This window comes from Herpetosiphon gulosus, from assembly GCF_039545135.1.
GTDB lineage: Bacteria > Chloroflexota > Chloroflexia > Chloroflexales > Herpetosiphonaceae > Herpetosiphon > Herpetosiphon gulosus.
Window position 1 is genome coordinate 1 of sequence record NZ_BAABRU010000010.1, and the last position, 115,343, is coordinate 115,343.

Annotated in this window: 98 protein-coding genes, 2 tRNA genes and 1 pseudogene (1 of these 101 running past the window's edge); 61 read left to right on the top strand and 40 right to left on the bottom strand. The window is 50.4% G+C overall.

The annotated features are described in order from the left end of the window. Nucleotides 1–113 precede the first annotated feature (113 nt). Both ABEB26_RS14305 and ABEB26_RS14310 read right to left on the bottom strand, forming a co-directional pair. Nucleotides 114–662 (bottom strand): HNH endonuclease, encoded by a 549-nt coding sequence (locus ABEB26_RS14305; protein WP_345722711.1) that lies wholly within the window; start codon nt 660–662, stop codon nt 114–116. A gap of 374 nt (nt 663–1,036) precedes the next feature. Continuing rightward, nucleotides 1,037–3,292 (bottom strand): RelA/SpoT family protein, encoded by a 2,256-nt coding sequence (locus tag ABEB26_RS14310; protein ID WP_345722712.1) that lies wholly within the window; start codon nt 3,290–3,292, stop codon nt 1,037–1,039. A 452-nt stretch (nt 3,293–3,744) separates the two neighbouring features. On the opposite strand from ABEB26_RS14310, the gene gltB reads away from it, so the two are divergent. The 8 genes from gltB to ABEB26_RS14350 all read left to right on the top strand — a co-directional run bounded on the left by gltB (nt 3,745) and on the right by ABEB26_RS14350 (nt 18,046). Further along, the gene (gene gltB / locus ABEB26_RS14315) at nt 3,745–8,202 is read left to right on the top strand and encodes a glutamate synthase large subunit (protein WP_345722713.1); all 4,458 of its coding nucleotides are present in this window, start codon (nt 3,745–3,747) and stop codon (nt 8,200–8,202) included. Nucleotides 8,203–8,418: 216 nt separating this feature from the next. Then, nucleotides 8,419–10,164, top strand: a complete 1,746-nt coding sequence (locus ABEB26_RS14320) for a sensor histidine kinase (protein WP_345722714.1) — start codon at nt 8,419–8,421, stop codon at nt 10,162–10,164. A gap of 353 nt (nt 10,165–10,517) precedes the next feature. Beyond that, nucleotides 10,518–12,446, top strand: a complete 1,929-nt coding sequence (locus tag ABEB26_RS14325) for a VanW family protein (RefSeq protein ID WP_345722715.1) — start codon at nt 10,518–10,520, stop codon at nt 12,444–12,446. A gap of 9 nt (nt 12,447–12,455) precedes the next feature. Then, nucleotides 12,456–13,670, top strand: a complete 1,215-nt coding sequence (locus tag ABEB26_RS14330) for an AI-2E family transporter (RefSeq protein WP_345722717.1) — start codon at nt 12,456–12,458, stop codon at nt 13,668–13,670. A 126-nt stretch (nt 13,671–13,796) separates the two neighbouring features. Beyond that, a complete protein-coding gene (locus ABEB26_RS14335) occupies nt 13,797–16,454 on the top strand; it encodes an ATP-binding protein (RefSeq protein WP_345722718.1) in 2,658 nt (885 codons plus the stop codon). Nucleotides 16,455–16,465: 11 nt separating this feature from the next. Beyond that, nucleotides 16,466–17,002 (top strand): Uma2 family endonuclease, encoded by a 537-nt coding sequence (locus ABEB26_RS14340; RefSeq protein WP_345722719.1) that lies wholly within the window; start codon nt 16,466–16,468, stop codon nt 17,000–17,002. After that, nucleotides 17,002–17,208 carry a helix-turn-helix domain-containing protein gene (locus ABEB26_RS14345; protein ID WP_345722720.1) on the top strand — a complete coding sequence of 69 codons (207 nt, stop codon included), beginning with the start codon at nt 17,002–17,004 and terminating at the stop codon, nt 17,206–17,208. The genes ABEB26_RS14340 and ABEB26_RS14345 overlap by 1 nt, the downstream gene beginning before the upstream one ends. After that, nucleotides 17,201–18,046, top strand: a complete 846-nt coding sequence (locus tag ABEB26_RS14350; protein ID WP_345722721.1) for a DNA-methyltransferase — start codon at nt 17,201–17,203, stop codon at nt 18,044–18,046. Before ABEB26_RS14345 ends, ABEB26_RS14350 begins: the two co-directional genes overlap by 8 nt. Before the next feature lie 125 nt (nt 18,047–18,171). Here ABEB26_RS14350 and ABEB26_RS26960 read toward each other — a convergent pair whose 3' ends face one another. The 3 genes and pseudogenes from ABEB26_RS26960 to ABEB26_RS14360 form a co-directional block, all read right to left on the bottom strand. After that, nucleotides 18,172–18,552: a CBM20 domain-containing protein gene (locus tag ABEB26_RS26960; RefSeq protein ID WP_486348312.1), complete on the bottom strand. Its 381-nt coding sequence runs from the start codon at nt 18,550–18,552 to the stop codon at nt 18,172–18,174. Between the two features lie 36 nt (nt 18,553–18,588). Then, nucleotides 18,589–20,415, bottom strand: a pseudogene (locus ABEB26_RS14355) (carbohydrate-binding module family 20 domain-containing protein); the annotation flags it as partial. A 176-nt stretch (nt 20,416–20,591) separates the two neighbouring features. Then, nucleotides 20,592–22,382 carry a carbohydrate-binding module family 20 domain-containing protein gene (locus ABEB26_RS14360; protein ID WP_345722723.1) on the bottom strand — a complete coding sequence of 597 codons (1,791 nt, stop codon included), beginning with the start codon at nt 22,380–22,382 and terminating at the stop codon, nt 20,592–20,594. Between the two features lie 760 nt (nt 22,383–23,142). Here ABEB26_RS14360 and atpB point away from each other — a divergent pair. The 11 genes from atpB (at nt 23,143) to pckA (ending at nt 34,086) form a co-directional block, all read left to right on the top strand. Then, nucleotides 23,143–24,399 (top strand): F0F1 ATP synthase subunit A, encoded by a 1,257-nt coding sequence (gene atpB, locus ABEB26_RS14365; protein WP_345722724.1) that lies wholly within the window; start codon nt 23,143–23,145, stop codon nt 24,397–24,399. A gap of 72 nt (nt 24,400–24,471) precedes the next feature. Next, nucleotides 24,472–24,705: an ATP synthase F0 subunit C gene (gene atpE / locus ABEB26_RS14370; RefSeq protein WP_012191591.1), complete on the top strand. Its 234-nt coding sequence runs from the start codon at nt 24,472–24,474 to the stop codon at nt 24,703–24,705. 79 nt (nt 24,706–24,784) lie between these two features. Continuing rightward, nucleotides 24,785–25,279 carry a F0F1 ATP synthase subunit B gene (locus tag ABEB26_RS14375; RefSeq protein ID WP_012191592.1) on the top strand — a complete coding sequence of 165 codons (495 nt, stop codon included), beginning with the start codon at nt 24,785–24,787 and terminating at the stop codon, nt 25,277–25,279. Further along, on the top strand, nt 25,279–25,635 hold the full coding sequence (gene atpH / locus ABEB26_RS14380; protein ID WP_012191593.1) for an ATP synthase F1 subunit delta: 357 nt from the start codon (nt 25,279–25,281) through the stop codon (nt 25,633–25,635). The genes ABEB26_RS14375 and atpH overlap by 1 nt, the downstream gene beginning before the upstream one ends. Before the next feature lie 59 nt (nt 25,636–25,694). Then, complete coding sequence (gene atpA, locus ABEB26_RS14385; protein WP_345722725.1) at nt 25,695–27,248, top strand: F0F1 ATP synthase subunit alpha; 1,554 nt, start codon at nt 25,695–25,697, stop codon at nt 27,246–27,248. A gap of 80 nt (nt 27,249–27,328) precedes the next feature. Next, nucleotides 27,329–28,216, top strand: coding sequence for a F0F1 ATP synthase subunit gamma (locus ABEB26_RS14390; protein WP_012191595.1), 888 nt, complete (start codon nt 27,329–27,331; stop codon nt 28,214–28,216). A 44-nt stretch (nt 28,217–28,260) separates the two neighbouring features. Beyond that, the gene (gene atpD / locus ABEB26_RS14395; RefSeq protein ID WP_345722726.1) at nt 28,261–29,676 is read left to right on the top strand and encodes a F0F1 ATP synthase subunit beta; all 1,416 of its coding nucleotides are present in this window, start codon (nt 28,261–28,263) and stop codon (nt 29,674–29,676) included. Nucleotides 29,677–29,770: 94 nt separating this feature from the next. Next, entirely contained in the window at nt 29,771–30,181 is a 411-nt protein-coding gene (locus tag ABEB26_RS14400; RefSeq protein ID WP_345722727.1) for a F0F1 ATP synthase subunit epsilon, read from the top strand. Nucleotides 30,182–30,278: 97 nt separating this feature from the next. Then, nucleotides 30,279–31,280: a rod shape-determining protein gene (gene mreB, locus ABEB26_RS14405; protein WP_012191598.1), complete on the top strand. Its 1,002-nt coding sequence runs from the start codon at nt 30,279–30,281 to the stop codon at nt 31,278–31,280. A 247-nt stretch (nt 31,281–31,527) separates the two neighbouring features. Further along, on the top strand, nt 31,528–32,400 hold the full coding sequence (locus ABEB26_RS14410) for an HD domain-containing protein (RefSeq protein WP_345722728.1): 873 nt from the start codon (nt 31,528–31,530) through the stop codon (nt 32,398–32,400). Nucleotides 32,401–32,505: 105 nt separating this feature from the next. After that, entirely contained in the window at nt 32,506–34,086 is a 1,581-nt protein-coding gene (gene pckA / locus ABEB26_RS14415) for a phosphoenolpyruvate carboxykinase (ATP) (protein WP_345722729.1), read from the top strand. A 181-nt stretch (nt 34,087–34,267) separates the two neighbouring features. Here pckA and ABEB26_RS14420 read toward each other — a convergent pair whose 3' ends face one another. The 5 genes from ABEB26_RS14420 to ABEB26_RS14440 form a co-directional block, all read right to left on the bottom strand. Next, nucleotides 34,268–37,927 (bottom strand): tetratricopeptide repeat protein, encoded by a 3,660-nt coding sequence (locus ABEB26_RS14420; protein ID WP_345722730.1) that lies wholly within the window; start codon nt 37,925–37,927, stop codon nt 34,268–34,270. Next, on the bottom strand, nt 37,928–38,227 hold the full coding sequence (locus ABEB26_RS14425; protein WP_345722731.1) for a hypothetical protein: 300 nt from the start codon (nt 38,225–38,227) through the stop codon (nt 37,928–37,930). Nucleotides 38,228–38,492: 265 nt separating this feature from the next. Then, nucleotides 38,493–38,972, bottom strand: a complete 480-nt coding sequence (gene folK / locus ABEB26_RS14430) for a 2-amino-4-hydroxy-6-hydroxymethyldihydropteridine diphosphokinase (RefSeq protein WP_345722733.1) — start codon at nt 38,970–38,972, stop codon at nt 38,493–38,495. Next, complete coding sequence (locus ABEB26_RS14435) at nt 38,969–40,096, bottom strand: patatin-like phospholipase family protein (protein WP_345722734.1); 1,128 nt, start codon at nt 40,094–40,096, stop codon at nt 38,969–38,971. Before ABEB26_RS14435 ends, folK begins: the two co-directional genes overlap by 4 nt. Nucleotides 40,097–40,187: 91 nt before the next feature. After that, on the bottom strand, nt 40,188–41,390 hold the full coding sequence (locus tag ABEB26_RS14440) for a hypothetical protein (RefSeq protein WP_345722735.1): 1,203 nt from the start codon (nt 41,388–41,390) through the stop codon (nt 40,188–40,190). A 178-nt stretch (nt 41,391–41,568) separates the two neighbouring features. On the opposite strand from ABEB26_RS14440, the gene ABEB26_RS14445 reads away from it, so the two are divergent. Beyond that, complete coding sequence (locus tag ABEB26_RS14445; RefSeq protein ID WP_345722736.1) at nt 41,569–42,588, top strand: ParA family protein; 1,020 nt, start codon at nt 41,569–41,571, stop codon at nt 42,586–42,588. On the opposite strand, the gene ABEB26_RS14450 is transcribed toward ABEB26_RS14445, so the two are convergent. From ABEB26_RS14450 to ABEB26_RS14465, 4 genes are all read right to left on the bottom strand, one after another. Further along, entirely contained in the window at nt 42,585–42,881 is a 297-nt protein-coding gene (locus tag ABEB26_RS14450) for a hypothetical protein (protein ID WP_345722737.1), read from the bottom strand. The two genes, ABEB26_RS14445 and ABEB26_RS14450, sit on opposite strands and share 4 nt — an antisense overlap. 102 nt (nt 42,882–42,983) lie before the next feature. Continuing rightward, entirely contained in the window at nt 42,984–43,145 is a 162-nt protein-coding gene (locus tag ABEB26_RS14455) for a hypothetical protein (RefSeq protein ID WP_345722738.1), read from the bottom strand. A gap of 136 nt (nt 43,146–43,281) precedes the next feature. Beyond that, a tRNA-Arg gene (locus ABEB26_RS14460) sits at nt 43,282–43,357 on the bottom strand. A gap of 122 nt (nt 43,358–43,479) precedes the next feature. Then, nucleotides 43,480–44,217, bottom strand: coding sequence for a hypothetical protein (locus ABEB26_RS14465; RefSeq protein WP_345722739.1), 738 nt, complete (start codon nt 44,215–44,217; stop codon nt 43,480–43,482). Nucleotides 44,218–44,560: 343 nt separating this feature from the next. Here ABEB26_RS14465 and ABEB26_RS14470 point away from each other — a divergent pair, with 343 nt between their 5' ends. The 5 genes from ABEB26_RS14470 (at nt 44,561) to ABEB26_RS14490 (ending at nt 49,118) form a co-directional block, all read left to right on the top strand. After that, nucleotides 44,561–45,232 (top strand): metal-dependent transcriptional regulator, encoded by a 672-nt coding sequence (locus ABEB26_RS14470; RefSeq protein ID WP_345722740.1) that lies wholly within the window; start codon nt 44,561–44,563, stop codon nt 45,230–45,232. A gap of 72 nt (nt 45,233–45,304) precedes the next feature. Continuing rightward, on the top strand, nt 45,305–46,222 hold the full coding sequence (locus ABEB26_RS14475) for a metal ABC transporter solute-binding protein, Zn/Mn family (RefSeq protein ID WP_345722741.1): 918 nt from the start codon (nt 45,305–45,307) through the stop codon (nt 46,220–46,222). A 113-nt stretch (nt 46,223–46,335) separates the two neighbouring features. After that, entirely contained in the window at nt 46,336–47,082 is a 747-nt protein-coding gene (locus tag ABEB26_RS14480) for a metal ABC transporter ATP-binding protein (protein ID WP_345722742.1), read from the top strand. Next, nucleotides 47,079–47,999 (top strand): metal ABC transporter permease, encoded by a 921-nt coding sequence (locus tag ABEB26_RS14485; protein ID WP_345722743.1) that lies wholly within the window; start codon nt 47,079–47,081, stop codon nt 47,997–47,999. The genes ABEB26_RS14480 and ABEB26_RS14485 overlap by 4 nt, the downstream gene beginning before the upstream one ends. Before the next feature lie 3 nt (nt 48,000–48,002). Beyond that, nucleotides 48,003–49,118, top strand: a complete 1,116-nt coding sequence (locus tag ABEB26_RS14490; protein WP_345722744.1) for a metal ABC transporter permease — start codon at nt 48,003–48,005, stop codon at nt 49,116–49,118. A 350-nt stretch (nt 49,119–49,468) separates the two neighbouring features. On the opposite strand, the gene ABEB26_RS14495 is transcribed toward ABEB26_RS14490, so the two are convergent. The 9 genes from ABEB26_RS14495 to ABEB26_RS14535 all read right to left on the bottom strand — a co-directional run bounded on the left by ABEB26_RS14495 (nt 49,469) and on the right by ABEB26_RS14535 (nt 59,512). After that, nucleotides 49,469–51,088: a peptidoglycan DD-metalloendopeptidase family protein gene (locus ABEB26_RS14495; protein WP_345722745.1), complete on the bottom strand. Its 1,620-nt coding sequence runs from the start codon at nt 51,086–51,088 to the stop codon at nt 49,469–49,471. Nucleotides 51,089–51,607: 519 nt separating this feature from the next. Next, on the bottom strand, nt 51,608–53,251 hold the full coding sequence (locus ABEB26_RS14500; RefSeq protein ID WP_345722746.1) for a phytoene desaturase family protein: 1,644 nt from the start codon (nt 53,249–53,251) through the stop codon (nt 51,608–51,610). A 36-nt stretch (nt 53,252–53,287) separates the two neighbouring features. Next, nucleotides 53,288–53,839 carry a metal-dependent hydrolase gene (locus ABEB26_RS14505; protein ID WP_345722747.1) on the bottom strand — a complete coding sequence of 184 codons (552 nt, stop codon included), beginning with the start codon at nt 53,837–53,839 and terminating at the stop codon, nt 53,288–53,290. A gap of 68 nt (nt 53,840–53,907) precedes the next feature. Beyond that, nucleotides 53,908–54,372, bottom strand: a complete 465-nt coding sequence (locus tag ABEB26_RS14510; RefSeq protein ID WP_345722748.1) for a GNAT family N-acetyltransferase — start codon at nt 54,370–54,372, stop codon at nt 53,908–53,910. A gap of 89 nt (nt 54,373–54,461) precedes the next feature. Continuing rightward, complete coding sequence (locus tag ABEB26_RS14515) at nt 54,462–55,391, bottom strand: DUF1444 domain-containing protein (RefSeq protein ID WP_345722749.1); 930 nt, start codon at nt 55,389–55,391, stop codon at nt 54,462–54,464. 54 nt (nt 55,392–55,445) lie between these two features. Then, nucleotides 55,446–55,673: a hypothetical protein gene (locus tag ABEB26_RS14520; protein ID WP_345722750.1), complete on the bottom strand. Its 228-nt coding sequence runs from the start codon at nt 55,671–55,673 to the stop codon at nt 55,446–55,448. 218 nt (nt 55,674–55,891) lie between these two features. Then, entirely contained in the window at nt 55,892–56,866 is a 975-nt protein-coding gene (gene corA, locus ABEB26_RS14525) for a magnesium/cobalt transporter CorA (protein WP_345722751.1), read from the bottom strand. 69 nt (nt 56,867–56,935) lie between these two features. Beyond that, nucleotides 56,936–58,726 carry a TolB family protein gene (locus ABEB26_RS14530; protein WP_345722752.1) on the bottom strand — a complete coding sequence of 597 codons (1,791 nt, stop codon included), beginning with the start codon at nt 58,724–58,726 and terminating at the stop codon, nt 56,936–56,938. Between the two features lie 42 nt (nt 58,727–58,768). Continuing rightward, entirely contained in the window at nt 58,769–59,512 is a 744-nt protein-coding gene (locus ABEB26_RS14535; protein ID WP_345722753.1) for a LuxR C-terminal-related transcriptional regulator, read from the bottom strand. A 357-nt stretch (nt 59,513–59,869) separates the two neighbouring features. Between ABEB26_RS14535 and ABEB26_RS14540 the strand changes: the two genes are divergently transcribed. The 8 genes from ABEB26_RS14540 (at nt 59,870) to ABEB26_RS14575 (ending at nt 68,643) form a co-directional block, all read left to right on the top strand. Further along, nucleotides 59,870–61,012, top strand: coding sequence for an FtsW/RodA/SpoVE family cell cycle protein (locus tag ABEB26_RS14540; RefSeq protein ID WP_345722754.1), 1,143 nt, complete (start codon nt 59,870–59,872; stop codon nt 61,010–61,012). 356 nt (nt 61,013–61,368) lie between these two features. After that, on the top strand, nt 61,369–63,693 hold the full coding sequence (locus ABEB26_RS14545; protein ID WP_345722755.1) for an outer membrane protein assembly factor BamB family protein: 2,325 nt from the start codon (nt 61,369–61,371) through the stop codon (nt 63,691–63,693). Between the two features lie 11 nt (nt 63,694–63,704). Then, entirely contained in the window at nt 63,705–64,874 is a 1,170-nt protein-coding gene (locus ABEB26_RS14550; protein WP_345722756.1) for a PP2C family protein-serine/threonine phosphatase, read from the top strand. Continuing rightward, a complete protein-coding gene (locus ABEB26_RS14555; RefSeq protein WP_345722757.1) occupies nt 64,871–66,142 on the top strand; it encodes a vWA domain-containing protein in 1,272 nt (423 codons plus the stop codon). Before ABEB26_RS14550 ends, ABEB26_RS14555 begins: the two co-directional genes overlap by 4 nt. 9 nt (nt 66,143–66,151) lie before the next feature. Further along, nucleotides 66,152–66,670 (top strand): FHA domain-containing protein, encoded by a 519-nt coding sequence (locus ABEB26_RS14560; RefSeq protein ID WP_345722758.1) that lies wholly within the window; start codon nt 66,152–66,154, stop codon nt 66,668–66,670. Between the two features lie 28 nt (nt 66,671–66,698). Continuing rightward, nucleotides 66,699–66,950, top strand: coding sequence for a hypothetical protein (locus ABEB26_RS14565; protein ID WP_345722759.1), 252 nt, complete (start codon nt 66,699–66,701; stop codon nt 66,948–66,950). 316 nt (nt 66,951–67,266) lie between these two features. Next, nucleotides 67,267–68,067 carry a helix-turn-helix domain-containing protein gene (locus ABEB26_RS14570; protein ID WP_345722760.1) on the top strand — a complete coding sequence of 267 codons (801 nt, stop codon included), beginning with the start codon at nt 67,267–67,269 and terminating at the stop codon, nt 68,065–68,067. Nucleotides 68,068–68,148: 81 nt separating this feature from the next. Next, nucleotides 68,149–68,643 (top strand): YajQ family cyclic di-GMP-binding protein, encoded by a 495-nt coding sequence (locus tag ABEB26_RS14575; RefSeq protein WP_345722761.1) that lies wholly within the window; start codon nt 68,149–68,151, stop codon nt 68,641–68,643. A gap of 233 nt (nt 68,644–68,876) precedes the next feature. Here ABEB26_RS14575 and ABEB26_RS14580 read toward each other — a convergent pair whose 3' ends face one another. Then, on the bottom strand, nt 68,877–69,917 hold the full coding sequence (locus ABEB26_RS14580; protein ID WP_345722762.1) for an oxidoreductase: 1,041 nt from the start codon (nt 69,915–69,917) through the stop codon (nt 68,877–68,879). 114 nt (nt 69,918–70,031) lie between these two features. Between ABEB26_RS14580 and ABEB26_RS14585 the strand changes: the two genes are divergently transcribed. The 5 genes from ABEB26_RS14585 (at nt 70,032) to ABEB26_RS14605 (ending at nt 74,303) form a co-directional block, all read left to right on the top strand. Further along, nucleotides 70,032–70,108 (top strand) — tRNA-Glu (locus ABEB26_RS14585). 213 nt (nt 70,109–70,321) lie between these two features. Further along, entirely contained in the window at nt 70,322–71,611 is a 1,290-nt protein-coding gene (locus tag ABEB26_RS14590) for an ABC transporter substrate-binding protein (RefSeq protein ID WP_345722763.1), read from the top strand. A gap of 69 nt (nt 71,612–71,680) precedes the next feature. Further along, nucleotides 71,681–72,592 carry a carbohydrate ABC transporter permease gene (locus ABEB26_RS14595; protein WP_345722764.1) on the top strand — a complete coding sequence of 304 codons (912 nt, stop codon included), beginning with the start codon at nt 71,681–71,683 and terminating at the stop codon, nt 72,590–72,592. Nucleotides 72,593–72,614: 22 nt separating this feature from the next. Next, on the top strand, nt 72,615–73,478 hold the full coding sequence (locus ABEB26_RS14600; protein WP_345722765.1) for a carbohydrate ABC transporter permease: 864 nt from the start codon (nt 72,615–72,617) through the stop codon (nt 73,476–73,478). A 78-nt stretch (nt 73,479–73,556) separates the two neighbouring features. After that, nucleotides 73,557–74,303 carry a winged helix-turn-helix domain-containing protein gene (locus ABEB26_RS14605; RefSeq protein ID WP_345722766.1) on the top strand — a complete coding sequence of 249 codons (747 nt, stop codon included), beginning with the start codon at nt 73,557–73,559 and terminating at the stop codon, nt 74,301–74,303. A gap of 485 nt (nt 74,304–74,788) precedes the next feature. Here the strand turns inward: ABEB26_RS14605 and gap are convergent, their stop codons facing one another. Further along, nucleotides 74,789–75,814, bottom strand: a complete 1,026-nt coding sequence (gap, locus tag ABEB26_RS14610) for a type I glyceraldehyde-3-phosphate dehydrogenase (RefSeq protein WP_345722767.1) — start codon at nt 75,812–75,814, stop codon at nt 74,789–74,791. Nucleotides 75,815–76,363: 549 nt separating this feature from the next. On the opposite strand from gap, the gene ABEB26_RS14615 reads away from it, so the two are divergent. The 6 genes from ABEB26_RS14615 to ABEB26_RS14640 all read left to right on the top strand — a co-directional run bounded on the left by ABEB26_RS14615 (nt 76,364) and on the right by ABEB26_RS14640 (nt 82,776). Beyond that, nucleotides 76,364–77,647, top strand: a complete 1,284-nt coding sequence (locus ABEB26_RS14615; protein WP_345722768.1) for a glycosyl hydrolase — start codon at nt 76,364–76,366, stop codon at nt 77,645–77,647. Between the two features lie 128 nt (nt 77,648–77,775). After that, nucleotides 77,776–80,247, top strand: a complete 2,472-nt coding sequence (locus ABEB26_RS14620) for a DNA translocase FtsK (protein WP_345722769.1) — start codon at nt 77,776–77,778, stop codon at nt 80,245–80,247. A gap of 155 nt (nt 80,248–80,402) precedes the next feature. Beyond that, a complete protein-coding gene (locus ABEB26_RS14625) occupies nt 80,403–81,587 on the top strand; it encodes a phosphoglycerate kinase (RefSeq protein ID WP_345722770.1) in 1,185 nt (394 codons plus the stop codon). Between the two features lie 244 nt (nt 81,588–81,831). Continuing rightward, the gene (locus ABEB26_RS14630) at nt 81,832–82,188 is read left to right on the top strand and encodes a hypothetical protein (RefSeq protein ID WP_345722771.1); all 357 of its coding nucleotides are present in this window, start codon (nt 81,832–81,834) and stop codon (nt 82,186–82,188) included. A 4-nt stretch (nt 82,189–82,192) separates the two neighbouring features. Continuing rightward, complete coding sequence (locus ABEB26_RS14635; RefSeq protein WP_345722772.1) at nt 82,193–82,543, top strand: hypothetical protein; 351 nt, start codon at nt 82,193–82,195, stop codon at nt 82,541–82,543. Then, nucleotides 82,540–82,776: a hypothetical protein gene (locus tag ABEB26_RS14640; RefSeq protein WP_345722773.1), complete on the top strand. Its 237-nt coding sequence runs from the start codon at nt 82,540–82,542 to the stop codon at nt 82,774–82,776. Before ABEB26_RS14635 ends, ABEB26_RS14640 begins: the two co-directional genes overlap by 4 nt. A 72-nt stretch (nt 82,777–82,848) precedes the next feature. Here the strand turns inward: ABEB26_RS14640 and ABEB26_RS14645 are convergent, their stop codons facing one another. From ABEB26_RS14645 to ABEB26_RS14655, 3 genes are all read right to left on the bottom strand, one after another. Beyond that, nucleotides 82,849–84,243 (bottom strand): glucose-6-phosphate isomerase, encoded by a 1,395-nt coding sequence (locus tag ABEB26_RS14645; protein WP_345722774.1) that lies wholly within the window; start codon nt 84,241–84,243, stop codon nt 82,849–82,851. A gap of 103 nt (nt 84,244–84,346) precedes the next feature. Further along, entirely contained in the window at nt 84,347–84,655 is a 309-nt protein-coding gene (locus ABEB26_RS14650; RefSeq protein WP_345722775.1) for a hypothetical protein, read from the bottom strand. Between the two features lie 187 nt (nt 84,656–84,842). Further along, nucleotides 84,843–86,531, bottom strand: coding sequence for an ABC1 kinase family protein (locus tag ABEB26_RS14655; protein ID WP_345722776.1), 1,689 nt, complete (start codon nt 86,529–86,531; stop codon nt 84,843–84,845). A 335-nt stretch (nt 86,532–86,866) separates the two neighbouring features. Here ABEB26_RS14655 and ABEB26_RS14660 point away from each other — a divergent pair, with 335 nt between their 5' ends. After that, nucleotides 86,867–87,502, top strand: a complete 636-nt coding sequence (locus ABEB26_RS14660; RefSeq protein ID WP_345722777.1) for a class I SAM-dependent methyltransferase — start codon at nt 86,867–86,869, stop codon at nt 87,500–87,502. Between the two features lie 55 nt (nt 87,503–87,557). Here the strand turns inward: ABEB26_RS14660 and ABEB26_RS14665 are convergent, their stop codons facing one another. Then, nucleotides 87,558–88,712, bottom strand: a complete 1,155-nt coding sequence (locus tag ABEB26_RS14665) for an acyl-CoA dehydrogenase family protein (protein ID WP_345722934.1) — start codon at nt 88,710–88,712, stop codon at nt 87,558–87,560. A 193-nt stretch (nt 88,713–88,905) separates the two neighbouring features. On the opposite strand from ABEB26_RS14665, the gene ABEB26_RS14670 reads away from it, so the two are divergent. From ABEB26_RS14670 to pepF, 8 genes are all read left to right on the top strand, one after another. Then, on the top strand, nt 88,906–89,799 hold the full coding sequence (locus tag ABEB26_RS14670; RefSeq protein WP_345722778.1) for a thioredoxin family protein: 894 nt from the start codon (nt 88,906–88,908) through the stop codon (nt 89,797–89,799). 101 nt (nt 89,800–89,900) lie between these two features. After that, a complete protein-coding gene (locus ABEB26_RS14675) occupies nt 89,901–90,491 on the top strand; it encodes a hypothetical protein (RefSeq protein ID WP_345722779.1) in 591 nt (196 codons plus the stop codon). Between the two features lie 722 nt (nt 90,492–91,213). Next, the gene (locus ABEB26_RS14680) at nt 91,214–91,777 is read left to right on the top strand and encodes a hypothetical protein (RefSeq protein WP_345722780.1); all 564 of its coding nucleotides are present in this window, start codon (nt 91,214–91,216) and stop codon (nt 91,775–91,777) included. Between the two features lie 9 nt (nt 91,778–91,786). After that, on the top strand, nt 91,787–92,368 hold the full coding sequence (locus tag ABEB26_RS14685) for a hypothetical protein (protein WP_345722781.1): 582 nt from the start codon (nt 91,787–91,789) through the stop codon (nt 92,366–92,368). Nucleotides 92,369–92,449: 81 nt separating this feature from the next. Continuing rightward, the gene (locus tag ABEB26_RS14690; RefSeq protein WP_345722782.1) at nt 92,450–93,601 is read left to right on the top strand and encodes a lipocalin-like domain-containing protein; all 1,152 of its coding nucleotides are present in this window, start codon (nt 92,450–92,452) and stop codon (nt 93,599–93,601) included. Between the two features lie 46 nt (nt 93,602–93,647). Next, the gene (ruvC, locus tag ABEB26_RS14695; protein WP_345722783.1) at nt 93,648–94,145 is read left to right on the top strand and encodes a crossover junction endodeoxyribonuclease RuvC; all 498 of its coding nucleotides are present in this window, start codon (nt 93,648–93,650) and stop codon (nt 94,143–94,145) included. Beyond that, nucleotides 94,146–94,904, top strand: a complete 759-nt coding sequence (locus ABEB26_RS14700; RefSeq protein ID WP_345722784.1) for a hypothetical protein — start codon at nt 94,146–94,148, stop codon at nt 94,902–94,904. A gap of 43 nt (nt 94,905–94,947) precedes the next feature. Further along, on the top strand, nt 94,948–96,765 hold the full coding sequence (gene pepF / locus ABEB26_RS14705) for an oligoendopeptidase F (protein ID WP_345722785.1): 1,818 nt from the start codon (nt 94,948–94,950) through the stop codon (nt 96,763–96,765). A 271-nt stretch (nt 96,766–97,036) separates the two neighbouring features. On the opposite strand, the gene ABEB26_RS14710 is transcribed toward pepF, so the two are convergent. The 3 genes from ABEB26_RS14710 to ABEB26_RS14720 are packed head-to-tail and all read right to left on the bottom strand — an operon-like array spanning nt 97,037 to nt 98,543. Beyond that, nucleotides 97,037–97,552, bottom strand: a complete 516-nt coding sequence (locus ABEB26_RS14710; protein WP_345722786.1) for a hypothetical protein — start codon at nt 97,550–97,552, stop codon at nt 97,037–97,039. A gap of 47 nt (nt 97,553–97,599) precedes the next feature. Next, nucleotides 97,600–98,073 carry a GNAT family N-acetyltransferase gene (locus ABEB26_RS14715; protein WP_345722787.1) on the bottom strand — a complete coding sequence of 158 codons (474 nt, stop codon included), beginning with the start codon at nt 98,071–98,073 and terminating at the stop codon, nt 97,600–97,602. Nucleotides 98,074–98,075: 2 nt separating this feature from the next. Beyond that, on the bottom strand, nt 98,076–98,543 hold the full coding sequence (locus ABEB26_RS14720; protein ID WP_345722788.1) for a DUF3291 domain-containing protein: 468 nt from the start codon (nt 98,541–98,543) through the stop codon (nt 98,076–98,078). A 139-nt stretch (nt 98,544–98,682) separates the two neighbouring features. Here ABEB26_RS14720 and ABEB26_RS14725 point away from each other — a divergent pair, with 139 nt between their 5' ends. From ABEB26_RS14725 to ABEB26_RS14735, 3 genes are all read left to right on the top strand, one after another. After that, on the top strand, nt 98,683–100,008 hold the full coding sequence (locus ABEB26_RS14725) for a hypothetical protein (RefSeq protein ID WP_345722789.1): 1,326 nt from the start codon (nt 98,683–98,685) through the stop codon (nt 100,006–100,008). A 23-nt stretch (nt 100,009–100,031) separates the two neighbouring features. Continuing rightward, entirely contained in the window at nt 100,032–100,802 is a 771-nt protein-coding gene (locus ABEB26_RS14730; RefSeq protein WP_345722790.1) for a hypothetical protein, read from the top strand. Nucleotides 100,803–100,863: 61 nt separating this feature from the next. Beyond that, complete coding sequence (locus ABEB26_RS14735; RefSeq protein ID WP_345722791.1) at nt 100,864–101,577, top strand: class I SAM-dependent methyltransferase; 714 nt, start codon at nt 100,864–100,866, stop codon at nt 101,575–101,577. On the opposite strand, the gene ABEB26_RS14740 is transcribed toward ABEB26_RS14735, so the two are convergent. The 5 genes from ABEB26_RS14740 to ABEB26_RS14760 are packed head-to-tail and all read right to left on the bottom strand — an operon-like array spanning nt 101,558 to nt 106,131. Then, entirely contained in the window at nt 101,558–102,361 is an 804-nt protein-coding gene (locus ABEB26_RS14740; RefSeq protein ID WP_345722792.1) for a PP2C family serine/threonine-protein phosphatase, read from the bottom strand. The two genes, ABEB26_RS14735 and ABEB26_RS14740, sit on opposite strands and share 20 nt — an antisense overlap. After that, on the bottom strand, nt 102,358–103,794 hold the full coding sequence (locus tag ABEB26_RS14745) for a 1,4-alpha-glucan branching protein domain-containing protein (protein WP_345722793.1): 1,437 nt from the start codon (nt 103,792–103,794) through the stop codon (nt 102,358–102,360). The genes ABEB26_RS14740 and ABEB26_RS14745 overlap by 4 nt, the downstream gene beginning before the upstream one ends. After that, nucleotides 103,775–104,551 carry a DUF2270 domain-containing protein gene (locus ABEB26_RS14750; RefSeq protein WP_345722794.1) on the bottom strand — a complete coding sequence of 259 codons (777 nt, stop codon included), beginning with the start codon at nt 104,549–104,551 and terminating at the stop codon, nt 103,775–103,777. Before ABEB26_RS14750 ends, ABEB26_RS14745 begins: the two co-directional genes overlap by 20 nt. Before the next feature lie 16 nt (nt 104,552–104,567). Next, nucleotides 104,568–105,494 (bottom strand): glycosyltransferase family 2 protein, encoded by a 927-nt coding sequence (locus ABEB26_RS14755; protein WP_345722795.1) that lies wholly within the window; start codon nt 105,492–105,494, stop codon nt 104,568–104,570. A 1-nt stretch (nt 105,495) separates the two neighbouring features. Next, nucleotides 105,496–106,131, bottom strand: coding sequence for a DUF402 domain-containing protein (locus ABEB26_RS14760; RefSeq protein ID WP_345722797.1), 636 nt, complete (start codon nt 106,129–106,131; stop codon nt 105,496–105,498). Between the two features lie 436 nt (nt 106,132–106,567). Between ABEB26_RS14760 and ABEB26_RS14765 the strand changes: the two genes are divergently transcribed. Beyond that, complete coding sequence (locus ABEB26_RS14765) at nt 106,568–106,762, top strand: hypothetical protein (protein WP_345722798.1); 195 nt, start codon at nt 106,568–106,570, stop codon at nt 106,760–106,762. A gap of 52 nt (nt 106,763–106,814) precedes the next feature. Here the strand turns inward: ABEB26_RS14765 and ABEB26_RS14770 are convergent, their stop codons facing one another. Then, nucleotides 106,815–109,400, bottom strand: coding sequence for a CHRD domain-containing protein (locus ABEB26_RS14770; RefSeq protein ID WP_345722799.1), 2,586 nt, complete (start codon nt 109,398–109,400; stop codon nt 106,815–106,817). Between the two features lie 147 nt (nt 109,401–109,547). Here ABEB26_RS14770 and ung point away from each other — a divergent pair, with 147 nt between their 5' ends. Further along, entirely contained in the window at nt 109,548–110,225 is a 678-nt protein-coding gene (gene ung, locus ABEB26_RS14775; protein ID WP_345722801.1) for a uracil-DNA glycosylase, read from the top strand. Between the two features lie 234 nt (nt 110,226–110,459). On the opposite strand, the gene ABEB26_RS14780 is transcribed toward ung, so the two are convergent. After that, a complete protein-coding gene (locus tag ABEB26_RS14780; protein ID WP_345722802.1) occupies nt 110,460–110,666 on the bottom strand; it encodes a hypothetical protein in 207 nt (68 codons plus the stop codon). Nucleotides 110,667–110,702: 36 nt separating this feature from the next. After that, on the bottom strand, nt 110,703–113,597 hold the full coding sequence (locus tag ABEB26_RS14785; RefSeq protein ID WP_345722803.1) for a PAS domain S-box protein: 2,895 nt from the start codon (nt 113,595–113,597) through the stop codon (nt 110,703–110,705). Nucleotides 113,598–113,732: 135 nt separating this feature from the next. Here ABEB26_RS14785 and dprA point away from each other — a divergent pair, with 135 nt between their 5' ends. The 3 genes in view from dprA to ABEB26_RS14800 are tightly spaced (at most 29 nt apart) and all read left to right on the top strand, a layout consistent with a single transcriptional unit that may run on beyond the window. Beyond that, nucleotides 113,733–114,842 (top strand): DNA-processing protein DprA, encoded by a 1,110-nt coding sequence (gene dprA / locus ABEB26_RS14790; protein ID WP_345722805.1) that lies wholly within the window; start codon nt 113,733–113,735, stop codon nt 114,840–114,842. Between the two features lie 20 nt (nt 114,843–114,862). Beyond that, nucleotides 114,863–115,306, top strand: a complete 444-nt coding sequence (locus ABEB26_RS14795) for a Fur family transcriptional regulator (protein ID WP_345722806.1) — start codon at nt 114,863–114,865, stop codon at nt 115,304–115,306. Between the two features lie 29 nt (nt 115,307–115,335). Then, nucleotides 115,336–115,343 carry the 5' end (the start) of an AI-2E family transporter gene (locus ABEB26_RS14800; protein WP_345722807.1) on the top strand. The gene runs 1,138 nt beyond the window's last position, so 8 of the gene's 1,146 nt are visible here — the first part of the coding sequence; it begins with the start codon at nt 115,336–115,338; its stop codon lies off the right edge, out of view.

The following is a 115,343-nucleotide window of genomic DNA, read 5'->3' on the forward strand; positions in this document are numbered from 1 at the left end:
GGTCGCCACGCGGTTTGAGAAGCTGGCCCTGAACTATCTCGGATTCGTCCATTTGGCCATGATTCAACGCGTGGTTCGGACACTTGCACCATCAATACCGCTATCTTGAATTATCAGACAGAGCCTAAATCTCCATAAACTTTGGCAAAATCAAAATCACAAATAAAACAAGCCGATCCATAGTGATCAATACAGCGCTGGCGGGCTTCGGGATTTCGCTCATAACGAGTTACTAATGATTGATATTCTGCTCCTTCAATAAAAATCTCTGGGCTTACTACTGATTGATAAGGTTGTATGGCTGGTAAGTCAAAAAAATTCGCTTGGGTTGCGGTTGACCAATCTTCTTCGACAGTAGAGGTATTTTCTATAGGTCGTTTTCGTAGATCTAGGATAAGGCGTTCAGGATTTGATTGTATCCAAGGGTCAATAATCGAATTAAATTCTTCAATCCATTCGTTAGAATACACTTCATGTCGCATTGTAGATACAATCATAATTTCATCATTTTGCATAATTTTTAGATTATCTGGTAAATCAGGAGTATTCCAACCTTGTACAATCACAATTGTACCATTATCAGGAATATATCTTTCTTTTTTTATATCCTTTTTCTTTATATATAATGTATAGATGATTATTTCTTTCTTTAGTGTAAACATAATTAACTAGTATTTTCTGATATCCATCATTCCTAAATGCTAGGTCATCTTTGGGATAAACATAAATAGTTGCTTGTTCAGTTTTTTGCAGAACAGACATAATAAACAACTCCTACAATCAGATCTTAGGATATTGCTTAAACTAAAATAGAGCAAAGAACCAAGCATCATCTATGCTCTATGTGTAATGGTTTATAAGGTTGGCAATGATGAATAGCCCTCACCCCCTAGCCCGCACGCGAGGCGAGGGGGAACCGCTCTACGAGTGCTCCCCTCGCCCGCCGCAGTGGGAGAGGGGCTGGGGTGAGGGAATTAATGATGGTTGTTCATGCTATAAACCATTACACCTATGTTCTTTGCTCTACGCTCTTTAACTAGCCAATCAGTGTGCCAGCGACCGTATTTTCGCGGCGAGCCTCGATCACATCCTTGACGCGATTGAGTTTATCCAAAATGCGACTAAGTTGATCGATGCTCTCGATGCGGATGGTGGCAAGCAAGGTGGCGCGGCCATGATGTTTATTATCCAATTGCTGCACTGCTTGAATATTGATATTGCCATCAGCAATCGCATTGGTTACATCACGCCAAAGCCCGACCCGATCCCATGCTTCGATGCGAATTGGTACAGGATAGGATTGTTTTTCAGTTGCCCCACCCCAATCAACATCGATCAAACGTTCGCGGTTGCGCTCATGCAAAACGTTATGGCAATCCATGCGGTGAACCGTGATGCCATGACCACGAGTGGTATAGCCAATCACGGCTTCGGGATAGACCGGATTACAGCAATGGGCGATGCGGGTATAGACATCGGTTTCGCCACGCACGATAATTGTGCCAGGTTTGACCGGCTTGGAAGGCGGGGCAATCGTGGGAATTGCCGCCAATGGCTCTTCCTCAGCACCTTTATCGCTGATGACGCGCTGAATCGCTTGGCGTGGCGAAAGATCACCATTGCCAATCGCGGCCAGAAAATCCTCGCTATTTTTCATGGCATTGGCGCGAATCAACTCTTCCATGGTTGGGCGCACACCCAAGCGTTTGAGTTCTTTGTCAATTAATTCGCGGCCAGCCGAAATATTGACATCGTTTTCTTGGCGACGGAACCAGCGTTTGATATGGGTGCGTGCACCGTTTGATTTAACATATTCCAGCCAGTCGCGCGAGGGGCCGCGCGGCACTTTGCTAGTCACAACATCGACAATTTCGCCATGTTGCAGTTGATAATACAGCGGCACTGGCTTATTGTTGACCCGTGCCCCAATACAGCGATTGCCAACCTCAGAGTGAATCCGATAGGCAAAATCGATTGGGGTTGAGCCTTTGGGTAGATCGATGATTTTGCCCTTGGGAGTGAGCACAAACACCTGATCGCGCAGCACATCTTCCTTGACTGTCTCGAAAAACTCGGTCGGATCAAGGTCGCGCTGGCCGTTGATCGCTGAGCGCAGCCAAGCTAATTTGGTTTCAAACGATTGATCGTGTTTGTTGCCAAAGCCTTCTTTATAGCGCCAGTGGGCGGCAATCCCATATTCAGAAACTTCGTGCATCTCGTAGGTGCGAATTTGCACTTCACATGGCTGCTCACCTGGAATCACCACAGTTGTATGCAGCGAACGATACATGCTCTCCTTGGGCACAGCAATATAATCGTCGAATTCGCTCATAATTGGAATCCAAGTTGAGTGAACCAAACCTAACACACGATAACATTCATCAACACTATTGACCATAACCCGCACTGCCAATTGATCATAAATTTGATCAAGGCTAACGCTCTTGCGCTCCATTTTGCGGGCGATTGAATAGATGTGTTTGGGGCGGCCTGTAACTTCAGCTTTAATATTATCGCGGTCGAGGATCTGCTTGAGGCGGGCAATGACCCGTTGCACAATGCGCTCACGGGTTTCGCGGCGCAAGTTGAGCTGACGACCAATTTCGCTATACTTTTCGGGGTTGATATAGCGAAACGAAAGGTCTTCTAGCTCCCACTTAAATTGCCAAATCCCGAGGCGATGGGCGAGTGGCGCATAGACTTCGAGGGTTTCGCGGGCAATGCGTTGCTGTTTATCAGGGCGCATTGCGCCAAGCGTGCGCATATTGTGCAAGCGGTCGGCCAGCTTGATTAGCACCACGCGCGGATCATCGGCCATCGCAATAAACATCTTGCGATAGGTGATCGCTTGGGCTTCTTCGATGCTTTTGGCTTCCAGCTTGCTTAGTTTGGTCACGCCATCGACGATATGGGCGACTTCGCGGCCAAAATCGGCGCGAATTTGCTCCAAGGTAATCGGCGTATCTTCAACCACATCGTGCAAAAGTGCAGCAGCGACCGATTGGGGGTCGAGCTTCATATCGACCAAAATATGGGCGACTTGCACCGGATGCAGAAAATAAGGCTCCCCCGATTTACGAATTTGGGGAGCATGGGCGACCTTGGCTACATCCCAGGCCCGCTCGATTAATTGAAATTCATCAAGCGGCCAATAGGTACGCATGCGGCTGATCAGCGCTTCACTTTCATGAACTAGCGGCGAACTAGCGGGAGTCGCAGTGATGTATTTCGGGCTCTCGCTATGGGTTGCATCATCATTATAAGAACTAGGCATATGGGGTGCGAGGTCCATAATGACCCTCGTTTCTAGCGTCATTGCGCTGTTGTGTCGCGATCCATTTTCTGCTGATTGTAGCGAACAGATTAACACGCCCCTATACACATGTCAAGCAAATCGTATGCCACAATGACGCAACGTGTTATGCAGATTACCCAAACGCCAATTGACACATTGCACAAATTAACATAGAATAGCTTTAACTCTGATTTAACACACCTCTTGGTCTAACACATACACGTTCGCCAACTTTTGCCCAACTAAACAAACTCAACTCGTCAACCAGACGAACTAGGTTTCCCCTCCTGCAATGATGCAGAATGCACCAATGAAGGCTCTCCCGCAGCGATGACGCTGGTGGTTTACCCAACGTTTCTTTGTGCTACCTGAAAATGCGCCATGGTATAGGGCAGCGTTGCTAACGCCGTCGCGTATTTGCCAACTCCCTGCGCGAAAGGAGACCTCGCATGAACCGCCTGTTGTATGACCCACGCTTTGAACACGATGCATGTGGCATTGGCTTTGTCGCTCGAATTGATGGAAAACCAACCCATGCAACAGTGAGCTTAGCCCTCGCGGCGCTTGGTAGTCTGACCCATCGCGGTGGGATTGCCGCCGACGGTCTGACAGGTGATGGCGCTGGCCTCTTAACTACGATTCCACGCGCATTTATGGCCCGTGAATTAGCTGCTCGCCGGATTTTGGCGAATCCCCAACGCATCGCAGTTGGCATGATCTTTTTGCCAACCAGCAATACCGAACGCGCCCGCGAATTGATCGATGATGCGCTCGTCTGGCGAGGCTTACGACCGCTTGGTTGGCGTGAAGTACCGCTTGATCGTGAGCAACTTGGCCCGATTGCCCGTGATATTTGCCCACAGATTGAGCAAGTTTGGGTTGATCGCCCGGCCACGATGGACGACGATAGCTTTGAACGCGAACTCTACCGTGCCCGCCGCCGCGCCGAACGCACCGCCCTCGCCGAGAACATCGACCTCTACATTCCTTCACTCTCTTGTCGCACGATTGTTTATAAAGGTTTGATGTTGCCAAGTCGGCTCTCACTGTTCTACCCCGATTTAGCTGATAGCGATTATATTGCCAGCGCTGCGGTTTACCACCAACGTTATTCCACCAACACCATGCCAACCTGGAGCCGCGCTCAACCCTTCCGCGTGGTCAGTCACAACGGCGAAATCAACACTTTGGCTGGTAATGTGAATTGGATGCGAGCACGCGAAGCCCATCTCTCCAGCCCGCTGTTGGGTAATGTGCGCGAACTTGCGCCAATTGTTGATGAACGTGGCAGTGATTCAGCCCAATTCGATAATGTATTGGAATTGTTGGTGCGCGCTGGCCGCGATGTGCGCCATTCCTTATTAATGATGATGCCCGAAGCTTGGGAACATATCGCTGATCTCCCGCAAGATGTGCGCGATTTCTACCAGTGGCACGCCAATTTGATGGAAGCTTGGGACGGCCCCGCCGCCATGACCTTCTGTGATGGCAAAATTGTTGGTTCGGCCTTGGATCGCAACGGCTTGCGCCCCGCCCGCTATATCGTCACTGACGATGGTTTAGTGGTTGTAGGCAGCGAAGTTGGGGCAACCCCTGTCGATGAAGATCGAATTATTCGCAAGGGTCGGCTTGGCCCAGGCCAGATGATCGCTGTTGATCTGATTAAAGGCCAATTGCTGGATAACACCGCTGTCAAAGCCATGTTTGCTGCCCGCCAACCCTACGGCCAATGGCTGCAAAACAAGAGCGTCGATTTGGCTGAGTTGGTCGAGGCCTACACCGAAGCCGCCGTCGAACTCAACCCCGATGATTTATTGCGCTTGCAAGCGGCCTTTGGTTATACCGACGAAAACTTGGCGATGGTGCTCAAGCCAATGGGTCGTGAAGGCGCTGAACCAATTGGTTCGATGGGCGACGACACCCCAATGGCAGTCTTCTCGAACTTGGCTCGCCCGGTCTATGGTTACCTCAAACAACGCTTTGCTGAAGTAACCAACCCACCAATTGATCCCTTGCGCGAACAATTGGTGATGTCGTTGTCGATTCGCTTAGGGCCACGCCACAATATTTTGCTCGAACGCCCTGATCAAGCTCACCAAATTGCTTTGGCCAGCCCAATTTTGCGCAATATCGAGCTAGCAGCCTTGCGAGCTTGTACTGATCGCAGTTTTGGCACCGCCACCTTGGATACCACCTTCCCGGTTACCGACGATGCTCAATGGATCGAACATGCACTCGATGATTTGTGTAGTAGCGCCGATCGTGCTTTGGATACTGGGGCAACCATTCTGGTGTTGAGTGACCGCGAAGTTGCGCCTCAACGCATTGCCATCCCAACTGTCTTGGCGCTGGGCGCAGTCCACCATCATCTGATTCGCACTGGTCGCCGCTCAACCTGCTCGTTGATTGTCAAAACTGGTGAAGCCCATGAAGTCCATCATGTGGCGGTTTTGGTTGGCTACGGCGCTGAAGCCGTCAACCCATATGTTGCGATTGCCACGATTCGCGAAATTGCCAAAGAACGCTCACGCACGCCAATCACCGCCGATCAAGCCGAAGATAACTATGTGCATTCATTGGAAAAAGGCTTGCTCAAGGTGATGTCGAAAATGGGCATCTCAACGGTTGATAGCTATTGTGGAGCACAAATCTTCGAAGCGATTGGCTTGAGCGATGCAGTGCTTGCCCGTTGTCTGACTGGCACGCCATCACGCTTTGGTGGAGCCGATTGGCAGCGCTTGGGCCGCGAAAGCTACCAACGCCATGCCCAAGCTTTTGGTTTGGAAAAACCAGCCCTCAGCCACCCAGGCTTATACAAATTCCGCAAAGATGGCGAATATCACGCCTTCCAACCAGCGGTGGTGCACGCTTTGCAAAAAGCCGTGCGAGCAGCAGTCGATAATGGTGCAGATTTCGAAGCGGGCTATACGACCTATCGCGAATATAGCGATTTGCTGAACAAACGCCAACCCTCCGACCCGCGCGATTTGCTGGATTTCGTCGCAACCGAGCCAATTGCAATCGATGAGGTTGAGTCAATCGAAACGATTGTCAAACGCTTTTCGACGGCGGCAATTTCCTATGGTTCGTTGAGCGCCGAAGCTCACGAAACCTTGGCAATCGCCATGAATCGGCTCGGCGGTATGAGCAATAGCGGCGAAGGCGGCGAAGACCCCGAGCGCTTTGGCACCGAAAAAGTCAGCGCGATTAAGCAAATTGCCTCAGGTCGTTTCGGGGTTACGCCTAGCTACCTGATGAACGCTCGCGAACTGCAAATCAAAATGGCCCAAGGCTCCAAGCCCGGTGAAGGCGGCCAAATTCCAGGCAATAAAGTCACCGAAGATATTGCCCGCACACGCCACACCACGCCAGGCGTAACCTTGATTTCGCCACCACCCCACCACGATATTTATTCAATTGAGGATTTAGCTCAGTTGATTTACGACATGCGCACGATCAACCCCACTGCTGCGGTTTCGGTCAAGCTTGTCTCGGAAATGGGGGTTGGCACGATTGCCGCAGGCGTAGTCAAAGGCGGCGCTGATGTGGTGTTGATTAGTGGCAATTCAGGTGGCACCGGCGCTTCACCCTTGTCATCAATCAAAAACGTCGGTATTCCGTGGGAAATTGGCTTGGCTGAAACCCAACAAACCCTGATGATCAACCAACTGCGTGATCGGGTGCGGGTGCGGGCCGATGGTGGCTTGCGCACTGGCCGCGACGTAGTAATGGCGGCATTGCTTGGCGCAGATGAATATTCCTTTGGCACCTCAGCGCTGATTGCCGAAGGCTGTGTGATGGCTCGCGCCTGCCACAACAACACCTGCCCAGTTGGGATTGCCACTCAACGCGCCGATTTACGCGCCAAATTCCCCGGCAAGCCCGAGCATGTGATGGCCTTTATGCAGTTTATCGCCCAAGAAGTGCGCGAATTGCTGGCCCAACTTGGTGCTCGTAGCTTGAACGAAATTATTGGCCGCGTCGAATTGTTACGCCAACGCCAAACCAACAACCCCGACCACGATGCGCTTGATCTTAGCCCATTGTTGGGTTTGGCCAATGCTGGCCCACGGCGCTTCAACGGGATGCCGCAGTTGGTTGGCATCGATCGACTCAATCAATTTTTGGTCGATAGTGCCTTGCCAAGTGCCAAAGCTGGCCAAGAAGTGATTATCAATGCCGAAATCACCAACGAAGATCGCTCAACTGGGATCACCTTGGCAGGCGAATTGGCGCTGCTCAAAAATACTGGTCATGTCACCATGAATTTTGCTGGCAGTGCTGGCCAAAGCTTTGCTGCCTTCGCGACGCGCGGCATGCAACTCAACTTGGTTGGCGATGCTAACGATTATGTTGGTAAAGGCTTGGCTGGTGGTGAAATTGTCGTCAGACCACGGCCAACCGCCCAGTTCCTTGCCCACGAAGCCACAATTATTGGCAACACCGCCTTGTACGGCGCGACCAGTGGTAGTTTGTATGCTGCTGGCCGCGCTGGCGAGCGCTTTGCTGTGCGCAATAGCGGTGCGGTTGCCGTCATTGAAGGCATCGGCGAGCATGGTTGCGAATATATGACAGGTGGCACAGTTGTGGTGCTTGGTAGCACTGGCAACAACTTTGGCGCAGGCATGAGTGGTGGTCAAGCCTTTGTCTACGACCCCAACGAACGCTTCCTTGGCCGCCTCAACGATGATATGGTGATCGCCGAACGGGTTGAATCACCACTGGTTGCCGACCACTTACGCGAGCTGATCGAGCGCCACGCGGCACTAACGGGAAGTGTCCAGGCCAACGATATTCTCGCCAACTGGGAAGATCAACAAGGAGCCTTCTGGCACATTATTTCCAAGGCGGCTCATGCTGCTGCGGCCCAAAATAACCAACCAGAATTGGCTAAAGTCGCCGCTTAACGCTAGTCACTCCACACACAGCAAGTACCAGCGATCAAGGGTGATCGCTGGTACTTGTTTAAAGTATTAAGCTCTAGCGTAGTAGATTAAGCCAAGAAGTAAAAATTTAATAAAGAATACCGTGAAGCGTAAGGATGCTCGTAAGGTTCAAGCTTTAGGCTGCTTGTTAATGGGCAATTCAGATTAAAGCCCATTCAGCAATTTTAGAGAATAGCTATGAGCGACCAACCCGCAGCTTCAGATTCAGCCGCATCAACCAATCTTCAGACAGCCCTCAATGCTGAGGTGGCGTTTGGTCTTCGCCCAACCGTAATAGGATTGGGTTTTTTATATTTGTTATTTAGCATAGCCCATGCTTTAGTGTTACCCGACCCAATTAAGTTACCAATGGTCATCGTAGCGCTCAGTAGTGTCCTTTTCTTTGGATTTTGGTGGTGGCGCTTGCAAACTTGGCGGCCAGCCCCTGAATTGACCCATCCGCTGGCTACACTCTTTATTGTTGTCGGCAGCTTCAATAGTATTTTGCACATTTGGCTCAGCGGCGAGATTCACCAAAGCACCAATATTGCCTTTATTTTAATTGGCACTGGGTGTTTGCTGCTCTCGTGGCATTGGTTTATTGTGGCAAGTGGGGCTATTTTGCTGGCTTGGGTTGGCGCTATCGGCTCGCTGCCAACCTCGCCGCTGACCATGCATTTTATTTTTATGGTGGTCAGTGCAACCATCGCAGCCGCTACAATTCAAGGGATTCGTTTGCGCACAGTCAAGGGCTTGATCAAACTGCGTCTCCAAGAAAGCACCTATAAACAAGAGCTGCAAGAGGCCTTAATTCAAATCAAAATGAGTGAAGAGCGTTTTCGAGCCTTGGCCGAAGCAACGTCCGAAGGCGTTGTGCTGCAAGATGAAGGCGTAGTAATGGATGCCAACGAACGCTTTGGCGAGATGTTTGGCTATCATCGCGATGAAATTCTCGGCCACTCGTTACGCGAATTTGTCGAGCCGCAATCGCTACAACGCGCAATGCAAAAATATAAAGATGGTTCGCCCTACGAAGTTACCGCGCTGCGCAAAGATGGCAGCACCTTTATCGCCTTGGTGTTGGGCACAAATTTGCCCTATAGCAATCGGGTGGTGCGGGTTGCGGCAGTACGCGATATTACTGAGCAACGCCATTTTGAAAATTTGTTGCTCACCGCCAAAGATGATGCTGAAGCCGCCAACCGCGCCAAAAGTACGTTTCTCTCAACCGTTAGCCACGAATTACGCACGCCACTCAACGCGATCGTTGGCTATAGCGAGATGATCTACGAAGATTTGATCGATCGTAGCATGCCTGAGTTGGCTATGGATATGACCCGCATCCGCAGTGCTAGCGACCGCTTGTTGAGCTTGATCGATGGCGTTTTGACGATTACCGATCTCGATGCTGAAGTTGTGCGTTTGGAGTATGAAACGATCGATCTAGCCCTCGCAATTGGCAGCATTAGCGACCAATTGCAAGCCAAAGCCCAAGATAACAAAAATACTGTGCAATTGTTGGGTAGCCAAAACTGGGGTTCGATTATCACCGATGATCATAAATTGCGCATGATTATTTACCATCTGCTCGATAATGCGATTAAATTTACCCACGCTGGCTTGATTAGCATCTCGGTACAACGTTTACAACATGCTGCTGGCGGCTGGCTCGAAATTGCGATTCGCGATACAGGCATTGGCATTGCCCATGAGCAATTTGAACGCATTTTTGAGCCATTTGTCCAAGCCGATTCCTCGGCCACCCGCCAATATGAAGGCACTGGTTTGGGTTTGGCCGTGAGCATGCGCCTAGCCCGCGCTTTGGGCGGCACGATCGAGCTTGATAGCCGCTTAGGCGTTGGCTCAACGTTTACCTTGCACATGCCCGAACATCCCACCAAACCTAATTTGCCTTCACCTCAAATGTCACACGCCAATGTGTAACCATCAAAGGCTAGTGAAAATTTTTTGACAGCAGTAAACCGATCCTTGACAAGACAAACCAAGCGGATGATACTGTCGTCTGTGAGCATAGCATCCTCTATGGTGTCGATTAAGCAACAATAGCCTAGTAGCCGTTTGGATTAAGCCATGTGGTTCAGGTCTGTGCTTTCGGTATGCCCATACCACAATCCATTTATTAACGAGCAACAGCGGTTCAATAGTACCTTTGGTGGCTGCATGGGCTGAAACATGCCCGTATCAGTAATTTATCAGCAGCTAACGAGCAAGGTTTGATTGACGCTAGAATCTGCCACGCCCTATGATAAGAGCATCTAAACATAATGGGGGCAGTTATGATGAGTAGTATGGCCGCAGTTGCGCCGAATCCTCAAGCAGTGGCTTGGGCTAGGGCTGGTTTGTTGGCAATCAAATATGGGCGTTATCGCGATAGTGCCGCCTTATTGACCCGCGCCGTTAAGCTTGACCCAATGTTGGGCGAGGCTTGGCGTTGGTTGGGTGCGTTGCATAGCGGTCAACGTCAAACCTATTGTTTGCGCTGGGCCCAGCGTTCGCTGCCGAGTGCCACAATTCCCCGCTTGCCGAGCGTCGTCGCGGCACCTGTAGCGCCAGTTCGCAGCAAAGCTAAACCGCAACGCCGAGGCAATTGGCGCAAAGTTGCCCGTTGGTCGAGTGCCGCTGCCCTAGCCGCCTTGCTTGGTTTTGGTGGTTTTCAGGCGGCCTACGCCAATCGGGTTTATCCTGGCATTCAGGCTTTTGGTCAATCGCTGAGTGGCTTGACCAGCAATGAAGCCGCCCAAGCGATTTTGCCAACCTTGCAAGCTTGGAACAACCACCATTTTAAAGTTCAATTGGGCGATCAAACCGCGATTGTGCCATTCAATGCCTTGACGAGCTTTGACCCCCAAGTGATTGCTGAGCGAGCCTTGCAAATTGGTCGCGAAGATTCGTGGTCGCAGCGTTTGAGCAACCAAAGTTTGGGCATTGTCGGTACAATCAAGGCCGATGGCTTATTGCTTAACCAAAACTCACTTGATCAGGCCATCCAAACCTTGGCTGAAGCTAGCGATCGGCTTGCCGTCGATGCCCAATTTCAGCGCAATCCCGATGGTGCTTGGGCTGTTAGCAACGATGTGATTGGACTCAAACTTGATCATGCTCAGACCAAGGCTGCTTTCCAAGCAGCGTGGGATCAAATTGATTGGGCCGCTGCACCGCGTGATTATGAGGTTGTGGTAGCGCAGCAAGCGTTGCAACCGCAACAAAAAGCCACTGAACTTAACGCGATGTTGCCAACGCTCAATCAACAAACTGCCGCGCCATTAATTATTACGATCAAAGGCAACGAACATCGCTTTGATCGCACGAGCTTGCTGGATTTAAATAAATTGCCGCAAGCAGGCCAAAGCTTTGGCAATAATAATGTTGCAATCAAAGCGATTGTGCAGGAATTAGCTCAAAACTACGATCAGCCTGCTCAAGCCTCGCGATTGGTACGTAATGGCAATCGTGCGACTGAATGGCAGTTTGGCCAAATTGGCTATACGCTTGATCAAGCACAACTGCAAACTCAAATTGGCCAAGCCCTGAACACAGCCAATAATGCGGCCTTGGATTTCTCGTTGCATGAAACAGCGCCGCCTGCTGGTGAGCTTGAAGCCTTGGGAATTTATCAAGTAATTGGGGTTGGTGCATCGGATTTTAGCTCCTATCCCGATTACAATCGCGATCGCAATGTTGAAGTTGGTGGCAAGGAATTTGATGGTCTATTGATTGCTCCTGGTGAAGTGGTGTCGTTTGGTGGCACGGTCGGCGATATTTCGCTAGAAAAAGGCTACCAAATTGGCGAGATGATTGAAAATGGCGTGGCAGTGCCGAGCATTGGCGGCGGGATTTGCCAAGTTTCAACCACGCTGTTTCGGGCGGCATTTTGGGCAGGCTTGCCAATTGAGGAACGCCACAACCATAGCTGGCGTTTGGCTTGGTATGAAGTTGATGCTCCCGCAGGCATGGATGCGACAATTGCCTTGGGCGGGCCGGATCTTAAATTTCGCAACGATACCACTGGCTATATTTTGATCGATGTTGAAACTGATCTCGTCAAGAAAAACCAAACTTTTACCTTGTATGGCAGCGACACAGGCCGCACGGTAACAATGGAAGCAACCGGCAATAGCTGGAATTTCTTCCAAATTTTTCGTACTATAACCGAGCGCGATGGCACAAGCCGTAGCGATCGTTGGGATAGCTATTATACGCAGTAGGGAGGCTTTGTGGAGCCAAAAGCACCAGAACCAATCATCAAAACAATTCCATCTTGGCGCGATTTAGCCCGTTGGACACTTACCGCTTTTGCGATTTGGCTGGTGGCGTGGTTGCTTTGGCGCACAGGCAATCAACTTTTGCCGTTTGTAGTAGGCTTGATTTTTGCCTATCTGCTCTTGCCTTTGGTTAACAAATTAGAGCGCTGGATTCCGCGATGGGCTGCGATTTTGGTGGTCTATTTAGTTGGTTTGGGGATTGTAACTGGCTCGATTCTCTATATTGTGCCGCCTGCGATCGGTCAAGTCGATGGGTTTGTTAGCTCATTGCCGGGCTTTTATGAAAATACGCTCGAACCCAAAATTAACGAAGGCCTGACGTGGTATCGCCGCGAAGTGCCCGCAGATATTCAAAAAAATATTGATAGTCAAGTGAGCAATGGCATTACTACACTCAAAGCTAATGCAACTAATTATGTACAAACTGGCGTGAATGGAATTTTAAATGGCTTAGGCGTGATTTTCCAAACGATTATCTTCCTAGCTGGCTTTTTAATTATTCCGTTTTGGCTGTTTTATGTGTTGCTTGATGAACGCAAAGGCAAGGCTACCCTGATTCGCATGATTCCCAAAGCAGTGCGAACTGATGTATTAACTGTGCTGGCGATTTTTGATCGGGTGTTTTCGGCTTATATTCGTGGTCAATTGACGCTTGGCTTGATTATCGCAATTATGTCGTACATTGGCTTATGGATTGTTGATTTGGTGATGCCTGGTGAGATTCCTTACAAATTGTTGCTGGCCTTGGTTGCTGGCTTTACTGAACTAATTCCGGTGATTGGGCCGATTATCGGGGCAATTCCAGCGGTGATTGTTGGCTTAACTACCTCGTTACCAATGGGTTTAGTCGTCGCTGGCTTGTACATCGTGATTCAGCAAATTGAGAATAACTTCCTTGTGCCACGGATTATCGGGGCGATTGTGGAAATTCACGAAGCAGTGTTGATGCTGCTGTTGGTGATTGCTGGCACGGTTTCCGGCTTGCTTGGGGTAATTATCTTCGCGCCAATGGCAGCGGTGGCCCGCGATAGCTATCAATATATCAACGGGCGGCTACGCCAACCAATCGATCCACGCTATTTGCGAGCTGGCGAGTTGCCGTGGGAACATAAAGAAGAACCTGAAACGCCGATGCCGCCGATGTTGGCATTTCAAAACGAAGCCTAATTGCTGTTGCCCCTTGGTTTGTGTAAACGCCAAGGGGCAGTTGCTTAAGCTGATCGCCAAAGGTGACTGCATAACACCACTCATCGTAGTATAATAGCGCCATCTTGGACTTGGGGAGACCGATCCATGGGCCGCAACTCGTCTTTTCGCATTTGGCTAACTCGTATTCGTCCTCTGGCTTGGGCCTTAGCTTGCTTTGCGCTCGTGCTCTTCGGCTACACCTTTACCACCACGATTCCGACTGATCGTTTGACGATTATTGCAAGTATTTTGGGGGTAGCGGCGCTGGCCTTGCCATGGTTGTTTAATCCCGAGGGCGATTGGCGCGAGTTGCGCACGTTGGGAATTTTAGCCTTGCCGTTGAGTGTGGCGATTCTCAGCGAGGGCTATAATACGGCGCTCTGGTCGGTGCTCTTAATTCCAGCGATTGCGATTCCGCAAATGTTGCCGCCGCGCTGGGCCTTCAGCGCGATTGCCTTGATGGTGATTGCTTGGGCGGTCAGCAATGTGTTGGTTCCGGCTATCGCGGTCGAAACCGTGGCGATTGAAGTTGGCTTGCGGAGTTTGGGTTTTGTGCTGGTGGCGATTGCGGTGTGGTTGGCGGCTCGACCACGCTTTGATTATCCGGCCATGTTGCCTGAAGCGCCGATTCGCCGGGCTACCCGCGCTGCCGAGCGCTTGCGGGGCTCGCTTAGCCCCGAAGAAACCCTCGAAGAATTAGCCAGCGCTGCCAAAGCGTGTGGCCCATTTATTTTCGCTAGCGCCTCAACCGTCGATTGGCGGGCGCGAGTGCTGCGCATGGCCGTGGCAATTGGCGGCAGTGGTCGCACGCTCGGCGCAACCGAAATGCTCTCGATTCCTTGGGATGAAATTACGGTGCTGTTGCGCGATGATCGGCGGATTGGCGATAATGCCTATCTTGCCGATTCACTGCCCTTCCGCGATATTGCTGGCGAACACTATATGCTGGTGCCAGTCCGCACCGCCACTGGCGAGATTTGTGGTTTGTTGACGGTTGGCGATGATGACCCCAAAGCCCGCAAACGCCTAACCGAAACTGCCCCGCTGCTCGAATTATTAGCTTCGCAAGCCGCCGCCGTGCTTGAAAACGCGGCCCTCCAAAACACCCTTGCCCAACGGATCGAAGCCACAACTGCCGAAATGGGTCGTACCGCCGAAGATGCGATGCGGGCACGCACCCGCGCCGAAAGCATGTATCAGATTGTGCGAGCGCTCAGCGGCACACTCGAACCGCAACCATTGCTTGATCAAGCGCTGTTGTTGATTGCCCAAGCCACTCAAGCCGAGCGCGGCGGGATTATGCTGATCGATCATAAAAATGGGCGATTGGCCTTCAGCACCAATCTTGATCGTAATATCACCCGCACCGAGGCGATTTCCTTGGAGCGTGGTCAAGGCTTGGCGGGCTGGGTCGTCGAACATCGTGCGCCCGTGATTATTCCCAACACTGCCGAAGATAGCCGTTGGATGGTGCGCAGCGATTACGACAAAAAAGGTCGTTCGGCGCTGGCCGTGCCGATGGAGCAAGATGGGCGGGTGGCTGGCGTGATTGTGTTGATCAACAGCCGCATCAATCATTTTACCCAAGAGCATATTCAATTTGTGCAGGTCATTGGCGATCAAGTGATGACGATGCTCAGCAATGTGCAGCTCTATCGCGCCACGACTGAGCAAGCCCGCCGTTTGAGCCAAGCTCTCGAACAGCGTGAAGAAGAAGTTAGCCGTAGTTTGGCAATTGTACGCTCGATTGGCGATGGCGTGGTAGTTGGCGATCGGGTTGGCCGGATTCGTTTGATTAATCCGGCTGCTGAGCAATTGCTGAATATCGAAGCTGCTGAATGGTTGGGCAAACCTTTGATGAGCCTGCCTGGTGCGCCCGAGAGCGAACCTCGTCTGACCGAAAAGCAAACCTACCAACAATTTGAGCTAAGCGGGCGCATGATTCGTGCTTCGAGCACCCCAGTCTTTACTTCGCAAAGTGAATGGTTGGGCAGTGTGGTGGTTTATCACGATATTACCGCAGCTGAATTGGCCGACCGCATGAAAACAGAGTTTGTGGCGACGGCCTCGCACGAATTGCGCACCCCATTAACCTCAATCAGCGGCTATATCGATTTGCTGATGTTGAACACGCTTGGCCCATTGACCGAGCAACAACGCCAATTTTTGAGTGTGGTCAAGAACAACATCGAACGCTTGAATGCAATTCTCAACGATTTGCTTGATGTTTCGCGGATCGAATCGGGTAAGGTGCGGTTGCAACGCAAGCCAATTAATCTTGATGAGGTGATTCAATCGACGGTGATGGCGATTCATCAGCAATGGAGTGGCAAGCAAATTTCGTTGGCGCTCGATGTGCCCGACGATTTGCCGCCAGTGATTGCCGACCCCGAACGCATGCGCCAAATCGTCACCAATTTGATCTCGAATGCCTACAAATATACTCGCGATGGCGGCAGAATCGATGTTGTGGTCAGTAATGGCGGCGATTCGGTGACCTTGGCGGTCAAAGATAGTGGTGTGGGCATCGCTGCTGATGATCAAAAACATATTTTTACCCGCTTCTTCCGCTCGGAAAACCCGCTCAAGGAGCAGGCTGGCGGTACAGGCTTGGGTTTGAACATCACCAAATCGCTAGTTGAGTTGCATGGTGGCAAAATTTGGTTTGATAGCGAAGAAGGTCGTGGCACCACTTTTACCGTGCAATTGCCTGTGGGCGGCGATTCCGACTGGACTCCCGCTTCATGGCTTGAAGGTGTGTAAAGGAGCTTGCAATGCCAACCCAACAGTTGATTGATCTTGAACATTTTTTGCAAGCCGATTTTCAGCATGCTGAATTAGTTCAGGGAGTTGTGCAGCCTGTGAGTCCAGTCCAATTACAACATAGTCTGATTGTTACCAAATTGCTGGTTAGCCTGAGTTTATGGAATCAAACCCAAACCCAACCAGGGCTAATTGGCACAGAATTGGGCTTTATTCTTGGTCCCAATACCTTACGGGCCGCCGATGTCTTTTTTATCAATTCAGATCAGCTTGGACAACAGCAACGGAGCGATGGTTATTGGCAAGGCGCACCCAGTTTGGCGGTCGAAGTTATCTCGCCCAATGAGCGGGCGATTGACGTTGAAGAAAAAATTAATGATTATTTGGCGGCCAATCTGCAATTAATGTGGATTATCTATCCGCGTTTAGGCAGCGTGCATCAGATTGAACCAACCCAACCACGACGAATTTTAGGCCTCAACGATTGTTTGGAGCATGCGCGAATCCTGCCGCAGTTTATTGTGCCGATTCGCGAGTTATTAAGCTAATGCGGCGGCGCAAACCACAACCATTAAACGACCAGCGCCGCGAGGTGTTATTATGGCTGGCCCAATGTGGCTGGACATTAGCTCAACTGGCGGCAGCAAGCGGCTGCGATCTAGCAATTTTGCGGGCTTGGTTGGAAGGCAAGCGTTCATTGAGCGAAACCGAACGCTTAGCGATTGAGGAAGCATTAACATCACACCATGAATAAGCTTTATTTTGGCAATAATCTGGCTGTTTTGGCAACCCTGCCAGCAGCCAGCTACGATTTAATCTACATTGACCCGCCCTTCAACACTGGCAAAGTCCAAAGCCGCACTCAACTGCGCACGGTTCGCTCAGAGCAGGGCGATCGGGTTGGCTTTGGTGGCCATCGTTATAGCAGCATCAAGATTGGCGAGCGTGCCTATGGCGATAGCTTTGATGATTTTCTGGCCTTTATTGAGCCGCGTTTGCTCGAAGCCTACCGCTTGCTAAAGCCTCAAGGCAGCTTCTTTTTTCATATCGATTATCGCGAAGTGCATTATTGCAAGGTGCTGCTCGACCAGATTTTTGGTCGTGATTCGTTTATCAACGAAATTATTTGGGCCTACGATTATGGCGCGCGGTCGCGCAAAAAATGGTCAACCAAGCACGATACCATCTTGTGGTATGCCAAAGATCCCGAAAACTATACCTTTAATTATGATCAGATTGATCGCATTCCCTACATGGCTCCAGGTTTGGTCGGCCCCGAAAAGGCTGCCCGAGGCAAAACGCCGACCGATGTTTGGTGGAACACGATTGTTAGCCCCAATGGCAAGGAAAAAACTGGCTATCCGACTCAAAAACCACTGGCAATTCTCAACCGGATTGTGCGGGTTCACTCCAACCCCAACGATCAACTGCTCGATTTCTTTGCTGGTAGTGGCTCATTTGGCGAAGCTGCCGCACGGAATGGCCGCAATTTCACCTTGATCGACCAAAATCCCCAAGCGATTGAGGTTATGCGCCAACGTTTGGCCTTCGCTGAGCCAGAATTTTACGAAATACCCAAGGATATCATTTAACTACGAAGGACACGAAGAGCACGAATGTTGGGCTAGTTGGAAACCTGAGTTTTGTACAAGACATCAGAGAACCAAATAACCCAACCTTAGTGAAACTTCGTGTCCTTCGTGGAAAAACTCAACAGCTATTGCCAGCTATCGTTGCGGGTCAGTATGCCGCTGCTGGGCGTGGTAAAGCTACGATTCGTCCCACTTTCCCACGTCACATTGCCCGAACCATCCTTCTTGATATATTTGAATTCGATCGCCGTGTTGGCTGGCAGATTGAGCGTGCTACTCCAAACTGGGTAGCTTGCTGATGAGAGCAACACTGCATTGGCGGTGTTCCAACTGCCAAGCCCTGCCACATTGCCCACCATATAGACATTTTGACCCCAAACCGTGGTTGCATTGACATTAAAGTTTATGCCAATTGAGCCACTGGGCGTAGCCGTTGCTGGAATTGGAGTCGCGGTTGCTGGAATTGGCGTAGCCGTTGCCGGAATTGGAGTCGCTGTCGCGGGCACTGGGGTTGCGGTGCTGCTGTTTGATCCAGTGACATTCCATGTTTCGTTACGGGTGGCGCTCCCACTGCCGGGTGTGGTGAAGCTACGGTTGGCGATACTTTCCCATGTTACAGCACCAGCGCTATCCTTTTTAATGTATTTATATTCAATTGCCGTGTTAGCTGGCAAATTGATCGTGCCGCTCCAAATTGGATAGTTGGCTGATGAGAGCAAGATGGCGTTGGCGGTATTCCAACTGCCAAGCGCGGCAATATTGCCCACAACATACACATTTTGACCCAGGTTGGTCGTTGCGTTGACATTGAAATTAACTGGAACACTGCCAGCAATTGGGGTTGCGGTTGGCACAACGCTGGTGGCAGTTGGGTTGATGACGGTGGCAGTTGGCACAACGCCGCCCAACTTTGCCCCGCCGTGCAGCGCAACTGCTTCCATGGCGTTGACCGTGATTGTGGCATTGCCTGCGTTATCAACGGTAACGGTTGGGCCGGAACATGCACCATTGCTGAAATCGCCGTGCATCACATCGCAATAAGTGCCAGCGGGCAAGCCTGTGGCAAACGTGCGAGTCAAGTTGTTACCTTCGCGGTTGATTGCCACAAAGCCCAAACTGCCACGGCTGAACGAAATTTGGTTATTGCCATTCGACCACCAATTGCTGGTACTGAAGGCGCTGCTGGTGTAGTTGCGAAAGCTAACCATATTGGCGATACCACGCCAGCGATGCTCACAAACCCAGTTGTTGCCGCCACAATCGGGCGTGTTGCTGCCATTTGCATACACATTACTGCTTGGTGGGCCTTGGTCGCCATTGCTGAAGTTGTAGCTCGACATAACTTGAGGATAGCCATAGGGCCAAGCCAAGGCAAAGACATTGGCCAAATTGTAGAGACTGCCATCTTTGAAGGTGACCACATTGCCAGCGCCGCCATGGCCACGTTGGTTGTCGTGGTTATCGGTGAAAACCACCGCGCTATCGCTAGGTAAGAAGCCCCAAGCCGTACCAAAGTTGCTCATATTGGCCAGCTTGTCGGTTTTGAACATGCGGCCAATGTTGGTGCTGTATTTGAACTCAATCACATCGCCATTCGGTGTGTATTCTGCCGAAGTAATTGGCTCGCCGCCTTGGTCAATCACTTCTTGATAGATATAAGGATTGCTGGCGCGGCTCATAATATCGGCGATATCAGCCACGGGCATGTGTTTGGCAGCATCGATGCGGAAGCCAGCTACGCCCAAACTGCGCAGATCATTCAGATAGGCCGCTAATTTGCTCCGAACATGGATTGATTCGGTCGCAAGATCGGCTAAATTGACCAACTCACAATTTTGAACTTCCCAACGATCTTGGTAGTTGCTGATATCGTCGGTGCCATTGCGGCCACAGTGGTGGAAATCTTGGTTTTGATAAATGCCAGGGTAGTTGTAGTTGGTATAGCTTGAGCCAGCCACGCCTGTGCCACTACCCACGCCCGTCATATGGTTAATTACGGCATCGACATAAATATCAACACCCACAGCTTTACAGCGCGAAACCATATCGGCAAACTCGGCGCGAGTGCCCGAACGGCTTTGAATCTGATAGCTGACCGGTTGATAGCGTGTCCACCATTGCGAGCCTTGCACATGCTCTTGGGGTGGTGAGACTTGGACTGCCGAGAAACCCTTGGGGCCGAGCCAATTTTCGCATTCTTTGGCGATGTCAGTCCATTTCCATTCGAAGAGATGGACGAAAACCGTGCGTGGGGTGGAAACTTGCGCTTGAGTTGGCTTAGTGGTCGAACCAAAAAACGTTAATGAACCTAGCAAAACGACGAGGACGAGCATTGTCAGTTGCGCCATTGCGCGATTGAGTCGTTGCATTGTATCCCTCCTTTGGGATAAATGTTCACAAATGTGGAGCTTGAAGTTAAAAAACTGCCAACAAGACCTTGAGGTCTGATTGGCAGTCATTGCACAAATTAAATTTTAGCGCCGAGAGCTTGAATTTGAATGAGGTGGCGGGTGATTGAAGCAAGCCTCAACCACCCAGATTTAGCTTATTTCCAAGTATCGTTGCGAGTGACCGTGCCGCTGCCGGGTGTGGTAAAGGTGCGATTCGTCCCACTTTCCCAGGTCACATTGCCCGAACCATCTTTCTTGATGTATTTGTATTCGATCGCGGTGCTGGCTGGCAAGTTGATCGTTTTGCTCCAAACTGGGTAGCTTGCTGATGAGAGCAATACGGCGTTGGCGGTGTTCCAGCTACCAAGCGCCGCGACGTTGCCAATCACATAGACATTTTGGCCCCAAACTGTGGTGGCATTTTCGTTGAAGGTTACCGCGATGCTACCGCTTGGTGGGGTGGTTGGCACTGGGGTTGGGTTGGTGCCATTGATTTTTGCGCCACCGTGAATTGCAACTGAATCCATTGCGGCGACAGTGATTGTGGCTTGACCACTGTTGTTGACGCTGATGGTTGGTCCAGAGCACGAGCCATTGCTGAAATCGCCATGAATTACATCGCAATAAGTTCCAGCGGGCAAACCTGTGGCAAACGTGCGGCTCAGGCTGCTGCCTTCACGGTTGATGGCGACAAAACCTAAGCTGCCACGGCTAAACGAAATTTGGTTATTGCCGTTTGACCACCAGTTGCTGGTGCTGAAGGCCGTGCTGGTGTAGTTGCGGAAGCCAACCATATTGGCGATGCCGCGCCAGCGATGTTCACAAACCCAGGTGCTACCACCACAATTGGCAGTGTTACCACTGTAAACCGTGCCGCTAGGTGGGCCTTGGTCGCCATTGCTGAAGTTGTAGCTCGACATAACTTGAGGATAGCCATAGGGCCAAGCCAAGGCAAAGACGTTGGCAAGTTCGTAGAGTTTGCCATCTTTGAAGGTGACCACATTGCCAGCGCCGCCGTGGCCACGTTGGTTATCGTGGTTATCGGTGAAAACCACCGCGCTATCGCTGGCGATAAAGCCCCAAGCTGTGCCGAAGTTGCTCATATTGGCCAGTTTGTCGGTTTTGAACATGCGGCCAATGTTGGTGCTGTATTTGAATTCAGTCACATCGCCGTTGCCCGTGTATTCGCCTGAGGTAATTGGCTCACCGCCTTGGTCAATCACTTCTTGATAGATATAAGGATTGCTGGCGCGGCTCATGATATTGGCGATATCAGCAGAGGGCATGTGCTTGGCGGCATCGATGCGGAAGCCAGCTACGCCCAAACTGCGCAAATCATTGAGGTAGGCAGCCAATTTGCCTCGCACATAATCTGATTCAGTTTTGAGATCGGCGAGGTTGACCAATTCACAATTCTGAACTTCCCAACGATCTTGGTAGTTGCTGATATCGTCGGTGCCATTGCGGCCACAGTGGTGGAAATCTTGGGTTTGATAGTTGCCAGGGTAGTTGTAGCTGGTGTAGCTTGAGCCAGCCACACCTGTGCCACTACCCACGCCAGTCATATGGTTGATCACGGCATCGACATAAATATCGACCCCGACCGCTTTACAGCGCGAAACCATGTTGGCAAACTCAGCGCGAGTGCCCGAGCGGCTTTGAATCTGATAGCTAACTGGTTGATAGCGCGTCCACCATTGCGAGCCTTGGATGTGCTCTTGGGGTGGTGAGACTTGGACAGCTGCGAAGCCCTTGGGTCCGAGCCAATTTTCGCATTCTTTGGCGATGTCAGTCCATTTCCATTCGAATAAATGGACGAAGGCCGTGCGTGGAGTAGTTTGGGCTTGCGTTGCCCGTGGAGCGGTTCCAAAAAAGCCAACCGAAAAGATGATCACAACCAAGACGAACAGTGTCAGCCGCGCCATTGCGCGAGTGGTCCGTGACATAAACGTCCCTCCTTTGGGGCGTGAACGGTTGATCGATATTTTTAAACTGCCGTGCTAGTCTCAGGCCTAGGATTGTTGAAACGACACAGCGCCTACGGGGAATGAATCAACGATGATTCATCGAGCCACTATCAATTTGTTTATAGATCGAACAAAGTTTTAGCCCTAGAAAAATACCGTCGTACTAAGTTGTGATGTTGTGTAGCATTATAAGTACGATTAGGCAAATGTCCCGATTCGGGCTGGTACTTTTGGTTCGTTCGTTTGTTGGACGAAGTATACACAAGCGATTTAGGCTTGTCAAGCAAAAATCTTTAGGAAATTTTAGCTTTTTAATAATTTGTAACAAATAGCAAGAATGAGGGGTCAGAGATCAGGATTCAGGAGTAAAGGGCTGGGGATCGGTTTTTAACGCAGAGAAGGCGAAGGGGCGAGGGTTCAGGGGTCAGCGATCAGCGGTCAAGATTGCTGATTGGGCGAGCTAATTCAAAACTGACCCCTCGTCCCTGAATCCTAACCCCTCACCCCTTCGTGCTCTTCGTGTCCTTCGTGGATCGATGCGCTAATCCAGCCGATTGAAATTCGACTGTTGATGCTGATTCATGCTTGCAAAACCTCAGCAAGATTGTTGAGAGGTTTTTGTGACAATCGGCACAAAGCGCGGCAAATTCATGGCAAATTGATCAAAAAGTCATGCTTACAGCCATGGCCTTGGGCTGATTTCTGCCCGTTGCAAAGGGATTCAGGCCATTCTTGACTAATGTTAACAAGTTTGACAAGAGCATATGCATCCTTTATACTTGAGAATGTGCAAAAAAGCACAAAATCCCACAGTCGTCTAAAGATTTCGTTGCCCACCGTTGTGCATGACCGACAGAATGCCGCATGGTTGGGCTATAAACGCGGAGGGATCGCCTTGTCCACTAAACGAAACATATGGATTCCTGTCGGTATTGTCCTCGTTGTGGGGATTCTACTGCGCATATTCCTGCCTGTGGGGAAGCCACTGGTGTCGGTTCGCGCTGAAGAAGTTTTCCACATAGGATCATACAACGTCACAAACTCCTTGTTGCTAACATGGGTTGTGATGATTTTGCTTGTTGTGCTCTCGTTGGCGGCTACTGCAAAATTGCGCAGTGGCAATGACGAAGCCTTGAAGCACCCCAAGGGCTTGCAAAATGCCTTGGAATATGGTGTTGAAGTTCTCTACAACACTATGCAAGGGGTTAGCCCGAAATATGTAGCCCGCTTCTTTGTCGTGGTTGCAACCATCTTCTTCTTGGTCTTGCCTTCAAACTGGTTTGGCTTGGTCCCCGGTGTTGGTTCACTTGGGGTTTGTTTTGCTGAATCCGAGTTGGAAGTCATGCACGGCTACACTCCAGTAGCTGGCGCTGGCCCAAGCGAAAAAGTCATCGGTGCTCAAAAAGTTTGGTCGGATTACACCAACAAGTGTGCGGGAACTGCTGATACCTTGGTGCGGGCTGAAGCCTTAGCCCAAGGCATCGTCTTGCCAGCAACCTTGGAAACGCCTGAGCAAATTGCCCAATACAAAGCAGTCTCAGCCGAACTCGACCACGCTGGCACAATCACGCCTTTGTTCCACCCCTTCTTGCGCCCAGGTAGCGCCGACTTGAATATGACCTTGGCTTTGGCCTTGATCTCATTCGTCGTCACCGAATTCTGGGGCTTCCGCAAGCAAGGTTTTGGCTACTTGGGCAAGTTCTTTATCTTCAACCAAGGGCCAATTCAGTTCTTCGTGGGGATTATCGAACTCGTTTCAGAATTCGCTCGCATCATCTCGTTTACCTTCCGGCTTTTCGGCAACATCTTTGCCGGCGAAGTGGTGCTCTTGGTGATGGCGTTCCTGTTCCCAGCATTGCTTTCATTGCCATTCTATGGCTTGGAATTGTTCGTGGGCTTGGTTCAAGCCTTCGTGTTTGCAATGCTGACCATGGCGTTTATCGATATGGCCGCTGAATCGCATGGCGATCATGGCCACGAAGAACACGCCCACTAATCACTTGATCGCCATTTGATCGCATAAAAACGTTCTTTGATACAGATTAAGTTCTTTTGGAGGATAACGCTCATGACGGATACAGGTGCACGTTTGTTGGCTGCGGCTCTCGCTATCGGTTTAGCAGCAATTGGCCCTGGGATCGGCGTAGGTTTGTTGGTTGCTGGTGCATTGCAAGCTATTGCCCGCAACCCAGAAACTGAAGGCTCGATTCGTACCAACATGTTCGTTGGTATCGCCTTGACTGAAGGTTTGGCAATCTTCGGTTTGGTTATCTCGCTGCTAATCGGGTTCGGCGTGCTCTAAGCACCACACAAACGCTACCGCTGACATTCGTTGATGGCGTTTCGCCGCTGCGCAGCGCCATCTCCCAAGGGGGACTTACATGGATAAGCTTGGGGTTGATCTCCCGCTCCTTATCTCGCAAATTGTCAACTTCTGCTTGTTGGCATTCTTGCTCAATACATTTCTTTACAAACCAGTTTTGAATGCCTTGCAAGCCCGCTCAGAGCGGATTCGCGAGAGCTTAGATAACGCCGAAAAAGTCAAGCAACAATTGGCACGGGTTGATGCCGACTACGAAGCGAAGCTCCAAGAAGCTCGCCGCGAAGGTCAAACCATCATCAGCCAAGCCCAAGAACGCGCTCGTGCCCAAGAAGCCGAGTTGTTGGTTGTTGCTCGCAATAACGCTGCCAAGATCGAAGAAGAAGCTCGTGGTAAAGTCGAGCAAGAACGCCAACAAGTGTTGCGCGGCTTGCAAGGCCAATTGGCTTCTTTGGTGACCGAAACCGCCAGCAATGTGCTTGGCCGCGAACTGCAAACCAAAGGTCACGACGAGTTGATCAATAAATCAATTGACCAACTTGGGAGGCTGAACTAATGAGCAGCCGCGAACCCGCAAGCTACGCCCGCGCTGTCTATGATTCATTAGTTGCAGCGCTCACAGCCGAAGGCCAAGAGCAACTCTTGCCCGCCGTGCTGGATGAGTTGGTGCAGTTGGCGCGTTCGGGCGGCCCAACCGCGGCAGAAGTTACAAGCGCCGTTGAACTTAGCGCTGAACAACGAACTAAGATCGAAAAAGATCTCAAGGCTCGTTATGGCGCATTGCTTGATATCGCCTACAAAGTCGATCCAGAAATCCTGGGCGGCTTGTTGGTGCGTGTCGGCGATAAGGTGCTTGATTCAACTCTCCGCCAACGCCTCAACGCAGTCCAACGCAATATGATGGCCGGATAACTGTGAGGAGTGATGAAGCAGCCGCTTCATCCTTCATACTTCGATCATAGAGGCAAACAATGGCTGTAACAGCAGAAGATATTCTTAGTCGTCTTAAAGCCAGCATCCAGCAATCTGTCGGCGGAGACCCAACTGCGGTCAACGTCGGGACGGTTGCGAGTGTTGGTGACGGCGTGGCGCGGATCGAAGGTCTGCGCGATGTTATGGCTTCGGAGTTGCTTGAATTCAAGCAAACGAAGTCAGGCGAAACCGTCATGGGCATCGCGCTGAACTTGGAAAAAGATAACGTCGCTGCCGTTATTTTGGGCGATTATCTCGAAATTGAAGAAGGCGACTTGGTACGCTCAACTGGCAAGATTATTTCAGTGCCAGTTGGTCAAGAGTTGCTTGGCCGTGTCGTTGACCCACTGGGCCGCCCACTCGATGGCAAAGGTCCAATCAGCGCCAGCAAAACCCGCGAAGTCGAACGGATCGCCCCGGGTGTGATCGAGCGTAAATCGGTGAGCCAACCAGTCCAAACTGGGATCTTGGCAATCGATGCGCTGATTCCAATCGGTCGTGGTCAACGTGAGTTGATCATCGGTGACCGCCAAACTGGTAAGACCGCGATCGCGATCGATACGATCATTAACCAACGCGGTCAAGGTATGGTTTGTGTGTATGTCGCAATCGGCCAAAAGCGCTCGAAAGTGGCTCAAACCATCACCACGCTTGAGCAAAATGGCGCAATGGATTACACCATCGTGGTCAATGCTTCAGCTTCAGAATCAGCAGCTTTGCAATATATCGCCCCTTACTCAGGCTGTGCCATCGCTGAGGAAGTGATGGAAGCTGGCGTAACCGTCGATGGCAACGTGGTCAAAGATGCGCTGATCATCTATGACGACTTGTCGAAGCACGCTGTGGCCTATCGCCAAGTGTCGTTGTTGCTGCGCCGCCCTCCAGGCCGCGAAGCCTACCCTGGCGACGTGTTCTACTTGCACTCACGCTTGTTGGAACGTGCTGCCCGTTTGAGCGAAGTCAATGGCGGCGGTTCGATTACGGCCTTGCCAATCATCGAAACCCAAGCCAACGACGTGTCAGCCTACATTCCTACCAACGTGATTTCGATCACCGACGGTCAAATCTTCTTGGAATCGGACTTGTTCTACGCTGGTCAACGCCCAGCCTTGAACGTTGGTATCTCGGTGAGCCGCGTAGGTTCATCGGCCCAAACCAAAGCCATGAAGACCGTTGCTGGTAAGATGAAGCTCGAATTGGCGCAGTTCCGCGAATTGGCAGCTTTTGCCATGTTTGCTTCCGATTTGGATGCAGGCACCAAAGCCCAAATCGAACGTGGTCAACGCCTTTCAGAATTGCTCAAGCAACCCCAATACCAACCAATCGCTTTGGAAGACCAAGTGATTATTCTGTGGGTTGCTGGGAACGGCTTCTTGGATGATGTTCCAGTTGCCCGTATCAACGACTTCAAGCGCGATTTCTGGCAGTTTATCCACAGCAGCTATGCTGAGGTTGGCCGCGCGATCGCCAACGAAAAAGTCTTGAGCGAAGCAACCGTCGCCACCTTGCGCAAGGCCGTGACCGAATTCAAGCAAACGGCGAGTTATAAATAGATAGGGGTTGGGGGCTGGGGGTCAGGGGTCAGTTACCTTGATCCCACCCTCGCCTCAATCTCTTTCTTTACGAGGATTTTATGGCTTCAGCACGAGAAATTCGGCGGCGGATCAAGAGTGTTAAGAACACTGGCAAAATCACCAAAGCGATGGAGCTAGTGTCGGCCTCGAAGATGCGTCGCGCTCAACGAAACGTGCTTGCAACCCGTCCCTATGCCGACCGCCTTTACGATGTAATGGGCGAGTTGACGTTGCGGTCGATGGGTGGCGGCACGAAACACCCGTTGTTGCAGCCGCATCCCACAGTAACTCGTGTTGCGTTGATTTTGATCACGCCCGACCGTGGGCTGTGCGGTGCGCTTAATTCAAACTTGACGCGTGCAGCGGCTCGCTTTATCACAGATCAAAAAAGCCAAGGTCGTAGTGTTTCAGTGATTGCTATCGGCAAAAAAGGTCGCGATTTCATTTTACGAGTTGGTCAAAAACTCGATTCTGAAATCATTGGCTTGGGCGATGCGCCACCATTGGTGGATGTTTTGCCCGCCGCCACGACGGCCATCAATGGCTATAGCCCCGATGCGAGCGGTAACTACGACTACGATGAAGTCTACTTGCTTTGCGCCGAGTTCGTAAACACCTTGGTTCAACGGCCAAAATTGCGCCGTTTCTTGCCAGTTGAAGCCCCAGGCAACGCTGGCGCGACCAAGGTCGATTACTCTTACGAACCAAGCCAAGAAGATGTGCTTGACCAATTATTGCCACGCTTTATTGAAGTGCAGCTTTACCAAGCCATCCTTGAATCAATTGCAAGTGAACATTCGGCTCGGATGATGGCCATGCGCAATGCCAATGACAATGCCAAAGAATTGGTGCGCGACTTGACCTTGACCTATAACAAGGCTCGTCAAGCAGCTATCACCACTGAGATTAGCGAAATCGCCGCTGGTGCAACAGCGCTCAACCAATAATCAGCTAGTTTGTGCTAGCGATTGTTGACCATTTGGAGAATTCCATGGCAACTGGAAAAATTTTACAAATTACTGGCGTGGTTATCGACGCAGAATTTCCTGCCGATGGCCTGCCACAAATTTATAACGCGTTGGAAATTCCCTTGGGCGAAGGCCGCTCATCGCTGATCTGCGAAGTCCAACAGCAGTTGGGCGATAGCGTGGTTCGCGCGGTCGCTATGTCCACCACCGACGGCCTTGTCCGTGGGATGGACGTAATCGACACTGGCGCACCAATCAGCGTGCCAGTTGGCCCTGAAACCTTGGGTCGGGTGTTCGACGTTCAAGGTCGGCCCATCGACGGTGAAGGCCCAGTTGGTACTACCAAAACCATGCCAATTCACCGCCCAGCTCCTACGTTTGAAGAACAATCGAACCGCGCCGAGTTGTTTGAAACCGGCATCAAGGTTATCGACTTGATCGCACCCTTCACCAAGGGTGGTAAAACTGGGGTGTTCGGTGGCGCAGGTGTGGGCAAGACCGTTATTATCCAAGAGTTGATCTCGAATATCGCTAAAGAACAATCCGGTTATTCGGTGTTCGCAGGCGTAGGCGAGCGCTCACGCGAAGGTAACGACTTGATCCACGAAATGAAGGATTCAAAAATTCCTGGCACCGACCAAACCGTGTTTGATAAAACCGTGATGGTGTTCGGTCAGATGAACGAACCACCAGGAGCACGCTTGCGGGTGGCACTTTCAGCCTTGACCATGGCTGAGCACTTCCGCGAAGAAGGCCGCGACGTGCTATTGTTCGTCGATAACATCTTCCGCTTTACCCAAGCAGGCTCGGAAGTGTCGGCACTCTTGGGCCGGATGCCTTCACAGGTGGGTTACCAACCAACCCTTGGGACCGAGATGGGTGAGTTGCAAGAACGCATCACCTCGACCAAGACTGGCTCGATTACCTCGTTGCAAGCCGTGTATGTGCCTGCTGACGACTACACCGACCCAGCTCCAGCCACAACCTTTGCGCACTTGGATGCAACGATTTCGCTGGAACGCTCGATCTCAGAAAAAGGCATCTACCCTGCGGTGGACCCACTGGCTTCAACCAGCCGGATTCTCGACCCCAACATTGTGGGTGAAGAACACTACCGCGTGGCGACCGAAGTCCAACGGATGTTGCAACGCTACAAAGACTTGCAAGATATTATTGCAATCTTGGGTGTCGAAGAATTGTCAGACGACGACAAATTGACAGTTTCCCGCGCCCGCAAGCTCGAACGCTTCTTCTCACAACCATTCGGCGTGGCTGAAGTGTTTACCAATATTCCCGGCAAGTATGTCGCGGTTGGCGATACTGTCAAGAGCTTTGCCCGCGTCTTAGCAGGCGAGTTCGACCACATTCCCGAAAGCTTCTTCTTTATGAAGGGTGGCATCGACGATGTGGTAGCCGCCTACGATGCATCAAAGCAATAATCGATCAATGATTATCTGACCCTGCGCCGGCTGGAACGGGCATTAGTCCCCGCCCCATTCCGGCGCATTGTCTATAATCGCTGTGAGGATGTGTATGCCAATCCAATTGGAAATCGTCACCGCTGAGCGCGTGGTTCTTTCCGAAGAAGTCGATATGGTCAGTGCACCTTCAGTCGAGGGTCGGGTGGGGATTTTGCCTCGCCACGAGCCATTACTGACGGTGTTGCAACCAGGCGAATTGCACTATGTAAAAAATGGTGTTAGCATGCCCTACGCTATCAGTGGTGGCTTCATGGAAGTCTTGCCAAATCGGGTGACGATTTTGGCCGATACCGCTGAACGCGCTGATGAAATCGATGAAACCCGGGCCGAACAAGCTCGCTTGCACGCTGAACAAGCTATGCGTGATCGTCAAAGCACCGAGGATCTTGCTCGGGCCGAGATTGCCTTGCGCCGCGCTACAGTTCGTTTGCAAGTTGCAAAATTGCGCCGCAATCGTCAATAGTAGGAAGCATGAGTATAAAGAACATCAGCGATTGTCTATGGCCTCTAAACCTGTGATAATTGGTTGGTGTTCTTTGTACGTTTGGAATAATTAAGGTATGGCACGAAAAATTGGGATTGACCTAGGCACGGCAAATGTGCTTGTCTACATCAAGGGCAAAGGAATTGTCTTGTCCGAGCCGTCGGTGGTGGCGCTCTCGCGCAAAACCAATAAGATTCGCGCAGTTGGCACTGATGCCCTGGCGATGCTTGGCCGTGAACCCGAAAGCGTTGAGGTGATTCGCCCAATGCTCAACGGGGTGATCGCCGATTATGAAACCACCAAGGCGATGTTGGAGCACTTTATCGATAAAACCCGTGGCTTTGGCAAGCCCGATGTGATGATTTGTATTCCGGCTGGGGTAACTACCGTCGAGATGCGGGCTGTGCGCGATGCCGCTCGTAAAGCTGGTGCACGCCGCGCCTATTTGATTCGTGAGCCACTTGCTGCTGCGATTGGCGCGAATATTCCGGTGGCTCAACCATCTGGCAACTTGATTATTGATATTGGTGGTGGTACAACTGAAGTTGCCGTGATTTCGCTCAACGATATTGTGGTGAGCAATTCGGTACGGGTTGGTGGCAATAAGTTCGATGAAGCCATCGCCGCCTATATCAAACGTAAATATAATATGATGATCGGCGAACGCACGGCTGAAAGTATTAAAATTGAAATTGGTTCAGCCTTGCCGCTCGATCGTCCATTGACCATGCAAGTGCGCGGTCGCGACCAAGTTGCTGGCTTGCCACGCACGATCGAGGTCGATTCCAACGAAATTACCGATGCTATCCAAGAGCCACTTGAGGCGATTATCAGTGCGGTGCGCTCGGTCTTGGTCGAAACGCCCCCCGAATTATCATCGGATATTATTGATAAGGGGATGGTGATGACTGGCGGTGGCTCGATGCTGCGCCGGATCAACGAATTGTTGACTGAGGTTACGGGTGTGCCCTGTTACGTTGCCGACCAGCCCGCCAACTGCGTGGCCATCGGCACAGGCCTTGCCCTAGAAAATCTCGAAATTCTCCGCGAAAGTTTGTCGGGGAGTGATATAAATTAGGGGCTAGGGATGAGGGGTCAGGGGCTAGGGGCTAGGGGTCAGTAACTAACCTTTAGATGCTCAAGCCTAAACCCTAACAACTGAATCCTGAACCCTAACTCCTGACCCCTACCCACGATTATTCAACGTTGAATGATCGACTTGGACGATTGACATTTATGCAAGTTGGCAGTGATTGCTGGCCCATTCATTGAAGTAATGAACTGAGTAGCATTGAGCTACGGTTGTTGCTTCAGCGAGGTTTTCTATGGAAATGCGCGACGATGCGCGGCTCGCCGATGAAGTCGAGAAGTTTAGCCACACAGCGGATACGCTTTCGCTTGATACGAAAGAACGTATGCGCGATGTTGTTGCTCCTAAAATTAAGGCTGCGGTTGCCCAACGTGAGGCAATGGTGGCCGAATTAACTAGCCAACCTGTCCAGGCTCCAGCCAGCGAATTAGCCAAGGCTGATCCCCGCCGTGTGACAATTACCCAAGTGCGCAATCATCCCCATACCTATGCCTACCTTGATGCCGCCAATAATCAGCTTAAGTTGATTGGCTATACCGAGCATGGTCGTCGCCATGCCGCGTTAGTCGGCCATATTGGGGCAAATGTGTTGCGCCGCCTAAAATTCTCGGCTCGCGAAATTGAGCTAGCGGAAATTGCGGGCTTGTTGCACGACATTGGCAATAGCATTAATCGCAATGATCACGGCCAAACAGGGGCGCTGCTGGCCAAAGATATTTTGAGCAGCCTCGATATGCCAATCGACGAGATCATCACGATTATGGGGGCGATTGGCAACCACGAGGAAGAACGCGGCCATGCGGTTTCAACCGTGGCGGCGGCACTGATTTTGGCCGATAAATCTGATGTGCATCGTTCGCGGGTGCAAAACAGTGATCCCACCACATTTGATATTCATGATCGGGTTAATTACGCTGCGACCAAATCATTTTTACGGGTTGATACTGAGCAACGCCGTGTTACACTGCAATTAACGATCGACACCGAGATGGCCTCGGTGATGGATTATTTTGAAATTTTTCTTTCACGAATGGTAATGTGCCGCCGTGCTGCTGAGTTTCTTGGCAGCCGCTTTGGCCTCTCGATTAACGATGTATCGGTGTTGTAGCTGCTACGCTAGCTGGCTCACCAAGCGCAAGTTGAACGCGCTTGTGCTGGTTGTAGCCGCTACGGCAGCTTATTTTTATTTCTCTTTATCTAAAGGAGCCATCTCATGACCGAACGAGCCGTATTAAGTGAAGGCGACACTGTAGGCGCTAATTTACATGTCAAGCAAGCCTATCGCAACTTAACGGTGCCGCAATTGGTGGAAGCTGCTCTCAAACGGGGCGAAGCCGTTTTATCGGCTACTGGGGCTGTCGTTGCCACCACGGGCGCACGCACGGGTCGTTCTGCAGATGATAAGTTTGTGGTGGAAACACCGGCGGCTGCGTCAATGCACTGGACGAAATTCCATAAAGCCATGAAGCCCGAAACCTATGCCACGATCAAGGCCAAGGCGTTGGCCCACATGGCTGAACGTGAGATGTTTGTTTTAGATGCCAGCGCTGGGGCTGATCCAGCTTATGCGCTACCAATTCGCGTGGTGACCGAGTATGCTTGGCATAACTTGTTCGCTAAGCAATTGTTCCGCGATGCGATCAGCAGCGATCAACAACCACAATGGACGGTGCTCAACTTGCCAAGTTTGAAGCTTGATCCAGCGGTCGATGGCTCGCGCTCAGAAGTTGCCGCCATGATCAATCTCGATGAAAAATTGATTTTAATTGTTGGCACTGAATACGCTGGCGAGATCAAGAAATCGATCTTTACGGTGTTGAACATGGTGTTGCCAAGCCAAGGCGTGATGCCAATGCACTGCTCAGCCAATATTGGCAGCAAAGGCGATGTAGCTTTGTTCTTCGGCCTCTCGGGCACGGGCAAAACCACGCTTTCAGCCGACCCCGAGCGAATTTTGATTGGCGATGATGAGCATGGTTGGAGCGCCAACGGTGTGTTCAACTTTGAAGGCGGCTGCTATGCTAAGTGTATCCGCCTGCGCCGCGAATCGGAGCCAGAAATTTTCGATGCGATTCGCTATGGGGCGGTGCTCGAAAACGTGGTGCTCAGCGATAGCCGCGATCCCAATTATGATGATGCGTCGTTGACCGAAAATACCCGCGCAGCCTATCCCTTGGAATACATTCCCAACGTCAGCGAAACGGGTATGGGCGGCCAACCAGAAACGATCATCTTCTTGACCGCTGATGCTTTTGGGGTTTTGCCGCCAATCGCCAAGCTCAGCCCTGAACAAGCGATGTATCACTTCTTGTCGGGCTATACCGCCAAGTTGGCAGGCACCGAAACGGGCGTTGGCTCAGAGCCACAAGCAACATTTAGCACCTGCTTTGGCGCACCGTTTATGCCATTGCATCCAACCGTTTACGCCGATTTGCTCGGCCAAAAAATGCGCGAACACAAAGTTCGAGTATTTTTGGTCAACACTGGCTGGACTGGTGGTTCGTTCGGGGTTGGCAAGCGCATGAGCTTACGCGATACCCGCACGATGGTGCATGCCGCCTTGGCTGGCAAGCTCGATGATGTGGAAATGTGGCACGATGCTCGTTTCAACCTCGATGTGCCTGTGGCGATCGAAGGCGTTGATAACAGCGTCTTGCAACCTCGTCAAACTTGGGCTGATGCCAGCGAATACGATCGCGTTGCCGATGACTTGGCTGCTCGCTTCCGCAAGAACTTCGAGCAATATGCCGAACGCGCTGGCGAAACCGTGGTAAACGCTGGCCCACAAGCGTAGGGTAGACCCTCACCCCCTAGCCCCCTCTCCCGCCCAGCGAGGCGAGGGGGAACCATTCCACCATGACGAAGGAAACACCCCTCGCCCGCCGCAGTGGGAGAGGGGCTGGGGGTGAGGGCATGCAGTTTCTTGCGAACCACTAAACCTAACATTCGTGCTCTTCGCGTTCTTCGCGGTTAAACTACCCCTTATCCTTTTGACTCTTATCTTTGGGTTTTGCCACTGGCTTTTCGGCCTTTTGACTTTTGCCTTCTGAATTGGCTTCCAGCTCCTCAAGCACCCGTAAGATCAACAATGAATCTTGGAGATCAAGCTCAGCACATAATGAATGCCAATCGCGTTCGCCTGCCCAGATCCGCTGAATGATTGCTGGTATTTTGCTCCAATCGCCTTGCTGCATCTTGGGAAATTCTTGCTCAACCGCAGATCGGGCCTGTTGATTGCCTTGGCTTGCCGCGACAATGGCTGCGATCAACTTTCCATGTTGTTGATCGATATGCCAGCGATTGGCGGCGTGGGCTGCAAAGGAAATGCGTGCTTGCTGGAGATAGTCTGCTGCTTGCGCTGCTTGGCCTGCTAAATCGGCTAATTTGGCAAGTAAAATAAATATTTTCCATACCTCAGCGATGGCAGAATCGATCGTTTGCATAAGTGATAAGGCTTGTTCAGCATAGCCTTGGGCTTCGGCCAAGCGGCTAGACGGCCAAGTACCGATTTGAATTTGGTCGGCAATCAGATCAGCGAGATTATTGAGCATTGCGGCTTTCTCAAATGCTGGCAGATCGGGGGTTTGTAATGCCCGTTGAAGCCAACCCTCGGCCTCGCTTGGCTTGCCTGCTGATGCGGTCACAATTGCCAAGTGATTGCAGGTTCGCGCTGTCCCAAGGCTATCGCGCAAATTTTCTTTGATCGCAAGGCTCTGGCGGTAGTATTGTTCGGCGTTTGGCCAATCTTGTTGCTCTTGGGCAACTCTGCCCAGTTGATGGTAGATAATTGCTTCGGCACTTGGCTCGTTTAACCGCTGATAGATTACCAAGGCTGCATCATATTTTTGTGTAGCTTCAGCATACGGACGTTGTTTCAATGCTAATGTCCCAAGGAACTCTAAAATTACCGCTTGATTGCGTTCATTACCAATTTGTTTTGCAATCGCGAGGGCTTGATCATAGCAACGCTGAGCCTCGACAAATTGGCCTTGATCGCGGTGGTAATTGGCAATCTCATTCAATAACGCTGATTTCTGCCCAAGATACATCTTGTCATCTGATTGTTGGCTGAGCAAGTGCTCAATCATGCTCAAGGCTTGCTGATGGAACCCTTGCGCTTGAGCCGGTTGGCCTAAGGCTTGGATACAACGCCCAATGCGGGTAAGCGTTAGACAATGCTGATACGAACCAACGCCACGCGGCTGATCGGCTGGCTGTTGCTCGATCCGCGCTAAAAGTCGCCCAAAATGCTGGAGTGCTGCATCGTAACGACCTTGGGCAAATTCCGCCTCGCCAAGCTCTGATTCATGCAGATATTCGGCTTCCGAAAGTTGCTGATTCACTACCACATACTGGGCAAGCTGTTGATTAAGCAGATTGCGCTCACGTTGCATGCCAAAGAAATCGTAGAAGTAATTCAGCGTATTAGCCATATCCACCGCCGCAGGAATCTCCTTGAGGCTTAACAACCCTTGGATTGCCCGTTGCAGGTTGGGCAGTTCATAGCGCACCAAGCTGCGAACTGCTTGTGGGTTTTGGCGATCTTGCTGATAACAATATCTTGATAACTGGTAATAACGCACGGCGAAGCGTTGCTCCAATTCCGTATTGGCAGGGTGCTGCTGGCGTAAATAGGGCGTGAGGGTTGGGTGAAAACGCAAAAATGGTATCGCAATACCTTGAATTGCTACAGGCATAATTAATGCCGCATGCTCTAAAGCAGCGCAGAGTTGAGGCCATTGTTCAGCTGGAATTTCCGTAATTGCCAAAAGATCGTCTTCACTTGCGCCGCCTTCAAATGGCGTGAGCCGCGTTAGCCACTCGCGTTGGTCAGGGCTGAGCCGTTGCAGCGAGTAGCTGAGCGAGGCTTCGAGCGAGCTATGGCGTTGGTTGGGGCTGGTTTCATCGGTGAATTGGGCTAAGGCGCTGCTATAGTCGCTCAGCAGTTGCTCGATGCGCAAATTGGGGTCGCGTAAGGCGCGTAGGGTCAAGCCCATGGCTAGTGGGTGATGATCGAGCCGTGCCAACAGGCTGCTTAATTGCAATTTTGGCGCACGCCGTCGATCAATCGCCAGATCGTTGAGCAAGGCCGTGGCAAAGCTATAGGCTGCGGGTGCATCCAAGCCGCGCATGGCAATCACACTAGTATATTGGCCTTGCTGCAAGCGACTATCGCGCAAATCATAATCACGGCAGGTCAAAATGATGCCTGCACCTGCTTGCCGCAAGCCCAGTACACAATCCCACAAGGCTTGACGTTCTTGGGCTTCCAATACATTCAGCTCAACATTGCCCGCATTGGGCAAAATGCTCTCCAAATTATCAGCAATAATTAGCAATGGCTTTTTGCGTAGGTGTGGCTTGAAGCGCTTTAAGGCTGCTTGCAGATCGTGCGAATCGGTTTCGGGTAATTCATAATGGCGGGCAATCGCGCTGAGTAGGGCAATTTGGCTGCCGCCATGTTCAAACGACAGCAACAATGCGCCTTGATAGAGCTTGGTTTGGGTTAGCCATGCGGCGGCTTCGCTGGCTAAGCGGGTTTTGCCAATGCCGCCAAAGCCATACAACAAGGCAATTTTGCCCTTGAGCAAAGCCCGTTCAAGCTGCAACAGCTCCTTGGCGCGACCAACAAACGGGCGTTGATGCGGGTTTTCGACAAAGCCCGAAAGTTTGGTCGGCTTGGGTCGCGCTGGCTTGCCCGTTGGCGTGAGGTTGATCGCTGCTTGCTGATAAAAATGTGGCAACCACCAATCGGCCAAGCTAATTGGATCAAGTTCTTGTTCGGCGTTGCGGGCGAGGTGCAGGCGCACAGGCTGGCTTTGCAAGGCTTGGCGTGCTCGCTCCAAGGCCACGGGCACAGGCTGGCCCTCAGCGATCAGGCCATATAATTCGCCAAAAAAGAGCGCCGTGGTCGGCACAATCACGCTGGCACTCATCGCCACCACCGCAGGCACGCCCGCCGTCAACAACTGGGTTGCCACACTGCTCAAAGCCTGTTGGCGTTGATACTCGGCATCGTCGCTGGCGCTGGTATCCATAACGCTTGTTTGGCAGGCATCCAACAAGACCAAACGCACGCCAGCGCCGTTCAACAACTCAGCAAAGCGGCTGGCCTTGACATTATCAACTTGATAATCGGCTTTTTCGAACGATAAGACCCCTTGTGGCACGTTGGCCGATTTATAGAGCGTGCTGGTTGACTGGATTTTGGGAAAGCCGCCATGGCCATCGAAATGCAACATATGCACAGGTTTTGTGGCATCTTGCAAGCGCCGCGCCAATTGATCGTAGGTTGGTGGGCGCAAAAACTCCAGCTCGATCATGCCAGGCTTGAGTTTTTCAGTTTGTTCTAAGTGTTGTAATTGGTTAAAAATGGTTTGGGCTGAGCTGCGCGGATCGAGAAAATTTTGATCATCAGGCCGCGCCACAACTACCACCACCCGCAAAGGCATGGCAAATTGCTGAGCGGCAATTTTTGCGCGAACGCTGGAAACGGTGCGATAGATCGCGACAGGATTGATTCGCCGTTGGTTCAAAAAGCCAAAATCATCGTGGAGCAACTCCCATGGCACGCTCAACACGGCGGGAATCACGCTTAAAATTTGTAAGGTTGGTACGCCAGCATCAACCTGCATCTATTCGGCATAAATTTCGGCGGCATCGGCGCTTGATTTGAAAATTGCTTTAAACAGCGCCTTGCCAACCGTGGCTAACTCGGCCTCAACTCGGGCGGCGCGTTCGCGAAACTCCAAAAACGGCCAATCTAAATAGCGCTCAAAATACCATTGAAAGTCGGCGCGTTGCTCTTTGGTTGGCAGTGCAGGCAATGGGCCGCTGGAAGTCAGTTGATTGAAGCGCAACATCCATTGGGCTAAATCGGGCGAATCAGCGGCAGCAGCAGTACATTCGAGGGTGAGGATGTTTGGTTGGCTCATGGGGCGGCTCCTCGGCTAGCAACACACCATTATCCTATCATGGCCTAACTGCGAATGGTAGCCTACGAGCAGCACACGTTTTAATCCACGAAGTTCGTAACCACGAAGGACACGAAGAGCACGAAGAGTTGATCCACGAAGGACACGAAGAGCACGAATGTTGGGTTTAGTGGTTGCCTGAGATGTCTACAATTATCAGTGAACCACTAAATCAGCCTTAGTGTAACTTCGTGCTCTTCGTGGATCAACATAAAAATTTTCGTGGTTACAGGGATAGTTGATCGGCTGGGTAGGCAATTGCCAAGATGCTGCCTTGGGTTGCTTGGGCAAGCTGTTCGGGGTTGACGCGGCTAGGCGCGATTTCGGCCAAAGGTCGCAACACAAAATCACGCTCAAACATACGTGGGTGGGGAATAAGCAAATCAGCGCTGTTCAATTCAAGTTCGCCATACAACAAAATATCGAGATCAAGCGGGCGGGGGCCGTAGCGCAAGCCTGGGCGGCGGCCACAAGCGTGCTCGATCTGTTTGAGTAAGGCCAGCAGCGCATGTGGTGCTAATGAGGTCGTGCCAGCAACTACCGCATTCAAAAACGGCGGCTGATCTTCAACATAGGCTGCTACGGTTTCATAGACGCTGGAATAGTTGGTTAGTTGGACGGCAGGGGCTAAGCCAGCCAAGCCCGCTTGTAAGTTGGCTAGACGATCGCCTTGATTGCTGCCGATGGCTAAATAAACGATGGTCACGCTTGCTCCTGGCGTTGATCTAAGGTTCGTAAGGCATCACGATAGCCCATTTCAAACAAAGCTTGATGATTTTTGCCCTCGTAATCGACGATCCATTCTAAGGGCATGAGTTTTTGCGGCGCAATCACTAATGGCTCGGCCACGCGATAAGGCATCGTGCCAGGCCAGCGCAGCGATTGATCGCCAGTTTTTTCGGCGGCGGCGGTCAGGCGTTGGGCCGCCTCAGCAATTTGGTTATACACCTTGAGCAGTTTAAATGATGCGCGATATGAGGCCAACAATGCCCAATCCAGCGTTAGCCACAACGATTGTGCTAAATCGCTGGGCATGGCCTCAAGATGTTGGTCGCCATCGTTGGGGTCGGCATCCCACGGGGTCATCATTACCACAATAATTTCAACATCGCCGCCAGCGTGTTCGATGACTGGGCCAAGCGGTGTATTGGCCAAAACCGCCCCATCCCAGTACATATCTTCGCCAACTTGAGTCCATGGGTAGACCGCTGGAATACTCGACGAAGCCATAATATGCTCGATGTTGAGTTGATCTTGGGCTTGACCATCAAGTTTATGGTTGCAAAATACCCGCAATGTGCCGCGCCGCACATCGGTGGCGGTCAGCAGCAGGGTTGGTGCAGCGGGGCTATTGATCCGCTCAAAATTCATCCAAGCGCTGAGGGTGTGTCGCCATGGTGTGGTATCAAGCAAACTTTTAAACGGAGTGGCGCTAAAAATGCTGCGAAATTTATGCCAAATGCTCGGGCTATGCAAATTGCGATCAGCCTCAGGCGTTTCAGCCTCAATCTGATCATCGCCGCCATGCTCGTCAGAGGTCAAAATCGAGCGCAGCAAAAAGCGCATCAGTGGTCGGCTAATCGTCGGCAGATCGCTTGAAAGCTGCTGAACGTCCTCGGAGTGCATGTGCAACCAGCGTTGGCGCAGTTGGTCTATAGTCATGCCCGAGGCCAAAGCCGCCCCGTTGACCGCGCCAATCGATGTGCCAGCAATAATATCTGGCCCTTGACCATCGCGCATCCAGCCGCGTTCGACCAAAGCTTGCATCACCCCAACGTGATAAGCTCCACGGCCACCGCCGCCCGAAAGCACCAAAGCTTTTTTTGCCATAACAACCTCGCAGCTTGAAAACCAACAGTAAATAACAGCATTGCTCAATGTTCGACAATGCTGATCGATCTGTCAGTTGCGGCCAAGCGATTTAGAAGATATCGTCCTCGTCTTCGTCGTCGCTAATGCCTAAATCGAGCAGCACCAAATTATTCAGCGCTGGCGATTGACTAAAGGCTTCTTGGCTGCTGCGGGTTAGCTGATTGCCCCACAAATCAAGCTCTTGCAATTGGCCCAAGTTAGTTGTATTGGCCAAACTGGTTGCGCCAACATCGCCAATCGCGTTATCGGCGAGATACAACACCGCCAAATTGCCAAGGCTGGTGCTGGTGGTCAAAGCTTGCACGCCAGCGTCGCCAATCGCATTATCATTGAGTAATAAGGCCTTGAGATTAGTGACATGGCTCGATTGAGCCAAGGCACTCAACCCAGCGTCGCCAATTGCATTCGAGCGCAAATCGAGGCGTTCGGTGTTGGCAAGCACTGGCGAGTTGGCAAGGGCACTAATGCCAGCCGCATCGATATTGGTTGAGGCCAAATTGAGTGTCACAATGCTACGCAGATAGGGCGATTCGGCTAAGGCCTTGGCTCCAGCAAAACCCACATCATTATCGCTGAGATCAAGATGGGTTACATTGCCCAATTGTTCATCTTCAGCGAGCGCCTTCACGCCTGCTGGCCCAATGTTGTTGTTGCTCAAATTGAGTGAGGTTAGTTGGGTCAGATGTTGGGCAGCGGCCAAGGCACTAATTCCAGCATCGCCCAAATCGTTATGATCAATATCGAGCAACTGGAGATTGACCAAGGCTTGACCTTCAACCAACGCCGCGCCGCCAGCCGCGCCCAGCTGATTGCGATACAGCCGTAGTTTGGTTAATTGGGTCAGGCTGGTCGAATTGCTGAGTGCTTGAGCGCCAGCAGCGCCGATTGCATTTTGATACAGCTCTAATTCGTTGAGGTTGCTCAGGTAGGGCGATTGGGCTAAGGCAATCAAGCCAGCATCGCCAATTTGGTTACGTTGCAAACGTAAGGTGCGCAATTGGCTTAAGTGGGGCGATTGCGCCAAGACAATTACAGCGTCATCAGTTAATTGATTTTCGCTGAGGTCAAGCACGCGCACGGTGGCCATGTGCGGTGAGCGAGCCAAGCTATGTGCGACAGCATCACCCCAATTGCGACCATTGAGGGTTAGTTGGGTTACGCCAACCAAACGCCGTTCACGCAAGGCGGCCTTGAGTTCTTCGACGGTGGACACATCATCCAAGGAGACCACGTAATTTTTAAGCTTTGCCATCGTAACGACCTCTGTGTCGGGTTATTTCATTGTTGGTTCATTGTAGCACACTGCCCTTGGCGATTGATTCCCCCTAGTGGCTAGCCAACAGGTGAATCTTAATAATTGGGCCGAGCCTGCTTGACGTTGCCTACACTCTACCGTACACTGCTTGCAGTATACTCAGGAGTTATATCCTATGCCTCGCGTAATTGCCGTCACCAACTTCAAGGGCGGTATTGGCAAGACGACTACCACCGTGAATGTAGCCGCCGGCTTTGCCCTCAAAGGTGCTTCAGTGCTTGTGATCGATGTCGATCCACAGAGCAATGTTCGTATGTGTTTTGGGCATGCCGAACCCCGCCGCTCCCTGTACGATGTTTTGATCGATAACAAGAAAATTCCTGATTGTGTCGTGCAAGTACGCCCCAACATCGACTTACTTGCCTCAAGCGATGCGTTATTGCAAGCACAATCGGATATTGGCAAACGCCCAGATTGGGGTCGGGTGCTCGAAATCGCCCTACGTCCAGTCGTGCGCAACTATGATTTTGTCTTTATTGATTGTAGTGCTTCGTTGACTGTGCTTAACCTGAATGCCTTGATGGCTGCTTCAGATATTATTGTGCCAACCGCTTTGGAACACTTGGCTTTACAAGGGTTGCGCCAACTTGGCCGGAATATCACCCGCATCAAAGGCACAATGGGCGCATTACGTATGATTATCCCCACCATGTTCGATGCGCGGAATCGCCAATCGCACCGTTTACTGGCCTCGTTGCGCGAGGAATATGGCACGCTCGTGACCGACCCAGTTCGGGTCAATGTGCGGTTGTCTGAGGCGACGGTTGAAGGTAAAACGATCTACGAATATGATCCACGCTCAAATGGGGCGATTGATTATGCAGCCTTGGTCGAAAAATTAGGCGATGTGTTTAATTTTCAAGCCAAACCTATGGCAGAGCCTGTGCCTGTGGTCAATCCAGTTCCCGTGGCTCGGCCATTTACCGCCTTTGAAACCCCGCCACCACCACCCGAACCGTCATTGGTTGGCAATTTACAAGCTGAAGAAAAGCCCATGTTTCGTGGCCCAGTCCGCGAGGAATGCCCGCATTGTGGGCGGTTATTAGAGCAAGTGATGCTAGCAGGCTATCGGGTGTATTTTTGCGATCATTGCAAATATAAACGCCAAGAATTAGCCTCGGGAGTTCGCCGCTAGGAATATTTGCGCACGCGCTGCAACCCAAAAACGATTGCAACCAGCCAAATGCCTGCAAAGCCAAGCCGCAAACGGACTAGGTTGTTTGGGCTGACTGTTAACCACGAACCAAGCAGTTGATCAAGCACCCGCGCAATAAATTCAGCTCCAGCCAAATTAAGCCCAAATAACCCAGCATACAGCACAAACGTGATCATGCGCCGTCGCCGACCGTTGCTGATTTGCCAAGCTAAAATGCCGCAGCCAAGCAGCACCAAGCCACTAACCAGCCAACTCCAAAATTCAATTGTCATAATGCTACCTTAAATGAACACCGACTTTATGGGGAAGTATAGCATGAGGAATTTAAGCGGGTAAATAATCACACCATTGTGCTTCTGGCGCAAACGACTGGCTTATTGACCACAAAAACTGCAAACAGCTGGGGTTTGTGGCTCGAAGGCTGCCGATAATGGAGCTGGGTTGATCACGCTGGTAGCCAAAATCAACAAAGCCAACGCGGCGATAATTGCCAAAGCTAATGAGCGATTGAATGGTTGGGTTTGGATGTTCAACATAGCTGCCTCCGAATTAACGTTGCGTTAGAACTGAGGCTAGTATCGCACCCACTTGTGACAAACAGCGTCACATCGTTTTAGGCCTTTGCAAAGCCATAAAAAACACCTACTTACTGGGTTAGTAAGTAGGTGCGATTGGCGCGACCGGAGGGACTCGAACCCCCGACACTTGGTTCCGAAGACCAATGCTCTATCCACTGAGCTACGGTCGCAACGTCTATAGAATACTCGAAATTGGGCTTTGTTGCAAATCTTAAAACCAACAGCGGATGGGAATTCCATCCGCTGTTGGCTGTTCTCAGTGCTGTGTGGAGGAAACCGATGGCGAACTGGCTTATTTGGTCAAGGCTTCGCGAGCGCGTTCGAGTTCAGTGTTCAAGCGTTCTTCGCCTTTGGTGCGCAAGTTGGCAATAATATCATCAACTGATTTGCCATTGGCTTGAGCAACTTGCTCTAAGGTTTTGCCTGCTTGAACTTCGGCTTGAACTTGTTCAACGGTTAGGCCTGTTACATCAGCGGTTGCTTGAACCAATAGGTGTTGGCCGCGACCACCACGACCTGGGCCTTTTTCACTCACAATGCCTTTTTGGTTCATTAAGGTTGGGGCTTCAGTTTTGGCGGTTGCCAAGCGTTCGGCCTTTTGGTCTTCGGTAATTTTGCCATTGGTGACAGCTTCGCTCAAGTTGGTTTCCATTTGAACCAAGGCTGCATCAATCACTGCTTGCTCGCTACTGCCGTTGGCGGTAGCAATTTCGGTCAATGAAGCGCCTTCAACCAATTTGCTGCGCACATCAGCTGTGGTCAATTTGGTCAAGGCTGCGGTTTGCTCAACCAATTGATGATGGATGCCCATGCCGCCGCGTTGACCCATACCACCGCCGCGTCCGCCACGTTTGCCAAACCCAAAGCCTTGGCCTGGATTGGCTGTGGTGCTATCGGGAGTGGTTGGTTGAACCTCGGTGCTATCAGGGGTGGTTGGTGTTTGGGCATTGGTGCTGGCTAAGCGCCCACCAACAAACACCAAGGCAAAAGCGATTGCCACAATTGCCAGCCATTTTCCAAGAGTTTTCATAAAGCCTCCGTTTTGTAGCGTTGCATTCGTCGCTTGTTCGATATGGCTCTAGCATAAACCACCGCTGTGAAGAGCGTATGAAGAAAAGGATGAAGGATGAATTATGAGGGATGAAAGCGAAAATCAATGTCAGGGTGGTTTGGCAATCAGCTGAAGGAAAGGATGAATTATGAGGGAGGAAACTATTCGTGGAATTTGTGCAATTCGTGGCTCAAAACCTAGACGTTGCGTCCCTTCGTATCGCTTCGTGTCCTTCGTGGATCACATTACTCTAACTACTTGACATTTAACCCCAATTAACTTTATACTTAGGTAGTACCTAAAAGAAAGGATTAATAGGTTTATGCGAATTACGGCAGGCGTACAAGATTATGTGAAAGCAATTTATACCCTTCAACAAGAGGAAGCGCCTGTCTCCAACGGTCGGCTGGCTAGTTACTTTGGGTTTAGTGCGCCCACGATCACCGAGATGGTCAAAAAGCTCGAAAGTTTAGAACTGGTTGATTATCAGGCGCGTTATGGGGTGCGGCTCACCGAGATCGGCGAGAAAATCGCGCTCGAGATGATTCGCCACCATCGTTTGCTGGAACTTTATTTAGTGCAAGCCCTTGGCATGTCGTGGGATGAAGTTCACGATGAGGCCGAAGTTTTGGAACATGTGCTCTCTGAAGCGCTGGAAGAACGAATTGCCGAATACTTGGGGCATCCCCAATTTGATCCCCATGGCTCGCCAATTCCGGCCCGCGATGGCAGTATTCCGCAGCGTGATTCATGCTCATTGGCTTTGTTGGAGCTGAATCAGATTGCGCGGATCGTCGAAGTTGAGGATCGTGATGCTGCCCGCTTGCGCTACTTGGCGGATCTTGGTTTAACGCCCAACAACGTTATTAAAATTATTGCCCGAGCGCCGTTTGATGGCCCCTTGACCTTGTGGGTTGGTGCTGATCAAACCCAACAGGTGCTTGATTCACGCTTAGCAACTCGGATTCAAGTGCAAATTGAGCGTTCAATTTAGGCGCTCTTTTTTTACTTGAGTCTTTTAGGTATGCCTAAATAGTTTATTATAAAACCAAAATGAGGTAGTTCGATGCAACGAAAAAATTTCTTGGTGCTGCTGGTATTGCTGCTGGTAAGTTGTGGTCCTAGCAGTTTTGCCCAACCAACCAGCGCCAATCCACCGCTACGAGTGGCCGCAACCGTTGGGATGATTGCCGATGTCGTCAAGCATGTTGGTGGTGAGCATGTCGAAGTGCTTGGCCTGATGGGGCCAGGCGTTGACCCACACCTCTACAAACCCAGCGTTGGCGATGTGCGGATTCTCGATGATGCTGATTTGATTTTTTATGGCGGTTTGGAACTCGAAGGTCGCATGACCGATATGCTCGAAAAGCTCAATCGCCAAAAACCAACGATTGCCGTCACCAGCCAAATCGATCAAAGCCGCTTGCATGCAACTGGTGGCGATTCATTCGACCCGCATATTTGGTTCGATGTGATCTTATGGCGCGATACGATTGCCGTCATTGTTGAAACTTTGGCTAGTTATGATCCAGCCCATGCAGCGGATTATCAGCGCAACGCTGCGGCCTATGCCCAAGAGCTAACTGCACTGGATCAAGAGGTTAAAGACTTGATTGCGACCGTCCCAACCGCTAGTCGGGTATTGATTACTGCTCACGATGCGTTTGGTTACTTTGGCTCAGCCTATGGCTTTGAGGTGCGCGGTTTGCAAGGGTTGAGTACTGCTAGCGAAGCTGGGGCTGGCGATGTTCAAAGCCTGGCCGAATTTATTCAAACCCGCCAAATCAAAGCGATTTTTGTTGAATCCAGCGTGCCGCAAACCACGATTAATGCTGTGCAAAAGGCCGTTCAATCACGCGGCTGGGATGTAGCGATCGGTGGCGAGTTGTTCTCCGATGCCATGGGCGATGCTGGCACTGAAGAAGGAACCTATATCGGTATGGTGCGCCATAACGTCACCACGATTGTTAATGCGTTGAAGTAGTGACAAGGGGTCAGTAGTTAGGGGTCAGAGGCTAGTCCATAAAAAGAAATAGTTGAAATAAAATCTGACCCCTGACCCCTCATCCCAGCCCCCTCATAAAGGAGCCAAACCATATGAACGCTAGTGCAAAACCGCTTGCAATTCACGATCTAACTGTGGCCTACCAAGATAAGCCGGTGTTGTGGGATATTGATTTGAGTGTGCCAACAGGCGTGTTGGCGGCGATTGTTGGGCCAAACGGCGCTGGCAAATCGACCTTGATCAAAGCGACGCTTGGCTTGATGCCCGTGGCGGCTGGTACGGTTGAAATGTTTGGACAGCCCTACGCCAAAGCTCGGCGCATGGTTGGCTATGTGCCGCAACGCTCCAGCGTCGATTGGGATTTTCCGACCAATGCCTTGGATGTGGTATTGATGGGAACTTACGGCCAACTCGGCTGGATTAAGCGGCCAAGCAAAGCCGACCGCGAATGGGCCTTGCATTGTTTAGATCAACTGGCCATGGCCGATTTTGCCCAGCGCCAAATTAGCCAGCTCAGCGGCGGCCAGCAACAACGGGTCTTTTTGGCTCGTGCTTTGGCCCAACGTGCCCAACTTTATCTGATGGATGAGCCATTTGTGGGCGTGGATGCAGTGACCGAACGAGCGATTATCAGTCTATTGCAACAACTGCGCTCGGACGGCAAAACCGTAATTTGCGTGCACCACGACCTTGATTCAGCTCCTGAATATTTTGATTGGGTGGCTTTGTTGAATGTGCGCATGATCGCTGCTGGCCCAATGAAAACAATTTGGACCCCCGAGAATATTAGCCAAACCTATGGTGGCCGAACCCAAAGCCTGATTCGAGGTGCTGCATGAGTATCTTAGATTTATTTCGCGATTATACCCTGCGCAATGTGGCCTTGGGAGCCATGGTTTTAGGCATTGTCAGCGGCATTTTGGGCTGTTTTGCGGTGTTGCGTCGCCAAGGCTTGCTCGGTGATGCGCTCTCACACGCTGCTTTGCCTGGCATCGCCATTGCCTATTTATTAACTGGCTCCAAAGCACCGATTGTGCTTTTGCTAGGGGCAGGCATTGCTGGTTGGGTTGGCACGCTGGTGATCAATCGCATTGTGCGCGATACCCGCATTAGCGAAGATAGCGCCTTGGGGATTGTGCTGAGCGTCTTTTTTGGGGTTGGAATTTTGCTGCTGACCTATATTGCCAAGCGTAACGATGCCAACCAAGCTGGGCTTGACCGCTTTTTGTTTGGTCAAGCGGCAACCTTGGTTGCCACCGATGTGCTAACCATGAGCATTTTGGGCGGTTTGGCATTGGGTTGTTTGGTGTTGCTGTATAAAGAATTTAAGCTGTTGGCGTTTGATCCAGCCTTTGCCGCTAGTCTTGGTTTTCCGCCTAATCGGCTGGGTATTTTGCTCACTAGCCTGATTGTGGTGGCGATTGTGATTGGCTTGCAAACAGTTGGGGTCGTGTTGATGGCAGCGATGTTGGTTGGGCCAGCGGTTGCAGCGCGTCAATGGACGCATCGATTAAGCGTGATGTTGGTGCTTTCAGGTGTGTTTGGCGCAAGCGCAGGCATCGCCGGAACTATGCTCAGCCTTGGGCAAGAGCACGTGCCAACTGGGCCAATGATCATCCTGAGCTTAACCGCAATTGTGACTATTTCACTCTTGTTCGCGCCAGCCCGAGGCTTGGTTTGGGCGAAAATCCGTCAAAACCATTCGCTGAACAACGAGCCACGTAGCCGCGAAATTCAGCCAGCCAAAGGAGAGTAAGCCATGAGTAGCACGTTTGCAATTATTCTGACTGGAATTTTGGTGGCGGCTGCCTGTGCCTCACTTGGCTGTTTCCTGATTTTGCGGCGCATGGCGATGTTGGCCGATGCAATTAGCCATGCGATTTTGCCAGGCTTAGTAGCGGGCTATTTCATTGCTCAAGGCCCAAGTTTATTGGCAGGCTTTTTTGGGGCAGCCTTGGCAGGCTTGATTACCGTGGGCTTGGTTGAGCTACTCAAAAATACCCAACGTGTCGGCGGCGAATCAGCAATTGGAATTGTGTTTCCAGCCATGTTTGCCTTAGGAACCTTCCTCGTCTCGAAATATTATGCCGATGTGCACCTTGATGCCGATGCAGTGCTCTATGGCAACATCGAGTTTGTCGGCTTTGACCATTGGTATCTTGGCGAAACCGATTTGGGTCCACAATCGCTGTGGATCATGGGCGGTTTATGTTTGATCAATCTAATTTTTATCAGTGTTTTTTACAAAGAACTTAAATTGGCAACCTTTGATGCTGGCTTAGCGGCGACGCTTGGCTTCTCGCCAATTTTAATTCACTACGGCCTGATGGCGGTGGTTTCAATTACCACGGTTGGCGCATTTACGGCGGTTGGGGCGATTTTGGTGGTGGCCTTGATGATTGTGCCTGCGGCCACAGCCTATTTGCTGACCGACCGCCTGCCATGGATGATTGGCTTGGCGATTGCGGCTGGGGCGATTGCCGCAGTTGCAGGCTTTGGCTTAGCGTTTATGCTGAATGGCTCGGTTGCAGGCGCAATTGCCACAATTACCGGAGTTGAATTTGGCTTGGCCTTGTTGTTCAGCCCCAAACAGGGATTGGTTGCCCGAGCACGACGCTTGGCTCGCCAACGGATTCAATTTGCTGCCGATACGCTCCTGGTGCACTTGTTGCAACACGAAGGCAGTCCCGAGGCCGCCCATGAAAGTACGATTGGCCATTTGCAAAGCGAATTGAAATGGAATAATAAGTTTGCGCAACGAGTGCTTGATCTGGCCCAGCGGCGGAGTTTGGTGCGCTGCCAAGGCCAACAACTTGAACTGACGACCAGTGGGCGTGAACGGAGTCAGCAAGTCTTGCAATTAGGTCGTGTCTAGCACCGCCCTTCCGCTAGCCACGGTTCCCACCTAGCAGAGCCTACTCAATGGCGAGTAGGCTTTTGTTTATTGATCGCTATTGCCGATGGCGGGCTGGAGATTGCTTATAACAGAAGGATAGAGAATGAGGGGCTAGGGTTTAAGAATCAGCAATCTGTAGGTGTAATGGATTATGAGGTTAAACCAGTTCCACCGTTGCCTCATCCCAAGGGAGCACTCCGAGCGTGGTTCCCCTCACCTCGCGTGCGGGAGAGGGGGCTAGGGGGTGAGGGAACGCAATTCATTAACCCAATTGACAAAAAAGAGCGCCAATGCGATTGGCACTGGCGCTCGCTCAACAGTTGACTGAATTATGGTAAATATTTGAGCGGATTGACCGCCGTGCCATCGACCTTGATGGTGAAGTGCAAGTGAACCCCAGTTGAGTAGCCACCGCCAGCCCGATCATAGGTGCTGCCCATATAGCCGATCAACTGGCCTGCCTCAACCTCTTGGCCTTCGGAAACCACTGGATTCGACATCATATGGCCGTATTCGGTGACCATGCCGGAGCCATGGCTGATTTTGACACAATAACCATAGCCGCTACACCAACCAGCCTCGATGACCGTGCCACGGCGGGCAGCTGAAATTGGCGTGCCCTTGCGATTGGCAATGTCGATGCCGTTATGGAAGCGTCCAACGCTAAAGTTGCGATAGCCAAAACCTGAGGTTAAATCGCCATAGGTTGGCCAAACCCAAACTGGTGGTGGTGGCGGCGGCGGCGGAAAGTTATCGGTCTCTTCCAAGGCCGACCAAACTTCCTCAGGAATGCTCACAACTTCGCGGGCAACCCAGGCCACTTCACCATCGCTTTGGCGAATTTTGACCCAAACTTCATGCTTGGCGATTAATTGTAAGCGTTCGCCAGCATTAACCTTGACGATTTTCTCATAGGCCGTGCCTGGGCCTTCGCGCAAATTGGTGCGATCAGCTAGCACAATTGCTGCAGCTTGTGATTTTTGATTGATTGAATCGATTGCGCCGCGTACTGAAACATTTTGAACTCCCGCCAACGATGCTCCAGGCACGAAAATTTCGCGTCCAGCAATCAAGGCTTGGCCCTGATCTAAGCCATTGGGTGGGAAGGTCATAATCACATCAGCGCCAACACTGTAGCGTTCGGCGATATCGGTGATTGTTTCGCCTTCGCTGACGGTGTGCGGAACCCCCGAAACCCGTGGAATTCGCAGGGTTTCGCCGATCGCGACCGGGCCAGTCAAATTATTGGCTGCAATCAACGATTCTGGGGTAATTGTATATTTGGCAGCAATATCCGCGATCGTTTCTTCGTTGGCAACCAAGTGGGTTGCAACAAAGGCTGGGCCACGTTCAGGTGCTGGTTTGATTAAGGCTGGGCCAACATCGACCACAACTTCATGCTCACCGCCGCCAACACTTTGCGGCTGAGTAGCTGAAATTGGGATTACAACCCGTTGGAAATTGCCTGCTTCAACTTCATCGACCAATTGGGCGGCTGCTAAAGCCTCGGGTATTGCTTGATTGGCGGTAGTATCAGAAACTGGATTAAGTGGAAAACCGCGACCCCACGCCACCACACAGGCAGCCAACAGGATCACGCTATGTGCAACCAAACGGCGTTGAAGCTGCAAGCGCTGACGCACCGATTGAGCGGCGGCCTTGAATGAGCGCCGTGGTTGTTTTGGCTCAGAAATTGCTTGTGGGGCACGAGTAGGTGTGCCAGCGATTTGCGCCAGCGAAGATCGCGCAATTGAGGCCGCGCGTTGTTCTTGCTTGCGCCGTCGTTGGGCAGAGCGGCCACCACGATTGAGTGACTCAATCCGGCCAGTATCAGATTTTTGGCGAAATGCGGTAGTGGTGTGGTTAGGAGCTGGTAGCAAAATAACTTCGGCGTTGTTTTGCGTTTGTGCCCGTTGAACACGTCGCCGCGGAGTTCGCTTCTCTGTCATGGAACGAAGACTCCTCGAATGGTGCTTGGTTGCTGATAGCAATCACGGCTATCGGCATGCATTATGGCATGAATGTGCGTTGCCAAGCCCACGCAGTTATGGCAAGCATAGCCTATGCTTAATACTTTGTCAATTTTTACCCTGCTTGCTGGCCGAGAATGCTCTATTTGATAGGCTCATTCGAGTATAATGAGGTCTGCTTTAACAAATGATCTACCTACATCCAAGGAGAGAATATGTATCAAGCGCCGCCGCCAGCGCTAAGCCATTGGAGTAAAGGTCGAGCGATTGCAGCAGGTCTGATCATATATGCGATTGGGGCGGTCTTATTCCGCGTCGTACTCAGCTTATTTCTAGCGAATACTCTGCTTGTAGCCCTAAGTTGCTTTGTCATATTTTCGCTCGTGAATCTTGCGATACTCAGGGTTGTTCGAGCCTATAAGCGTTCGCAAAAACATTAATTTGTATTTGGAGCAAGAAACCGCCAAGTTTTGTAGCTTGGCGGTTTGTTTTCGTAATTTATTTTTTCTTGGCCCAAGCCACCACACCCAAGGCGGCTGCCGCCCCGAGTGTCCAGCCAACCCATTGGCGTGATGGCTGGCGATCTTTGAGCACGGTTTGGGCGGTGTTGTAGCCTGAGGCCGCAAATACGCCGCCACCAGGATGAGTGCTGGCTCCAGTCAAATACAAGCCTTTGATCCCAGTCACGCGATATTCGGAAAGCTCAGGCAGTGGGCGAAAGGCAAACATCTGATCAAATGACATTTCGACATGCATCACGTTGCCACGTAGCATACCAAAGGTGCGCTCCAGAGTTAACGGCGTTTGCACATAGCGGTTGCTAATTTTGCCGCGCATATTGGGGGCATAACGATAAACGACTTCGAGTAATTTGTCGGCCTCGCGCTCGGCAATGCTATCCCAATCTTCGCCGTTGCTTAATTCATAGGGGTGATATTGGCCCCACAAAAACAACGTATGCTTGCCCTTGGGCGCAACATCGGGGTCGATCGCGCTAAATGTCATGGCAATTACCGCTGGATCAGTTGCTGGTACGCCGCGATCATAATCGCTAACCGCGCGATTCAGGTAATCGATCGAAGGGCAAAGCAATTGCAAGCCATGATGCGAAGGATGTGGGCGGCCACCAGAAGGCGCAGCCAGATAATCGGGCAATTCATCAGCAGCACAGCGCACCGCCATGCCAAAGCCATTGCCAACCCGAATGCGGCCAACTCGTTCGGCTAGGCCATTTGGTAGTTGCTCAGGCTCGACCAGTTTTAATAAGGTGGTTTGCACATGGGCATTTGAAATAACCGTTGGTGCGGTGTAGGTCTCGCCCGAGGTTAATTGCACACCTTGCACTACACCGTTTTGAACTACAATTCGTTCAACTGGGGCATCGAGTAGCAGCGTGCCGCCGTCACTTTTGAAGCGAGCAGCCATGGCTTGGGTCAACATGCCCGAACCACCGCGTGGATGTTTCGCGCCACTTTCATGCAGCATCGCGTGCCAGCCCGCAAAATCGCCAGTACCAATTTCGTGTGGTGGTGGCCCAGATTGCGCTGCTAGCCAGCCCATCGCCGCCCGCATGGCCTCGCTCTCAAAAGTTTCGTTGATTAAATGACCATACGAGGTAAACAAGCGCCGCAAAATATCCAGCGGATGCGTGCCTTTTTCGCCTTTGAATTGGCCAGTTAGCATTTGACGGCCTAAGTTGGCAGGTGATGGTGCTTTAAGAAATACATCGAAAACCCCTTCGTTGAGCGGCCCCCACAACGCCACAAATTGGCGATAAGCATGGGCATCTTTGGGCGAAATTTTCTCAATCGAAGCACACGTCTTGTCTAAATCACGCCAAAATTCAATCGCGCCCGATCCATCAGGCAATGGATACCAAGCAAATGGGTCCATATCAATATATTCAAGCCCAAATTTATGCAGTTCGAGGTCGCGCACCACTGGGGTCAGGTGAATCATAATGTGGGCTGAGGAGCCAACATCCATTTTATAGCCACCAAACATGGTTTCGGTGCAAACCGCGCCGCCGACGATCGCTCGTCGTTCGATCACTAAGGTTTTGATTCCGGCCTTTTGCAAATAGCAGGCACAGGTCAAGCCATTATGCCCACCGCCAACCACAATCGCATCAAATTGCGCCATTTTGAGCATCACCCCACACTATTGATATTGTTTATGCTACGCATGGATTTGGGCTTTGGACGTATCATAGCGCTGCCGCAGCCAAGCCAACATCAGGCCAATGCCCAGCCATGGCAGCCAAATCCAGGTTAATTCAGAAAGCAAGACATTCCAGCCCCGCGCAGAAAAAAGTCGTGCTGCGCTGATTGGAGCTACGGCAATTGGCCGCCAATCAAAAAAGACTCGCTGGCTGCTGAAGGGCCACCATAAGGCCACCCCACTCCCGCCATTGGTGAGCATGTCGTACAGTGGGTGGCTCAGCACCGCCAAAAACAGGGTTAAACCAGCCACCCAGCGTTTGCATCCCAAACGTGGCGCGAAAAATGCGCCCACACTGGCAATAATTGTGGCAAAACCAATCGAATGAGTAAAACCACGATGGCTCAATAATGTGCCACGTGGTATGTCTAGCCAAAAGCTAATTCCATCAAAATCAGGGCTAATTGCCGCAATTGAAGCCCAAATTAATAATGGGCGGCTGATTCGGTCGCGACCAAGCGCCAAACCAACCACCAAAGCAGGGGCAACATGGCTAAATATTGTTGGCATGGGCGATTCTCCACATGAATCTTATTGGCAGTATAGCAATAATCCCACCAATAACTATTCGATCAAGCTTATTCAAGCCGTTTTTCGTAATAGATAATTTCCAGTGTGCCAATCAGGCCTCGGCCAATTTCCTGATAGCCATGTTTGACATAAAGTTTTTGGGCGGGTAGTTGCGGCACTGAGGTATCTAAATGAAGCCGCTTCAAGCCCAATTCACGCCCACGTTGCTCAAGCGCCAACAACATCTGTTCGCCTAAACCGTGCCGCCAATAATCGGGATGCACTCGCATGCGCTTGACCTCGGCCTCGCCCACCCCAGTCGGCAACAAACCACCAATTACTACCACCTGCCTAGCCAATTCACCAACCAAAAATTCGCCACCAGTTGCCAAATAATGCTGCTCAACTGCTAGAACATCAGCATCGCGTGCTCCATTGCCAAGATGTGCTCCCATCATGTGCAAGCCAAGGTTGTGCAATTCCCAGACAATCGCGGCATCGTGTGGCTGATAACGACGGATGGATAGTTCCATTGGGTGCTCCTAAAATGAATTGAATAACAAAAAACCTGCTGTTGGCTTCTCTGGCAACAGCAGGTGATCGAATTTCAAATCAATTTGCTTTACTCTTGAAAGGTAGTTAAAAAGGTGCTCGGTGGCGATAAACGCACTGCTTGTTGTTCTTGCGAGTGGGGCAAATGGGTAAATGCACCGTTATCGTACCAAAAAACCTGATTGGAGATCGAGCCAGGCCCATTGCGATACATGCCCTCAACTACAGGCAGCATGCTCGTCCAAGCTTCCAAGGCAATTGGCTCGTTAATTGGATAGCACAGCACCACATGGCGATTGGGCACAGCTACCAACGAGCCAAAGCGCCCGATACATTGTGGATATTGCTCAAGCAACAAGCTTTGCGAGCCAATCAAGAAATCGTCGCCAGTGATAGCTAGAACGTTAATTCCATCATCCAATTCATGTTCGGTGAGGCGCAACTCACGCCCGCGCAAGTTTTCCAAGGCGACTGCAAACAATTCCTCGTTGGTTTTACCCCAAGCCATCGCTTCGTCGCTACTTACGCTGCGAATCGTGGTGGGCAAATCAAACACCAGCACCGAGCAGACATCCTGCAAATCTTCACGATAAATCAGCTTTTCGCGTAATTCAGGCTCCAAGGCCCACAAACGAATTGCCAACAAATCGCGGATACTTTCAAAATCTTGTATTTCATCTTGCAATAGCACTTCGTTTTCAAAACCCTTGTGCATTGCCTCAAAGTGATCGGTAATAACTGCCAGCCATTGCGATTGGGGATGGGCATAGCATTTTTGCGCCAGTGAGCTTAGCCCAATGCGGGTATCTTTTGTCCACCCTGCATGGTCAGCTAACACCACAAAGCCTTGATTTTCAGGCCGCACTGGCAAACCAAGGTTTTTCAAATAACGCTCCACGATTTGGCGAAAATCTTGCCATTGCTGTGGATTGAAAAAATTGACCCATGCTGGTGGTGTTGGTAAATCGCGCTTACCAAACGTCTTTTCCCAGTTGCTCATGGTTCCCCCCTATAAACGCTGACGCTGCTACCAAAGCCTAAGCACACCAAGCACTTAGTTTGGCAGCAGGATGACCAAAGTATAGCCGAGCGTTGCGATTCGCATCAGGGCAAATAAACCGATTGTTGCTCGGTCTGAAGCCTGATTATGCAAGAATAACCGCCGTGCAGAAAGAATCGTTCCCTCAAGCCTGTCGTTTGGGGCATTGGTTGGCTTTACGCCGATTGGTGCGGGCATTGCACCCAAGCAGTGGCCTAGAATGAAGCGAGTACGCGGTTGCATTGGTATGTTCCTGCTAGCAAAATCGTGAGCCAACGCCGATCTTCAACCATTAATACGACAATACCTTCCACCTAGATACTATCGCATGCCTCTGTGTCATACAATGTCATCAGTGTGAAGAAATGATGAGGCTTTATTAATTGTTGATCGCTTACTATGCGCATGCAAGGGTTGACGCTTAAAAACTCAATCAGCTAGCTACGTGGCTAGATCGTAGCTCAGAGCCAGCGTCGCCGCCGAAAAAACCAGAGCATCCCAATAATGATTGCGAGCATAATCGCCCAAACCATCAGATAGCCGTAGCGCCAGTGTAGTTCGGGCATGAGATCAAAATTCATGCCATACAGCGAGGTAACGAGGGTTAGTGGCAGAAAAATCGTGCTGACGATCGTTAGTGCCTTCATAATTTCATTCATTTTGTTTGAGGAAACCGAGAGGTAGGTATCCAAGGTGCTGCCAACCACATCGCGCACTCCTTCGCTGAGGTCGGTTATTCGCACCAAATGGTCGTAAATATCACGGAAGTAAATTTCACAATTGCGCGAAATCAGGTCGAACTCGCCGCGTGAGAGCCGCTGCATCACTTCGCGTTGCGGCGATACCACCCGACGTAAGGCTAAAATGCTGTGCTTTAGCTCCAAAATGCGGCGCAAGGCGCTGGGTTTGGGGTCTTGAATGATGCTATCTTCGAGAAAATCCACCTCTTCATCAATCCGATCAAGGTAAGGCAGAAATTCATCAACAATTGCATCGAGCACTGCATGGGCCAAAAAATCAGCTCCGCGCTCCAAAATTCGGCCATCGCGCACCGCCCGATCCCAAATTGTATCGAGCGCAGCCAAGCGTACATGTGAGGTAGTTACGACAAAATTGCGGCCTAAAAAGCAATTCAGTTCATCGGTGCTCAAGCGCGAAACATCCTCGCCCACCGCAATCGCATGCACAACGATGAACAGATGATCGCCGAAATCATCAACTTTGGGTGGTTGGTAGCCGGTGCTCAGCGTATCTTCGATTGCTAACGGGTGAAAATGAAATATCTCGCGCAAAAAGGTATCATATTCGGTTTGCTGACAAGCATATAAATTGACCCACAGCATGCCCTCGCCGCTGGCATGCAGTTCGCGAATTTCTTCAACGGTCTTGATTTTGCGTAATGGTTGGTCGGGCAAGCTATATAGTGCTTGAAACATAGACCCCCGCTTTGCTCACAAAAAGGGCAAGTCCTGCGACTTGCCCCAAACTAGCGACTCAATCTAGGCTTATTTGACGCTAGTAATTCCATCATCGGCGGCAATCAGGCGGGTACGAGCTGTATTCGAAAGATCATACAACCACAATTCGCTGGGGCCGCTAATCACAGGCTCTGGACCGCGTTCATTGTCGGGCGATTGTAAAGCCCGAACATACAACAGCGCATCATCAACCACGGCCACCGCACCTAAATCGCCAAGGGTTGCACCTTTGACGATTTGGCTGTCGTTGTTGCCTTGGCGACTGTGCAAGCTATAATTCAACACTTGGCCGCTGCGACACGCTACATTTAAATAGTAGAGTGTGTTATCGCTGCTCCACGAGAGCGGGCGTACCCACCATTGGCCGGTAATCGCATCGAGTTGCTTGCCAGTTTGGTCGAGCACCAAGAGATCAGCGCCACCATCAGTGCGAAGTGCTTCGACGGCAATCCGTGTGCCATCAGCCGAAACTTGCGCTTGACCAACGCTGCGATAATTGCCCAAACTGGCTTGGCCGAGCAAGCCATCAGTGCCACTCAACGGATTACTGATTAACAAGCCCCCTTGACCGCCATCGGTATGGCCAACCGTCAGCACCGATCCATCGGGCAAGGCATGTGGCATACGGCGGCTCCACTCGTCAAGCGGCGAAACCGCACTCGGATCACCGCCATTGGCCGTCACCTGCCAGAGCCGATAGCTATCAGGGGCTGCATCGCTCCAGGGTGCAGTAAACCAAATGACCCCGCCATCAAGCGACCAAGCAGGCTCGGCACAACCACCAACATCGGCGACCAAGGTTTCGTTGTCGCCATCGATGGTGCTTGTCCAGAGTGCGCCTTGGGTTGGCAAGCCGTCGGGGTTGGCTCGGCAGAAGGCAATTTGGGTGCGATCAGGGCTGATTGCCACAGCACTTTCAATTGCCAAAGTTGTGGTAATTGGCACGACCCGCGAGCTTTCGTAGCGATACAAATCGCCTTTGCTGGTAAAGACAACTGGTTGCTTAGGTGCGGTGGGCGAGCCATTGCTCTTGGCAAGCGGATCATCGCCCAGCGTGGCGGTGGCGCTATCAGCAATAACCACATTTAAGCGTCCGCCATCAAGCTGCACCGTAAATGGTAAGGCTTGATCAAGCCCAATTTCAATTAATACCCCAGCTGAATCGCTGCTCGATTGCGAAACGACTGAGCGCACATGTTGCAACGTATCAAGCTTTAGCACTTTGGTGAGCGTGACCGACGATGAACGCCAGAGATCATCGTGTCGCCATAACGGCAGATCGATTTGAATCACGCTGGCAATCGCGCTATCGCCTGCGAGCAATTGAGCCGCAGCCGGAGGCACACACCGTACAACCCCATTGACGGGACCACTGCTAGAGGTTAATTCTAAGAATAAGCGATCGCCATTGGGTGTGCGATCAAGCCCAGCGTTATTTAAGCGGGCACTAAAGCGCTCGTCGGTTACCGCCCCAAATGGCTGAGTACAAAAACTACTGCTTTGATTGGCAGTCGGGGTACTTGCAGGAGTGGCCCGAGGTGTAATGACTGGTGAAGGGCCAGCGGTTGGAGAAGCGCCTTTGGTAGGCGAAGGGCCAACTGTGCGGGTTGGGGTAGCCGAAGGCTCGGTTGTTGGCGACGCAGGTGCAGGCGTTAATGTCACCGTTGCCGTAGGAGTAGCCGTGCCTGTCGGAGTTAAGGCGAGGATAGTTAGCTCATTTTGTAACGGGCGAGCAGTGGGCTGTGGGGCTTGTTGACATGCTGCGAGCGCCACAACAACCAAGGCTAAACTCACACGTTGCCGTAACAACAACTTCAAACGACACTCCTTGGACAATCCAAAACGGCACGAACGCCGCAATTACATCCCAGAAAACGTATTATCGTTTTGCACAATTTTAATCCAGCCGCGCTGTAATGCAAATACCACAGCTTGGGTGCGATCGTTGACCGCCAATTTGCGCAAAATTGATGAAATATGATTTTTAACGGTTTGATTGCTAATCTCGAGGCGGGCGGCAATTTCTTTATTAGTTTGCCCCGCCGCTACTAATTCTAAGACTTCAATTTCACGCGGTGACATTGGCGAGTAGACATGCTCGGTATGGGTATCCATGGTCAATTGGCGAAACGAATCCATCACAGCAGCAGCGACCGCTGGGGTATTCAGTACCAAATCATTGATTGGATAATTGCCTGAGCGCACCATATCGACCGAATTGATCAGATCATCCCAATCAATTGTGCGCGAAAGATAGGCGGCAACGCCTGCTCGCAGTGATTTTACAATACCTTCTTGATCATTGATATCGCTGAGCAAAATCACGCCGATATTGGGGTGATTTAATTTGACCGTGCGGGCGACTTCAATTCCATTGACCCCAGGTAAATCAACATCCATCACAATAATATCGGGGTTGCTATAATCGACCAAACGAATTGCTTGCTGGCCGTTGCTGGCCTCGCCAATAATTTTATAGCGTGGTACTTGGCCGAAGTGATAACGTAAGCCTTCACGATAAATGGTATGGGCATGAACCAAGACAATATTGGTTTTGGCGACCGAATCGCCACGTCGGCGCGGGCCTTCCGCAGATGCTTGCATACGATCCACTCTTTCTGGAATCCTAGGCATACCCTCGGTAAGCGATGATATGCGCAATTATACACGACGACGAGCATCAGCATTGATTGAGGTTAAACGTTAGTGGGATAGCAGATGATGCTATCTGCTGATAATACACTGAATTATAGCGAATCGGCTAGCCTTATTCCCAACAATTTGATGACAATTAATAATTGCTCATCCGACTTTAAGCCCTACCTTAGGCGATACCCATGGCTAGCTGGTGAATCGTAACTGATATAATGCTACTACGCTGGCTCAGTTCAACCACAATTGGGCATGGGGGATCTCAAGTATCTGGCCAATATGGTATTATTTTGAGTCAGGAGGGTTATTATGTCCACTAGCATTCGCGCTCGTTCCTGGCGCGAGTTCAATCCAATTATGGTTGTAGCTGTGTTGCTGTTGCTAGCAATTAGCTTACCAATGGTCTATACCACCACAGTTGGAGCCGCCGGAACCTTGGTGTTTGGACTGGGTTCTTCGTTTGCTAAACATGTTGTCTGGATTATCTTGGGCATTAGTTTGATGTTTAGTTTGGCCCTGTTAGATTATCAATTGCTGCGCTCGTTGGCAATTATTTTATATATCGCTGCGCTTGGGCTTTTGGGCATGGTGGTGGCCCTAGGCCAAGTTAAATATGGTGCTCAAAGCTGGATCGGCTCAAGCCAACTTTCGTTTCAGCCAACCGAGCCAGCCAAACTTATGGTAATCATCGCGCTTGCCGCATTTTGGAGCAAACACGGCGATGAGCCTAGCCCATGGAAATCGGTCTTTATTTCGTTGGTGATTTTGGCTGTACCACTGGGTTTAGTCATGCTTCAGCCCGACTTTGGCTCAGGCATGGTAATGATCGGCATTTGGCTGGTGATGTCGTTGGTCGCCAATACCCGTTGGGTGCAATATGGCCTATTGACCTTGCTTGGTGCGCCAGTGGTAGTGCTCGCATGGCTCAATTTTAGCGTGTATCAGCGCGAACGCTTGACCGTCTTTTTAACTCCCGAGCGTTGCGAAACCGATTTAGAATTTCGCATGCGGGCCTGTTGGCAAATTATTCAGTCACGTTTGGCAATTGGCAACGGTGGCCTTGGCGGTATGGGCTTGTTACGCGGAGTGCAAAGCCAATTAAACTATTTGCCAGTGCAAGAGAGCGACTTTATTTTCGCGGTAACGGCGGAAGAGCTGGGTTTTATTGGTGCGGCAGTCGTGATAGTGCTGCAATTAATCGTCATCTGGCAAATTTGGCGAGTGGTTGAGCGAGCACGCGACCCCTTTGGGCGTTTGATAGCGGCTGGGATTGCTGGCCTGCTGTTGGTGCATTGTCTCGAAAATATTGGCATGAATTTGATTATGATGCCTATGACCGGGATTCCTTTGCCATTTGTGAGTTATGGGGGCTCGTTTACCCTAACGGTTTTGATGGGCATTGGCGTGGTGCTGAGCGTCTCGATTCGTAGCAAACGTTGGTCATTTAATTAAGGTACTAGATCAACTGGGGACTATTTGACGATCGGTTACGCTGAATAAACCACCCGCAGACCCAGCACGTTAATTAAAATTGCCTAACCAACTACCTTGCCCGCCTTCGGGCGATTTCGTATAATACATCGTAACATTTTCTTTCTTGATAAGCTTGATCAACATTGTTCCTACAAAGGTGCTTGGATTGATTCAACCAAAACCTTTGAAGAAGCTCCTGCGAGATGCAGTAGTTGTAGGTGGGTTGGGATGTTGGTAGCAATTATTATTATGCTCTTGTTTATTTGCTGTCCTACAACATCACCCCTACTTCGGCAAGCCGCGCATTGATCGTTCCTTAAAGCCAAGGGGGCTGTATGGCGTTAATCAAACGAGGTGGGACATCGCGTTTAACCCCAATCGATGGGCCAGATGCTGGCTCGTCAAGCGGGCAGGCCGATGATGCAACACGTACTTTCTCTCCACAACCAACCAGCGATGACTCGACTCGCGGCTTAGATGCAACCCGCACGATTGCTCCAGCCGATGCCGATTCGACTCGTGGCTTAGTCGCTGCGGGCAATGATTCAACTCGAAGCATCGCTCCGCCGGTCAATCCTGATGCCACTCGTGGGATCAACCAAAACCCCGATGCCACCCGTGGAATCAATCAAAATCCTGATGCCACTCGCAGCGTTAGCAATCGAGTTGGCTCAATTTTACGCAATCAAGGGGTTTCGCGGGTTGGCACTGAGGATATTCGTAATCGTGCGCCTAACCCCGATGCAACCCGCTTGCAACAACCAGCCGCCAAAGCAGCCGATCAACCCAGCGCCCAATCTAGTTCACCAGCGCTTAAAGTTGGCACGGTGCTTGAAGGGCGTTACGTGGTTGAAGGCGTTTTGGGCATCGGCGGGATGAGCGTGGTCTATAAGGGTCGCGACACCCGCTTTAAAGATGTGACCCGTTTTTGTGCGATCAAAGAGATGTTCCAAAGCTCGCTCGACTCGCAAACGCGTTTCTTGAGCTTGAAGAACTTCGAACGCGAAGCCGGTTTATTGGCCACCCTCAATCATCCAGCCATTCCCAAAGTCTACGACTTCTTCGAGGAAGCAGGCCGCGCCTATCTGGTGATGGAATTAATCGAAGGCCACGACCTTGAAACCGTGCTCGAAAAAGCCAACGGCCCCTTGGAAGAGCAACAAGTTGGGCGTTGGGCGATTCAAATCTGCGATGTGCTGAATTATCTGCATGGCCACGAACCTGAGCCAATTATCTTCCGCGACTTAAAACCATCGAACATGATTGTGACTCCAACTGATCGGATTGTGCTGATCGACTTCGGGATTGCGCGGGTCTTTACCCGCACCGATAAAAAAGGCACGATGATTGGCACGGAAGGCTACTCACCGCCAGAACAATATCGCGGGATTGCCGAAGCGCGTGGCGATGTTTACGCGTTGGGCGCAACCCTGCACCATTTGCTAACCAACGTTGACCCACGCTTGGAAACCCCGTTTACCTTCGGCGATCGCCCGATTCGCCAATTGAACCCAACCGTTTCGCCAGAAGTTGAAGCGATTGTGATGAAATCGCTGGAATACGATATGGCTAATCGCTGGGGTTCGGCGGCTGAATTCCAATCGGTGTTATTGAGTGTGCCAGGCTTTGCACCTGCTGGGGTTGCAGTGGCCGCCCCAGCAACTCCCGCCTTTGGGGCGGCGATTCGCCGTGGCGGTAAAAATGCCGAGGTGCTTTGGAAGTTTCGCTGCGAAGATGAAGTGCGTTCATCGCCATTTGTGCGCAACGGCACACTCTATATTGGTTGCTACGATACCAACCTGTATGCAATTGATACCAAGCGCGGCGAATTTCGCTGGAAAAAGCCAACCGAGGGTGGTATCTCATCAACTCCCACGGTTTGGGATGATATGGTGATTGTTGGCTCGGATGATGGCAATGTCTATGCCTTCGATACCCGCGCTGGCACTCAACGCTGGGTCTTTCGCACCGAAAAACCAGTGCGCTCCTCGCCGCGGGTGCAAGATCGTTTGGTCTATTTTGGCTCCGACGATTACCACTTGTACGCGGTTGATGCCACCAATGGCCGCCAAATTTGGCGCTATCGTGGCTGGCAATGGATTCGCTCATCGCCCTGTTTGACCAGTAATATGGTGATTTTTGGCTCTGGCGATGGCAGCATTGTGGCGCTTGATCTGTTCAAGGGCGGTATTCGTTGGAAGCAAAAACTCCAAGGTGGGATTGTTTCGAGCGCTGCAGCCAATGATAAGATGGTGCTCGTCGGCTCTATGGATAATAATCTGCATGCGCTTGACCTTGAAGGCGGTTGGCCGATCTGGAAATTCCGCACCAGTCACTACGTCAATTCATCGCCAATCATCATCGGCAATCGGGCCTTTGTGGGCGGGATTGACGGCAATATTTATGCGGTCGATCTTAAAAATGGCAAACAAGTTTGGCAATATAATACTGGAGCACAAATCGTTTCATCGCCAGTTGCCGATTCAGGCCGAATCTACATTGGGGCGGCTGATGGCACGGTCTATTGTCTCGATGCTGGCTCGGGCACACCCGTTTGGACCCACACCTGCGAAGGCCCAATCGTTTCTACTCCAGCGGTTGTCGAAGGGGTTGTCTATATTGGGTCGATGGATCACCAGGTCTATGCCTTACGTGCTTAGGAGAGTCCGCCATGGGATTTTTTCGTAAATTATTCGGGCGTACTTCAACTGAGCCAAGCACGCTTGATCCAGTTCCTGTTGCAACCGATCAATCACCTGTTGCTGTCGCAAGCCCAGCTGCTAGCGAGGCACCAACCGAAACGCCAACCGATGTTGTAGCAGTTGCCTCAACTGAGTTACCAATCGAGCCATTAATCAGCGCAGAGCCACTTGCCGAATTGCCAGCAGCCCAAACTGCTGGTGCGGTGGCAACCGAACGTTCGCAAAAAACCACTGCGCCACTCGATCCCGAGCAACTGCCCGAGCGTGATCCTGATGGTACGAATTATCTCGGAACCCGCGATATTAGTGCTGCGCCGATCGTTGCTAAAGCGGTCTCAACCCGTGGGCTAGCCAGTTGGGCCGCCCGCGATATTGGCCGAATTCGCCGTAACAATCAAGATAGTGTTTATACTGGATTGATGAGTTTGCCCGATGGTGAACACGATATCAGCGTCGGCCTGTTTGTGGTTGCCGACGGCATGGGCGGCCATGAAGGCGGCGAAATCGCCTCACGCCGAGCGATCGAAACCGTGATGATCGCGGTGTTGGAGCAAATGGCCTTACCAGCTATGGCCGATGAAGATCCTGGTAACCCACTGCCATTGCTGCTGATGAGTGCGGTGCAAGATGCCAACACCCGCATCTGGAACGAAGCTCAATCGCGGGGCACAGATATGGGCACGACCTGCACTGCCGCCTTGTTGGTTGGCGATGGCTTGTATATTGCCCATGTTGGCGATAGCCGTCTGTATGCCATGAGCGATGGCAAACTCCGCCTGATCACCGCTGATCATTCTACTGTGGGGCGCTTGATTGCGATGGGCCAATTGACCGAAGAAGAAACTCGCAATCATCCGCTGCGCAACCAACTCTATCGCACCGTTGGCCAACATCCGGAAATCCAAGTCGATTCAATCTACCAAAGCCTTGAGGGTATCAGCCATTTGTTATTGTGTAGCGATGGCTTATGGAGTATGGTTGACGACGATGAGATGGCGGCAATCATCAACGAAACGCCATGGCCGCAAGATGCCTGCCAGCGTTTGATTGCCCGCGCCAACTTAGCCGGCGGCGAAGATAACATTAGCGCGGTGGTTGTTTCATTGCCACCCTTGCAAGGCCAAGGAGCGCTCCGATGAGTACCCAAGCAATGGTTCAACTGCGCATTACTCCTGGGCGACCAGCAGTTGCCCAAAGTAACGATCCGCAAATTGTTTATTTGTTGGTCGAAGCCTCGCCTGCTGGCATTCCCGATGCCGATTTGGCGATTCCAGTCAACCTTGGTTTTATTGTTGATCGTAGCTCTTCGATGCGCGGCGAACGGCTTTACCAAGTTAAAGAGGCTTGTAATAACGTCGTCAATCAGCTTAATCGCCAAGATTATTTCTCGGTGGTGTCGTTCAACGATCGAGCTGAAGTGGTTGTGCCCTGCCAACGCCCCAACGATAAAGACCAAATCAAACGCGCGATTGGCATGATCGAGGCCAAAGGTGGCACTGAAATGGCCACAGGCATGATGATGGGCTTGCAGGAAATTTCACGCCCCATGATGAGTCGTGGCATCAGCCGCATGGTTTTATTAACCGATGGCCGTACCTATGGTGATGAAAGCCGCTGTGTCGAAATCGCGCGGCGTGCTCAATCCAAAGGCATCGGCATTACAGCCCTTGGCATTGGCGACGAGTGGAATGAAGATTTACTCGAAACAATCGCCTCAGCCGAAAACAGCCGTACCGAATATATCACCAATGCTCAGCAAATTGTCAACGTTTTCTCCGAGGAGATCAAACGTTTGCAAAATGTGATGGCGCATAAAGTTGAAATACGCTTCCATCTGCACCCGCAGGCTGAAATTCGCTCGCTGTTTCGGGTGCGCCCATTTATTGCCGCACTCACCCCACAGTTGCACAACGAAACTCTTTGGCGCATGCCACTGGGCGAGTGGGTTGGCCGCGAAGATCAAATCTTTTTATTGGAGCTGGTCGTGCCGCCACTGCCAGCAGGCAACCAAACGATCTGCCGGATCGAGATGTTTTACGAAGTGCCCAGTATCAGTAGTCAGGCCTTGCAAACCAAGGTTGATGTGCAACTGCCGGTGCGGCCTGCCGACCAAATTCGGCCTGATGTTGATGGTGTGGTCAAACATTGGCTCGAACGTACCGTGGCCTATCGTTTGCAAGCCTCAGCCTGGCAACATGTTGAGCAAGGCAACATCGAAGAAGCTACCAAAAAGTTACGCATGGCTGGCACGCGCTTGCTCGAATCGGGCCAAACTGATCTCGCCCAAACCGTTCAAGAAGAGGCCACCCGCCTGTTGCGTAGCGGCACAACCAGCGACGAAGGTCGCAAACGGATTAAATACGGCACCCGTGGCTTGGTCGCTCGCGAACGGGGCGGAGAGCAATAGGAAGTTGTTATGATTAAGTGTCCAGCGTGTGAAACCGAAAATTTACCAGGCACCTTCTTTTGCGTTGATTGTGGCTCGTCATTTTTGCCCTCGCGCATCCGTGAAACCACTGCCTCACTCGGCGCAGCAACCATGGCGGGTGGCTCTGGTAATTTAGTCATTCCGCCACCAGCGCCTCCGCGTGATACGGCGATCCCAGTGTTGCGGGTGGTGATTCTCAATAGTGGGCGCAAACTTGGCTTCAACACCAACCAACCAATTGTGATCGGTCGCCAAGATAGCAAGGGCAGTTTTTACCCTGATATTGATCTTTCGACCGATGGCGGTTTAGAGGCTGGCGTTTCACGTCGCCATGCAATTATTCGGATTCAAAGCGCCAATGTTTGCACGCTCGAAGATTTAGGTAGCTCAAATGGCACCTTTATCAACCGTGAAAAGCTGGCTGCCAATAGCCCTAAAGCCCTGCGTCATGGTGATGAAGTGCGTTTGGGCAATATTCTGTTACGAATTGAATTGACTAGCCAATAAGTGTTGTAGCTGATTGAAGGAGTTTTTAATGGGTACACGGGTAGTAATTTTGCACTTGAGTGGTGAAGATCCGATTATTGCTGAGATGGAAGAAGATCCCCAGCCAACGGATGCCTTTATTCGGGTCAGCAATATGCGCCGTCGTGATGGCAAAGATGTGCCCTACATTGCGGGTGGGGTGCAATCAGTGATTTACCCATGGCATCGGGTAACGTTTATCGAAATGATGGTCAGCGAAGAAGAACGTGGCAACGTCATCGACTTCTTCCGCGACGCATAAATTTCGTCCAAATCAGACAATGACAATCCCTTGGCACTGACTTCGATCATCGTAGAAGCCAGTGCCAAGGGATTCTTAACGATTGTTAATCCTAGTTTCTCATTTTTCACAGAGCGCAAAAGTGGCTGTGGTATAATGCGCTGTGGCTGAGGCAAGCATGGCTTGTTTCTTACGGACATTCGTCCGATTGGGCCCAGTTATAGTGAACATGAGATTGCTTGGTGGCAGCGTTGCCACAACTGCACCTTCATCCACTCCGTTCCCCATGGACGAATACCAGCATGCAGACAACCATCATCATGGCACAAGGCAAAGCATGACAAACGCTGGACAAAACAGATTAGGCCTTCGATTTCGCGAAGCCCGTGAAGCCCGTGGCATTTCACTGGCTCAAGCTTCAAGTGAAACCCGAATTATCCAACGCTATTTGGCGGCCCTCGAAAATGGTGAATATCATCATCTGCCGGGCGATGTTTATGCCCGTGGTTTTATTCGCAATTATGCTCAATATTTGAATCTGCCCGCAGATGAGTTGATCGATCTGTATCGGATTGAGCGTGGTGCTTCAACCCCGATTCGGATTGTGCCAGCAGCAGTGCCACCCCGTCGGAACACGATTTTTCTGCCCAGTCTTTGGACGGTCATTTTGGTGGTGCTGGCATTGGTCGTAATTGGCTATCTGACGCTGAATGCGCTTGGGTTTACGACACTCAATAGTAATGAAGGCACTGGCGGCGCAACCGCAACTTCAATGATTGCAACTCCAACCTTATTGCCAACCCCAACCGCTCAACCAACCAATCCCGATGGTTCTGTCCCATCGCCAATCAATCCATTGGCAACCCCAACGGTTACTGTAACTCCAACGCAGGATGTGCCAGTCCAGGTTGTCTTGCGAATTGATGGCGGTTCGTCGTGGTTGCAGGTGTTGGTTGATGGCCAAAATACGATTGAAGGGATTCAAAATAACGGCTGGACGCAGACGTTCTCGGCGCAGCAAACGATTCAGGTTAAGGCTGGTAACGCTGCCGTGGTCGAGGTGATTCACAATGGCAAGCCGCCAGTCCGGATGGGTGCACCCAACCAAGTTGTTACCACCATCTATACGCCTAACTAAGCTTGCTGAATGTTGTTGGTAATTCTTGGGGTATAGTTAAGCCTGCATTCGCAAATCTAGCAAGCATATGGGGAGGCTTTTGTGGCTGAATTTAGTTTTGATGTGGTTTCAGATTTTGATCGTCAAGAGTTGATTAATGCGGTTGATCAAACCAAACGTGATGTTGGCACACGCTATGATTTGAAAGATACAAATAGCGAAATTACGCTTGGTGAGAAAGATATTACAATTGTGACCAGCAGCGAATTGGCATTAAATGCAGTTCGCGATTTGCTCGAAACCAAGGCTTTACGGCGGAATCTCTCAATCAAAATGTTCGATTTTGGCGAGCCAGAGGAAATTGGCGGCATGAAGATTCGCCAAGTTATTACCTTGCGCAAAGGCATCGCTGACGATATTGCCAAGAAAATTCAAAAATTGATTAAGGCCGAGGTTCCCAAGGCTCAAGCTCGTATCCAAGGCGATTCGTTGCGGGTTTCATCGAAGAGCAAAGACGAATTACAAGCAGTGATGGCTTTGCTGCGCGAACGCGGCGACGATTTCCCATTACCATTGCAATTCAACAATTATCGCTAAAAAATCGAATGCCCTCACAAGGGTAGGTTTTGTAAGCATGGATTGGGATCACCACCCTTCCGTCCTGCCTTGAGGCGGGAGACGCAGGGGGCTTTAATCCCCCTGCACCCCCTCAAGGGCAATCAGGGTCTGGCAGAAATCTACTGATGAACCAGAGATTTGGTGGTTCGTAGCGGAAATCTACGCTTTTAAGCATTCCCTTGCCTGCTGGGCGGGTGAAGGCGTGGGGTTGCTTACATGGTAATTGTGCGTTGTTCAGCAACGCTTTGCTCAGCCAACTCAATTAGCCGAATCACCGCTTGGGCTTGGCTCGCCTGAACGATTAGCTCAGCCTCGCCTTGAATGGCTTGAGCCACATTCTGATAATAGGCCGGATACTTGCCTGCGATAGTTTCGACTGTGCCACGCAAGGCTAAACCATTCAGCTCAGCATTGAGTATACCCCAATCTGTCGCTGGTTCTTGACCCCAATCTGGGCTATTTGGCGCTTGGCCTGCTTTCAAAGCTGCTTCTTGGGGATCAATGCCATATTTGATCCATGAGCCATTTGTGCCATGGAGACTGAAGCGTGGCCCCAATTCGCGCACCAACATGCCTGCTTTGAGCGTGACGTGCAGCTCAGCATAACCCAAGCGCAGATCAAAATAATCGACAGTTTGCGCACCCTCGCGTTGCTTGGCAAGCTGGGCCGTGATCGATTGGGGCATTCCAAACAACATCAAGACTTGATCGATTAAATGTGCGCCGAGATCATACAGAATGCCACTGCCTTGGCTAGCTTGCTCACGCCAAGCCCCTTGTTTTAGTTGTGGTCGATAGCGATCATAATGGCATTCGTAGCTGACCAAACGCCCCAACCAGCCTGCCTGAATCACTGCTTGAGCGGTTAAAAAATCGCCATCCCAACGCCGATTGTGAAAGACGCTCAGCACGCGTTGCCGCTGTTGTGCCAAGCTCATTAATTGATCAGCCTGTTGACTATTGAGGGTAAATGGCTTATCAACCACCACATGTTTGCCTGCGCTCAAGGCTTGGGCCGCTAAGTCGGCGTGGGTTTGATTGGGTGTGGCGATCACCACCAACTCAATCGCGGGATCAGCCAACGCCTCAGCTAGATCGCTCACGATTTGGACATGGGGATAGCTGGTGCGGGCGCTTTGGCTGCTACGTTGAACGATCGTATGTAAATTCAAGCGTGGTTCGGCCATAATGAGCGGGGCATGAAACACTTGGCTGGCCATGCCAAAACCCACTAAAGCCAGATTAATCGGCATAAATAACTCCTAATGTGCTAATGACTAGCTTAATCATAGCCATTTTTACGCCTTGGGAGCAATATTTGACAAAATACGCCGTTACGAGTAGAATACTCAAGCCCTAAACCAAACGGCGCATTCGTCTAGCGGCCTAGGACGTCACCCTTTCAAGGTGAAGATCACGGGTTCGAATCCCGTATGCGTCACCATTTGCACTCACTGTCCACGCAGTGGGTGCTTTGTTTTAACTCCTATAACACTCCATTTAACCAAAACTTGACAATTCTTAATCGAATATGGTACTGTCTGTATTACTAAATCCAATGAAATAATAAAGTTTATTCAATCCCCACTACATTACCGCCCGCGTTATCGTCGATTAAAACGTCAACAATCCGCAGCGTCCTAGACAGGAGTGTGTTATGGTTCGCAAATGGCGTTGGAAACTCGCTTTGGTTAGCCTATTAACGACCGTTTTAGCTGCGTGTGGTGGCGGCAGCGCAACCCAAGCTCCTACCACTAATCCCAATCGAGTCACGCTAACGATTGAAAGCTGGCGCAGCGACGACCAAAAGGTCTGGACTGAGCAGATTATCCCGCTGTTTGAAAAGAGCCATCCTGATATTCATGTGGAGTTTCGGCCTACCGCACCCACCGAATATAACGCTGCCCTGAATAGCAAACTTGAGGCTGGCACTGCTGGCGATCTGATCACCTGTCGGCCTTTTGATGTTTCATTAGGTTTGTATACAGCTGGTCATTTGACGGCACTCGACGATTTGCAAGGTATTGCCCATTTTAGCGACGTGGCCAAAAGTGCTTGGCAAACCGATGATGGCAAAACACTCTTCTGCTTGCCGATGGCCTCGGTTATCCATGGCTTTATCTACAACAAAGCAATTTTTAACGAGCTCGGTTTGAGCGAACCTAAAACCGTCGATGAGTTTTTTGCGGTGCTCGATAAAATCAAGCAAGATGGTCGCTATACGCCCTTGGTGATGGGTACTGCTGAGCAATGGGAATCAGCAACCATGGGCTTCCAAAACATCGGGCCGAATTATTGGTTTGGTGAAAATGGCCGTAAAGCGTTGATCGATGGCAGCGCTAAATTATCCGATGCTGCTTATGTTTCAACTCTGAAAGATTTAGCCCGCTGGGGCGATTATTTGCCTGATGGTTTTGAAGCGGTCAAATATGCCGATGCTCAGATGTTGTTTGCCTCGGGCAAGGGGGCCATCTACCCCGCTGGCTCGTGGGATATTAGCTACTTCAACCAAAATGCCAAATTCGAACTTGGCGCATTCAAAGCTCCAGTTGCCAAAGCCAATGATCAATGCTTTATCAGCGATCATACCGATATTGGAATTGGGATTAACGCCAAGACTGCCCACATGGCCCAAGCCCGTACCTTCCTTGAGTGGATGACTGGGCCAGAATTTGCTGGTGAATTTAGCAATGCCCTGCCTGGCTTCTTCAGCCTCTCAGATTATCCGGTAAGCTTGAAAAATCCCTTGGCCCAAACCTTTGTTGATTGGCGTAAACAATGTCAATCGACCATCCGTAACTCCTACCAAATTCTCTCACGCGGCGAGCCAAACCTCGAAAACGAACTCTGGCGCATGAGTGTTGGCGTGATTGATGGCACATTTACACCTGAAGCTGCAGCCCAAGATCTGCAAAAAGGCTTAGATAATTGGTACAAAAAGCCCTAATCTGCCCAAAGTAAGGCTACCTCGCTGAATTTTTTGGCGAGGTAGCACGCTTGTTGAAAGAGTTTGCCTATGCTGCGCCCCAACAAATCGCGCCCACGCTGGCATATTGCGGTATTTCTAGCACCAGCCCTGTTGCTGTATAGTATTGTGCTGGTTTTTCCCTTGCTCGATACCTTGCGTTTGAGCTTGTTTAGCTCCAATGGCGAGAGTTTTGTTGGCTTGAGCAATTATCAACGCCTATTTACTGATAGCCAGTGGTGGCCCTATTTTTGGCGAGCGCTCAAAAATACTGTGCTCTTTTTTATTTTACACATGTTGTTGCAAAACCCCTTGGGCTTGTTGTTGGCAGCATTGTTAGATAGCAAAAATCTACGCGGACGCAGCATCTACCGCACCCTCTTGTTTTCGCCAACCATGCTTTCGTTTGTGATTGTGGGCTTTGTGTGGCAACTAATTTTAAGCCCAACTTGGGGTATTGCTCCGGCTATTAGTGAATTTTTGGGTGTGCGCTATCGGCCATGGCTCGGCTTAGAAAGCACCTCCTTGCCAACGGTTGCCTTAATTTCAATTTGGCAATTTGTCGGTATTCCCATGCTCTTTTTTATGACGGCGCTCTTGGCCGTACCCCAAGATATTTTGGAAGCAGCACGAGTTGATGGTGCGAGTGCTTGGCAATTGTTCTGGCGGGTCAAATTTCCGCTGATCCTGCCAACCGTTGGGATTGTGAGCATTTTGACCTTTATTGGCAATTTCAATGCTTTCGATTTGGTCTATACCGCCAAGGGAGCGCTGGCCGGGCCAAATTTCTCGACCGATTTACTTGGAACCTTCTTCTATCGCACCTTCTATGGCTTTCAACTGCAACTCGGCGATTATGCCATGGGTACAACGATTGCCGTCGTGATTTTCTTAATCATTTTATTTGGTAGCCTGTTATATTTGCTTGGCTGGCAACGTAAGGTTGTAACCTATGAGCTCTAATTCGCTTGTGAGTGAACCGCCCATGGCTCAACCCAAAACCTCACCAAATGCGCTACGCCCGAGTCGCTGGCTCACACCGTTGTTGGTGCATGCGGTGTTGGGCAGTTATACTTTAGTGGCAATTGCTCCGGTTATTTTGGTGGTGCTGAATTCATTTAAAGGCTCGCAAGCAATTTTTCAACAGCCCTATGCCCTGCCAATTGGTGCAAACTTTGATCCGATTGGCTATACCACCGTGTTTGAGCAAACGGCCATTTTTCGCTATCTCGGCAATAGTTTGATGGTAACGCTTGGCTCGATTTTGCTGATTTTGCTGTTTGGCGCAATGACGGCCTTTGGCCTGACCGAATATCGTTTTCGTGGACGCGGCTTTTTGACCTTGTATGCCCTGATTGGCTTGATGATTCCGATTCGTTTGGCAACTGTCAGTATTCTCAAATTGATGGTCGCGCTAAATTTGCAAGATACGATTTGGTCGTTGATTATGGTGTATAGTGCTCAAGGCTTGCCGATGGCAATTTTTGTGCTTTCGCAATATATGCGCCAAGTGCCAAGCGACCTCAAGGATGCAGCACGGCTTGATGGAGCCAACGAATATCAAGTATTTTGGCTGGTTGTGCCCTTGATGCGCCCAGCCCTCGCGACCTTGGCAATTTTTGTGATGCTGCCAATTTGGAATGATCTGTGGTTTCCCTTGGTCTTGGCTCCTGGCGAAGCTTCGCGCACGCTCACGCTGGGCGCACAACAATTCCTTGGTCAATTTCAAACCGATTGGAGCGCCTTGCTCGCGATGTTGACCTTAGCAATTGCTCCAGTTTTAGTGCTCTACCTCATTTTCTCACGCCAACTCATTCGTGGCCTCACCGCCGGTACCGTCAAAGGGTAACACCCAATGGCTCTAGCCGAAAGCGCACTTTCTTGGTAGCATAGATAGAGATTGGTTAACTGTGCAAGGAGTGCTCGTATGCGGCTGCTTAACCGAACCAACGAACGCCATGAAGATAACAACCCCCATCAACGTAAAATTCTGGTTGCTGATGATGATCCAGCGATTTTGCGCTTGGTTGAGGTGGCGTTAAGTGGCCAGCGCTATCAACTTGTCACGGTTTCCAATGGCCTCGAAGCGCTCAAAATGTATCGCGATGGCGAATATCAGCTCTTGCTGATTGACGTAATGATGCCGTATGTTGATGGCTTCACGGTGACTGAGCGCATTCGTTCGCGCTCCGATGTGCCAATTATTATCATTACTGCTCGTGATGGTACTGATGATGTAGTCCATGGCTTTGAGTTGGGCGCTGACGATTACATTACCAAGCCTTTTCGCACTGCCGAGTTGCAAGCTCGGGTTGAAGCAATTATCCGTCGGGTTGAAGGCTATCAGCATCGCAAGGCATCACCAATTGTGCGGATCGGCGATTTAGAGATTGACGAGCCACGCCATAAAGTGCTGCTGGCGGGTGAGGACGTTAATCTTACGCCGATGGAATTTGAGTTGCTCTATTTTCTAGCTGCCAACTCCGGCCAAGTTTTTGATCGTGAAGTCTTGTTTCGTGAAGTTTGGGGCTACGAATATGTTGGCCAAACCAATTTGGTCGATGTCTGTGTGCGCCGCTTGCGCGAAAAAATCGAAGAGCAACCATCCAAGCCGCGACGCATTCTGACGGTGCGCGGGGTTGGCTATAAATTAGCCGATGGTGGTTCGCTGTAGTGTAAAGAACATAGAACATAGAGCAAAGAACAGAAAAAATAAGGATCGGGCTGGTAGTAGCTCGATCTTCGTTTTTTAACACAGAGGTGCAGAGAAAAGAATGGCTATGGGTTATTGGATTATTGTTTGATATTTACCAATAGCCAATAGCTGTAATGATTTATTGGCTTAGGAATGGATCGTGTTCCCTCACCCCCTAGCCCCTCTCCCGCCCGCGAGGCGAGGGGGAATCGCGCTGGCAGTGCGCCCCTCGCCCGCCGCAGTGGGAGAGGGGCTGGGGGTGAGGGCATGGACTAGGTGTTAATGTGATGAACCATTACCAATAGCCAATAGCCTTCAGCCAGATTTATCTTGGTGTGCTTCGTGTCCTTCGTGGATCAAAGACTTCCAGTACCCGACCCCGATCCCCAACCACCAGCTATAAAAAAACCGCGCTGGTAGTTCGAAAACCACCAGCGCGATCAACAGTTAGTTATGCGTAAAACTTAGAGCTTTTCAGCGATATAAGCGGTGAGGTCGGCGATGCGGGTAGCATAGCCCCATTCGTTGTCGTACCAAGCAACAACTTTGACCATCTTGTCGCCCATTGCCATGGTCAAGCTCAAGTCAACCACGCTTGAGTATGAAGTACCGATGAAGTCTGATGAGACCAGCTCTTCATTGGTTACGCCCAACACGCCTTCCATTGCGCCTTCTGAGGCTTCAATAAAGGCATTATTGATCGATTCAACGGTTGCGCCTTCGGCCAATTCAACCACAAAATCAACCATCGAAACGGTTGGGGTTGGGACGCGCACGGCGAAACCATCGAATTTGCCCTTCAACTCAGGGATAACCAAAGCAACAGCTTTAGCAGCACCCGTGGTTGTTGGAACCATGTTCAAAGCAGCGGCGCGAGCGCGGCGCAAATCTTTGTGGGGGCCGTCTTGCAGATTTTGGTCCATCGTGTATGAGTGAATGGTGGTCATCAAGCCACGCACAATGCCGAACTTATCGTTCAACACTTTGGCTACTGGAGCCAAACAGTTGGTGGTACATGATGCATTTGAGACAATCGTATGTTTTTCAGCGTCGTAGTTTTCTTCGTTCACGCCCATACACACGGTGATGTCTTCGTTCTTGGCGGGAGCACTGATGATAACTTTCTTTGCGCCTGCATCTAAGTGCATTTTGGCTTTGGTTGCATCAGTAAAAATCCCAGTCGATTCAATCACGATATCGACGTTTAGCTCACCCCATGGTAATTTTGACGGATCGCGCTCGGCCAAGGCCTTGATGACCATTGGCTCGTCTTCATCGGCGAAGGTAACGCTGATTGTATCTTCAGTGGCGGTAACATCGCCATCGAATGAACCATAGGTTGAATCGTACTTGAGCAGGTGGGCCAACGTTTGGTTATCGGTCAGGTCGTTGATTGCAACAATTTCCAACTCATCGCGATAGTGATCCAAGATGGTTTTGAAGCTTTGGCGACCGATGCGACCGAAGCCGTTGATTGCTACTCGTGCCACAAGTGACTCCTTATTATTTCGCACCAAATTAAGAATGCTTTCACGGCTCTGGGCCGTTCTGCACCACTATAGCACATTCGTTGGTTACTGTCATTCTGCTTTGGTGAAGGTTTATAAGCTTAATCGGTCAAGAATCGTGCACCTATCAAAGGCCGAGGCATGTGGCTAAATGTTGAATGATCATGCCATTTGGGGAATTCAGGGCTAGAATACAAAGAACATAGAGCATAGAGCCTAGATGTAAAGGTTCATTCGGTTGACAATGATGATCCCTCACCCCCTGACCCCCTCTCCCGCCCAGCAGGCGAGGGGGAAACGTCCCCTCGCTCGCCGCAGTGGGAGAGGGGTTGGGGGTGAGGGCATGCTGGCCGTTGTTAACCCCATGAACCTTTACACATAGAACATAGTCATCATTCAAATCTGTGTGAATCTGTAACTAGAAAAAGCCTTCGCGTCCTTTGCACTCTTCGCGGTTTCAACCCTTGGTGCTCTTTGTGTCCTTCGCGGATCAAAACAAAACCTAATCTCTTTGACATGGAGCCTACAAATATGCGACGTTTTTTGATCTTGATCATAAGCCTTAGCTGGTTACTCGGAATATTACCACCCGCCCACGCCGAGCCACCAAGCGACCAACCAAGCGATTGGTGGGGCATTGTCGTGCGCGACCCAGCCTACGAGTGGAATACTAACCCAGCCTATCCGAATGCTGCCAATCAAGCCTTTATCGATCGCATGTTCGATGAAATTGTGGCCATGGGTGGGCGTTGGGTGCGCTTCGAGTTCCACAGCGCATGGGATGGCTCGAGTTATGGCAGTTTTAATCTAGCGCAGGCTGATTATTTTGTCAGTGCCGCCCATAGCCGTGGCTTGAAGGTGCTGGCTTTGCTAGGCACTGATATTTTGCGTGGCCCTCAAGCAGGCGTGCAGCATTTTGATGGTGGCACGGTTTCAGGCAGCATTCCCACTAGCAACCCCGACCGCGAGCTTTCACCCTGCCCACCAGCCCCGATTGGCTGCGGCGTGAATGCCTATCAAAAAGCATGGCTCGAGCGTGCGATCAGCATCGCCGATTATTATCGTGGCCGCATCGATGCCTATGAAATTTTCAACGAGCCAAATTTTTATTTTGGGTTAATTGGCGATACTAACGGCCAGCAAGATGAGATGAATCCCTATTATCTGGCCCAAACGATCACCAAACTGTATCGAATTTTGCGCGATGCCAGCCGCAACGATCAAACGCCGCTGATTGTTGGCGGTTTGCACCCATTAACTTCCAACGAATCAGGTCGCACTGATCGCGGTTATTTGCAATCACTCTACCAATCAGCGCCGTTCAGCAATTGGGCCAATAGCCACAACGGCCAATATCCAATTGATGGCGTGGCCTATCATCCCTATCCCGCCGAGATGCGCCGTTTGATCAGCGATAACGACTTTTTGCCTTTAGTCGCACCACGCTTGGATAGCGTCATTGCTACGATGCGCAGTTTTGACCAAACCAGCCAGCTTTGGCTGACCGAAATTGGCACGCGTGGCGACTCCAATAATCCTAGTGAGCTGCAACGTCAAGCCGATTTTATGCGTCAATTTGTGGCAACGATCTATGGCCGACCCGAAATTGCCAACTGGTTTTGGTTCAAGTACGAGGATTTTCCGCCTGCGAACGAGGCTTGGGGCGTGGTGCATATCAATTACGATAGCAACGGAGCCTACGATATTAACGGCACAGTCAGTTTGTATAAACCGAGTTTTTATACCTACCGCGATTTAGTTGATCATTTTCGTCAGCGGGTTTGGATTCCACAGGTGCTAAATGACGTTAATTAGCTGATTCTGACGGCCTAAAAAGCGTTTGCAGGCCCGTAGTTACACTCTGCTCAATTCGACCGTGTGTGCTATAATCGAAGCAATCAAACACCAACGAATTGAGTACATCACTTGGGGATAGAGTAGCAATGTCAACGCGAAAATCTGCGCCAAAGCGCCAAAGTGGCAAAAAGCCAACCGCTGCAACCGCCCGCAAACGGGGCGCAGCCAAACAATCAATCGCCCCGCAAATCCAAATTCCCCAAAATCTTCAGCGTGAGATTTTTGCGGTTATTTTGGTATTTTTGGGCTTATTGACGTTGCTATTCAGCACATTTAGCGGCGATCAAGGGGTGATTGGCACGCAGTGGAATACTGCTGTGGCGCGGGCTTTTGGCACTGGCAAGGTGCTGGTTCCGGTGGCGCTGGGCATTCTGGGTGGCCTGATGATCTTCCAAGAGCGATTTAGCGATAGCCGTTTGAGCGGCGCGAATATTCTTGGCACGCTGATGGTGCTGCTTTCGCTGTTGATGCTGCTGGAATATCCAGGCTATGAAATTCATCGCGAACACCCTGAGTTTCACGTTGGCGCTGGCGGTGGGGTGGTCGGCCAAACCTTGCTGACGATTTTGATCAGCGGGATTGGCAAGGGTGGGGCATTGCTCTTTTCAGTCACGATTGGGCTGATTGGGATTATGCTGACCTTTAATCTGACGCTACGCCAAATTATGGCCTCATTGTTCTATTACACTGGCGGTTTGCGTATTTTAGGTCGCCGCTTGTTGGGTGCTCCCGTTCGGCGTGAGCCAATGTTTGATGATTATCCTGAGGAGCATTTCAGGCCACTTGAATTACCCGCGCCGCAAGCCATGCCCAAGGTCAGCAACAAACGCCGTCAAGCGATTCTTGAAGATACAACCAACCAAGAAGTGGTGCTTACGCCAATTGCCGAGCGCCCGGCCCAAGCCAGTTTGTTCAATCGCGATCTGCCTGAGCCAAATCGGCCAGCCCGTCGCAAAGAAGTTGCGCCGCCACCAGTTACGCCAAATGCAGCTGGTAGTATGGCCCCAACCAAACGGCTCAAGCCCGCCGATGATCAAACCAAGTCTAATCAGCCAAAAGCCAATGCTGAAGATCCCAACTTTATCGAGCCAGATGAAGCGCTGACCCATCGCGCTTGGCCGTTGCCGACCCTCAACGCGCTCGATGAGTTTGTTGAAGGCCAAATTGGCGATGAAGAAAAACGCGAAAAAGCGCGGATTATCGAGGAAACCTTGGCCTCGTTTCGGGTTGAGGCGCGAGTGGTTGAGGCCAACACCGGGCCAGCAGTCACTCAATTTGCGCTCCAACCAGCGATTGGGGTCAAAATTAATAAAATCACCAGCCTCCAAAACGATTTGGCTTTGGCGCTTGCTGCGCCATCGTTGCGGATTGAAGCGCCAGTGCCAGGCCGCTCGGTGGTTGGCATCGAGATCCCCAATTCGGCGATTGCCACCGTGGCTATGCGCGATGTGCTTGGTAGTGAAGAGTTTGATGCTAAACGCGGCAAGCTCAAAATTCCGCTAGGCAAAGATGTTTCAGGTACGGTCGTGATTGCCGACCTGGCCAAAATGCCGCACTTGCTGGTGGCTGGCAGCACTGGCTCAGGTAAAAGTATTTGTATCAATTCAATCATTATTTCGTTGTTGATGAAACACACGCCCAACGAGCTGAAATTCATCATGGTTGACCCCAAAATGGTCGAATTGATCGTTTACAACAATATTCCGCATTTGCTCACGCCAGTGGTAACCGAACTTGAACGGGTGGTTAGCTCACTCAAGTGGGCCGTGCGCGAGATGGAACGCCGCTACAAGGTCTTTGCTAAGGGCGGTTTTCGCAATCTCGAAAGCTATATGCAAGCCGCCCGCAAACGCCCTGACCTTGAGCCAATGCCCTATATCGTGGTGATCATCGACGAGTTGGCCGATTTGATGATGCTTGCGCCGGATGAAGTTGAAACCTTGATTTGTCGTTTGGCTCAAATGGCTCGCGCCACCGGAATTCACTTAATTTTGGCGACCCAACGGCCATCGGTCGATGTCGTAACAGGCTTGATCAAGGCCAACTTCCCAACGCGGATCGCCTTCGCCGTGACTTCGCAAATCGACTCACGGGTTATTTTGGATACGCCTGGAGCCGAGCAATTGCTTGGCCGTGGCGATATGCTCTATCTGGCGGTCGATGCAGCTAAATCAATTCGGGTGCAAGGAACCTTTGTTTCCGATGGCGAAGTTGAAAAAGTTGTGCAATTCTGGCGCATGCAAATTCCACCAGAATTAGCCAAGCCCGATCCTGCCAACCCCCAAGCCAAGCCTGCGCCGAGCAGTCAAACCAGCATGGGTGATGTGTTTTTGCAAGCCGACGAGCAAGATGAACTACTGCCCAAGGCGATTGAATTGGTGCGCCAACATCAACGAGCCTCAGCCTCAATGCTCCAACGCCGCTTGCGGATTGGCTATAGCAAAGCTGCCCAATTGATCGAACTGCTCGAACAACGCGGAATTGTTGGGCCAGCCGAGGGCAGTCGTTCGCGCGAGGTGCTCAATCCAGAACAGGGAGCGAAGGCTGGCGATGAATAACGATGATATTTCTGCACCTGTAGCGTAGAGCCTGCTACCCAGCAGATCGCCGAAATCGTTTATTATGGGGAGCATAGGCTATGCGGTTCTTGGTTCGTAGCACTGATAGCGCCCAGATAGCCTATCGCCTATAGCCTTGTACAAGGAGAGCGCTTGTGAACAAGCAGACCATTCGTGATGTAGCATGGAGCGGAAAACGAGCTTTGGTTCGGGTGGATTTCAATGTGCCGCTTGATGAAGCCCGTAAAGTCACTGATGACACCCGGATTCGGGCAGCGTTGCCTACGATCAACTATTTGCTCGAACAAGGTGCAAGTGTGATTTTGATGTCGCACTTGGGCCGCCCGAAGAAAAAAGTGGCCGAAGAATTCCGGCTCAAGCCAGTTGCCGATCATCTCCAATCACTGCTGGATGCCCCAGTCAACTATATTCAGACCACGACTGGCGCTGAGGCCGAAGCCGCTGCTCAAGCTTTGCAAGCAGGCCAAGTGCTGTTGTTGGAAAATACCCGCTTTGATCCCCGTGAAGAATCGAACGACCCTGCCATGGCCGAAGAATTGGCCAAACTTGGCGATATTTATGTGAATGATGCTTTTGGTGCGGCTCATCGTGCCCATGCCTCAACCGAAGGCCTCGCCAAATTCCTGCCAGCCGTGGCTGGTTTCTTGATGGAAGCCGAATTGGCGGCACTTGGCAAAGCCTTGGATGATCCTCAACGGCCTTTCGTTACGATCATTGGTGGCGCAAAAATCAGCGACAAAATCGGCGTAATCGAAAACTTGCTGGGCAAAGTCGATTCATTGCTGATCGGCGGCGGGATGGCTAATACCTTCTTGTTGGCCCAAAACAAGGCTGTTGGTGCTTCATTGGTCGAAGCCGATAGCGTGGCCGAAGCCGCTCGTTTGATCGACGAAGCCCAAGGTCGCGGCGTGAAGTTGTTGTTGCCCAGCGATGTCGTGGTAGCCGATGCCTTCAGCGCCGAAGCTAACACCCAAGTGCTGAGCGTCGATGATGTGCCCGATGGCTGGCGGATTCTCGATATTGGGCCTGAAACTCGCCAAACCTACTCGCAAGTGGTTAGCGAAGCTAAAACCGTGATTTGGAACGGCCCAATGGGCGTGTTTGAGCTAGAGCCATTTGCCGCTGGCACTCGCGCCGTTGCTCAGGCCTTGGCCGATAGCAGCGCCATCACAATCATTGGTGGTGGCGATTCAGTTGCTGCGATTGAGCAAATGGGCTTAGCCGAAAAGATGAGCCACATCTCAACTGGCGGTGGTGCTAGCCTCGAATTGCTCGAAGGCAAAGTGCTGCCAGGAATTGCCGCGCTCAACGATAAATAATTAGTTCGTTTACTCAAGCATTTAAGCCCCCACAGAATTAAGTTTTCTGTGGGGCTTTTTGTGCCCTGTTGGTTTTGTTAAATACCAAGTCAGTAAATATCTATTTAATAGAAAAAATTAAAACTCTAAATATTTGTTATGATAAATATACCTAAAATAACCTCAAAAATCATCTTGACTAATAGGAGAAATGCATGATAGCATGATTTGACTGTTGTTCAATAAGTACCAGATAGGAGCCGCTATGTTAAGTATCTTCAAGCGCTGTGTTCAACTCTTTGTATCTATCTGCTTGGTGGTTACGTTAGGCGGTTGTGGTGGTCCATCGGAAGGTGTTGTAAAAGAATCACTTGCGGCTTTTTTTCAGTCTCCAGGTGCTGAAGATTTTATGGAGTTAGAAGATTTTACTTCAGAAGAGTGTGAACTGACCCAAAATGAAAAAAGTTCGAAAGGTTTAGAGGAACGTTGGGTAGTACGTTTTACGTTAGTGGCAGAATTTAATGGGAAAAGACAAGTTGATGACTCAATTAAAGGAGCAATTATGGAACGAACAAAAGAAGGTGATTGGTATATAAATCCTTTTAAGATATTTGGTTGTTAATATCATGAATAATAATGAAGTCAAGTTTGAAAATACTACTGTTGGTAGAGATGTAAATATAAAACAAGAGTATAACAAAAGTACTTGGATTACAAGATTAATTAATGACTATTTGAGTATTGGTATATTGTTTTGGATTACTTGTGCAATAATAGGAGTAGGAATTGGATTTTATATAATATCTCCGGCTGTGGATAAATATATTATTGCCTATCAGTTCCATAGTCCTGGAATGATTCGAACAAGTATGCTTTCAAGCGCAGGTATATTAGGCTCTATAGCAGGATTTATAGTGACAGCACTATTACTAAGGATCATTAAATATTATACAAACTATGATAGGAGTCAATCATGAACAAGCAAACCATCAGCGACTCTGAGATTGGTGGATCGGTAACTACAAAATCTACTGGTTCTAATAGTGAACAAACTATTATTAGAACAAAAATTAAAAAAGATCTCAATCAAGAAATTAATGAGCCACAAAATATGCGAATAGGCAATATGTCTGCAAAAGGTAATATTGCTATCATATGTTTAGCAATCGTTATCATTATATTTGTTGCCTACCAAATAATTGGCTTATAATTAATGATCCTGCCGCAATCATTAAACAAAGACCTGCCATGCAATTAACATGGCAGGTCTGATCGATCAATTTTAGATGATAAATTCGCTGCGGCTGCGACCACGAGCTTGTTCAATTTCGTGGCGGCGAGCATCGTAGCCTTCGCGGCCCATCAAGGCGTAGGTGGCGATTTTGCCAGCCTCAACCCCTGGTTGATCAAAGGCGTTGATGTTGTACAACTCGCCAGCAAAAGCGGTTTGCATTTCGAGCATGTAGTAGAACTGACCAAGCGTATAGGCATTGACTGCTGGGAAATAGTGAGCCATGCTCGGGCGGCCAGCTTCGGCAATTGCCAACTGGGTTGCTTCGCCTTCGGCCTTGAGCAATTGGCTAAAGCTCTTGCCATCGAGATACGAAAGTTCGTTGATATCGGGGTAGGCATTACTCAACGGTGCTTCCAGTTGGAACTGCTCGACAAACAAGAAGTGCATTAATTTATCGAATGGCCCTTCGGCATACAATTGCACTTGCGAGTGTTGGTCGGTTGCGCCCAACGATTTGATTGGTGTAGGCCCAACATTGACCACATTTCCAGCCCGATCAACTCGCTTGCCCAAACTTTCAGCCCACAATTGGCGGAACCAATCGGCTACATCGCGCAAACGCTGAGCATAGGGCATCATCACAACCATATTCTTGCCCTTTTTATCAAGCAAAAATTGGATTAATGCACACATTGCGGCGGGGTTTTTGCGTGGGTCACGCTCTTGGCTGCGTTTGTCGGCGTAGGCTGCGCCAGCCAACATTTCATTAATATCAATCCCCGTAACTGCTGCTGGGAACAACCCAACAGCACACAGCTCCGAGAAACGCCCGCCAACGCTGGCTGGCAATGGCAAGGTTGGATAGCCTTCACGATCGGCGATTTGGCGCAAAGCTCCCTTTTTGGGATCAGTCGTCAACACCAAGTGATCAATCAATTTATCCTTGCCGAGGCGTTTGGCCAAGGCTTCGCGGAAGTAGATGAAAGATGCCATGGTTTCGGCAGTTGTACCCGATTTGGTAATCACGTTGAACACCGTGCGCTCAAGATCAAGTACATCGAGCAAGCCAGCATTTAACTCGGGGTCAACATTATCAGGCACAAACAAAGTGGGACCACGGCGCAATTCACGTGGCAAATTATTATAAAATGGGTGCTGGAGAGCCGTTTGGGTTGCAATTGGGCCAAGCGCTGAGCCACCAATGCCCAAAACTACCAAAGTATCGGCGCGAGCACGCACAGCTTGGGCTTGAGCAATAATTTCGCTGGTATCTTGGTAGGGCAAATCCATCCAGCCGAGATCGGCGCGTTGAGCATAAACAGCCTCAATCGCGGCGGCGGCATGGGGCAATGCTGCCTCAATTTCAGCCTCAGTTAATCCATGTTCACCAATCACATCGGCCATCACATTGTTGTAATCAAAGCGAATAGCTTGAGTACTCATGACACTCCTTATTGTTTGCGAAATTGGGTCTTTGTCGTAGGCTGCGGCGGTGCAGTTGCAAGGCTTCGTTGCCCAGCGGCCAACTTTGCCCATCGTACCACACTCAACGGGTGCTGGTGGTAGTATTCTCTTCACCAGCTACAAGCGTGCCACCATTAATCTCACAATTGAGCAATTGGCGTTTAGCGCTAAACACCGCCTCAAATTCGATTCGACTGTAGCAGCGATCATCAACCAAGGTTTTGCGCACGAACAAATTCTCATCGTCGTCGCGCTGTGAAAGATCGTTGCGGCTATCGATCCGCACCCGGATTACGCTGCCACAACGTTTGCAACGCACCTGAAAATAAATTCCCGCATCGCTGGCAGGTTGGCTGCTGCCGCCACCAAAAAGCTTACGAAAAAAACTCATGAGTACTCCCTGAGAGAAGGCAAAAGTCAAAAATCAAAAGTCAAAAGCCCATAACCTCATCGTAACAATCTGTGCTAATCTGTGGCTACAACAAAGATCATTCGTGCAATTCGTGGCTACAACAGCCTTCGTATTCTTCGCATTCTTCGCGATTTCAATCCTTCGTGCTCTTCGTGCCCTTCGTGGATCAAATATCTTTAAAGCGTGGCAACAAGGCCCAAACCAACAAACCACCAGCCAGCCACCACATCCAAGGGTTGTCAATCTGCATAGTTTGCAAAATACTCGCGCTGATCATCAGGGCACTGGCGGCAATGCCTGCGGTGAGCCGGCTAAATGCTCGTTCGATCCGTTTGGTGGTACGCTCTAGTTTCACAATTTCGGTGCGCACTTGCAAATCGCCTTGGGCAGCTTTGGCATAAAATTGTTTGGCATGGCGCGGAATTTGGCTGAGATCAGTGATTAATTCGCGGCCTTCGTTAATCACCCGCTCACGCAGATCGCGGCCACTGGTTTGCTCACGAATAAAACGCAAGGCAAAAGGCTTGGTCACGCTGAAAATATCAAAATCTGGCGCTAAACCAGCCGCTACGCCACCAATAATTCCTACCGTGCGCCCCAAAAATAGCAATGATTGGGGCAACTGAAACGGCAAATCATACAGCAATTCGCTCAATCCGCCGACAAAACCTTCAACATCAATTTGCTGGAGTTCGCGAATCGTGCGGCCATAGGTGTAGGAAAACCAAATTTCTAAGGCTTGGCGCAATTGCTGATCGTTGGCGTTGGGCATGACCACGCCAATCGAGCGTGCGCCGTCGATCATGCGCTGTGGTTCGCGCATCACCACGCCAGCCGCAATCGTCGCGAGGCCATCCATCACACTTTGGGGAATCGAATCGACCATGCCAAAATCGAGGAAGGTGATTACAAAGGGCTGTTTGCCATTTGCCAAACGTTCGCCAACAGGTCGTACAAATAAATTGCCTGGGTGCGGGTCGGCATGAAAAAAACCATCGGTAAAGCATTGTTGCAAATAGGCCAAATACAGCTTTTCGGCCAAATCCAGCCGATCAATTCCGGCGGCATCGAGCGCAGCATATTCGGAAATTTTAATGCCCTCGATCCGCTCCATCACCAAAATGCGCTCAGTTGAATAATCACGCTGAATTTTCGGGACATAAATGTGATCGTTGCCAGCAAAATTACGCTGAAAGCGCTCGGCGTGATCGGCTTCGCTCAGGTAATCGAGTTCGCGCAAAGTGATCCGCGAAAATTCTTCGATCAGTGCAGGTAAATCGGTGCGGCGGCGAATCGGGCCATAATATTGCATCCAACTAGCAACCCAACGCAGCGCAGCAATATCAATTTCGACGAATTGCTCAATTTGTGGGCGTTGAATTTTGATGGCAATTGGTTGATCGCCGTGGAGCGTGGCAAAATGCACTTGGCCAAACGACGCAGCAGCGATTGGCTCGCGCTCGAACGTGCTAAAAATCTGGTTGAGTGGTTGGCTTAATTCATGTTCGATCGTGGCTTGGATCAAGCGAAATGGTACGGGCGAAACTTCATCTTGCAAGCCGATCAAATCTTCAACCACGGCTGGCGGCAGAACATCAACCCGCGTTGAAGCAAATTGCCCAAGCTTGATCATTACGCCGCCGAGATCGATCGCCAAATCGCGAAAACGCCGCGAAAACCGCCGATAGCGCTCGATCCGCGTGCGATCCGCGTACCAGCGAAACCAAAACTGTCGTCCAAGCAACAGATCCCAGACGATAATATGGGCGACTAAGCGCACAAAAAACCACGCGACGCGGAAGAAACGGCGGCGGCGTGGAACATTCGGCAACGACACCAACTCAGTTTTACTCATACTCGGTATTATAGCAGGCCAGCGCGGCCAGCGTTAGGGATTAGAGTTCAGGAGTCAGGGGCTAGGGTTCAGGAGTCAGGGCGTTTAACGCAGAGGCGCAGAGATGATGTAGGGGTCAGGGGCTAACGATCAGGAGTGAGGATTGCTGATTGGGCGAGCTAATGCAAACCTGACCCCTCGTCCCTGACTCCTGACCCCTCACCCCTTCGCGCTCTTCGTGCTCTTCGTGGATCAATGATGCAGTTTGATGCTACACTGAGTGCTGGCAATTAATCTGCTCAATCAGCGTCAAAACCATAGAGAACTGTAAATTATCAATTGAAAGGGTTGTTCCAATGCCCGATGGAAATGCTTACGATCAGGCCTATTATGCCATGTCGCGGCCTGAGGCTGGGCGCAAAAGTCTGGTTGATACCTTACGCGATCGCTATATTCGTCGCCATGTGTTGCGCTTTCGCCAAACTGGGCGATTGTTGGATATTGGCTGTGGTTTAGGTTTATTTTTGCAATCGATGACCCCGCCGTTTGAGCCATTTGGCACTGATATTTCAGCCTATGCCGTGGCTCAAGCCCAGCAACGCCTGCCCCAAGCCAAATTATTCGTTGGCAGCATTTTGGATGGAATCCCATTTAGCGTTAATTTCGATGTGATTACCGCGATCAATGTGGTTGAACACTTGGAGCAGCCTGCCTTGGCAGTCGCCGCGATTCGCGAACGCTTACAATTGGGTGGTTTGTTTGTGGCGCACTTGCCCACCATCGGCAATCGTTTGCAAGCGCGGATTTATCGTGGCTCGTATGATGCCGACCCAACCCATATTTATCGGCCAAGTGGCCGTGAATTTCGCGGGATGGCTGAGGCAGCAGGTTTTAAAACTGTGTTTGAAACCTACTCGCCATTTGCCCCAGCCGTGGTATGGCGTAATTTGCCTTGGCATCCAGCCTATTTGGCAATCTTTCAAGCTCGCTAAATCAAAATAATGCACATCCATCGCGTTTGTTGTTGATGGATGTGCATTATTTCAACTAACCACGTTTGCGCAACAAGCCAGCATATTTGGCAATAATTCCTAGCATAATTTCATCAGCGCCGCCGCCGATTGAAAGCAAACGCGCATCGCGAAAATAACGCGCCATCGGATATTCTTCAACATAGCCCATGCCGCCGTGGAATTGTAAACATGTATCGGCAACTTCGCGAGCCAAACGTCCAGCCTTGAGTTTAGCCATCGAAACTTCTTTGGTGATGTCATGACCAGCCAAAAGCAAACGGGTGCAGTGATAATTGAGTTGACGTAACGCCTCAATCTCGGTCAATAATTCAGCTAAACGAAAATGAATATATTGATTGTCGATTAAAGGTTTGCCAAACGTTTGACGCTCACGGCAATAGTGGCTGGTCATTTCAACGATCCGTTCCATTGCTGAAACTGCTGAAACTGAACCAATTAAGCGCTCTTTTTGAAATTGCTGCATTTGCAACACAAAGCCTTGGCCTTCTTCGCCGATGCGGTTGGTAACTGGTACACGCACATTGTCGAACGCCAACAACGCCGTATCGCTGGAATGATTGCCCAATTTCTCTAGTTTTTTGGAAACATGAAAGCCTGGCGTGTTGGTTGGGACGATCAGCAGCGACATGGATTTATAGCCAGGTTCATCACTGGTACGGGCCAGCAAGGTAATAAAATCGGCCTGTGTGCCATTGGTGATCCACATTTTATGGCCGTTGATCACATACTCGTCGCCATCGCGCACCGCCCGCGTGCGAATCGCCGCCACATCAGAGCCAGCATCAGGCTCGGAAATTGCCACCGCCGCGATCATTTCGCCGCGAATTGCTGGAGCTAAAAATCGTTGACATAACTCTGCGCTGCCAAATTCGGCCAAGGCAGGTGTAGCCATATCGGTATGCACCGCAATCGCCATGGGCACGCCGCCACAGTGCGCGTAGCCTAATTCTTCAGCCAACACCACGTTATACCAATAATCTAAGCCTGCGCCGCCATAGGCTTCAGGGTACGAAACGCCCAAGGCACCTATTTCGCCTAATTTTTTGAATAAAGTATGGCCTGGAAAAGCCCGCTCATGCTCCCATTGCTCGACAAAGGGGTTAATTTCGCGCTCGACAAAACGACGAATGGTTTGGCGAAACATCTCATGCTCAGCGTTGAAATACAGTGACATTACAGCCTCCTTGCTTTGGGCATCGCAATCGTAGCTCGATTGTAGCATAGGGCTTGTTGGGCTTTAGCTGGATGGCTCGGTTGCTCAACTGATAGCCGCAAATCAAATTTGTGCTAGAGTGAATAGCGTCAGGGTTTCGGCGCTGGCAACTATTTAAACAGATACCTAATCTATGAGGAGCAATTGTATGCAGCGCTGGTGGCGGGTTCTCTATGGTGTGATTATTGTTGGTTTGGTGGGCTGTGGTGTAGCTACACCAACCGCAACTCCGGTGGCCAAAAGTCGCGTTCAGGCAGTTTTGGCGGCTTCCAATTTGGTCGTTGGCCCAAATCGTTTGCCAATTGGCTTGATCGTCGATGGCTCACCGATTAACGACCCCAATGTGCAAGTCAAATTGCGCTTGTATTATCTTGATGGAACCGATGCTGAGAAAACCCAAGTTGCCGGTGAAGGCAGTGCCGATTACTTTGGCCAAGGCTTGCCCGCTGGCATCTATGTGACCTACCCTGATTTTAAAAAAGCTGGCGATTGGGGGGTTGAGGTTGAGGCGACGTTGCCAGGCAAAGAGCCAACCGTCAGCACCTTGCGGCTCTCGGTTTTGGCCCAAGATCCTACACCTGCAATTGGTAGCAAAGCGATTGCAGTCGATACGCCAACCGTCAAAACTGCGCCTGATCTGAGCCAAATCAGCTCTGATCCAAAGCCAAATCCGGCCTTGTATCAATTGAGCATTGCCGATGCGATTAAGAGCGGCAAGCCCACCGCAATTTTATTTGGCACGCCAGGCTTTTGTAAAACCGCTACCTGTGGCCCCAGCGTCACAGTTTTGGGTAATTTACAGCAAACCTATGGCGAAAAGATGAATTTTATCCATGTGGAAGTTTATAAGTTCCCATTTAGCGAATCAGTTCAAGCCAACCCACCGTTGTTAGTGCCAGCTATGGCCGAATGGCGCTTGCCGAGCGAGCCATGGTTGTTCTTGCTCGGCAAAGATGGCACGATTGTCAATAAATATGAGGGTGGAATTACCACTGAAGAGCTTGGCCCGATGATTGATACCATCTTAGCCCAAGGGATTTAGCCCGAATACGTGCAGCAGTAGTGCAACCGCGTTGCTGCTGCAACCTTGTTTATACCCCAACGTAAATAATCACGATTCTGATGAGTAATGAGAGAACACCCATGCAATCTTCGCTGATTAAACAACGTTTACGTGTGCCCTATTATCGCTGGCAGATTGTTGCTGTCTTTCTGTATTTTATCCTGGCAGTTATGAATTTATTTATGCCAACGCGGTCGAGCATTCGTCTCATTGCAGACTGGAATATGTTTTTATATCCGATCCTGCTGGTTCAATTTGGGATGAATGTTATTTCTTATCTCGATCTGAGTGCTCGCGGCTTGGTGATGCGGCGCGGTTGGCAACGCTTTGAAGTTAATTGGGCGCAAATTGAATCGTTTGGGATTGGCACAATTGGCCGACGACGCTATCTGCCGTATATTATTTTGCACCAGCCGATTAAAGGCTTACCACGCGTGAAATTAAAGGAACTAACGCCAGAACAACAACAGCGTACATTAACCTTGGAAGGCTGGGATAACCCCGAAATTATTGCTAAGGCCTTACATGCTAGTCTTGCATCTACGACCGATCAATGGCAGGTGACTCCCGATTTTTCCAAAAGCCTGAAATTTTTTTATTCGTATCAAAAAATGATTGCTTGGGCAACGCTGGTTGTTATATTAATTTTTGTTTATTTATCCTTTTTATAGAAAGTAAATTATGAATCCTAGAAAATTTAGACCTAAGAATTTCAGATCTTATGTATCAGTTTCTTTGTTTATGTCATTTATGTCGCTCTATTGGATATATCAAGGCCTGTCTGATAATTGGATTTCGGTAATGCTTAACTCAGTGGTTGCTTTATATTGTGTTTTTGAGGCAAATACGTATTTGATTGTTGATTCAGAAGGATTATCTATTCATCGAATATTTAGAGATCGGATACATCTAGCCTGGAGCGATATAGCTGAAAAACAACATTTGAATATAGGCAAATATACCCTAGATTATCTTTTATTGAACGTACCAAATCCGTCAATCAAAAGTCTCAATTCGAATCAAATCCCGAAGGAGCTACGATCAAGCATTTTTAGGCTCGATCTATGGGAGCGATCGAGCGAATTGATCGAATTGATCCAACCACAACTCGCAACCGAACCTAGATCAAATCAAGTTTTTGTGCCGTTCAATCATATAGATCAAACAAGAATAACCAGAATTTCAATCTTAGTTATCCTTGTCGCATTTGCTGTAGCAGCTTTTACAATCTGGAGACTTTTTGCTGGATAGATTGTTAGCGGTAGTAATTGTAACTTTTAAAGAACTTCCTGTGTAGTATCTAAGTATTCAGTTGCTAAGTATAATATTCCATAGCAACGGCTAAGCCTATACTATATTTCACTTATTATTAGATTGACAAGGAATTAAATAAATGCAACCAATTATCTTCAGAGCACGTAATTACAAGCGGCAATTATTCATAATGTTATTTTCCGGATGTATAATGATTGCCATTCCAATTATATTTAAAGTAATCTTTGATATGAAAAGATTTCCAGTATTTTTTGTCATTATGGGGATACTATATTTCTATGGGGCAATCAGTGACTACCGCAGAGAGTTAATTATTGACGATCAAGGGATTACAGTCAAAAGATTGTTCAATCCCAGCAGAACTGCCGAATGGAAGGATATTTCTGCTATCCAATATTTTATGTTTTTCAATCGACCAATTGAATATATCCTTTTTGATCGTGATGTGCAGTTATTAGATGCGCTCTATCCTTCGATTGTGCCAAAACCATATCATCGACGTGTATTGCTCTTAAATGAATGGGATAATTATGAGCAAATCAAGCTGCTAGCTGAGCAAAAAATGCCATCGTTGGCAAATAAAGATTTGATTGTACCATTTACGTTTAGTTTATCAAGCTTCATCAAACAAGTGCTGGTGTATGGAGTAATTCTTATTCCAATTATTATTATTTGGGGCTGAGATCTGACAATGCAACAATATTTATTAACCGTTCGACCACGTTATTGGTGGGCAACCTTGGTTTCTTTAGTGCTGGCAAGTGGCGTGATTATCAATGCAATGATTCAAGCACTAACAACCCCAAATGTTGAGTTCAGCCCTGCTCTATTGGTGTTTGTTGGATGGATTGCATGGGCTGCGCGTGGCTTGAATCAGTTTATCCGTGTAACTGAGCAGAGTTTGATTATCAAACATTCGGGCAAGCCATTGACGATTGATTGGGCCCATGTTGCTGGAGTTGGAACATTGCAAGGGCTTATGGGCATTGCCATGCCCTATCTGATTTTAAATCAACCCTATGCCAATTTGCCAGAGCCAAATCTACGCAGATTCGCCAGTGCCAATCTACATGATGAGATTGTGATTATCAATCCGCTCCACTGGAATAACACTGCCAAACTTTGGCCGTTGATTCTGCACCATGTACCTGCCACCAATCAATATCAAGTGCCGTTTGATTTTAGTGCTACACCAAAGCTTGAACGCCGAATCATCGGAATATTTGTTGGTATGCTCTTCGTGACAATGCTGCTGTTGTATTGGCTGTTTTAGAGCGATTTTCGTGATACGATTGCTATATGACGCATCCAGCATTGGACTGGATGCGTTGCTGTTTTCAAGGAGTAGTATCGTATGCGAATACGTTTGATATTAAGTTTATTGGTGATTGTTGGCTTGCTCGGCGGCGCTGCTTGGTGGGTATTGCAACCAAACCAAACCCAAATTCAAGCCTCGATCAGCGCGGTCGGCATGCTTAATCAAGCTAGTCAAGGCAATTATACTCGTGCAACCGCGCCACGCCCATTTGAATTCCCCACCGATCATGGCTCGCACCCAGGCTATCGGACGGAATGGTGGTATTACACTGGCAATTTGGCGAGTGCTGATGGCCAGCGTTTTGGCTTTCAATTGACCTTTTTTCGCTCGGCGGTAACCGACCAAGTAATTAGCCGTACCGCCAGTTTGGCCACCAGCGATATTTATATGGCCCACTTCGCCTTGACCGATGTCGCCAATCAACGCTTTTATGCCTTTGAACGCTTTATGCGCGGTAATCCGCAATTGGCCAATGCCACTGGCGATCCCTTCAAGGTTTTTGTCGAGGATTGGCAAGCGGTTGGTAGCGGCTCCGAAGGCATGATCATGCAACTCAAGGCTCAACAAGCCCCAGTTACGCTTGATTTAACCCTTGAATCGAGCAAAAAACCAACCTTGCAAGGCGATCGCGGTTTGAGCCAAAAAGGTACTGAGCTGGGCAATGCCTCGTATTATTATTCGCTAACCAACATGACCACCACTGGCACATTGCAGATTGATGGTCGCGAAATTGCGGTCACTGGCAAGGCTTGGATGGATCACGAATGGGGCACAAGTGCCCTCGAAGATCAAGCAGTGGGCTGGGATTGGTTCTCGATCCAGCTTGATGATCAACGGGAAATAACCTACTTCAATATTCGCAATGCTGATGGCTCGATTAGCCCCTATTCAACGGGCACATTAACCTTAGTCGATGGTACAACCCGTAAGATTGACCGTGATAGCCTCAAGCTAGAGGTATTACGCCAATGGCAAAGCGATCAAGGGGTGCAATATCCAGCCCAATGGCGCTTGAGCTTACCCAGCGAGCAGCTTGAATTGACGATTACGCCCCAAGTTGCCAACCAAGAACTGCCATTAACCGTGCGCTACTGGGAAGGTACGGTCTCAATCAGTGGTAACGCGACAGGTTTTGGCTATGTTGAATTGACGGGCTATGGCGATACTGGGCGTGGGCGTGCCGAATAAGCGAAAGCCGTTATAATGCAATCAGCATAATCATTGAGGATCAGCAATGCGGATTATCGGGATCGATCCAGGCACGGCAATTATGGGTTGGGGAATTATTGATGGCGATGGCAGCGATTTGACCATGGTTGCCTATGGCGCGTTTACCACGCCCGCCAAACAGCCGCTGCCCGATCGCTTGGTGAGCATTTACAATGATTTAGCCCATGTTTTGGCGCACTATCGGCCTAACGTTGCCGCAGTTGAAGAATTGTTTTTTGCCAAAAATGTGACAACTGCGATGGCCGTGAGCCATGCGCGTGGGGTGGCCCTGTTGGCCTTGCGCCAAGCCAAATTGCCAATTTTTGAATATAAACCGTTGTCTGTGAAACAGGCCGTGGTCGGATACGGCAACGCCGACAAACAGCAAATGCAACATCTGGTGCAAATGACCCTCGATTTGGATCATATTCCCAAGCCCGATGATGCCGCTGATGCCCTTGCCGTTGCGATGTGCCACGCCTACGCAGCACCGTATCTTAACCGCATTCAGGAGGATTCCTAGATGGTTCGTCGGCCAGATCTTGAAGAAGTCAGGGTTAATACCTTTTTAATTGCAGATACCGCCATGATTCCGATTTTACGCGGTGAGGGCACGGTCAATGGGCATTCATTTACCCTAACCTCAGCCCGTGGTCAAGGCTTAATTGCCCGTTTGCGCACCCGCAACTACCGCGTGGTTACGCTCAAAGATAAGATCAATCGTCTAACAGAATTGCCAACCGTCGAAGCTCCGGGCAATTTGTTACAAATCGAAACTGGTGCACGCGATCAATGGTTCCACTTTGATAGCGATACCTTGACATGGCAAGCAGTTGAGGCTCAAACCAATGGCTCGCGCTTATTTGTAGCCTTTGAAGAACATCGGGTGGCGCGACGGCGGCGTTCGCGTACTAGCGGCGATTATTTTCGAATTGAGCGCTTGCCTAATGGCACGCCCCAATTAACCCCGCTCAAGGAGGATACGGCGCTATTGTTGGGCTATGCTCACGCCACTTACGAAGCCGATATTGAAATTGATAATACGGCGAATGCTGATGGTAGCTATACGTTGCCAGTTGAATTTAGCTTGCCACCTGCCTACCGCACAATGCTTGAGTTGTTGGCCGAAAGCCACGACAAACAAACAATGCACTTTTCGGCGGCTGGCTGGCCGCTCGCTGTGCGCCTTTTACATCGCCTGAATCTCCGCCCTGCGAACGGTGACATTGAGGATGATTTTGGCGATGATCACGATGATTTTGATGATGATGACGATGAATAATCGTTGCCAATTGCAATAGCCTGTGTGTTGAAGGAGTTTTGGAATGACAACCGCTGCAACAGTGCCAACCCGTCAGGAAGTAGCCCTCGCCGATACCTGGGATGCAACCAAAGTTTTTGCTTCTGATGCTGAATGGGAACAAGCACTTGATGCCTATGCCCAATCGATTGCCGACATTGAGCAATACCAAGGCCGTTTGGCTGAAGGCGCAGCAACGCTTTTAGCGGCGCTGAATTATTCCGATCAGCTCAACGAGCGGGTTGGCAAGCTCTATATTTATGCCAGCCTGTTTTATAGCGTCGATACCACCGACCAAGTAGCCAAAGCCAAAATGGATCGGGTGTTGGGGGTTTATTCGCGCACCATGGCTAGTTCGGCGTTTATCGAACCAGAAATTATTGCGATTGGCTTTGCAACGCTCAAGCAATGGCAAGCAGAAAACGCCGATTTGGCCCGCTATGGTCAATATTTTCATGATGTTGAGCGGCGGCAAGCTCATGTGCGTTCAGCCGAAGTTGAGCAAGTCTTGGGCTTGGTTAGCGATGCCTTCGATTCAGCCAACTCGACGCATCGCATTTTGACCGATGCTGATTTGGCATATCCCGCAGCCCATGGCGCTAATGGGCTTGAATTAGAGCTAACTCAAGGCACAATTGGTCTGTTGGTCACCGACCCTGATCGTGAAGTTCGACGCACAGCCTTTGAAAACTACAGTGATGCCCATTTGGCCAACAAAAATACTATGGCTAATTGTTTGGCAACTTGTGTTAAGCAGCATGTTTTCAATGCTCGCGTGCGCAACTATAGTTCAGCCTTGGCCGCCGCACTTGGCGAAAACAACATCCCAACCGATGTGTTTCATCAATTGGTGGCCACGGTGCGCAAAAACTACCCGACCTGGCATCGCTACTGGCGCTTACGCCGCCAAGCCTTGGGCTATGATCAATTGTATGTCTACGATATCAAAGCGCCATTAACCACCAAAAAGCTTGAAATTCCTTACACCGAAGCCGTCGATTGGATTGTTGCGGGCATGCAGCCGTTGGGCGAAGGCTACACCAGCGTGGCCAAACGTGGCCTGTTGGAAGATCGTTGGGTCGATATTTACCCCAACAAAGGCAAGAGTGCTGGGGCGTTTTCGAGTGGCTGGAAAGGTACGCCGCCCTATATCTTGATGAATTACAACAACGATATTTTTGGTATGAGCACCTTGGCCCACGAGCTTGGCCACTCGATGCACTCATATCTAACATGGCAAAACCAACCAACGATTTACAGCAACTATGGCTTGTTTGTGGCCGAAGTGGCTTCAAACTTTAATCAAGCTTTGGTGCGCAACCACCTGTTTAATACCAACCAAGACCCCGATTTCCAAATTGCCTTGATCGAAGAAGCCATGAGCAACTTCCATCGCTATTTCTTCATCATGCCAATTTTGGCCCAATTTGAGCTGGAAATCCACGAACGCGGCCAACGGGGCGAACCATTAACCGCTGCGACCCTCAACGGCATCATGTTTGATCTGTTCCGTGAAGGCTATGGCGAGGAAGTTGTGCCCGATGCCGAGCGTATGGGAATTACTTGGGCAACCTTCTCAGGCCATATGTATGCCAACTTCTATGTTTATCAATATGCCACAGGGATTGCCGCAGCTCACGCGTTGGCTGAAGGCGTGTTGGCGGGCAAGCCCGATGCTCAAGCCAACTATTTGGCCTTCTTGAGTGCTGGTAGCTCGTTAGCACCATTGGATGCGCTGAAATTGGCTGGGGTCGATATGACTTCCGCTGAGCCAGTTGAAGCAGCCTTCCGCGTGCTGGCTAGCTATGTTGATCGCCTAGAACAATTACTTGGCAATCAATAATGCCCTCACCCCAACCCCTCTCCCACAGCGGGAGAGGGGCTTTTTGATCTGATTTTCCCCTCGCCTCGCTTGGCGGGGGGTAGCTTCCAAGGATAGGTTTTAACCCTCATCCCAACCCCTCTCCCACAGCGGGAGAGGGGCTTTTTGATCTGATTTCCCCCTCGCCTCGCGTGCGGGAGAGGGGGGCAGGGGGTGAGGGCATGCAAGTCGGCTGCGAATTCCACTCAACCATTATTAACAACCTACCCTTGTGAGGATAGGGGTAAGGGAATTAGCTCAACGAACGTTTGAGATTGCTGTAGAAGCCATAACCAGCCCCCAACAAACCAAAGCCCATGGTCAAGAGATGATTTTTGTCCATCAACCAATCCTTGGTTGGCAGCACCTCTAAAACAAAGGAAATAGCCGTTCCCACTGGAATATTCATGTCGCGCTGCATAAACATCACAGTGCTAATAATCGTGCCAAGTTCCAACGAGAGCAAGGTAAATAGAATTGCTGGAACAACCAATGAAAAGAGCACAGCTTTGGCAACCGGCTTGCGCAGCGGCGAAATCATGGCATAGGAAATCCCCATGCCAATCAAAATTGCCACATACACAAAAATTCGTTCGGTGAAGTAGGCCAATAAGCCCCAAACAATCGCGCCTAAAACGACTGCTCCCAAACCAATCAAGAGTGCTTTAGCTTTGCTGCCGCCAGCTTGCTGATTGGTCGGTGCGCCTGGGTAATTTGAATGTGGTGGCAATTGAAAACTGCCTTGGGGTGGCATTTGTGGTTGAGACATTGCGTTATCCTCCTAAAATAAGAACATTCCTCTAACCCGAACGATGATTAATCAAGCCGTAGCACATATTCGGCCACGTCACTGTCCCGACCATGCGCAAAACCCGTATCTTGGCCGATAATTTGAAAGCCAGCTTTGGTTAGCACTCGCAGTGATCCATGATTATCTTGCACAACCCGCGCAAACAAGGGCCGCGTGGGAATTTCGTTGAGCAATAATTGGACTGCTTGGCTTGCCAGCCCTCGCCCCCAATAGGCGCGATCCAGCCAATAGGTCAATTCTGGCTCGCCAAATTGTTTAAATTGGGCAATATGGCCAATCAGGTTCTGATCCCAGATAATTGAGCGTTTGATGATCCGATCATCAGCCATAATGTTGTGCCAATGAGCTTGGAAGGCAGCATAATCGCTGGGATCTGCGGAGGTAAAGGCAGCCATGTGAATTGCCACTGGATCTTGTTGCTGCTCGAAAAAGCTGGCAAGATCAGCCTCTTCAATTGGGCGTAAATACAATTCTGGCATTATTAAGCCTTAACCACTTGCACACTATCTGGCGCAGCAAAGGGCTTACGAAAACTAAACGCATAGCTACTCTCGCCGTTGTTGCGCAAATATTCCAAGCGCTCTAAGGCCTCGGCTACGGTTGGCTCATGGCCAGCGGGAACCCACCATAGTACCATAAACGCTGTTTCCATTCGCTCAAACCATTCTTTGCGCCGTCGCATAATTGCCACATGCTCCGATTTGTAGACATACTGCATCAGCGCGTCAAGATTTTGCCAAACCGACATATTGACAATTGTTAGCGGGTCGAGCGGGCGATAATCGGTGGCATTACCCGAATCGTCTTTTAAGCGCCAAACAAAGCCCTCAGAGGCCTCGGCTAAGCCATTAATTCGATCCAAATTATTGGTAAAATCGGCCATGAGTGGCGTATCTAATGGGGCTTTGATCGTGCCAATATTGAGTTGGGCAAGCTGATAGTCGGCCATACACCCTCCTTGATTGCCGCAATGCGCTGCAAGTAAACACGAGCATTGTGACATACAGCGTCACAATCTCTATGCGGCTTACGACGGAGTTGTGTGATACTATGCAAGGCTGAATTGCTCAAATCATAGGAGTTGAAGTATGCAGCGGCGCTATTGGCTGATTGGTGGTTTGTTGCTGGGGCTTGGCTCACTCTGGATCGGCATGTTGGCTTATTTCTCGCCGCTGAGCACAATTGTGCAAGATGAAGTTGGTCATATTGTGATTGCGCAACGAGCGTGGCAACGACCAGCCTTCGTTTTAGATACCTGGGGGCGTTTTGGCAATACGCTTTTTTATATGCCAGCAGCGCTTGGCGGGTTGTATGTGGCCCGTGCTTTTGCCGTGCTCATGACTGCATTCACAGCGAGCCTTTATCTTTTGATTGCCCGTCAGTTGGAATTTCGCTACTGGTATCTTGTGCCGCTGTTTTTCTATCTTCAGCCTTGGGTCAGCCAATTTGCCTATGCTACAACGGTATTACCATTTGCGGTTTGTTTGGGCTTAACGGCCTATTGCAGTCTCAATCAACGTTGGCTTTGGGCGGCCTTGGCGATTGGCTGCTTGCCATTAATGCGCCATGAAGGTTTATTATTGCTTGGTTTTTGGGGGTTGTATCGACTATCGCAGCGTGATTGGCGCTCAGCATTGATCAGTGGTTTGCCCTTGCTGATCTATTATGCTTTATGCTGGTTAGTCTTGGGCAATCGCCCATGGATGATCTTTTTCGAGCCAAAACCAACTGATTTCTATGGTTCGGGCACTTGGTGGCATTTTGGCCCCGATTTATTGGCGGGAATTGGCTGGCCATTGGTGCTTTTAGGCCTAGCTGGAGCTGTTTGGAGTTGGCGCAAGCGTCAGCTTTGGTTCATCGTTTGGCCAAGTGTGATGTATGGGCTAAGCCATGTGGTGATCTATCGTTTTGGCTTGTTTGCTTCGGGCGGCTATAGTTATTTTTTATTGCCAATTGCCTTTGTGATTGGGCTTTGGGCGACCCAAGCGCTTGAAGTGCTGCATCTGTTGCTAGTCCGTTGGTTGGCTCCAGCCCAACTTTTTTGGCCCTTGGTGGGCTTGTTTGTGGTCGTAGCCTTGCGCTGGCCAGCCCAACTTCGGCCAATTCCAGTTGATCTTGAGGCGCAGGCTAGCCTTGAAGCCCAAACTTGGATTGCCCAAAACCAGCCGCAGGCTCAGCCAATTTATGCCACCCATGTTTGGTTTTATTATTTTCAAAAATTGCCGTTGCCTGCGCCCAATAAACTTTGGTGGAGCGTGCCCAAGCCTGAAACAATGCGCCCTGGCACTTTAGTGGTTTGGGATCAACATTATTCTGAGCGAATGGGCTGGCCTGCCCAGCAATTTGCTGACCAAACTGAATGGCAACAACTGCATACAATTGCTGATCGCGTTATCATCTATCAACGACGTTAAGCGATGTTTGATGGAGGCGCTTTATGCCTACCCCAACCCAACTTTTAGCTCGGCTCGATGCGATCGGTCAAGCGCTTGCTGCTAGCAGCCATGGTTTAGCTCTGATTGGGCTTGGCTCGGTCGGTTTAGAGCGCGAACGGCTTGATCAATGGTCGGATTTGGATTTTTTTGCGATTGTCGAGCCAGGCACGAAGCCGCTGTTTATGCACGATCTGAGCTGGCTAGCCGCAATTCAGCCAATTAGCTATGCCTTCCAAAATACCGTTGATGGCTATAAATTGCTGTATAGCGATCAGATTTTCTGTGAATTTGCGATTTTCGAGCCAGCTGAATTGCCTAATATTCCCTTTGCTCCAGGCCAAATTATCTGGAAAGCGCCGCATGTTGAGGCCGCGATTGCGCTGCCCCAACTGGCAATGCCAGCAACGAATCAACATCAGCCCGAATGGTTGTTGGGCGAGGCCTTGACCTGTTTGTATGTTGGTTTATGCCGCTATCAGCGTGGCGAGTGGCTTTCAGCCCAGCGTTTTATCCAACATTTTGCGGTTGATCGGGTCTTGGAATTGCTGAATTATTTGCCTGCATTCAACTTGCCTGCTGGCGATGCTTTTGCCAACGAACGCCGAATTGAGCAGCGCTTGCCAGCGCTCAAACCATTATTAGCCCAGTGGGTGCAAGGCTATCAGGCTAGCCCAGCTTCGGCCTTGGCAATCGTCGCGTTCTTAGCCCAACACACCCAAGTTGATCCAACAATGCATATGTTGATCGAACGTTTGGCCAACGAGGCCTTGTAACGTTGGTGTAACAACCGAGCACTATTGTGGAAACCAAGCAGTTATTTGGGAGGTTTCCACGATGATTTCAGCACCAAGCCATGGCGTAGCCGATCAATGTGACACTATCGATCGACAAGCACTATTTGAACAAATGGCTCCTTCATATGCTCAAATCAGCTCGCTCAGCAGCTTGGGCATTATCAGTGCTTGGCGCAAACGTTGTGTTGCCACGGCACAGATTCAGCCAGGGATGGTTGTTGCTGATTTGTTGTGTGGTGGCGGCGAGGCTTGGCCTTGGCTAGAGCAATCAATGCAAGGGCGTGGCTCGTTGATTGCGCTCGATCTAGTAGCGCAACCCTTGAAATATCCGATTTTGCTTGAGCGAATTGAAGTGCACAATTGTGATATGTTTAGCAACCAACTAGCTAGCCAGAGCCTTGACCGGGTGGTATGTTGCTTTGGATTAAAGACATTTTGTTATAGCGAGTTGGTACGTTTTGCTGGCGAAATTCGGCGTTTGTTGCGGCCAAATGGCCGGTTTAGCTTGGTTGAGGTTGGCACAAGTAGTTCATGGTTGAGCAGCTTGGGCCAAATCTATTTGCAAACGATTGTGCCTTTGTTAGCTCGTAGTTTGGGTGCACCAAGCTACCCCTACCGCCAGCTTGCGCCGTTAGCGCAGCGGTTTGGCGATGGCAAGCATGTGCTGCAAGCCTTCAAACAAGCTGGTTTGCAGGTTGAGCATCAGCCAATTTGGGGTGGTTTGGCCCATGTGTTTAGCGGAAATCGCGATTAGCGCCAGCCCATGTGCTATCAAATTGCCACAAAATGGCGGTGGCACTATCGCGACCACCCTCGGCTTGTACCCGTTCGAGCAAGGCGCGGGCAGTTCGTGGCAGGCTATGATGTTCCCAACAGACAGTGTTATACAAGGTGGTTGGGTTTTCAAAAGGGCGTGTGCCACATTCCAACAAGCCATCAGTCGTTAACATAATCGTGGTTAGGCCAGGTTGCAATAAACGAATGCCTGTGGAGTACGAAGGCAACACGCCATCCCAAGTATTGACATTGCCAATCCATTCGTAAAAGCGCCGTTGGTTGAGCTGCATCTCGCCCAGTCGTGCAATGCTGGGGTGAAAAATATAGCCAATACAATCGCCAACTGCCCAATACCAAACATACTCATCTTTGCGAGCCACGAATAAACACGAAGCCTCGCCTTGAATTGCGGCACACCGCGCACGAAAGCGATTACTGCGAAATAGATCAAGTAAGGCCCGATCCAAGCTAAAAAAGGCTTGATTCAAGGGTTGGTTCAAACATTCGCGTAGTTGGGTTTCGGCCCCAATCAAGGTTTCTAAAATCAACAGGGCGCTTTGGGCTGAATGATGAGCATCGATCACCACTGCCAACTCCCATCCGCCAGCAGGATCGATGAAAATTGCCGCAGCATCTTCATTTTTCCGAGCGCCTTGGGCAACCACCCCACCAAAACTGACGAAGACCATTGCCCCAAGGTCTTGAACGAACAAGGTATCAAGATGTGGCTGGTCGTGGCCAAGCCAAGTGTAGGTTGTCATCGTTCAAAATTCCCAAACAAACGATAATTCAGGGTTGGAAAAGGGTTGTCGCGCTCTTGCAAGGCGGCAAATTCGCGGGCGGCAACTGGCAACAATGTTTCATGGGGCAACAATTGCATCAGCCAATCGAATTTTTGTAGGTGTTCGCTACGCCGAGCATTGGCGTAATCAGCGCCAGGCGTACCAACCCAACGATCCCAATCACCTGATTGCGCCAGCAAAAACTCACGAGCAGCTTGGTTGAGCACCTGTTCACGGTCGCCATAGGCTTGGGGATACTGCGCCACCGCCGCTTGTAATTGGCGATGGGCAGCGCTCAAACGGCCATCGATAATTCCGGCAAAATGCTGTGGTGGCACAACCACACTAGGTTTATGACGTTTGAGCAGTGTGCTGGGTGTAACCAAGCGAAAATGGCTGGGTAATTCTTCGAGCAAGGTGCGCAACCACAAACCACCCTCAAACCAGCCGCTACCAAATAATTCCATATCGGCCACAATTACCAAGGGCTGACCATTGCTAGCGGTTTCGCTGAGCACAGCGGTGAAGTGCCGCGCATGCATCCGCGCCCGCGCATAAGCATAAAATGGATCATAGGCGCTGCCATCGCGGCTCAGCATCCCATCATCCATGGGAATTTCCATCGGCGCACGATACAGCGGATCGCCAGGATAGCCCAAGCCAACCGAGCGAATATGGGTCAACAAGCGCTGATCAGGCGTAATCACAGCGGTTTGACGGGCCTCGGAAAGCCAAGAAAGCGCTTGGCCGCGCAACTCAGGGTTGGCCGTGCCAACCAAAGCCCGCATATCCAAAGGCTTGAGAATTTGCTCCCACTCCGGCGAAACTGGATCTTCGGCGCTCCAAAGTACGCTGGGAGTTTGGCCAAGCAAATGCATCAGCGCGATCGTGCCAATCTCGACTTGGGTGCGCAAGGTTGGACGATCATATAAGTGCGGCACGGGGTAGGTCGCGGTATGGCCCAGCACTTCAAGCGCTTCAGCCTCGACCAACTCGCGGGTCATGGCGACAATATTGCGGCTCCACTGCTTTTCAAAGACGTGCAAGGTGCGTTGATGCAGTTGCAAATAAAATTGAGCTAGATAGGCTGCATGCTCATCGCCCTTGGTTGCTTCAAGCCGTCGTTCGGCCTGAGCAATCGCCTCATCGAGATGATGCAGCATATGCTTTTGCACAACCGGATCATTCAATTGATGCAACAAAATTGGGCTGATGGCTAAGCCCATTTTGACCGCTTTATTTTGCTCGATCAAGTCGGCGAGGCCACGCAAGAGCGGAATATAACAATCGGCCATCAGGCCATGCAACTCTTCTTCGCCATGGCTGGATGGCCCAGGTTGGCGCACAAACGGCGCATGGGCATGCATAATGATGCAGAGATCGGTTGGTTGGTCAGTCGTGGGCTTTTCCATATGATTTGCGTCGCCCTCCCCGTCGTTTGGCTTTCCCCACTGGCATGGCTTCTGGCAGTGCTAACTTCCGTAATACCCGTTCATGGCTCACCATTTCGGTGCGAGCACCCCAACGGGGAATCGTAATTAATGCCACGATGATCAAGAGCGCATAAAAAGCTAAGACCGATAAAATTACAAATTTACCGTTGAATGGCCCTAAACTCGCATCGTAGATAAAGGTTTCGAGCGAGGGCCGATTGGTAATTTGCGGATGAATCATCAGCTTGAGCAGCCAAATAAAGAGCAAAAACAGAAAAATCGCCATGTAGTTGTGGCGTAACCGTCGCCCCAAGGCTTCTAAAGTTGTGATCTTAAAATGCGGCGTGTTCATATCGGTCAGCAGCAATTTATGCCAATATTGATCAACTGCGAGGGTGTTTTGACCAAGCAATGGGACATAATAATCAGTTTCGAGGATGCGAACCCAAGTTGCCCATAAATCGTAATAGCGATAGCGCCGGGCTTCGATGAACCAAAAGCCCATACAAAAGACGATTGTTAGCAGCACAACTGCATGATGATGATTGGCATCGCCCAGCACAAAACTCGAAACAGTACCCGTAATCGCTACGGCCCAGTTGGTTGGCGTGTCGATCCGTGAACGCCATGTCACTGCGCGATCCATCAAACCACGGTAGAGATGAACCATCGCTGCTGGGGGGGCTGCCTGTTGGGCCGAACGTGAAGGTCGCATATAGGCATTATACGAGGCCATGGGTAAATGTCAAAGCCTAGCCAAAATGGCGCAACACCTGCCAATAAATTTGCATGCGCTGCCAACGTAGCTCGCGTTTATGCCCAAGCAGCCACTTAACACTCTCAACTGCGAGTTCATACAGATAACTGCTCGCTAAGAAAAAGTGTAAACAGGTGGCAAACACTGGCCCTTCATACAGGGCAGCATAGCGCAATTTGGATTGTTGGAAGGCCCAATGTTTCCGTGCTGGGGCTTGTTCGCTGGATTTGCCTTCGTGGTGCACGATCACTGCTTGCGGCAGATACCAAATTGGCCCAAAACGCCCCAAGCGGGCTTGCCAATCAACTTCCTCCGAATACATCCAGAAGCGTCGATCCATCAATCCAGCTTGCTCGATTGCCGATTTACGCACTAATAAGGCTGCACCCATGAGCCATTCGACTTGTTGTGGCTGATCGGCGGACTGATCGGCACAGCGATAGGCCAGCGCCCAAGGATTGTTGGGCCACCAGCGTTCAAGCAGGGTACTTTCAAAAAAATAACTAGCTTTGGTGGGTAGTCGTCGCCGTGACGATTGAATTGAGCCATCGGGGTAGCGCAGTTGCGGGCCAATTACGCTGGCATCGGGCTGCTGTTGCGCCCAATCCAACAATTGAGGAATTGCATCGGTTTGCATAACAGTATCAGGGTTGAGCACCAAAATCCATTGGCCTTGGGCTGCATCGACCCCACGATTAACCCCGCCAGCATAGCCTAAATTGGCTCCAGTTTCGATAATCTGAACCTTGGGGAATTCTTGGCGCACTACCGCCACCGAATCGTCGTGCGAAGCATTATCGACCACAATCACTTCGTAGCTATAGGTGCTATTTGCTAGCGATTGGCTGATCGAGGCCAAACATTGGCGCAACAAACCTGCCACATTCCATGAAATAATCACGACACTACAATCGAGCGCCATGTTAATCCTCCGGCCAATAGCTCGCCCGCGATTGCCAAAAACCATCGTAGTTACGAGCTTTGGGTAAAAATGTGCGATCAAATGGTGCGCCAGCGGCGGCTTCGAGCCAACTCAGCCATGTACCATTGCGCAGCAAATTGCGCACTGTATCCAGTTCAGTTTCGATCATCACTCGTTGAGTTTGGCTGAGCAAACCAACTTCTTCGGCCTCGATCACTTCATCTTCATCTTCAACGACGTGGGTTGTGCCATTGGCAGCCACAAAACAATCGAGGTAGAGATCGGTTTGATAAAAGCTGCCGCTAATATCCATGGCTTTGCTGGCAAAATCGATGCGTTGCACAATCAAATTGCCCCGCTCATCATACATGCTGGTAATGTTGAGTGGCCGCGAACGCCACCACCACGAACGCCCAAAGGCGCGGGAAGCCCGTTGATCAAACAAACGGGTGCGCGGCGCATCGCTGCCCCAACCAAGTGTATCGGTAATTCGTTGCGGTGTACCAAGCGACCAATCATAGACTAACAACTCAGCATCGTTGCGGACAACCCGCCCGAATCCATACGAATGGAACACATGATGGCGACCATCAACAAAACGGCGGCGATAAAACGTATGTGGGAGCTTATCCATCATGGTCTTCCCTAAATGCAGGTGGCTTTCTATCCCTACAGTATAGCAGATGGCCGTAGTTCGGCGAAATCTGTTGTTCGGCATAGGGATTATGGATTAATTTCGCATCCCAACGATAATTTCAGATATTTGGTTTGGGTTGAGCTAAAGCCCAATTGATTGCAACCGGTGGCATTGGATAGATCCTAGTATTCTTCGTGTTTTTGGTGCTTCCGAAACGAGCGTAGTTTTGGCAAATTGCACAATCTTGTATACTTTCCACAACAATTGGGCCATGAGCTTATGGCAATCTGACCATAGTTAATTGTTTTAAACCACCCTATAATCGAATTCATAGACCAGAAGTGGTCTGGTGTGTCCGTGACTGGCGTGCGGCGGTGGGAGTCCCGGCCCTCCGCCCTGCCGAAATCAGCGTGACCACCCCGAGGTAACCTAATTCATGCAACAGCCACCCGAACCCGCGAAGCTCTTCGATTTACCGCCTCACGATGTTGGTTGGGAAGGAATATTCTTTTTCAGTGCAGGCTATTTACTGGCAGCCTTGGTGTTGTTTATGCTTTTGGGCGTGACCCTGACTAGCACCTTGTTGGTTGGCGGCCTGCTGGGCTTCTTGGGAATTAATTTCTGGCATTAATCTGAATTAAATTCAAAGCCGCTGGATCAAGCTGATCCAGCGGCTTTTTGGTTTATTTCATGGTCAATGGAAGATAGATCGTAAAGGTTGGTGGAACAGCGGTGACCGTATTGGTTGGGGTGTTGGTCACTGTTGCTGTTGCGGTGTTGGTTGGGGTGTTAGTTACTGTTCCAGTTGCTGTGGGCGTTGGAGTGGCACATAGCGCGGTTGCGCCATCAAGCTGGGCGCGCAGCTCGCCACCCGGGAAATTGCTGCTATGAATATTAATGTAGGTTTGGCCTGCTAAAATATTGGCTTCTTGATTTTCGGCGTAGCTGACTGAGCCAACCTTGCTTGTGCCAAGCGGCAGATTGAATAGCACACCTGCATTGGAGCCACGCGGTGCAAAGCCATGAATATGTGCAGCAGTTTCGGCGCTGCTCAAATCGTGGTAGCTGAGATTGTAGTTGATGGTATTGGCAACCGTATTAATTTCAATCATACCCATAATCATTCCATTGCTGATATTCGGTGGCACTTCTTGCGAACCGCTGCCACTGACCGTCATCGTAATACAGCTTGGTGGCGGCGTGATGATCGGGGTTAGGCTGGGTGTGGCCGTGCCAGTTGCCGTCGCAGTTGAGGTAGCACTCGGCGTAACAGTTTCGGTCGGGGTTGCAGTTGGTGGTGGACAATTGATCGTCGCGCCATCAATTTGGCCGCGAATTTCGCCACCAGGGAAACTATCGGTATGAATATTGACGTAGGTTTGGCCGGCCAAAATGTTGGCTTCTTGGTTCTCAGCGTAATTGAAGGTGCCAACTTTGGGTGAGCCAGTGCTCAAGCCAACTAAAACTCCAGCATTGCCGCCACGCGGCGCAAAACCGTGAATATGTGCAGCGGTTTCAGTGCCGCTCAAACCTTGGTAGCTCAGGTTATAGCTCAAAATGTTGTTGACGGTATCGACATCGACCGTGCCGCCGCCAGTTGCCTTGCTGCCGCTTGGTGGCACTTCTTGCGAGCCTTCCAAACTGACCATAAAGCGCAAACAGCTTGGCACTGCGGTTGCAGTTGGAATATCAGTTGGGGTAGCGGTTGCAGTTTCGGTGGCAGTCGGGGTTTCGGTTGGCGCAGGACAATTAATCGTCGCCCCATCAATTTGGCCACGAATTTCGCCACCAGGGAAACTATCGGTATGAATATTGACGTAGGTTTGGCCGGCCAAAATGCTGGCTTCTTGGTTCTCAGCGTAATTGAAGGTGCCAACTTTAGGCGAGCCAGTGCTCAAGCCAACTAAAACTCCTGCGTTTCCGCCACGTGGCGCAAAACCATGAATATGTGCAGCGGTTTCAGTGCCACTCAAACCTTGGTAGCTCAAGTTGTAGCTCAAAATATTGTTGACGGTATCGACATCGACCGTGCCACCACCAGTTGCCTTGCTGCTGCTGGGCGGCACTTCTTGCGAGCCTTCCAAGCTAACCATAAAGCGCAAGCAGCTTGGTGCTGCGGTTGGCGATGGGGTTTCGCTCGCCGTTACTGTCGCGGTTTCGGTAGGAGTTGGCGTGGCTTGGACTGCTCCAGGCACAACGATAATTCCACGAAACGCCGTGTTGACTCCAACTGGAACAATTGGAGTTAGAGCAGCAGCATTAATTGGTTGGTTATAAGCTGCGGTATCGGTCAATTTGCTAAGGCTATTAGTGCCACGAGTCAGGTACAAATCAACGCCGTTGGCTCCATTATCTTGGGCTGCGAGGTGAAATGCAGTGCTTGGTATGCTCCAAACACCTTGCAATGTCCAAGTTGTGCCATCGAACGAGAATTTGCGCAAGTTCGTGCCATCGTCGGCGACGTATAAGGTATCTACCCCAACTACACTTGGCTCACGATCTAAGAAAACGAAGCCATAGGGCGAAGTTGCACTAGCAATCGGCATAATCGTTTGGCCAGCAGTGGTTGGCAAGCCAGTGCCAATTTGAAAAATCCCACGTGATGTGGCTGATGATGATGAGAAGTAGAGATTACCACCATAGGTATGCACAACGCGGGTGTTGGTTGGGGTGATCAAGGTAGTGGTTGTGCCGATGCCATTCAGAAACCGCACTCCGCCTGGACTACCTGTCCCGGTTGCCCAAATATTGTCGCCATTACCTGTCGCGCCCCGAATATTGTTAGCACTATAGGAATCAGTAATCACATTGGTTGTATCAATCAGGCCGCTCAGGCTAACTTTAGCAACTACCCGATTGAAGACACTGCTTGATGATGCAGCAATTGCTCCAATCCCAACATCAGCATCATAACCTGCCAGCAGCAGATGTTGTCCATCGCCTGAAAGGCTGAGTGCGCCTTCCGAGGTTGCCGTACCCGACATAGTGACACGGCGGTTATTACCATTCAATGCGGTTGGCATGGGAACAGTTTGCACAAAATCGCCGTTGGTAGTGTACTCATCGAGAAATACTGCTGTGGAAACACTTGAAAGCGAACTGCTGCCGTTACCAACCCGTACTACCACCAAATTGCCGGGGCTAAAGCCACCACCGCCTTGAGTGGTGCGCGGGGCCGCTTGGGCTAAATTGAGGCCAACGACAAGGCTAAATAGCGAGAGCAATGTTACGAACGAGAACATGCGAGGTGTTCGAAACCGATTCAGCACACTGATACTCCTTACTCAAAGCCAACTTCAACTACTCCAAGCTTGTGACAACCATTGACACAGGCTTGAGTGATTCTTAAGCTGTATGATATGGGCAACTTGTGCAGATGCAAGAGCCAACTTTGTGTGAATATGAGGACAACCGCGATGGCATTAACGATTCCGGCTTTGTGGCAACCAGTGCTCGCCGACGAAACTAGCAAGCCATATTGGAACGATCTTGAGGCATTTGTCGCTGCTGAACGGGCTGAACAGCAGGTGTTTCCGCCAGAAGATCAAGTTTTTTCGGCCTTAGAATTAACATCGCCTGAGCAAACCAAGGTGCTGTTGTTGGGGCAAGATCCTTACCATGGCCCGGGTCAAGCCCATGGCCTATGTTTTTCGGTGCTGCCTGGAATCAAAGCGCCACCATCGCTCAAAAATATGTTCAAGGAACTCAAAACCGATCTTGGTTGTGTTGTGCCGAATAATGGCTATCTACTGCCATGGGCCAAACAAGGCATGTTGATGATCAATGCGGTGATGACGGTGCGGGCGCATACCGCCAACTCGCATAAAAATCGTGGCTGGGAGAAATTCACCGATGCGGTGATTCGCCAAGTCAATGCCAAACCTGAGCATGTGGTGTTTGTGTTGTGGGGAGCCTATGCCCAAAAGAAGGCTAGCTTAATCGATACGAGTCGCCATACGATTATTCAATCGGCGCATCCTTCGCCACTTTCGGCTGATAATGGCTTCTTTGGCAGCCGCCCGTTCTCCAAAATCAATGCAGCACTTGAGGCTCATGGCCAAAGCCCAATCGATTGGCAAATTTCAAATTTATAGGTATTTCTGCACCCCAACCCCTTTCAAGGGTAGGTTTTTAACAATGATTGGGTGGGATTTGTAGTCGATGTTCATGCCCTCACCCCTAGTCCCCTCACTCGCTTGGCGAGGGGAACCAGCCTATCATAACCATTGGATCTCCCCTCTCCCGCCGCAGTGGGAGAGGGGTCGGGGGTGAGGGAACGCAAGCAATCATCCAATGGAAGGAGTGGGGGTGAGGGATTTTAAGCTTGGCTAACGATTGAGGCGGTTGTGTAAAAAGAGCAAAATAATCATAAACAACATCAACGCCGTCAAACCAACAAACATCGGGAAGGCGAGGGCAAAATTACCACTGTATAAGCCCGTCACTGCTACCACAAAAAAAATCACCATCACAATGCCCGTAATGTACATGAACCGCCGTGGCCATGGTGATGGTTTGGGAGAACGCCGAGACATAACTGCCCCTTTCAAAAAATTGCCAACGCGGCATGGCTAGAGCCGTAATGCCGTGAGCTTATCGCGGATCTCCTCAATCATAAATGGTTTTGCCAGAAATTGGGTTGTACCAGTAGTACCAAATTGTTGGCTCACTTGTTGTTCATTATAGCCGCTCATAATGACCACGCGAATCTCGGGCTGAATCTGTTTGAGCACTGCTAGGGTGCTTTGGCCATCAAGGTCGGGCATGGTCAGGTCGAGAAAAACGCCCGCTATCTCTTGATGATGGTCGCGGAAGAGGCTAATGCCTCGATTGCCACCCTCGGCGAGTAAGGTTTCGTAGCCCAAACGGCGTAAAATCCGATCAATCACAATCCGCACATCAGGCTCGTCGTCGATCACCAGAATTTTGCCTGGGCCTGAATCGACTAAGGCTGGTTGTTCACTGGCTAGCTCGGTTTGTACTGCTGTCATAATTGGCAGATAAATTCCTATCGTCGTGCCCTGTTGAGGGCGACTCTTGACCGCGATGCCACCCCGATGGCCGCGCACAATCCCTAAAGTAACCGCTAAACCCAACCCGCGTCCAGTAAATTTGGTGGTGAAAAATGGATCGAACATGCGCGAGATCGTCGTATGATCCATGCCTAAGCCTTGGTCGCTAATTTCGATCGCGATATACTGGGCGGGCAAAAATGTGCCAGTGGTGTAGGTGTGGCCCTCGGGCGCTCCTTGCAAATCGCACAAACTGGTTGTAACCGTAAGCATCCCGCTGCTCGACGCTTCAAGCGCATTGATTAGCACATTGCTGATCGCTTGACGCAGATGTTGTTGATCGCCCTCAATTAGCGGCAAGTTATCCTCTAAGTTGCTCTGAATATGGCGTTGCTGGGTCAGGCTTGAGGGCAGCAAGCGAATTGAAGTTTGAACTAATTCGTTGATCATCAGACTGCGGCGTACATCAAGATTTTGGCCAGTGTAGGCAACCATTTGTTTGGTAATTTGGGCAGCGCGTTTGGCCGATTGCTCAATTTCGGCTAAAAGCGGACGCAGGTTGGCTTGCTCAGGTAGCTCGAGCATGGCCAAATGAGTATTGCCAAGAATTGACATAAAAACATTATTGAAATCGTGGGCAATCCCGCCAGCAAACACCCCAAGGCTTTCTAATTTTTGGGTTTCCGAGAAGTGTTGTTCAATTTCTAGGCGTTTTTGCTCGGCCTGCTTGCGTTCGCTAATATCACGAATAATCACTTGGACTGAATTTCGATGCTCAAATAAAATTGCTGAGGTTGAACATTCGCCATAAATTGGTGTGCCATCGCGGCGCAAAAAGGTCGTTTCAATAAAACTGGTGGGAATGGTGCTGGCATGGCGAATCAGCACATAAAAATCATCAGGATCTTGTGGGCGCAAGCCGCTCAGCACCGACTGGCTGAGCAATTCGCTACTGGTGGTTTGAGTTAACGTCAGCCCAGCCTGATTAGCATAGACAATTCGATCATCCTGCACCACAAACAGCGGCAAAGGCAGCATCTCAACAATATGGCGATATTCCTCGGAAATATCGATTAGTGTGCCAACCATGCGCAAGGCTTGGCCATTGGCATCGCGCAGCACATGGCCGCGATCCTGGACAAAGCGATAATGCTGATGTTGATCGAGAAAGCGATATTCAGCTGAAAAAATATCGCTATGCCCAGCAAAAATATCGGTAGTTCGTTGGATGAACAGCTCACGATCATCGGGGTGCAGATGTTCTTCCCACCAAGTTGGGCTGCTGGCAACCTCTGCGCTGGTATAGCCAAACACCGTCGTAAAACTCCGATTTACCACTGTAGTCTGTTGAATCATATCCCAATCGTAGATGCCACCATTCAGCACCGTTTGGGCCAATTCAAAGCGCTCGTTGAGCGAACGCAACTGCTGTTCGACCCGCCGACGTTCGGCCAGTTCAGTTTGGGCTGCGGTGTAGAGCATATGCTTCTCCAGTGCAAGCGAGGCAAAGCGGGCAAATTGTTGCACCATTTCAAGCATCGTAATGCTAATTTGAATCTGACTTGGCTCGTAGATAATCGCTAGTGCCCCAGCGACCGTTTGTTCACGCAATAATGGTAAAACCAACAGGCCATTACCAAAACCATCTTGCGGTGTAAATAAACGCTCACTCCAGGCGGTGTAATCATCAATAATTAATGGCTGGCCGCTGAGGCCGACCTTGCCAACCGCACCTTGGCCTAATTCGATGCGCTGAATCACGTTGATCGCCCCACGGCTCACGACAGATTCCATGGCTTGGCCATCGGCGCTGCGAATATACATCACACCATATTCGCTGCCGACCAAATCGGTTGCTTTCCACAAAATAATTTCGAGCAAATCGGGCAGGGCTGCCTGCTCGATCAGGGCCAACGTCACATCGTGAAGCGAGCCAAGGTAGGCATTTTGGCGCTGCATTTGGCGAATCGTCTGTTTATGGGCAGTTACGTCGTGAATTAAACAAAATAACGCTGGTTGCTGTTGATATTCAAAGGGAGTGATATAAACTTCAACATCACAGACCATTCCTGAACGTAAGCGATGGCGAAACTCATAGCGATTGCTGCCACCAAGCTCACCGTTGCGAATGGCGACCCGATGTTCTTTACTGGTCAATACATTTAAATCCCGAACATTGAGATTACTAAACTCGGTTTGGCTATAGCCATAAAAACGGCAAGCAGCAGCATTGGCCGCTAAAACCCGCCAAGTATCTGGCTCAACAATTAACTCAATCGCTTGAGTTTGTTGAAAAAATTGCAGATTACGCTGTTCGCTGGTGAGCAAGGCCTGCTTGGTAGCAGCGAGCTCAGCCTCTAAACGAGCGATAGTTTGGGTTAATTCAGCGAGCGTTGGTTGCTCCATAGTTGGTTGGAAGGACGTAGCGCTAAAACTATTCATAAACTCGGCCATGGTGGAAAAAAGCCATAATAGGTTCATTATACCGTGAAGCAGGTAGCTTTTGCTACCGCCCGCAATTCCTATTTGCTTTTGCTACCAACTCGACTGATGTATAATTAAAGCGTTACACATGTGTGGGAGTCTGCAATGGATGAACGTCATGCCTACATTGCCTTTAATCTCACTCCTGGTATAGGACCACAGCGGCTACAAGCTTTGATTAAGCATTGTGGCTCGGCTGTGGCAGCTTGGTCGGCCACGCTCGACGATTGGCGGGCGGCTGGTTTGGATCGTCGGAGCATTCAAGCCTTACAGCATGCGCAGCAGCATTTAGACCTTGAGGCCGAGCTACGCACGATTGCTGAACAAAACATCACGGTTGTGCTGCAAACCGACCCGGACTTTCCGGCCATGCTGCACACGATCGATCCTGTACCACCGTTGCTGTACATGCGTGGTTCGCTGATTGAAACTGATCGTTGGGCGGTGGCGATTGTCGGCACGCGTAACCCTACCCCCTACGGTCGTGAGGTTACCTATAAGTTTGCTGGCGAGCTAGCCCGCGCAGGATTGACGGTGGTTTCAGGGTTGGCTTTGGGGATTGATGCAATCGCCCATCGCACCGCATTAGATAACAACGGGCGCACCTTGGCGGTGCTTGGCAGTGGACTCCAACAGATTTACCCGTCGCAGCATCGCCAATTAGCTGCTGATGTAAGCCAACAGGGAGCCTTGCTTTCGGAGTATGCCCCGACGACCGAGCCATTGAGTGGCAATTTTCCTGCACGTAATCGCTTGATTAGCGGGCTAAGTTTGGCAACCATTGTGGTTGAAGCGGGCGAACGTAGTGGTGCATTAATTACTGCTCGCTTTGCGCTCGAACAAGGTCGTGATGTGTTTGCAGTGCCTGGCTCGATTCTCAGTCATAGCAGCGATGGGCCAAATCAATTAATCGTCGATGGTGCAACCCCCTTGCGTTCAATCGAGCAATTGCTGGAGCAGCTGAATCTGCATCAAGCTCAAGCCCAACAAACAGTGAGCAAGATTGTGCCCGAAACGCCAGCCGAGGCCTTGCTCTTGCCCCATTTGAGTGGTCAGCCCACCCATATCGACGAATTAGGGCGCTCGTGTGGGCTAGCGGCCCATGATCTGGCGGCAACCTTGGGCTTGATGGAACTCAAAGGCATGGTTCGCCATGTTGGTGGAATGCATTATGTGCTTGCTCGCGAAACGCCTGCACCCTATGATCTCTCATAACCTAGTAAGGAAATTTTTGTATGGCTTGGGAAAATGATGTTTTACGCTCGCTGAACGAGCAAGGTTGTCGTATGACTGGCCCACGGCGCTTGATTGTTCGCACGATTGCCAGCCGTCGCGAACCATTTACTGCCGAACAACTTGTGGTCGAATTGCCCGATGTTGGTCGGGCCACGATTTATCGCACCTTGGATATGCTGGCAGCAAGCCATTGGTTGGCTCGCATTCACCACGATGAAGGTGATCATGCTTATTTGCCAGCCCACCCCCATCAACATCAATTAGTTTGTACCCGTTGTGGCACTGCGGTTGCTTTTAATACCTGCGATCTCGATGGTATTTTGAACCAGCTTGGGAAATCGACAGGCTTTGTGATTCAAGGCCATGCCCTCGAAGCCTTTGGCCTGTGTGGTCAATGTCAACATAATCGCCCTGAACTGCGGCTAAACTCACGGCTAGGCTAAGGGTTTAGGGTCGATGGAAGGTAGCGCATATGCCCAA

Excerpts from the sequence above, each read along its gene's own strand:
- gltB (WP_345722713.1), top strand. The coding sequence starts at position 3,745 with ATGAACCGCCTGTTGTATGACCCACGCTTTGAACACGATGCATGTGGC.
- ABEB26_RS14375 (WP_012191592.1), top strand. The coding sequence starts at position 24,785 with ATGGATAAGCTTGGGGTTGATCTCCCGCTCCTTATCTCGCAAATTGTC.
- ABEB26_RS14305 (WP_345722711.1), bottom strand. The coding sequence starts at position 662 with ATGTTTACACTAAAGAAAGAAATAATCATCTATACATTATATATAAAG.
- mreB (WP_012191598.1), top strand. The coding sequence starts at position 30,279 with ATGGCACGAAAAATTGGGATTGACCTAGGCACGGCAAATGTGCTTGTC.
- atpA (WP_345722725.1), top strand. The coding sequence starts at position 25,695 with ATGGCTGTAACAGCAGAAGATATTCTTAGTCGTCTTAAAGCCAGCATC.
- ABEB26_RS14490 (WP_345722744.1), top strand. The coding sequence starts at position 48,003 with ATGAGTAGCACGTTTGCAATTATTCTGACTGGAATTTTGGTGGCGGCT.
- ABEB26_RS14445 (WP_345722736.1), top strand. The coding sequence starts at position 41,569 with ATGCCTCGCGTAATTGCCGTCACCAACTTCAAGGGCGGTATTGGCAAG.
- ABEB26_RS14720 (WP_345722788.1), bottom strand. The coding sequence starts at position 98,543 with ATGGCCGACTATCAGCTTGCCCAACTCAATATTGGCACGATCAAAGCC.
- ABEB26_RS14765 (WP_345722798.1), top strand. The coding sequence starts at position 106,568 with ATGCAACAGCCACCCGAACCCGCGAAGCTCTTCGATTTACCGCCTCAC.
- ABEB26_RS14605 (WP_345722766.1), top strand. The coding sequence starts at position 73,557 with ATGCGGCTGCTTAACCGAACCAACGAACGCCATGAAGATAACAACCCC.
- ABEB26_RS14685 (WP_345722781.1), top strand. The coding sequence starts at position 91,787 with ATGCAACAATATTTATTAACCGTTCGACCACGTTATTGGTGGGCAACC.
- ABEB26_RS14570 (WP_345722760.1), top strand. The coding sequence starts at position 67,267 with ATGACAAACGCTGGACAAAACAGATTAGGCCTTCGATTTCGCGAAGCC.
- ABEB26_RS14780 (WP_345722802.1), bottom strand. The coding sequence starts at position 110,666 with ATGTCTCGGCGTTCTCCCAAACCATCACCATGGCCACGGCGGTTCATG.
- ABEB26_RS14540 (WP_345722754.1), top strand. The coding sequence starts at position 59,870 with ATGTCCACTAGCATTCGCGCTCGTTCCTGGCGCGAGTTCAATCCAATT.
- ABEB26_RS14745 (WP_345722793.1), bottom strand. The coding sequence starts at position 103,794 with ATGGAAAAGCCCACGACTGACCAACCAACCGATCTCTGCATCATTATG.
- ABEB26_RS14420 (WP_345722730.1), bottom strand. The coding sequence starts at position 37,927 with ATGCAGGTTGATGCTGGCGTACCAACCTTACAAATTTTAAGCGTGATT.
- ABEB26_RS14795 (WP_345722806.1), top strand. The coding sequence starts at position 114,863 with ATGGCTTGGGAAAATGATGTTTTACGCTCGCTGAACGAGCAAGGTTGT.
- ABEB26_RS14505 (WP_345722747.1), bottom strand. The coding sequence starts at position 53,839 with ATGCCAACAATATTTAGCCATGTTGCCCCTGCTTTGGTGGTTGGTTTG.
- atpH (WP_012191593.1), top strand. The coding sequence starts at position 25,279 with ATGAGCAGCCGCGAACCCGCAAGCTACGCCCGCGCTGTCTATGATTCA.
- ABEB26_RS14565 (WP_345722759.1), top strand. The coding sequence starts at position 66,699 with ATGGGTACACGGGTAGTAATTTTGCACTTGAGTGGTGAAGATCCGATT.
- ABEB26_RS14645 (WP_345722774.1), bottom strand. The coding sequence starts at position 84,243 with ATGAGTACTCAAGCTATTCGCTTTGATTACAACAATGTGATGGCCGAT.
- ABEB26_RS14690 (WP_345722782.1), top strand. The coding sequence starts at position 92,450 with ATGCGAATACGTTTGATATTAAGTTTATTGGTGATTGTTGGCTTGCTC.
- ABEB26_RS14755 (WP_345722795.1), bottom strand. The coding sequence starts at position 105,494 with ATGGCGCTCGATTGTAGTGTCGTGATTATTTCATGGAATGTGGCAGGT.
- ABEB26_RS14555 (WP_345722757.1), top strand. The coding sequence starts at position 64,871 with ATGAGTACCCAAGCAATGGTTCAACTGCGCATTACTCCTGGGCGACCA.
- ABEB26_RS14495 (WP_345722745.1), bottom strand. The coding sequence starts at position 51,088 with ATGACAGAGAAGCGAACTCCGCGGCGACGTGTTCAACGGGCACAAACG.
- ABEB26_RS14470 (WP_345722740.1), top strand. The coding sequence starts at position 44,561 with ATGCGAATTACGGCAGGCGTACAAGATTATGTGAAAGCAATTTATACC.
- ABEB26_RS14310 (WP_345722712.1), bottom strand. The coding sequence starts at position 3,292 with ATGGACCTCGCACCCCATATGCCTAGTTCTTATAATGATGATGCAACC.
- ABEB26_RS14520 (WP_345722750.1), bottom strand. The coding sequence starts at position 55,673 with ATGCAACCGCGTACTCGCTTCATTCTAGGCCACTGCTTGGGTGCAATG.
- dprA (WP_345722805.1), top strand. The coding sequence starts at position 113,733 with ATGGATGAACGTCATGCCTACATTGCCTTTAATCTCACTCCTGGTATA.
- ABEB26_RS14590 (WP_345722763.1), top strand. The coding sequence starts at position 70,322 with ATGGTTCGCAAATGGCGTTGGAAACTCGCTTTGGTTAGCCTATTAACG.
- ABEB26_RS14635 (WP_345722772.1), top strand. The coding sequence starts at position 82,193 with ATGAATAATAATGAAGTCAAGTTTGAAAATACTACTGTTGGTAGAGAT.
- atpD (WP_345722726.1), top strand. The coding sequence starts at position 28,261 with ATGGCAACTGGAAAAATTTTACAAATTACTGGCGTGGTTATCGACGCA.
- ABEB26_RS14435 (WP_345722734.1), bottom strand. The coding sequence starts at position 40,096 with ATGGCAAAAAAAGCTTTGGTGCTTTCGGGCGGCGGTGGCCGTGGAGCT.
- ABEB26_RS14750 (WP_345722794.1), bottom strand. The coding sequence starts at position 104,551 with ATGGCCTCGTATAATGCCTATATGCGACCTTCACGTTCGGCCCAACAG.
- ABEB26_RS14740 (WP_345722792.1), bottom strand. The coding sequence starts at position 102,361 with ATGACAACCTACACTTGGCTTGGCCACGACCAGCCACATCTTGATACC.
- ABEB26_RS14390 (WP_012191595.1), top strand. The coding sequence starts at position 27,329 with ATGGCTTCAGCACGAGAAATTCGGCGGCGGATCAAGAGTGTTAAGAAC.
- ABEB26_RS14485 (WP_345722743.1), top strand. The coding sequence starts at position 47,079 with ATGAGTATCTTAGATTTATTTCGCGATTATACCCTGCGCAATGTGGCC.
- ruvC (WP_345722783.1), top strand. The coding sequence starts at position 93,648 with ATGCGGATTATCGGGATCGATCCAGGCACGGCAATTATGGGTTGGGGA.
- ABEB26_RS14340 (WP_345722719.1), top strand. The coding sequence starts at position 16,466 with ATGCCAACCCAACAGTTGATTGATCTTGAACATTTTTTGCAAGCCGAT.
- ABEB26_RS14440 (WP_345722735.1), bottom strand. The coding sequence starts at position 41,390 with ATGGCAAAGCTTAAAAATTACGTGGTCTCCTTGGATGATGTGTCCACC.
- ABEB26_RS14335 (WP_345722718.1), top strand. The coding sequence starts at position 13,797 with ATGGGCCGCAACTCGTCTTTTCGCATTTGGCTAACTCGTATTCGTCCT.
- ABEB26_RS14700 (WP_345722784.1), top strand. The coding sequence starts at position 94,146 with ATGGTTCGTCGGCCAGATCTTGAAGAAGTCAGGGTTAATACCTTTTTA.
- ABEB26_RS14715 (WP_345722787.1), bottom strand. The coding sequence starts at position 98,073 with ATGCCAGAATTGTATTTACGCCCAATTGAAGAGGCTGATCTTGCCAGC.
- ABEB26_RS14660 (WP_345722777.1), top strand. The coding sequence starts at position 86,867 with ATGCCCGATGGAAATGCTTACGATCAGGCCTATTATGCCATGTCGCGG.
- ABEB26_RS14345 (WP_345722720.1), top strand. The coding sequence starts at position 17,002 with ATGCGGCGGCGCAAACCACAACCATTAAACGACCAGCGCCGCGAGGTG.
- pepF (WP_345722785.1), top strand. The coding sequence starts at position 94,948 with ATGACAACCGCTGCAACAGTGCCAACCCGTCAGGAAGTAGCCCTCGCC.
- ABEB26_RS14560 (WP_345722758.1), top strand. The coding sequence starts at position 66,152 with ATGATTAAGTGTCCAGCGTGTGAAACCGAAAATTTACCAGGCACCTTC.
- ABEB26_RS14730 (WP_345722790.1), top strand. The coding sequence starts at position 100,032 with ATGCCTACCCCAACCCAACTTTTAGCTCGGCTCGATGCGATCGGTCAA.
- ABEB26_RS14360 (WP_345722723.1), bottom strand. The coding sequence starts at position 22,382 with ATGTCACGGACCACTCGCGCAATGGCGCGGCTGACACTGTTCGTCTTG.
- ABEB26_RS14500 (WP_345722746.1), bottom strand. The coding sequence starts at position 53,251 with ATGGCGCAATTTGATGCGATTGTGGTTGGCGGTGGGCATAATGGCTTG.
- ABEB26_RS14595 (WP_345722764.1), top strand. The coding sequence starts at position 71,681 with ATGCTGCGCCCCAACAAATCGCGCCCACGCTGGCATATTGCGGTATTT.
- ABEB26_RS14550 (WP_345722756.1), top strand. The coding sequence starts at position 63,705 with ATGGGATTTTTTCGTAAATTATTCGGGCGTACTTCAACTGAGCCAAGC.
- ABEB26_RS14350 (WP_345722721.1), top strand. The coding sequence starts at position 17,201 with ATGAATAAGCTTTATTTTGGCAATAATCTGGCTGTTTTGGCAACCCTG.
- ABEB26_RS14600 (WP_345722765.1), top strand. The coding sequence starts at position 72,615 with ATGGCTCAACCCAAAACCTCACCAAATGCGCTACGCCCGAGTCGCTGG.
- ABEB26_RS14465 (WP_345722739.1), bottom strand. The coding sequence starts at position 44,217 with ATGAAAACTCTTGGAAAATGGCTGGCAATTGTGGCAATCGCTTTTGCC.
- ABEB26_RS14680 (WP_345722780.1), top strand. The coding sequence starts at position 91,214 with ATGCAACCAATTATCTTCAGAGCACGTAATTACAAGCGGCAATTATTC.
- ABEB26_RS14410 (WP_345722728.1), top strand. The coding sequence starts at position 31,528 with ATGGAAATGCGCGACGATGCGCGGCTCGCCGATGAAGTCGAGAAGTTT.
- ABEB26_RS14650 (WP_345722775.1), bottom strand. The coding sequence starts at position 84,655 with ATGAGTTTTTTTCGTAAGCTTTTTGGTGGCGGCAGCAGCCAACCTGCC.
- ABEB26_RS14580 (WP_345722762.1), bottom strand. The coding sequence starts at position 69,917 with ATGCCGATTAATCTGGCTTTAGTGGGTTTTGGCATGGCCAGCCAAGTG.
- ABEB26_RS14615 (WP_345722768.1), top strand. The coding sequence starts at position 76,364 with ATGCGACGTTTTTTGATCTTGATCATAAGCCTTAGCTGGTTACTCGGA.
- atpB (WP_345722724.1), top strand. The coding sequence starts at position 23,143 with ATGTTAACAAGTTTGACAAGAGCATATGCATCCTTTATACTTGAGAAT.
- ABEB26_RS14535 (WP_345722753.1), bottom strand. The coding sequence starts at position 59,512 with ATGCAAGCATCTGCGGAAGGCCCGCGCCGACGTGGCGATTCGGTCGCC.
- ABEB26_RS14675 (WP_345722779.1), top strand. The coding sequence starts at position 89,901 with ATGCAATCTTCGCTGATTAAACAACGTTTACGTGTGCCCTATTATCGC.
- ABEB26_RS14515 (WP_345722749.1), bottom strand. The coding sequence starts at position 55,391 with ATGAGCAACTGGGAAAAGACGTTTGGTAAGCGCGATTTACCAACACCA.
- pckA (WP_345722729.1), top strand. The coding sequence starts at position 32,506 with ATGACCGAACGAGCCGTATTAAGTGAAGGCGACACTGTAGGCGCTAAT.
- corA (WP_345722751.1), bottom strand. The coding sequence starts at position 56,866 with ATGTTTCAAGCACTATATAGCTTGCCCGACCAACCATTACGCAAAATC.
- ABEB26_RS14760 (WP_345722797.1), bottom strand. The coding sequence starts at position 106,131 with ATGATGGATAAGCTCCCACATACGTTTTATCGCCGCCGTTTTGTTGAT.
- ABEB26_RS14400 (WP_345722727.1), top strand. The coding sequence starts at position 29,771 with ATGCCAATCCAATTGGAAATCGTCACCGCTGAGCGCGTGGTTCTTTCC.
- ABEB26_RS14640 (WP_345722773.1), top strand. The coding sequence starts at position 82,540 with ATGAACAAGCAAACCATCAGCGACTCTGAGATTGGTGGATCGGTAACT.
- ABEB26_RS14450 (WP_345722737.1), bottom strand. The coding sequence starts at position 42,881 with ATGACAATTGAATTTTGGAGTTGGCTGGTTAGTGGCTTGGTGCTGCTT.
- ABEB26_RS14725 (WP_345722789.1), top strand. The coding sequence starts at position 98,683 with ATGCAGCGGCGCTATTGGCTGATTGGTGGTTTGTTGCTGGGGCTTGGC.
- ABEB26_RS14735 (WP_345722791.1), top strand. The coding sequence starts at position 100,864 with ATGATTTCAGCACCAAGCCATGGCGTAGCCGATCAATGTGACACTATC.
- ABEB26_RS14670 (WP_345722778.1), top strand. The coding sequence starts at position 88,906 with ATGCAGCGCTGGTGGCGGGTTCTCTATGGTGTGATTATTGTTGGTTTG.
- ABEB26_RS14510 (WP_345722748.1), bottom strand. The coding sequence starts at position 54,372 with ATGGAACTATCCATCCGTCGTTATCAGCCACACGATGCCGCGATTGTC.
- ABEB26_RS14620 (WP_345722769.1), top strand. The coding sequence starts at position 77,776 with ATGTCAACGCGAAAATCTGCGCCAAAGCGCCAAAGTGGCAAAAAGCCA.
- ABEB26_RS14325 (WP_345722715.1), top strand. The coding sequence starts at position 10,518 with ATGATGAGTAGTATGGCCGCAGTTGCGCCGAATCCTCAAGCAGTGGCT.
- ABEB26_RS14425 (WP_345722731.1), bottom strand. The coding sequence starts at position 38,227 with ATGAGCCAACCAAACATCCTCACCCTCGAATGTACTGCTGCTGCCGCT.
- ABEB26_RS14630 (WP_345722771.1), top strand. The coding sequence starts at position 81,832 with ATGTTAAGTATCTTCAAGCGCTGTGTTCAACTCTTTGTATCTATCTGC.
- ABEB26_RS14320 (WP_345722714.1), top strand. The coding sequence starts at position 8,419 with ATGAGCGACCAACCCGCAGCTTCAGATTCAGCCGCATCAACCAATCTT.
- atpE (WP_012191591.1), top strand. The coding sequence starts at position 24,472 with ATGACGGATACAGGTGCACGTTTGTTGGCTGCGGCTCTCGCTATCGGT.
- ABEB26_RS14545 (WP_345722755.1), top strand. The coding sequence starts at position 61,369 with ATGGCGTTAATCAAACGAGGTGGGACATCGCGTTTAACCCCAATCGAT.
- ABEB26_RS14710 (WP_345722786.1), bottom strand. The coding sequence starts at position 97,552 with ATGTCTCAACCACAAATGCCACCCCAAGGCAGTTTTCAATTGCCACCA.
- ABEB26_RS14785 (WP_345722803.1), bottom strand. The coding sequence starts at position 113,597 with ATGGCCGAGTTTATGAATAGTTTTAGCGCTACGTCCTTCCAACCAACT.
- ABEB26_RS14455 (WP_345722738.1), bottom strand. The coding sequence starts at position 43,145 with ATGTTGAACATCCAAACCCAACCATTCAATCGCTCATTAGCTTTGGCA.
- ABEB26_RS14480 (WP_345722742.1), top strand. The coding sequence starts at position 46,336 with ATGAACGCTAGTGCAAAACCGCTTGCAATTCACGATCTAACTGTGGCC.
- ABEB26_RS14655 (WP_345722776.1), bottom strand. The coding sequence starts at position 86,531 with ATGAGTAAAACTGAGTTGGTGTCGTTGCCGAATGTTCCACGCCGCCGC.
- ung (WP_345722801.1), top strand. The coding sequence starts at position 109,548 with ATGGCATTAACGATTCCGGCTTTGTGGCAACCAGTGCTCGCCGACGAA.
- ABEB26_RS14475 (WP_345722741.1), top strand. The coding sequence starts at position 45,305 with ATGCAACGAAAAAATTTCTTGGTGCTGCTGGTATTGCTGCTGGTAAGT.